The sequence below is a fragment of the Flavobacterium sinopsychrotolerans genome, assembly GCF_900110375.1.
Classification (GTDB): domain Bacteria; phylum Bacteroidota; class Bacteroidia; order Flavobacteriales; family Flavobacteriaceae; genus Flavobacterium; species Flavobacterium sinopsychrotolerans.
Genome location: NZ_FODN01000001.1, coordinates 1 through 115,343 on the forward strand (window position 1 = coordinate 1; position 115,343 = coordinate 115,343).

At 34.4% G+C, this 115,343-nt stretch carries 98 protein-coding genes (1 of these 98 running past the window's edge); 50 read left to right on the plus strand and 48 right to left on the minus strand.

Features of this window, described 5'->3' with window-relative positions; all coding sequences use genetic code 11:
* The coding region (locus BMX64_RS00005; RefSeq protein WP_244273182.1) for a reverse transcriptase domain-containing protein at nt 1-540 on the minus strand (540 nt) is incomplete at its 3' end.
* Nucleotides 541-1,243: 703 nt separating this feature from the next.
* Here BMX64_RS00005 and BMX64_RS00010 point away from each other — a divergent pair.
* From BMX64_RS00010 to BMX64_RS00040, 6 genes are all read left to right on the plus strand, one after another.
* A complete protein-coding gene (locus tag BMX64_RS00010) occupies nt 1,244-2,113 on the plus strand; it encodes an NmrA family NAD(P)-binding protein (RefSeq protein ID WP_091164324.1) in 870 nt (289 codons plus the stop codon).
* Between the two features lie 195 nt (nt 2,114-2,308).
* On the plus strand, nt 2,309-2,737 hold the full coding sequence (locus BMX64_RS00015; RefSeq protein WP_091164329.1) for a hypothetical protein: 429 nt from the start codon (nt 2,309-2,311) through the stop codon (nt 2,735-2,737).
* A 68-nt stretch (nt 2,738-2,805) separates the two neighbouring features.
* A complete protein-coding gene (locus tag BMX64_RS00020; protein ID WP_091164331.1) occupies nt 2,806-3,357 on the plus strand; it encodes a GNAT family N-acetyltransferase in 552 nt (183 codons plus the stop codon).
* Between the two features lie 508 nt (nt 3,358-3,865).
* The gene (locus BMX64_RS00030) at nt 3,866-4,405 is read left to right on the plus strand and encodes a hypothetical protein (RefSeq protein ID WP_091164336.1); all 540 of its coding nucleotides are present in this window, start codon (nt 3,866-3,868) and stop codon (nt 4,403-4,405) included.
* A 280-nt stretch (nt 4,406-4,685) separates the two neighbouring features.
* Entirely contained in the window at nt 4,686-5,570 is an 885-nt protein-coding gene (locus BMX64_RS00035; protein ID WP_091164339.1) for an XAC2610-related protein, read from the plus strand.
* Nucleotides 5,571-5,879: 309 nt separating this feature from the next.
* A complete protein-coding gene (locus BMX64_RS00040; protein WP_091164340.1) occupies nt 5,880-6,437 on the plus strand; it encodes a hypothetical protein in 558 nt (185 codons plus the stop codon).
* 290 nt (nt 6,438-6,727) lie between these two features.
* Here BMX64_RS00040 and BMX64_RS00045 read toward each other — a convergent pair whose 3' ends face one another.
* The 3 genes from BMX64_RS00045 to BMX64_RS00055 are packed head-to-tail and all read right to left on the minus strand — an operon-like array spanning nt 6,728 to nt 8,132.
* Nucleotides 6,728-7,183, minus strand: coding sequence for a hypothetical protein (locus tag BMX64_RS00045; RefSeq protein ID WP_091164341.1), 456 nt, complete (start codon nt 7,181-7,183; stop codon nt 6,728-6,730).
* Complete coding sequence (locus tag BMX64_RS00050) at nt 7,173-7,580, minus strand: helix-turn-helix domain-containing protein (RefSeq protein WP_091164342.1); 408 nt, start codon at nt 7,578-7,580, stop codon at nt 7,173-7,175. The genes BMX64_RS00045 and BMX64_RS00050 overlap by 11 nt, the downstream gene beginning before the upstream one ends.
* 12 nt (nt 7,581-7,592) lie before the next feature.
* Nucleotides 7,593-8,132 carry a hypothetical protein gene (locus tag BMX64_RS00055; RefSeq protein WP_167543003.1) on the minus strand — a complete coding sequence of 180 codons (540 nt, stop codon included), beginning with the start codon at nt 8,130-8,132 and terminating at the stop codon, nt 7,593-7,595.
* Between the two features lie 685 nt (nt 8,133-8,817).
* On the opposite strand from BMX64_RS00055, the gene BMX64_RS00060 reads away from it, so the two are divergent.
* Nucleotides 8,818-10,176: an ATP-binding protein gene (locus BMX64_RS00060; protein WP_091164348.1), complete on the plus strand. Its 1,359-nt coding sequence runs from the start codon at nt 8,818-8,820 to the stop codon at nt 10,174-10,176.
* A 334-nt stretch (nt 10,177-10,510) separates the two neighbouring features.
* Here the strand turns inward: BMX64_RS00060 and BMX64_RS00065 are convergent, their stop codons facing one another.
* Nucleotides 10,511-10,900 (minus strand): helix-turn-helix domain-containing protein, encoded by a 390-nt coding sequence (locus BMX64_RS00065; RefSeq protein WP_091164353.1) that lies wholly within the window; start codon nt 10,898-10,900, stop codon nt 10,511-10,513.
* Nucleotides 10,901-11,070: 170 nt separating this feature from the next.
* On the opposite strand from BMX64_RS00065, the gene BMX64_RS00070 reads away from it, so the two are divergent.
* From BMX64_RS00070 to BMX64_RS00125, 12 genes are all read left to right on the plus strand, one after another.
* The gene (locus tag BMX64_RS00070; RefSeq protein WP_091164357.1) at nt 11,071-11,922 is read left to right on the plus strand and encodes a hypothetical protein; all 852 of its coding nucleotides are present in this window, start codon (nt 11,071-11,073) and stop codon (nt 11,920-11,922) included.
* Between the two features lie 11 nt (nt 11,923-11,933).
* Nucleotides 11,934-12,773 (plus strand): hypothetical protein, encoded by an 840-nt coding sequence (locus BMX64_RS00075; protein ID WP_091164361.1) that lies wholly within the window; start codon nt 11,934-11,936, stop codon nt 12,771-12,773.
* On the plus strand, nt 12,760-13,119 hold the full coding sequence (locus BMX64_RS00080; protein ID WP_091166497.1) for a hypothetical protein: 360 nt from the start codon (nt 12,760-12,762) through the stop codon (nt 13,117-13,119). The genes BMX64_RS00075 and BMX64_RS00080 overlap by 14 nt, the downstream gene beginning before the upstream one ends.
* Nucleotides 13,120-13,630: 511 nt before the next feature.
* Nucleotides 13,631-15,922, plus strand: a complete 2,292-nt coding sequence (locus tag BMX64_RS00085; protein ID WP_091164365.1) for a DNA topoisomerase 3 — start codon at nt 13,631-13,633, stop codon at nt 15,920-15,922.
* 323 nt (nt 15,923-16,245) lie between these two features.
* Nucleotides 16,246-16,725, plus strand: coding sequence for a DUF6265 family protein (locus BMX64_RS00090; RefSeq protein WP_091164369.1), 480 nt, complete (start codon nt 16,246-16,248; stop codon nt 16,723-16,725).
* A gap of 198 nt (nt 16,726-16,923) precedes the next feature.
* A complete protein-coding gene (locus BMX64_RS00095; protein ID WP_091164372.1) occupies nt 16,924-19,296 on the plus strand; it encodes a TonB-dependent receptor in 2,373 nt (790 codons plus the stop codon).
* Between the two features lie 59 nt (nt 19,297-19,355).
* Nucleotides 19,356-20,504, plus strand: a complete 1,149-nt coding sequence (locus BMX64_RS00100) for a PepSY-associated TM helix domain-containing protein (RefSeq protein WP_091164375.1) — start codon at nt 19,356-19,358, stop codon at nt 20,502-20,504.
* Between the two features lie 265 nt (nt 20,505-20,769).
* Complete coding sequence (locus BMX64_RS00105; RefSeq protein ID WP_091164377.1) at nt 20,770-22,266, plus strand: ankyrin repeat domain-containing protein; 1,497 nt, start codon at nt 20,770-20,772, stop codon at nt 22,264-22,266.
* 86 nt (nt 22,267-22,352) lie between these two features.
* A complete protein-coding gene (locus tag BMX64_RS00110; protein ID WP_091164380.1) occupies nt 22,353-22,835 on the plus strand; it encodes a DUF2271 domain-containing protein in 483 nt (160 codons plus the stop codon).
* Nucleotides 22,836-22,925: 90 nt separating this feature from the next.
* Entirely contained in the window at nt 22,926-25,124 is a 2,199-nt protein-coding gene (locus tag BMX64_RS00115; protein ID WP_091164384.1) for a PepSY domain-containing protein, read from the plus strand.
* A gap of 177 nt (nt 25,125-25,301) precedes the next feature.
* Nucleotides 25,302-26,303 carry an FAD:protein FMN transferase gene (locus BMX64_RS00120; protein WP_091164388.1) on the plus strand — a complete coding sequence of 334 codons (1,002 nt, stop codon included), beginning with the start codon at nt 25,302-25,304 and terminating at the stop codon, nt 26,301-26,303.
* Between the two features lie 449 nt (nt 26,304-26,752).
* The gene (locus BMX64_RS00125) at nt 26,753-29,071 is read left to right on the plus strand and encodes a TonB-dependent siderophore receptor (protein WP_091164392.1); all 2,319 of its coding nucleotides are present in this window, start codon (nt 26,753-26,755) and stop codon (nt 29,069-29,071) included.
* A gap of 150 nt (nt 29,072-29,221) precedes the next feature.
* Here the strand turns inward: BMX64_RS00125 and BMX64_RS00130 are convergent, their stop codons facing one another.
* Entirely contained in the window at nt 29,222-31,855 is a 2,634-nt protein-coding gene (locus BMX64_RS00130; protein ID WP_091164396.1) for a valine--tRNA ligase, read from the minus strand.
* Nucleotides 31,856-32,072: 217 nt separating this feature from the next.
* Between BMX64_RS00130 and BMX64_RS00135 the strand changes: the two genes are divergently transcribed.
* The gene (locus tag BMX64_RS00135) at nt 32,073-32,459 is read left to right on the plus strand and encodes a DUF1573 domain-containing protein (RefSeq protein ID WP_091164400.1); all 387 of its coding nucleotides are present in this window, start codon (nt 32,073-32,075) and stop codon (nt 32,457-32,459) included.
* A gap of 55 nt (nt 32,460-32,514) precedes the next feature.
* On the opposite strand, the gene BMX64_RS00140 is transcribed toward BMX64_RS00135, so the two are convergent.
* Nucleotides 32,515-33,729 carry a retropepsin-like aspartic protease gene (locus tag BMX64_RS00140; RefSeq protein ID WP_317614705.1) on the minus strand — a complete coding sequence of 405 codons (1,215 nt, stop codon included), beginning with the start codon at nt 33,727-33,729 and terminating at the stop codon, nt 32,515-32,517.
* Between the two features lie 237 nt (nt 33,730-33,966).
* On the opposite strand from BMX64_RS00140, the gene BMX64_RS00145 reads away from it, so the two are divergent.
* From BMX64_RS00145 to lgt, 5 genes are all read left to right on the plus strand, one after another.
* Nucleotides 33,967-35,172 (plus strand): pyridoxal phosphate-dependent aminotransferase, encoded by a 1,206-nt coding sequence (locus BMX64_RS00145; protein WP_091164407.1) that lies wholly within the window; start codon nt 33,967-33,969, stop codon nt 35,170-35,172.
* 223 nt (nt 35,173-35,395) lie between these two features.
* Nucleotides 35,396-36,067, plus strand: coding sequence for a GTP cyclohydrolase I FolE (gene folE / locus BMX64_RS00150; RefSeq protein WP_091164410.1), 672 nt, complete (start codon nt 35,396-35,398; stop codon nt 36,065-36,067).
* A 124-nt stretch (nt 36,068-36,191) separates the two neighbouring features.
* On the plus strand, nt 36,192-37,670 hold the full coding sequence (cysS, locus tag BMX64_RS00155) for a cysteine--tRNA ligase (RefSeq protein ID WP_091164415.1): 1,479 nt from the start codon (nt 36,192-36,194) through the stop codon (nt 37,668-37,670).
* 58 nt (nt 37,671-37,728) lie between these two features.
* Nucleotides 37,729-37,977, plus strand: a complete 249-nt coding sequence (gene yidD / locus BMX64_RS00160) for a membrane protein insertion efficiency factor YidD (protein ID WP_091164419.1) — start codon at nt 37,729-37,731, stop codon at nt 37,975-37,977.
* A gap of 66 nt (nt 37,978-38,043) precedes the next feature.
* Entirely contained in the window at nt 38,044-38,970 is a 927-nt protein-coding gene (lgt, locus tag BMX64_RS00165) for a prolipoprotein diacylglyceryl transferase (protein ID WP_091164425.1), read from the plus strand.
* Nucleotides 38,971-39,026: 56 nt separating this feature from the next.
* Here lgt and BMX64_RS00170 read toward each other — a convergent pair whose 3' ends face one another.
* The 12 genes from BMX64_RS00170 to BMX64_RS00225 form a co-directional block, all read right to left on the minus strand.
* On the minus strand, nt 39,027-39,641 hold the full coding sequence (locus BMX64_RS00170; protein ID WP_091164429.1) for an acyloxyacyl hydrolase: 615 nt from the start codon (nt 39,639-39,641) through the stop codon (nt 39,027-39,029).
* A gap of 141 nt (nt 39,642-39,782) precedes the next feature.
* On the minus strand, nt 39,783-42,755 hold the full coding sequence (gene secDF, locus BMX64_RS00175) for a protein translocase subunit SecDF (RefSeq protein WP_091164433.1): 2,973 nt from the start codon (nt 42,753-42,755) through the stop codon (nt 39,783-39,785).
* Nucleotides 42,756-42,981: 226 nt separating this feature from the next.
* Entirely contained in the window at nt 42,982-43,917 is a 936-nt protein-coding gene (gene mdh, locus BMX64_RS00180) for a malate dehydrogenase (RefSeq protein ID WP_091164436.1), read from the minus strand.
* Between the two features lie 86 nt (nt 43,918-44,003).
* On the minus strand, nt 44,004-45,947 hold the full coding sequence (gene gyrB / locus BMX64_RS00185; protein WP_091164439.1) for a DNA topoisomerase (ATP-hydrolyzing) subunit B: 1,944 nt from the start codon (nt 45,945-45,947) through the stop codon (nt 44,004-44,006).
* A 182-nt stretch (nt 45,948-46,129) separates the two neighbouring features.
* Nucleotides 46,130-47,746, minus strand: a complete 1,617-nt coding sequence (asnB, locus tag BMX64_RS00190) for an asparagine synthase B (RefSeq protein WP_091164442.1) — start codon at nt 47,744-47,746, stop codon at nt 46,130-46,132.
* A 443-nt stretch (nt 47,747-48,189) separates the two neighbouring features.
* Nucleotides 48,190-49,815, minus strand: coding sequence for an amidohydrolase (locus BMX64_RS00195; RefSeq protein ID WP_091164446.1), 1,626 nt, complete (start codon nt 49,813-49,815; stop codon nt 48,190-48,192).
* A gap of 171 nt (nt 49,816-49,986) precedes the next feature.
* Nucleotides 49,987-51,663 carry an asparagine synthase B gene (gene asnB, locus BMX64_RS00200; protein WP_091164450.1) on the minus strand — a complete coding sequence of 559 codons (1,677 nt, stop codon included), beginning with the start codon at nt 51,661-51,663 and terminating at the stop codon, nt 49,987-49,989.
* Nucleotides 51,664-51,845: 182 nt separating this feature from the next.
* On the minus strand, nt 51,846-52,274 hold the full coding sequence (locus tag BMX64_RS00205; RefSeq protein ID WP_091164453.1) for a hypothetical protein: 429 nt from the start codon (nt 52,272-52,274) through the stop codon (nt 51,846-51,848).
* A 134-nt stretch (nt 52,275-52,408) separates the two neighbouring features.
* Entirely contained in the window at nt 52,409-52,858 is a 450-nt protein-coding gene (locus BMX64_RS00210) for a hypothetical protein (RefSeq protein WP_091164456.1), read from the minus strand.
* 125 nt (nt 52,859-52,983) lie between these two features.
* Nucleotides 52,984-54,792, minus strand: coding sequence for a porin family protein (locus BMX64_RS00215; protein WP_167543004.1), 1,809 nt, complete (start codon nt 54,790-54,792; stop codon nt 52,984-52,986).
* 45 nt (nt 54,793-54,837) lie between these two features.
* Nucleotides 54,838-55,701 (minus strand): PhzF family phenazine biosynthesis protein, encoded by an 864-nt coding sequence (locus BMX64_RS00220; RefSeq protein ID WP_091164460.1) that lies wholly within the window; start codon nt 55,699-55,701, stop codon nt 54,838-54,840.
* A gap of 78 nt (nt 55,702-55,779) precedes the next feature.
* Nucleotides 55,780-58,794 (minus strand): tetratricopeptide repeat protein, encoded by a 3,015-nt coding sequence (locus BMX64_RS00225; protein ID WP_091164464.1) that lies wholly within the window; start codon nt 58,792-58,794, stop codon nt 55,780-55,782.
* A 248-nt stretch (nt 58,795-59,042) separates the two neighbouring features.
* Here BMX64_RS00225 and BMX64_RS00230 point away from each other — a divergent pair, with 248 nt between their 5' ends.
* Genes BMX64_RS00230 through BMX64_RS00240 form a run of 3 tightly spaced genes read left to right on the plus strand, consistent with a single transcriptional unit; the run spans nt 59,043 to nt 61,553 of the window.
* Nucleotides 59,043-59,729, plus strand: a complete 687-nt coding sequence (locus BMX64_RS00230; protein WP_091166499.1) for a cell division ATP-binding protein FtsE — start codon at nt 59,043-59,045, stop codon at nt 59,727-59,729.
* Nucleotides 59,729-60,604, plus strand: coding sequence for a glycosyltransferase family 2 protein (locus BMX64_RS00235; protein WP_091164467.1), 876 nt, complete (start codon nt 59,729-59,731; stop codon nt 60,602-60,604). The genes BMX64_RS00230 and BMX64_RS00235 overlap by 1 nt, the downstream gene beginning before the upstream one ends.
* Before the next feature lie 13 nt (nt 60,605-60,617).
* Nucleotides 60,618-61,553, plus strand: a complete 936-nt coding sequence (locus tag BMX64_RS00240) for a glycosyltransferase family 2 protein (protein ID WP_091164471.1) — start codon at nt 60,618-60,620, stop codon at nt 61,551-61,553.
* Here the strand turns inward: BMX64_RS00240 and BMX64_RS00245 are convergent.
* Both BMX64_RS00245 and BMX64_RS00250 read right to left on the minus strand, forming a co-directional pair.
* Nucleotides 61,550-61,945, minus strand: coding sequence for a sugar 3,4-ketoisomerase (locus BMX64_RS00245; protein WP_091164476.1), 396 nt, complete (start codon nt 61,943-61,945; stop codon nt 61,550-61,552). The two genes, BMX64_RS00240 and BMX64_RS00245, sit on opposite strands and share 4 nt — an antisense overlap.
* A 1-nt stretch (nt 61,946) precedes the next feature.
* Nucleotides 61,947-62,990 carry a glycosyltransferase gene (locus BMX64_RS00250; protein WP_143056039.1) on the minus strand — a complete coding sequence of 348 codons (1,044 nt, stop codon included), beginning with the start codon at nt 62,988-62,990 and terminating at the stop codon, nt 61,947-61,949.
* 85 nt (nt 62,991-63,075) lie between these two features.
* Between BMX64_RS00250 and BMX64_RS00255 the strand changes: the two genes are divergently transcribed.
* The gene (locus tag BMX64_RS00255) at nt 63,076-63,972 is read left to right on the plus strand and encodes a glycosyltransferase (RefSeq protein WP_091164485.1); all 897 of its coding nucleotides are present in this window, start codon (nt 63,076-63,078) and stop codon (nt 63,970-63,972) included.
* Between the two features lie 58 nt (nt 63,973-64,030).
* Here the strand turns inward: BMX64_RS00255 and BMX64_RS00260 are convergent, their stop codons facing one another.
* The 6 genes from BMX64_RS00260 to BMX64_RS00285 are packed head-to-tail and all read right to left on the minus strand — an operon-like array spanning nt 64,031 to nt 70,281.
* Nucleotides 64,031-65,083: an acyltransferase family protein gene (locus BMX64_RS00260; RefSeq protein WP_091164489.1), complete on the minus strand. Its 1,053-nt coding sequence runs from the start codon at nt 65,081-65,083 to the stop codon at nt 64,031-64,033.
* Nucleotides 65,080-66,573, minus strand: a complete 1,494-nt coding sequence (locus BMX64_RS00265) for an oligosaccharide flippase family protein (RefSeq protein WP_091164492.1) — start codon at nt 66,571-66,573, stop codon at nt 65,080-65,082. The genes BMX64_RS00260 and BMX64_RS00265 overlap by 4 nt, the downstream gene beginning before the upstream one ends.
* A gap of 6 nt (nt 66,574-66,579) precedes the next feature.
* Nucleotides 66,580-67,584, minus strand: coding sequence for a glycosyltransferase family 2 protein (locus BMX64_RS00270; protein WP_091164496.1), 1,005 nt, complete (start codon nt 67,582-67,584; stop codon nt 66,580-66,582).
* Nucleotides 67,572-68,696, minus strand: a complete 1,125-nt coding sequence (locus BMX64_RS00275; RefSeq protein WP_091164499.1) for a DegT/DnrJ/EryC1/StrS family aminotransferase — start codon at nt 68,694-68,696, stop codon at nt 67,572-67,574. The genes BMX64_RS00270 and BMX64_RS00275 overlap by 13 nt, the downstream gene beginning before the upstream one ends.
* Nucleotides 68,693-69,643 (minus strand): FemAB family protein, encoded by a 951-nt coding sequence (locus BMX64_RS00280; RefSeq protein WP_091164502.1) that lies wholly within the window; start codon nt 69,641-69,643, stop codon nt 68,693-68,695. Before BMX64_RS00280 ends, BMX64_RS00275 begins: the two co-directional genes overlap by 4 nt.
* A gap of 35 nt (nt 69,644-69,678) precedes the next feature.
* Nucleotides 69,679-70,281, minus strand: coding sequence for a trimeric intracellular cation channel family protein (locus tag BMX64_RS00285; RefSeq protein WP_091164506.1), 603 nt, complete (start codon nt 70,279-70,281; stop codon nt 69,679-69,681).
* 162 nt (nt 70,282-70,443) lie between these two features.
* On the opposite strand from BMX64_RS00285, the gene BMX64_RS00290 reads away from it, so the two are divergent.
* From BMX64_RS00290 to BMX64_RS00320, 7 genes are all read left to right on the plus strand, one after another.
* Nucleotides 70,444-71,229, plus strand: coding sequence for a TrmH family RNA methyltransferase (locus BMX64_RS00290; RefSeq protein ID WP_091166500.1), 786 nt, complete (start codon nt 70,444-70,446; stop codon nt 71,227-71,229).
* Between the two features lie 54 nt (nt 71,230-71,283).
* Nucleotides 71,284-72,831, plus strand: coding sequence for a serine hydrolase (locus tag BMX64_RS00295; RefSeq protein WP_091164509.1), 1,548 nt, complete (start codon nt 71,284-71,286; stop codon nt 72,829-72,831).
* A gap of 99 nt (nt 72,832-72,930) precedes the next feature.
* Nucleotides 72,931-75,153, plus strand: coding sequence for a RelA/SpoT family protein (locus BMX64_RS00300; protein ID WP_091166501.1), 2,223 nt, complete (start codon nt 72,931-72,933; stop codon nt 75,151-75,153).
* Nucleotides 75,154-75,269: 116 nt separating this feature from the next.
* A complete protein-coding gene (locus BMX64_RS00305; RefSeq protein ID WP_091166502.1) occupies nt 75,270-75,752 on the plus strand; it encodes a Fur family transcriptional regulator in 483 nt (160 codons plus the stop codon).
* Nucleotides 75,753-75,783: 31 nt separating this feature from the next.
* A complete protein-coding gene (locus BMX64_RS00310; protein ID WP_091164512.1) occupies nt 75,784-77,055 on the plus strand; it encodes an adenylosuccinate synthase in 1,272 nt (423 codons plus the stop codon).
* Nucleotides 77,056-77,194: 139 nt separating this feature from the next.
* Nucleotides 77,195-77,776, plus strand: coding sequence for a GDP-mannose pyrophosphatase NudK (gene nudK / locus BMX64_RS00315; protein ID WP_091164515.1), 582 nt, complete (start codon nt 77,195-77,197; stop codon nt 77,774-77,776).
* Nucleotides 77,776-78,657 (plus strand): DMT family transporter, encoded by an 882-nt coding sequence (locus tag BMX64_RS00320; RefSeq protein ID WP_091164518.1) that lies wholly within the window; start codon nt 77,776-77,778, stop codon nt 78,655-78,657. The genes nudK and BMX64_RS00320 overlap by 1 nt, the downstream gene beginning before the upstream one ends.
* Nucleotides 78,658-78,741: 84 nt before the next feature.
* On the opposite strand, the gene BMX64_RS00325 is transcribed toward BMX64_RS00320, so the two are convergent.
* From BMX64_RS00325 to BMX64_RS00335, 3 genes are all read right to left on the minus strand, one after another.
* Entirely contained in the window at nt 78,742-79,380 is a 639-nt protein-coding gene (locus BMX64_RS00325; RefSeq protein WP_091164521.1) for a peroxiredoxin, read from the minus strand.
* A gap of 257 nt (nt 79,381-79,637) precedes the next feature.
* The gene (locus BMX64_RS00330; RefSeq protein ID WP_091164525.1) at nt 79,638-80,849 is read right to left on the minus strand and encodes an MFS transporter; all 1,212 of its coding nucleotides are present in this window, start codon (nt 80,847-80,849) and stop codon (nt 79,638-79,640) included.
* A 51-nt stretch (nt 80,850-80,900) separates the two neighbouring features.
* Complete coding sequence (locus BMX64_RS00335) at nt 80,901-81,812, minus strand: AEC family transporter (protein ID WP_091164528.1); 912 nt, start codon at nt 81,810-81,812, stop codon at nt 80,901-80,903.
* Nucleotides 81,813-81,978: 166 nt separating this feature from the next.
* Here BMX64_RS00335 and meaB point away from each other — a divergent pair, with 166 nt between their 5' ends.
* Complete coding sequence (gene meaB, locus BMX64_RS00340) at nt 81,979-83,067, plus strand: methylmalonyl Co-A mutase-associated GTPase MeaB (protein WP_091164531.1); 1,089 nt, start codon at nt 81,979-81,981, stop codon at nt 83,065-83,067.
* Between the two features lie 3 nt (nt 83,068-83,070).
* Here meaB and BMX64_RS00345 read toward each other — a convergent pair whose 3' ends face one another.
* Together BMX64_RS00345 and BMX64_RS00350 are read right to left on the minus strand one after the other, a co-directional pair.
* A complete protein-coding gene (locus tag BMX64_RS00345) occupies nt 83,071-83,301 on the minus strand; it encodes a hypothetical protein (RefSeq protein WP_091164535.1) in 231 nt (76 codons plus the stop codon).
* A 28-nt stretch (nt 83,302-83,329) separates the two neighbouring features.
* Nucleotides 83,330-84,712 (minus strand): MATE family efflux transporter, encoded by a 1,383-nt coding sequence (locus BMX64_RS00350; RefSeq protein WP_091164538.1) that lies wholly within the window; start codon nt 84,710-84,712, stop codon nt 83,330-83,332.
* 228 nt (nt 84,713-84,940) lie between these two features.
* On the opposite strand from BMX64_RS00350, the gene BMX64_RS00355 reads away from it, so the two are divergent.
* A complete protein-coding gene (locus BMX64_RS00355; protein WP_091166503.1) occupies nt 84,941-85,504 on the plus strand; it encodes a hypothetical protein in 564 nt (187 codons plus the stop codon).
* A 58-nt stretch (nt 85,505-85,562) separates the two neighbouring features.
* Here BMX64_RS00355 and BMX64_RS00360 read toward each other — a convergent pair whose 3' ends face one another.
* From BMX64_RS00360 to BMX64_RS00370, 3 genes are all read right to left on the minus strand, one after another.
* Nucleotides 85,563-87,335 carry a cytochrome-c peroxidase gene (locus BMX64_RS00360; RefSeq protein WP_091164542.1) on the minus strand — a complete coding sequence of 591 codons (1,773 nt, stop codon included), beginning with the start codon at nt 87,333-87,335 and terminating at the stop codon, nt 85,563-85,565.
* Between the two features lie 93 nt (nt 87,336-87,428).
* Nucleotides 87,429-88,877 (minus strand): PhoX family protein, encoded by a 1,449-nt coding sequence (locus BMX64_RS00365; protein ID WP_091164546.1) that lies wholly within the window; start codon nt 88,875-88,877, stop codon nt 87,429-87,431.
* Between the two features lie 186 nt (nt 88,878-89,063).
* Nucleotides 89,064-89,945, minus strand: a complete 882-nt coding sequence (locus tag BMX64_RS00370; RefSeq protein ID WP_091164551.1) for a PPK2 family polyphosphate kinase — start codon at nt 89,943-89,945, stop codon at nt 89,064-89,066.
* Between the two features lie 196 nt (nt 89,946-90,141).
* Here BMX64_RS00370 and BMX64_RS00375 point away from each other — a divergent pair, with 196 nt between their 5' ends.
* Nucleotides 90,142-90,978 (plus strand): DUF6929 family protein, encoded by an 837-nt coding sequence (locus BMX64_RS00375; RefSeq protein WP_091164556.1) that lies wholly within the window; start codon nt 90,142-90,144, stop codon nt 90,976-90,978.
* 128 nt (nt 90,979-91,106) lie between these two features.
* Nucleotides 91,107-91,823, plus strand: coding sequence for a 3-ketoacyl-ACP reductase (locus tag BMX64_RS00380; protein WP_091164559.1), 717 nt, complete (start codon nt 91,107-91,109; stop codon nt 91,821-91,823).
* A 233-nt stretch (nt 91,824-92,056) separates the two neighbouring features.
* On the opposite strand, the gene mtaB is transcribed toward BMX64_RS00380, so the two are convergent.
* The gene (gene mtaB / locus BMX64_RS00385) at nt 92,057-93,385 is read right to left on the minus strand and encodes a tRNA (N(6)-L-threonylcarbamoyladenosine(37)-C(2))-methylthiotransferase MtaB (RefSeq protein WP_091164562.1); all 1,329 of its coding nucleotides are present in this window, start codon (nt 93,383-93,385) and stop codon (nt 92,057-92,059) included.
* A 290-nt stretch (nt 93,386-93,675) separates the two neighbouring features.
* Here mtaB and BMX64_RS00390 point away from each other — a divergent pair, with 290 nt between their 5' ends.
* The gene (locus tag BMX64_RS00390; protein ID WP_091164566.1) at nt 93,676-95,709 is read left to right on the plus strand and encodes a S9 family peptidase; all 2,034 of its coding nucleotides are present in this window, start codon (nt 93,676-93,678) and stop codon (nt 95,707-95,709) included.
* 116 nt (nt 95,710-95,825) lie between these two features.
* Here BMX64_RS00390 and BMX64_RS00395 read toward each other — a convergent pair whose 3' ends face one another.
* The 9 genes from BMX64_RS00395 to hisS form a co-directional block, all read right to left on the minus strand.
* Nucleotides 95,826-96,629, minus strand: coding sequence for a Cof-type HAD-IIB family hydrolase (locus BMX64_RS00395; protein ID WP_091164570.1), 804 nt, complete (start codon nt 96,627-96,629; stop codon nt 95,826-95,828).
* Nucleotides 96,630-96,650: 21 nt separating this feature from the next.
* Nucleotides 96,651-96,869: a putative signal transducing protein gene (locus tag BMX64_RS00400; protein WP_091164573.1), complete on the minus strand. Its 219-nt coding sequence runs from the start codon at nt 96,867-96,869 to the stop codon at nt 96,651-96,653.
* A 20-nt stretch (nt 96,870-96,889) separates the two neighbouring features.
* Complete coding sequence (locus tag BMX64_RS00405) at nt 96,890-97,606, minus strand: DEAD/DEAH box helicase (RefSeq protein ID WP_091164577.1); 717 nt, start codon at nt 97,604-97,606, stop codon at nt 96,890-96,892.
* 86 nt (nt 97,607-97,692) lie between these two features.
* The gene (locus tag BMX64_RS00410; protein ID WP_091164581.1) at nt 97,693-98,856 is read right to left on the minus strand and encodes a sigma-54-dependent transcriptional regulator; all 1,164 of its coding nucleotides are present in this window, start codon (nt 98,854-98,856) and stop codon (nt 97,693-97,695) included.
* 73 nt (nt 98,857-98,929) lie between these two features.
* Entirely contained in the window at nt 98,930-100,246 is a 1,317-nt protein-coding gene (locus BMX64_RS00415; protein ID WP_091164584.1) for an ABC transporter permease, read from the minus strand.
* Nucleotides 100,247-100,332: 86 nt separating this feature from the next.
* Nucleotides 100,333-101,253, minus strand: coding sequence for an ABC transporter ATP-binding protein (locus BMX64_RS00420; RefSeq protein ID WP_091164588.1), 921 nt, complete (start codon nt 101,251-101,253; stop codon nt 100,333-100,335).
* A gap of 142 nt (nt 101,254-101,395) precedes the next feature.
* Nucleotides 101,396-102,511, minus strand: a complete 1,116-nt coding sequence (gene dnaJ, locus BMX64_RS00425) for a molecular chaperone DnaJ (RefSeq protein WP_091164593.1) — start codon at nt 102,509-102,511, stop codon at nt 101,396-101,398.
* A 78-nt stretch (nt 102,512-102,589) separates the two neighbouring features.
* Nucleotides 102,590-103,171, minus strand: coding sequence for a nucleotide exchange factor GrpE (locus BMX64_RS00430; protein WP_091164596.1), 582 nt, complete (start codon nt 103,169-103,171; stop codon nt 102,590-102,592).
* Nucleotides 103,172-103,446: 275 nt separating this feature from the next.
* Nucleotides 103,447-104,823 (minus strand): histidine--tRNA ligase, encoded by a 1,377-nt coding sequence (gene hisS / locus BMX64_RS00435; protein ID WP_091166504.1) that lies wholly within the window; start codon nt 104,821-104,823, stop codon nt 103,447-103,449.
* Nucleotides 104,824-105,176: 353 nt separating this feature from the next.
* On the opposite strand from hisS, the gene BMX64_RS00440 reads away from it, so the two are divergent.
* Nucleotides 105,177-106,421, plus strand: coding sequence for an ABC transporter permease (locus BMX64_RS00440; protein WP_167543005.1), 1,245 nt, complete (start codon nt 105,177-105,179; stop codon nt 106,419-106,421).
* 37 nt (nt 106,422-106,458) lie between these two features.
* Here BMX64_RS00440 and prmC read toward each other — a convergent pair whose 3' ends face one another.
* Together prmC and BMX64_RS00450 are read right to left on the minus strand one after the other, a co-directional pair.
* Nucleotides 106,459-107,328, minus strand: a complete 870-nt coding sequence (gene prmC, locus BMX64_RS00445; protein WP_091164605.1) for a peptide chain release factor N(5)-glutamine methyltransferase — start codon at nt 107,326-107,328, stop codon at nt 106,459-106,461.
* A gap of 104 nt (nt 107,329-107,432) precedes the next feature.
* Entirely contained in the window at nt 107,433-107,918 is a 486-nt protein-coding gene (locus BMX64_RS00450) for a GNAT family N-acetyltransferase (protein WP_091164608.1), read from the minus strand.
* 116 nt (nt 107,919-108,034) lie between these two features.
* Between BMX64_RS00450 and ribD the strand changes: the two genes are divergently transcribed.
* From ribD to BMX64_RS00465, 3 genes are read left to right on the plus strand one after another with little or no spacing between them, the layout of a single operon-like run.
* Nucleotides 108,035-109,078, plus strand: coding sequence for a bifunctional diaminohydroxyphosphoribosylaminopyrimidine deaminase/5-amino-6-(5-phosphoribosylamino)uracil reductase RibD (gene ribD, locus BMX64_RS00455; protein WP_091164611.1), 1,044 nt, complete (start codon nt 108,035-108,037; stop codon nt 109,076-109,078).
* Nucleotides 109,071-109,673 (plus strand): HAD family hydrolase, encoded by a 603-nt coding sequence (locus BMX64_RS00460; protein WP_091164613.1) that lies wholly within the window; start codon nt 109,071-109,073, stop codon nt 109,671-109,673. The genes ribD and BMX64_RS00460 overlap by 8 nt, the downstream gene beginning before the upstream one ends.
* Nucleotides 109,674-109,684: 11 nt before the next feature.
* Nucleotides 109,685-110,314: an IMPACT family protein gene (locus tag BMX64_RS00465; protein WP_091164616.1), complete on the plus strand. Its 630-nt coding sequence runs from the start codon at nt 109,685-109,687 to the stop codon at nt 110,312-110,314.
* A 29-nt stretch (nt 110,315-110,343) separates the two neighbouring features.
* Here BMX64_RS00465 and BMX64_RS00470 read toward each other — a convergent pair whose 3' ends face one another.
* On the minus strand, nt 110,344-110,748 hold the full coding sequence (locus BMX64_RS00470; RefSeq protein ID WP_091164619.1) for an acyl-CoA thioesterase: 405 nt from the start codon (nt 110,746-110,748) through the stop codon (nt 110,344-110,346).
* Nucleotides 110,749-110,932: 184 nt separating this feature from the next.
* Here BMX64_RS00470 and dnaA point away from each other — a divergent pair, with 184 nt between their 5' ends.
* The 5 genes from dnaA to BMX64_RS00495 all read left to right on the plus strand — a co-directional run.
* The gene (dnaA, locus tag BMX64_RS00475; RefSeq protein WP_091164622.1) at nt 110,933-112,360 is read left to right on the plus strand and encodes a chromosomal replication initiator protein DnaA; all 1,428 of its coding nucleotides are present in this window, start codon (nt 110,933-110,935) and stop codon (nt 112,358-112,360) included.
* Nucleotides 112,361-112,367: 7 nt separating this feature from the next.
* A complete protein-coding gene (locus BMX64_RS00480; protein WP_091164624.1) occupies nt 112,368-112,835 on the plus strand; it encodes a low molecular weight protein-tyrosine-phosphatase in 468 nt (155 codons plus the stop codon).
* 91 nt (nt 112,836-112,926) lie between these two features.
* Nucleotides 112,927-113,649: an SAM-dependent methyltransferase gene (locus BMX64_RS00485; protein ID WP_091164627.1), complete on the plus strand. Its 723-nt coding sequence runs from the start codon at nt 112,927-112,929 to the stop codon at nt 113,647-113,649.
* 189 nt (nt 113,650-113,838) lie between these two features.
* On the plus strand, nt 113,839-114,966 hold the full coding sequence (locus tag BMX64_RS00490; protein WP_091164629.1) for a methionine aminotransferase: 1,128 nt from the start codon (nt 113,839-113,841) through the stop codon (nt 114,964-114,966).
* A 79-nt stretch (nt 114,967-115,045) separates the two neighbouring features.
* Nucleotides 115,046-115,343: the beginning of an SDR family oxidoreductase gene (locus BMX64_RS00495; protein ID WP_167543006.1), read on the plus strand. It continues 584 nt past the right edge of the window; 298 of the gene's 882 nt are visible here — the first part of the coding sequence; it begins with the start codon at nt 115,046-115,048; its stop codon lies off the right edge, out of view.

Sequence of the window (115,343 nt, forward strand, 5' to 3'; positions counted from 1 at the left end):
CAGTTTTCCTTTGATGAGTATCGGCACTCGCAACCATTTGCGGATTAATCGCAAAGTCGTTGGGCATTTTACCTTTTGGTAAATTAGGTTCATCAACAAGCAATGATCGACTTCGTCAAAGAAGGTCTTTAGGTCAATATCTACAATATAATTGTAGCCCTCGTGAATGTTTCCCAAGGCTTTACCTACCGCTTGGCGGGCATTTTTGTTGGGTCGAAATCCGAAGCTGTTCACACTAAAATCCTTTTCAAATCTCGGCATCATCGCTTGCGATACGGCTTGTTGAAGCAGTCTGTCAACTACTGTTGGAATTCCCAAGAGTCGGAACTTTCCGCCTCCTTTTGGAATCTCTACGCCAAGAATGGGTTGCGGTAAGTAACGGTCATTTTTAATGCCTTCCAGTAATGCAGACTTGTGTTCACGGAAATAATCCGCCAGTTGAGTGGTTTTTAAGCCATCAACGCCCGCACTGCCTTTGTTGACTTCTACTTGACGTAGCGCCTTTTGGAGATTGTAAGGATGTGTTACTTGTGCAATCATACTTGGTGTTTTAATCTGTCCCGAAACTTCGGGATTATTTCAGATTCTTGTTTAACCTGTTCCGCTTTTCTAAGGCTATAACTTGCGTCATTCCGTTAGAAATTAAGAACCACTTGCGTTCAGTCCTTCCTTGTTTGTGAGTCCTATACCTTTCTGTTGGTAACTCGTTACCCCAAGTACTATGACTTCTGCTGACTTCTTCACTTAACCACCCGTGGTTGTGAAGACCTCCCTCGGCAAGCACTTCCTCTTTCTGTCTATCCCCGAAGCATCTACTAACTAAACCTGTTGTCTCAAGGCTTCGCATTGCTGTGCATGCTTACCCATTTTTGTTAGCCTCGTATGCGCTTTGTGTTCCTCAGTACAGACTTTTGCCGTTTGGCTTCCTTCACTGCATGGGTCGCCCCAAACCAGCTTGCCACGTGCTAATCGGCTCAATATAAATCAACAACTTGCCGATAAGGGACTTGCACCCTCTAGATAAAATTCCTACTTTTGAGGAATTGGAAGTGCATGCAAGGCACACACAGCAATTTGTCAATATAGCGGGGTTTGGGTTTAATTTAAAGTTGGTTTTATACTTGCAAAGTCAGTGTTAAACCGAAAGTTTCGGCTCCCTCAATCCGCCACATCGCCAAGCTGAGAAACGCTATAGCCAATATTAAGTATGACACAACAATGATAAACATTTCACATCAATCGTATGACAAAAGTTTTAATTACAGGGGCGACAGGAAATGTTGGGACAGAGGTGATAAAGTCATTGCAAAACATTGACCATCAACTTGACATTTATGCTGGCGTTAGAAACTCAAATGAAGACAGACGTAAATTATCCAATTACAAAGTAAATTTTTCACGATTTGACTTTACCGATGTTGAGACATACAAAACCGCTTTGGACGGCTGTGAAATCCTTTTTTTATTACGACCGCCACAAATTTCAGAAGTAGAAAAATATTTCAAACCTATCATTGACACTTGTAAAAAAAACGGAGTTAAACATATTGTATTCTTATCAGTTCAGGGCGTTGAGAAAAGTAAAATAATACCGCACCACAAAATTGAGAAACTAATTGTTGACAGCAAAATACCTTATACGTTCCTACGACCTGCTTATTTTATGCAAAATTTTACTACTACTTTGCATAACGACTTAGTGAATAAAAAAAGAATTTATCTACCTGCTGGTAACGCAAAATTTACACTGGTTGACGTTCGTGACATTGGTGCAGTTTCTGCAACTATCTTGACAAACATATCAAAGCATATCAATAAATCGTATGAATTAACTTGTATAGTAAAGTTGACGTTTTTGGAAATGGCAAGAATATTAAGTGACATTTTAAGAATTGAAATTCAATATATATCGCCAAACCTTATAAGTTTCTTCCTGACAAAAAGAAAAGAAAAAATACCAACGATGTTTATTCTTGTGATGATTATGCTTCACTATTTCCCCCGATTTCAAAAAGAACCTGAGACTACTAACTGGGTGGAGAAAATCACCAATAGAAAACCAACAACATTTGAACAATTTATAAATGACAATAAAAATGCCCTTACCGAATGACAATAAGGTCCCAATAGCCCAGATATTTACAATCGTTAGCGCAGTTTTGCAAACTGTGCCTTCAACGAGAAGCAAATAGAATAATAGTCTAACTTTATGGCATTGCTTCATTCCTCGCATTGACTTAATCCCGATCGCTCACAAATAATTACAAAACAGCAAAAAAAGTACTAACCCATTAAACAAACCAAACCGATGAAATTATTACTTACCACCTTACTTGTAATATTCAACCTTACGGTATTCGCGCAATCGAATGCATTTGCCGGTGATTACAATCGCAACTTTAGCAAAGAAGGAGATCATTTAATCGAATATAAATTAAACTTACGTCAAGATGGAACATTCGTGTTTCATTCGTATTCTAAAATTAAAAACGGGTTTCCACCTGAAGTAAATAAATACGGAAAAGGAAAATGGACTGCGAAAGACAACGTCATTACTTTCTCTTCCAACAAACAAGAAGATTTTGATGAAAAATACACGTTGGATTTCAACAATTCTAGGGCGAGATTTGTAACTAAAAATCCCAGAGATAAAAGTGACCGAATCATCAAGACAAAACTTACGTTTATTAGATCAGAAATTCCCTGGATGCAAAGATTGGATGTTTTTAAAACATAACCCCGCTATAGTACAAGAACGTCAGGCTGTAACGACGAAAACTGACAATCCGAAATGAACAAAAAATTATGAAGAAAGAATTTCCAACAATAAAAACCGAAAGACTTTTACTGCGACAATTTGCAGATAGTGATCTTGAAAATGTTTTCAAAGGACTTTCACATCCAGAAATTATTAAATATTACGGAGTGAGTTTTCAAACATTGGAAGCAACTAAAGAACAAATGGTTTTTTTCGCTGACCTTGAAAAAAACGATACAGGAATTTGGTTTGCCGTTTGCTCGGCTGATAACAGTACATTTTATGGAGCGGGGGGATTAAATAATATGAGTAAAGAACATAAAAAAGCAGAAATCGGTTTTTGGTTAATTTCAAATTTTTGGGGACAGGGAATTATGAAAGAAGCACTGCCGCTAATTTGTAATTATGGATTTGACAATTTAGAACTTAACAGAATTGAAGGATTTGTTGAGTCGGAAAATAAGAATTGTAAAAACGCAATGGCTAAACTTGACTTTCAATACGAAGGAACAATGAAAGACTGTGAAATTAAAAATGGCAAGTTTATAAGTCTTGACATTTATGCTAAATTAAAAGATAATTTAATAAAACCTGAGTAAGAAATCAAGTAAAAAAAGTCCCGATCGCTTAGATATACACAATCGTTAGCGTAGTTTTGAAACCAGCTCCCCCTGGCGCTCGTTTGCAACGAGTGCTAGTTTTAATTTAGAGCACAATCTTAGCGTTTGCAACGCGGGTATTTCCCCCGCTGGCGCGAGCGTCCCGCTCGTGAACACAAACAAAAGCAAATACATTATAAATTGCAATTGGCACGAGCGGAGCGCTTGTACTTGAAAAATTAGTGAATACCCGAAAAATAAGGCTTCTTTAGTCCCCACCATCGGAAGAACGCGGAAACTTTAGTGGTCCGCTTAAAAAAAGTATTAAAATATAAATTATTAAAATGAATAAAAAAACAGTACGGATTATTGGGATTATTGTAACAATAATTGTGATAGTTATATTTCTTGATTTTGCTTTAGGAGAATTTTTAACTGGCTGGAATAATGCAAAATAATTAATTCGCCCAGCCAGCGTGAGCAACAAGTTAAAAGAAAAAGACGAAGAATGAAATTCGACAGAAAAGATAAAATAGAGATTTTTGAAAATGCAATTAGTTGGATTGTAGTATTTGCACTCTTTGTTTATGGTGGAGGTAAAATATTCCAATTTGATGGAGCTTCTGAAATCAACAAAACTGTTTCAGACTTGACTGGAATGGAATTGATGTGGGCTTTTTATGGGTACTCAAAATCATATGCAATAACTTTAGGACTTTTTGAAATAATTGGAGGAACATTAATTTTGATAAAAAGAACTAGAATTATTGGTTGTTTGTTCACATCTACTATACTTGTAAATGTGATTTTACAAGACATCTATTTCGAAGTGCATCTTGGAGCTTTGAAAGCTGCTATTCTGTACCAAGTATTAATTCTAATGATTTTATGGTTAAATAAAGATAAAGTTATTCAAAGCATAAAGGCTTTAATCAATTTCAATACATCTCAACAACCAAAATATAAATTTATAATCAAATTAGGTATTGCTTTTATTTGTTTTGTACTATTAAGAATAACAGAATACTATCTAACAATTAAATTGTAAAGCCAATCGCCAAAAGCTACTACAACGGATTTAGACAAATTGACTTAATGGAAAGTTGGTTTTGAATTTGTGATGATTTCGAAAATCCAAAAATAAGGCTTAATTTAGTCCCAAACCCGCTGTAGTGCCGAGACGCGAGGCTGTGAAAAAACTACTTCTAATTTAGAAAGTATTCGGAGGGCTGGCAAAGAAAAATCTCGAATATGACAAGAATCTCAAGAGGTGGATTTTAGTTTTTTCACAGACTGACGTTAGGTGCTATTATAGAAGAACCTGCAAAATGAAACAGACATTAACAATATTGACTATTTTAATTTTTAACATTAGCCTATCTGGACAAACAACTTATGCCGGTTTTATTGACAAATATCCTATTGAATTTGTAACAGACATTTATTCAGATGGAGATGCAAGAGCATTTTATGTTTACACAAAATTTGACGACCCAATTAGAATAAACGGAACTCTCAAAAATGGATTATTAAAGCTAACAGAAAAGAATGGCTCAAATAAAGATAGTGCGACTTTAATTTTTAAGGACTTTAATCCTAAAAGCAATAATATTGAAGGTGTTTGGAAAGATATAAGTTCAAACAAAGAACTTAAAATAACTTTAACCAAATCTTTTGATATAGATTATGGAGATAGTCTTGAATGGAAAAATAGGGAATTATTACAACCGACTTCATTAAAGAACAAATACTTTAAATTAATTATTAGTAAAGAAAAAAATATATTTTATGCAAGTGTAACAGGATTAAAAATATTTGAAAAAAAAACAGACAAACTCATTCAGCAAATAAATTTAGAATGCCAACTTTGGGGGTTAGACAACATAACTATTGACGATTATAACTTTGACGGCATTGCAGATTTTTCCGTCTTTGAGCAAAGTTATGCAGGACCAAATACTTCTAGTCTATATTTCCTATGCGACAGACAAACAAACAATTTCTTTGAAAGCGGGTTTAGTGGAACTTCATTAGAGTTTGATAGCAAAAACAAAAAAATTTATGAGCGCAATCAATGTTGTGCAGGAACTAGTGTAACAACAGCTGAATACAATGTCGTAAAGAACAAAATGGTGCTAATAAAAGAGCATTGTTTTAAATGGGATGAAAAAAAGCAACAATTAGTTGAACGAAAAATGAAGGACTGCCAATAAAAACAGCAGGTAACAGCAAGAGTTTCGTTGCGTGCGCAGCACGAGCAAGGAAACTCGTGTTGAACAAATCTAAAGGCTGGCGCAAGCGTCCCGCTCGTGAACACAAACAAAAGCAAATATATTATTATTGTAATTGGCACGAGCAGGCTAAAGAAACATCAAAATGATTTTAAGCTGAACCTTAACACCCCAGCTCTGCAAAGTATGGATAAGCCGTAATAACAAAATATAATCATGATTGCTCTGGGAAGTCTCTGACTTTGTAGTAAGAATTAAGTAAGTAAAACAATAATTCACCTTAAATAAATTATGGTCAAACCAAAAACGTTATGCGCAATAGGACTCGTTTTTTTCGTTACGAGTTATGTATTCTTTTCTCTTATTTCATTGAACACTCAAAAATATATTGATCTGGCGCATTGGTTTAATTTAATTGGAGCTGTGTTACTATTTTCTTTTAATAATGTATTTCCCAAGAACAAGATTAACACCGTAGCTTCTGTAATTACAACTCTAGGAATTATTGCTCATATCGGACTTTGCACAATTGATTTTATTATGTGGAGTTTTGGTAATGATGCTATTGGCAGCGAAAAATTAAAAGAACAAATAAGTAATACACCATTAATCTTATACCCATTTATTATTGTTGGTCCGTCTTTACTTTTTATAGGTTTGGCTGCTCATGCGCTAAACTTCATCAAAACAAATCCTATAAGCGCTCTTATGGTAGTAATAGGCGGTCCTTTTGTTGGACTTTCCTACTTCATTTGGAATAATGGTTTTCTAATGTTAATCAGCTGTATGGTATTTGCTTCCGGATTAGCTTTACTTCTATTTCGAGAAGAGGTAAAAACATGGCAATAATAAAAAGGGAAAAACACCGCTCTACGAAGTCTCCTGACACCGCTCTGCGAAGTCTCCTGACTTCGTACCCGATCGCTCGGAAATACACTAAATTTTATCGGTAACGCATTACCGTCACTTCGAGTGATTTTAAACAGTAATGCGATAGCTTTACTATTTAAAATTGTATCGAGAAGCCTTAATGCAATCACATTATGATCGCTCTGTCATAATTCATGAAGATTTATTTTAAAAAAAATGTCCCAAATATTTACAATAAATGGGACATTTTATACTTTCTACTTTGAATTTTATTTACTTCCTTTTTCTAATAAATCATTAGGATTAATAACGGGCAGAATAAAATCGCTTAATACTGTTCCTTGGAAACGAGTCATTAAAATCCCTCTTGAAGTTGAATACGTTATAGAAGCCAATGCGTTTCCTAAAGCGGGATGAATAGTAATAGTTTCATCTTTTTCCAGAGTGGTAAGTTCCTCAATATTATCTACATAAAAAACATAGACAAAACTGAAATTCCCAACCGCTTCTTCAATGCTATCTTCATTACTTTTAGTCTCGACATGTACCGAAAAATCAGCTTTGACCAATTTGTCTTCAAGATTAAATCCCAACTCAAAATCAACATTGAAAGTATGACCGGCTACTTTTTCCTTTTCAAAATCAAATGGGCTGTTGATTTGTCCTTTAATGATTTTGAAATCTACAATTTCTATTTTTTCGGGTTGCAAAATATTAGCTGACATTGGCTAATGGTGTTTTTGATTTAGTTTTAGATTTTTTCCACACATTAGTATACGCTACATCCGTGGTAGTTACATGTGCATTCTTATACACAGTTATATATCTTTTACCACCTATAGAAGTAGACACAGGCTTTCTATGGGGCACATGGATAATGGTATCACCCAATTCCGCTTCTAACTTTGCAAGCGAACGCAAAGTAAAATTATGTTCTCCCACCAACCATTTATTCACTTCCGAAGGCCTTTTTGCTAATTTATCAGCTAAATCCTTTTGGCTAAATCCTTTTTCCTTTAATAGCTGATGTACGCGTACCACAATATCAGCGTATAACCTGGCAAAGATTTTTGTTTCTTCGGGTGTTTCTGCTAAAATTCTTTGGGCTACTTTGCTTCTCATATTTTGGGATTTTTAGAGGATGATTTCATCTGAACCATCATAATTAGTAAGTTTTCTATTTTCTTCATCTACAATAATCGAACCATCACGAATAGCTTCATTAATCCGTTTTGCAAATTCACATGCTTCTCTCCAGATTAAGTGTAGTGAACTTTTTTGATTTGTTTCATCATCTTTGACACCTCCATTAAAAAGGATGGCAATACTGTTTGTAATTTTTAAGGCGTATAACCGTGAGGGAAAATTTGGATAATGATAGGTAATTTCATCGAGCACTACTTTACGTTGAACCGGTAATCCTTTTACTTCGTTTTCATCTCTGTTAAATAATTCATCAACTGCGCCGTGATCCTCACCAATAGCATATATTATAAATGAAAGTAATTCCTGATTGGCTTGCTTGTATGCTGCGATAGCATCATACTTATCAAAAAACAAATCGGTTTCATTTGCATCGACACCATCATATTTAACGGTATAAAAAGTGCACTTTGCACCTTCATCATCCCATATTTCTAGAGCAAATATATTCACTTTATTATTTGTTTGCAAACAAAAATACACTTTTAAGTGTATTTTATGAGTATTTAGTATACTTTTCTGTTAGTTTTATCAAATGTAAGAAAATAATTTGATTACTATACATTCATTTTTCTAGATGGAACAGGAGCTTCCAGGAGTCAATCTGAATTTCATAAAGTTAAGCTGTTTCAATCCGCCATTTCGAGTAATTTTCAACAGTAATGCGATAGCTTTAAATTAAGTTGTTTCAATCTGCCATTTCGAGTAATTTCATACAGTAATGCGATAGCTTTAAATTAAGTTGTTTCAACCGTCACTTCGAGTGATTTTAAACAGTAATGCGATAGCTTTACTATTTAAAATTGTATCGAGAAGGCCTCAGCTAGTACGAGCGCCTTTCTAACACCCACAAACAAAATAAAACACAAGAAACTACAACCCTAAAAGTTGTAGTTTTTTGCTAAAAAAAAGCGTTTACGGTTTCCCGTAAAATTCCTGAATTAAAAGAAGTTACTTTTGAAAATAATATAATCCTAAATATTAATTTATCAGTATTTTCGGTATTAAGTTATATATTTGAAGAAACAGCAACTGCTACAAAATAGCGCCAATCCACCCAAATTAGGGTGTATAGGCGAAAGTTTGTTTCGCATATATACAAGTTATATGCTAGCTTGCCAAACCAGAAAACTAATCAAACACCAAAATAATATTTATGTTACAACCAAACAATGTATGGAAAAACCTTGGATTTAAAGAAAGTCCTTATGATACAAAGCCATTAAAAGTTCTAAAATCTGATGTTGAACTTTTAATGGGTCGAGACGAAGAACAGGTAGATTTTTTAACTGCAATTGAATCTTCTGAACAGGGAGTTTTTGTTATTTCAGGTGTTCCAGGTGTTGGTAAAACTAGTTTTTTAAATGTTCAACAATATTTATTAGAAAGTGGTGAGGCTCAATTTGGTCCAAAAATTTTAGCAGCAAGAACACTTTGTGCTATTCAGCCAGCTGACGAACCAAAAATAATAGCAAGAAGATGTATTCAATCTTTTTGTGCATCTATTGAAGAATATTGTGTAACGAAAAAAATTGAAGTTCCTGAATACACAGCCAAAATAATTTCTTGGATTCATCAAAATAAACCAGCTACAATTAATTTTGGGTTTTCTATTTTAGGAAATGGTGTAAATGTAGGCAGAGAAGTGTATTTACCATCAATAAATGAAACAACCTTTGAAACATTTGTAGAAATAATTAAATGTCTAGCTATCGAGGTTAATGAAGAACTTAAGTTTGTTAGTAGTTTTATAGTACTCGATAATTTTGAAAATCTTTATGAAGAGGATTTACGTGATTGTATGACGACATTTAGAGATACTTTATTTACAATTCCGAATGTATGGTGGATAATAATCGGTCAAAGTGGTCTTTCAAGCTTTATACAGTCTACTAATCCTAAAGTTTTTCAAAGACTTTCATCAAGTTTAGAATTGAAACCGATCAGTATCGAAAATCTAATTAAGGCAGTTGAAATAAGAGTAAAGAAATTTCACGTATCAAAAGGGAAAGCATCTTCACCAATTTCAGAGGACATCTATTTAAAATTATTCGAATCCTCAAATGGAGAAATTCGTTTTGTTTTTAAGTATTGCCACGAAATATGCATCACTCTAGTTCAGTCTGTAAGGAAAATTCTAATTCAGAGAAAACTCAAGGTCGATGATGGTAACTTCGAGAGAATTATGGGAGAGCATCTTGTTGATAAACAGATTGGAAATGGCTTTTCTAATGGATGTCTAAAAAGTATTATCACAAAAGAATTCGAGGGTCATTATTTAACTCAAAAAGAAAAACAAGTTTTGAAAAAAATTGGTGAAATGAAAAAAGTAAAGCCAAAGGATTTTGAAAACTTCAAACATATAGGAATTTCTACAATGGGAATTTTAACTAAAAATTACCTTACGAAACTAAGTGATTTAAATTTATTGCTTCGAAGACAGGAAGCCAAAGTAATAACCTATGAATTAAGAGGAATTTCAGTATTTGCAGAAGAATATGAACTTCTAGATTAATCCAGCTCTGCGAAGTATGAATAAGTCGTAACAACAAAATATAATCGTGAAGGCTCTGTGAAGTATCACGACTTCGCACAGCAAGATGAAGTCGAGAGACTTTGTAAACACCTGCTCACCGCAGAGCAACCAACCCTCTATCGCTCTGATATGCACAATCGATGTTTTGCAAACTTTGCCCATAACAATTAGCAAATAAAACAATTGACAAATGGGATGAGATTGCTCCCCAGCCACCCCAAGCACTGAGACAGTGCTCCAAACTATCACTCATAAAACAAAAAAAGAGACTTGTTACAGTCTCTTTTTCCGCATTTATAAAAATTTAGTTATTCTATTTTTTCAATAACTTCTCTAAATATTCAACTTTTTCTTTCTCAGCTTGAACTAAACGTTCGTAAAGCTCTACAACTTTGTCAAGAGGATTGAAAGTACAGTTGCTTGCATGGATAGCACCATTATTCGAACTGTTATCATAAAAGTTAGCAAAATAATTGATAACAGCTTCCTCCGAAAAGTTCTTTACAGCTTCTGATGTAACTCCTAGTGCTTTTGCTACTTCAAGTAATTTTTCATCTTCAATAGTTTCACTTTTTTCCATATTAGAAACCGTTTGTTGACTTACCCCCATAGCAATCGCCAATGCTTCTTGTTTCATCCCTCTAAGCTCTCTGATGCGGCTGATATTTCTGCCTATATGTTTCGGTTTTGTTGCTGTGTCCATTCTTCAAAGGTATTAAATCGTTGCGAAATTTTTTATTGGTAAAATACCAATGAAGCATTGTGTAATACAATGGCAATTGGTTGGGTACGGCTGGAACTGTTCGGAACTTGCCATGACCTAAACAAAAATACAATTTTTCAGACATTATATCAACTTAAAAAAGTAAAATTATGAAAGCAATTGACAACGCAGGATTACAGACAGTTAAGAACATTATTATTGAAAGTATCAGTACCAGTGGTATGTACTGTTTTGGAGAGAGAAAGAAAAACCAATCGGTTTTAAATCCTTTTTCGGAAAACAATTCTAAAAAGGAAAGAAATACCCATTTCTATTTATTGGTTTTAACAGATGAACATATAAGTAAAACCGTATCTGATGTTAGTGATGTTATAAAAACCAAAACAAAAGGTCGCTATACAGTAACGATGTTACTTCATAAAGGAAAATCAGGCAATTATCTCACGCCACATCAATTGTACTTTTACCATGCCGTTTTAACCAAAGGGCATAAAGTGTATGAGCGTGAAAATAAGCCCCCGAATATTGCTTTTGAAGAAGTTCCAAAACGTAATATTGATTACATCCGCTCCTATTGGAAAAATAGAAATATAGTTGCTAATAATTTTATAAGTAGCGAGAATCAAATCGACTATATGGAAACCGGAGAGGTTCAGGAATCTATGATGCATATTGCTGTAGAACAAATCTGCCTAGGACTCATCAATGTGTTTTTAGGATATCATCCCAATCATTTTTCATTGGCTTATTTATTTGAAATCTGTGAAATATTCACTCCCCTTACCTCTGAGATATTTCCGCGAACGACCTCTGAAGATAAAAAACTGTTTGAGTTATTAAAAACACATCAAGGTTCACTTCGCTGGCTTAACCTGAAAAAATCATGCAGAGTAGATACTGAACTTCTAGCGAAAAAATGCAAGCTATTCCATGAACAAGCTTGTGAACTTGTAGAAGCCGAATTGGAGCGCATTGAGAATCTGTATAATAAAGAATCCTAAAAACTTAAATTATGTATCATAATATTTTAACCCAGAAAGAGTATCCAAATTATAGTCAAATAAAGAAAATAATCAAACTTTTATTAAAGCTTATTGAGACAGACACCATCTATTTCTCACACCATCTTGAAGAGAAAATCAACCTAGGTATTATCACGGTTCTTGTCAGTGAAAACAATCCGCATAGTTGGGAAGATATTTACGAGTACTCATCGAATCTCTTTAAAGCCTATCCTGAGTTTTCATTTCGAGTGTTTAATGCCGAATGGGTAAAGGAATCGCTCAGTGATGGCAATATTTTTTTCATCATGCATTGTAGCGAACAAGAATTGGTTTACAGTACCGATGATAACAATAGCGTTCTTGTCCTCAAAAAAATCAATGCCAAACGGCTTATAAAGAAGACTAAAAAAACGTTTTTCCTTGATTTTAAAGAGAGCGGAATTATTGGGCGGGATCGAAACTTTCATTTAAGATGTGAAAACTATTTAATGGTAGCTTATACTATGCATCAAGAACTGCGCTCACTTTTTCTAGGTGCCACATGGTTTCTGACAGGAGAATGGCTAGGCGAGCACAGTCTAGAAAAACTACAAAAAGACTTGAGTAAGTTTTCCAGCACTTTAGGTAAGACATTTGACCCCGCCAAGGAAGAAGAGTGGTTTGTCTTAGAACAATTGGAAAATGCTAGTGCTGCAATCCAATTCAATGAAGAAATTGAACCAATCAGTAAGAAAACCGTGGAAGAAGCATCTGAAAAAGTGGATTGGGTTGAGAAAGAAGTTCAACGATTATTTGAGCAATGTATTAAAAAAACAAAACAAAAAATTAAAGATCATGGAAAGAAATGAAATTAAAAGCTTGGAGAATAGTAGAAAATTAAGCGTTCGGTATTTCAACACACTAAAGCCTGTTACAGATAAAACGGATATGTACACTGCTGAAATCAGAGTGCTAAATTATTGCGAACTTGCGTATGTTATTTCTAACATGCTGAAATTATGTATTCTGGCATTAGACCAAGAAGCGCCTGAAATTTCAGAGACGATCAAAAATCCAGCTATTAATGCTGCGAGCGTATTGGAAATCGTGGCTCAGTTACTTCCTCTGGATGAAATTGAGTTATTGGATGAAATGCATCAAATATTTAGTACAGATTCACAGGATCTAAATAAATTAACTACTGAAAAAGTATAGGCTTCTATTAGAGCACCATATCCTACTAGCACCCCCCTTCTGGTGCACTGCGACCGTGAAAAATGATTATTCAAATTTAAATTAAAAATCCTTAGTATGGGTGAAAAACACTTAAAACAAGTGAGAAACACTTATTTTTAATACACTTAGGTGAAAAACACTTATGTAATTTATGTTCGTTTATTTTTAAGGCTTCCGCAATCTTGCATTGATACAACTTTTTTTATTGCCACTATTTTGTTTTACGAAAGTTATTTAATATTTGATAAAGCATAGATAGTGTATAGATAGTGTATAGATAGTGTATGGATAGTGTATAGATAGTGTATAGATAGTGTATAGATAGTGTATAGATAGTGTATGGATAGTGTATGAACAAAGCATCGATAAACAGTGCTTCATTCCTCCTAATGCTTCCTCCACTATTTATACCCGTTCATAACTCCTGCAGATTTCTTTATAATAGCAACATCTAAATTCCTAATTTGCGCCCTCAAAATAAGTAGTAAAAATGAAGGTCTGTATTGCCGAGAAACCAAGTGTAGCCCGTGAAATCGCATCCGTTTTGGGAGCCAATACCAAGCACGATGGCTATTTTGAAGGCAATGGGTATCAGGTAACATACACTTTTGGGCATTTATGTACCTTAAAAGAACCGAGCGATTACAAACCACACTGGAAAAGTTGGGACCTCAACAACCTGCCCATGCTTCCCGACAAATTCGAAACCAAAGTGGTGGAAAATTCCGGTATTCAAAAGCAGTTCCGAATCATAAAAAGCTTGTTCGACAAAGCCGATTTGGTCATCAACTGCGGGGATGCCGGGCAAGAGGGGGAACTCATTCAGCGCTGGGTGATGAACGAAGCCAAATACAAAGGCGAGGTACAACGCTTGTGGATTTCGTCCCTAACCACCGAAGCTATCAAAGAAGGTTTTGAGAACTTGAAACCATCTGCCAACTACGATAATTTATATTACGCCGGATTTTCCAGAGCCATTGGCGACTGGTTACTGGGTATGAATGCCACCCGTTTGTACACCGTAAAGCACGGCGGTTACAAACAAGTATTGTCTATTGGACGGGTGCAAACCCCAACATTGGCTATGGTCGTAGACCGATTCAAAGAAATTGAAAATTTCAAGCCGCAACCGTATTGGGAATTGCAAACTTTATATCGAGAAACGCTTTTCAGCTATGAAGAAGGACGCTTTTTGAAAAAAGAAGACGGAGAACTTTTGGCCAATAAAGTCAAAGAAAGTGAGTTTGAAATTGTTTCTGTAGAAAAAAAGAATGGCAATGAGTTTGCGCCTAAACTCTTTGATTTAACTGGCCTACAAGTATATTGCAATACCAAATTTGGTTTTACGGCAGACGAAACGCTTAAAATTGTGCAGACTTTATATGAACAAAAAGTAGTCACGTATCCCAGAGTAGACACCACGTTTTTGCCCAATGATATTTACCCGAAAGTACCGGGAATCCTGAAAAACCTAACCAATTATGCTGCGTTAACACAACCACTTTTGGAAAAAAAGATAAAAAAATCACCTAAAGTATTCAACGATAAAAAAGTAACGGATCACCACGCGATAATTCCAACGGGGATTCAAAGCAATTTGCAATACAATCAGCAGCAAGTATATGACATAATTACCAAGCGATTTATTGCCGTGTTTTATGACGATTGTTTGGTTGCCAATACTACCGTAGTCGGGAAAGCTGCCGATGTTTTATTTAAAACCACCGGAAAAGAAATCTTGAAAAAAGGATTTCGTGTAGTGTTTGAAGACCCAAACGCCAAAGAAAAAGAAGCCGATATCTTGCCGAGTTTTGTTGTAGGTGAAAAAGGGCCACACCAACCTTCGTTTTTAGAAAAGGAAACCAAACCACCCAATCAGTTTACCGAAGCGACTTTATTGCGCGCCATGGAAACCGCTGGCAAACAAGTGGATGATGAAGATTTACGCGAATTGATGAAAGAAAACGGTATTGGTCGTCCATCCACGCGAGCCAATATTATAGAAACGCTTTTCAGACGGCAATATATCGTAAGAAACAAAAAACAGGTTTTGCCAACACCAACGGGGATTCAACTGATTGATACGATTCAAAATGATTTGGTGAAGTCGGCTGAACTGACCGGTTCTTGGGAAAAGCAATTGAAAGATATAGAAAAAGGGACTTTTACCGCCGGTTCGTTTATTAAGAATATGAAACACATGGTTGAAACTTTGGTGTATGAAGTCCGAAGTGAAACCAGACGCGCCAATATTTCGCATGCTGGAACTGTTCAAAAAGAAGTGGCAAAAGTCGAGAAAAAGAAAGCAGCCGGAATTTTGGCGGAAGTATGTCCGAAATGTAAAAAAGGAACACTTATCAAAGGGAAATCTTCGTTTGGCTGTTCCGATTATAAAGCGGGTTGTGCATTTTTATTGCCCTACACTTTTGCAGAGAAAAAAATATCCGAAAATCAATACTTGCGGTTGCTTCAAAAAGGATCTACCGTAAACTTGAAAGACTTTAAAACGGATGCCGGCACTGTGGAAGGTTTGCTTCGCTTTGACGAAAACTTCCAACTCAAATTAGAACCTAAGAAAACTTTGGCGAAAGCCATTCCGGATGAATTAGCCTGTCCGAAATGCCAGAAAGGAACCGTGATAAAAGGAAAAACGGCTTATGGTTGCAGTCAGTATAAATCAGGCTGTGATTTTAAAGTGACTTTTGATACGGTCAGATTGAAACTAAAAGACCAAAAACCTACGAAGGAATTGGTTTATACTATTTTGAAAGCGAGTGTTTAATTTTTTACCATATAAGTCATTTAAGATCATTGAAGTTAGCTAAAAAAAGGATTAATACCCCTTTCTTGTATGATTCACATGGTAATTTTTTGGATTTGAACCATATAAGTCACATAAGATCATTGAAATTAGCTGCAAAACAATTGCTTATATGCCCAACTTACTTATATGGTAAATTTTTGAGAACATTGTAATTGTTAGTATAAGTTGGTGTTTAAGCATATTTATTATGATTTTAGAATTACAAAACTAAAAATAAAATACACCTATTCTATTTTTTCATAATTTAGCTCAATATAAATAACCACATAAAATCTAAGCTCATGTTTCAAAAAATAACTCTTATATTCCTTTTGTTAACCATTTTTTCTTGTAAAAAATCGGATGCAAATGAAAAAGAAAAAATCAAAGCTGCCAATTGGCTTTTGGGAAATTGGGAAAACAAAGCCATTGATGGTACTCTAACCGAAACTTGGAGAAAAGTAAACGACAGTACGTTTCAAGCGGAGTCGTACTTCATCAAAGAAAAAGACACGTTGCATTTTGAATCCATCGTCTTACAACAAAAAGGAGAAAACCTTACTTATTCTGCAACTGTAAAAGGGCAAAATAATGACAAACCAGTGGCTTTCAAATTGACAACTGCAACAGAGAAGCAAATGGTTTTTGAAAATCCAAAACACGATTACCCTCAAAAAATAAGTTATACCCAAATTACTACAGATAGTTTAGTCGCTAAAATTTCAGGAATCCAACAAGGAAAACCTAGCTCCGAACAGTTTTCTATGAAAAAAATCAAATAAAACTTTAATATTTTATACTCAAATCAAAACCTTGCCCTTGAAAAGCAAGGTTTTTTTATGTACAAAATATTGTAAATCATCGAATTAAAAAATTATTCTTAATTAGTCTAAATAATACTTGTTAAATAAAAATTAAAATTTACTTTTGCTTTATTCTTATTCATTCTAAATAAATTTAAAATAATTTAATTTTTAATCATGAAATATTTGAAACAACGAATACCTCAATTTATTCTTCTTACATGTTTATTGCTCGTTTCTATAACCACTGCTTTTGCCCAAAACTCCGGTAGCATAAAAGGTTCCATTTTGACAAGCGATAACCAACCTGCCGAAGGCGTTTCGGTTTCTATAAAAGGAGCGAACAAAAACACTATTGCGGATAACAATGGAAATTTTACACTAAAAAACATGCCCGAAGGGGTTAATATCCTAAAAGTTACTTTAGTTGGGTATAATGACCTCGTGCAAGAAGTGAAAGTTACCACTGGAGAAGTTACTGTTGTAGCATTACAACTTACTTTATCGAATAATGAACTCAACCAAGTGGTGGTTTTAAGTAACAAAAGTGCTTTCAAAACGAATCGTGTTTCATCTACTTTACGATTACAATCACCAATTATTGAAATTCCTCAAAATATTCAGGTCATAACGGGAAAACTTATCCAAGACCAACAAATTTTTAACATGCTAGAAGGAGTAACTCGTAATGTGAGCGGCGCGACAAGAGTGGAACATTGGGATAATTATGCCAATATTACTATGAGAGGCAGTCAAGTGGCCGCTTTTAGAAACGGAATGAATGTAAGTTCAACTTGGGGACCACTTACGGAGGATATGAGTATGGTAGAACGTATCGAATTTGTAAAAGGTCCGGCAGGATTCATGCTCGCAAATGGTAACCCAAGCGGTTTTTATAATGTAGTTACCAAAAAACCAAGCGGACGTACTAAAGGAGAAGCGAGCCTAACGCTGGGCAGTTTTGATATGTATAGAGGAACATTAGATTTTGACGGAAAGTTGAGCAAAAACGGAAAATTATTGTATCGTATTAATGTAATGGGCGAAAAGAAACAAAGTTACCGTGATTTTGACTTCAATGACCGCTATACTTTTGCACCTGTTTTAAAGTATTTAGTAACTGATAAAACCGCTATCACATTGGAATACACGCAACAATTTTCTAAAGTAAATGCTATTGGGAGTAACTATGCCTATTCTAAAAGAGGATACGCTGATTTGCCTAGAAACTTTACTACTTCAGAATCAAATTTAGATCCTACAAAAATGACAGAAAGAAATATTCTTGCCATTTTAGATCATAAAATAAGTGATAATTGGAAATTAACAGCTCAAACATCTTATCTTAATTACCAACAAGAAGGAATGTCTTTATGGCCAAGTGGCTTTGACCCTACTAATGATGCGATTCTGAAACGTGCTGGTGGCAATTGGGACATTTTAGGAAAAATATATGTTGGACAAGCTTTTGTAAATGGTGAAGCTAAAACAGGATCCGTAACTCACAAAATATTATCCGGATTGGATTTAAGTGATAAAACATTTTTTCATGACTGGTCACAATCCTTTACAATGCCCGATTTAGACATATACAATCCGGTACACGGAACGCTAGCTGCTTCTCCTACTTTTGACAGAAGCAAAAGTCTGGAAGATAGAGGAGTTAAATACCAAAACAGTTACAAAGCACTATATATTCAGGACGAAATGGGCTTCTTTGATAACAAACTGAGAGTAACATTAGCAGGAAGATATACCCAGCTTAAAACCTATGACTATTACTCGGGAGGTACAAAAAACAACAAATTTACACCAAGAGTAGGATTGAGTTATTCTATTGATAAAAACACGGCTGCTTATTTTGTAAATGACCAATCTTTCAATGAGAACTACGGTACGGACTGGCAAGGCAAATCTTTTAATCCCCAAACTGGCGGAAACATAGAATTAGGTTTGAAAAGAGACTGGTTGAACGGAAAATGGAATTCAGTTGTTTCTGTTTATCAAATCACCAAAAACAATGTACTAACATTAGATCCCGAACATTCTAATTCTACATATCAATTCAGTAGAGAAAGCGGGCAACAAAAAACAAAAGGATTTGAGGTTGACCTTAGAGGAGAAATTTTCAAAAACCTTGATCTTATTGTAAACTATGCATTTACAGAAGGAAAAACAACCAAAGATACAGATGAATCTCTTGTGGGAACTCAAGTTGCAGGTACAACCAAACACATTCAAAATGCTTGGTTGAATTATAAAGTAGACAGAGGAACGCTAAACGGAGTTGGGTTTTCATTAGGATACCAATATCAAGTAAAGAGAGCACCTTGGTTTATTTCACCTGATAATATAGGAATGTTACCCGATTATTTCCGATTGGATGGAGGTGTTTCTTACCAAAAAAACAAAGTATCAGTTAATCTTGTTGTCAATAATATCTTGAATAAATACTTGTATTCTGGAGGATATTATAGCTATAGCGATATGTATTACTGGCAAACAGAAGCCGGAACCAACATGCGCTTATCTGTTGGATATAAATTTTAGAGTTAGTTAGTTTTGTTTCACTAAACTCCTCATTTCGTTGGGGAGTTTAATCCTTTTTTATGAAAAATAATAATTTCAAAAAACTGATAGGAAAAATACACCTATGGTTGGGTTTATCATCGGGCATTATAGTTTTTATAATCGCCATTACGGGTTGTCTGTATGCTTTTCAAGAAGAAATACAAAACATCACTGAAGAATATCGTTTTGTAAAAGAACAGAATATGAACTTTTTGCCTCCATCAAAATTAGTTGGAATTGCTAAAAAAGAACTTCCAAATAAACTGCTTCACGCGATAAAATACAACGAAAAAAATAATGCTGTAGAAGCTGAATTTTATCAATATGAACCCTCCTATTATTATACCGTTTTTATAAATCCATATACAGGAAAAGTTTTAAAAACAGTAAACCACGAGGAAGGATTCTTTGCTTTTATACTCGACGGACATTTCAACTTATGGCTGTCTCATGAAATTGGTCAAGTCGTAGTTTCCGTGGCTACTTTAATTTTTCTGGTATTGTTAGTGTCCGGATTAATTCTTTGGTATCCAAAAAATAAAAATGCAGCAAAACAACGCTTTTCGTTCAAATGGAAAAAAGGCACAAAATGGAAAAGAAAAAATTACGATTTACATAACATTACTGGTTTTTATATGCTTATAATCGGAATCATTTTCGCCATTACTGGATTAGTATGGGGATTTGAATGGTTTGCGTATTCGTATTATAAAGTTTCCGGTGGCGAAAAATCGCTAATCTATGAAGAGCCTCTTTCGAAAAAAAACCAAAAAACTGCAACTACAATCGTAAAACCATTAGATGCTATTTGGTTTCAAATGCAAAAAGAATATCCATTGGCAGAATCCATTGAAATTCACCCGCCAGAAACAAATCTATCACCGATAGCCGCCAATGCTAATATGGATGAAGGAACGTATTGGAAAATTGATTATCGCTATTTTGATCAATACAGTTTAAAAGAAATAACTGTTTCCCATCTTTGGGGCAGAAAAACAGCGGATAAAGTTGCCGATAACCTCATGAAAATGAATTATGACATTCACACTGGAGCCATATTAGGTTTGCCTGGAAAAATATTCGCCTTTCTGTGCAGTTTACTCATTGCAAGTCTGCCAATATCCGGATGCTACATTTGGTGGGGACGAAACAGAAAAAAGAAAAATACAGCAGCTGTTTTGAATTAAATCCAATTAAATAATTTCAAGTTTCTGCTTTAAACCTTTCCATCAATTTGGCATCTAAAATAGTGGGAACTAAAAGATACCTTTTCAAATCATCGAAAGAAAGGCAGACAAACATTATAATACATTAAATATTTCCATATAATTGAGTCTATTATAATTGGAATTATACTATTTATTTTTACATTTGCGTTATTTTTATTTATTCTAAATAACCAGATTAAACAAACACACATCTTCTATTAATAAGAACCTTGATAAAAAATTTATGAAAAAGAATCTTTTTATTTCTTTTGCCTTAGTCGCTACTTTATTTGTTAGTGCGCAGCAAAAAAACACACTTTTGGAGCAATCTTTTTGGAAAACAACACCAGATGTAAATGCAGTTAAAGCAGAAATAGCAAAAGGTAACAGCCCATCAGCATCAACTCCAAATGCTTTTGATGTAACCGTTATGGCAATTAATAATGATACGCCTGCAGCAACCATACAATTCTTACTGGAACAACCCGGGAATGAAGTCAGCAAATTGACACACGACAATCGTATTTATTTGCACTGGGCCGCCAATAAAGGAAATGTAGCAATTGTAGAATACCTTATTAGCAAAGGGGCTGATCTTAATCTAGAAGACAGCAAAGGAGAAACTCCACTAACCTTTGCAGCTGTTGGAGGTCAAAGCAATACCGCATTGTATGATGCCTTTTTTAAAGCTGGAACTGATCCTAAGAAAAAATACAAAGACGGTGTCAACCTGTTATTAATGGCGATCGCATCCGACAAAAACCTCGCACTTACTACCTATTTTACCACCAAAGGAATGTCAATTAAGGATACTGATAGTGACGGCAACACAGCTTTTAATTATGCTGCAAAATCAGGCAACCTACCATTATTAAAATCCCTTTTAGAAAAAGGAGTAAAAGCTACTGACAATGCATTGCTGTTTGCAGCACAAGGTTCCCGTAGAGATGTGACTCCTCTTGAAACCTACAAATACTTAGTTGAAGATTTAAAAATCAAACCAACTGCTACAAGCAAATCAGGTGAAACGGTGCTTCATTTATTGGCAAGCAAAGCCAACCAATCCGAAATCATTACTTACTTTTTGTCCAAAGGTGTAGATGCTAACAAAGCCAATAACGAGGGAAATACGGCATTAATGGCAGCAGCTTCGGCTAGAGATATTGCCGCATTAGAACTGTTATTGCCAATAGTAAAAAACAATAATGTTCAAAATTTAAAAGGAGAATCGGCATTGACAATGGCTGTAAAAGCAGGAACTCCTGAGGCTATAACAGTACTTTTAAACAAAGGAGCTGATGTAAAAGTATTGGACAAAGACGGAAACAATTTAGGATATTACCTGATTCAATCCTACAGACCATCAGGTCGCGGACCAGAGGCAACAAGCCAAGATCCTTTTGAAACCAAAATAAAATTACTTCAGGATAAAGGTTTAAACTTGGCCATTCCTCAAAAAGACGGGAATACATTGTATCATTTTGCTATAATTAAAAATGATTTGGCTTTATTGAAAAAAATCGCCGCTTTAAACATCGATATCAATGCCAAAAACAAAGATGGCTTAACCGCTTTGCACAAAGCAGCTATGATTTCTAAAGACGATGCTATCTTGAAATACCTTATTTCTATGGGCGCTAAAAAAGAAATTACCACTGATTTTGACGAAAGTGCGTATGCTTTGGCCAAAGAAAACGAATCGTTAACAACTAACAAAATAGTGCTAGAATTTTTAAAATAATAGTATGAAATCACCGTAATACTAAATCACAAACAATAATAAACAATGGCGCTACCATATTCCTTAAAAAACAAATATTATCTCATATGAAATCAATTCTAAAAATTAGTTTATCTATAGCGTTTCTATTCCTTTTGTCCTTTCAAGCAACAGCACAAACCAGTAAATACAAATGCATGCTCCAAATGTCAAACTACATGGGAGAAGGCGCTTATATTGTAGTTTCACTTGTAAATGCTAAAGGCGAATATGTGAAAACACTATATGTAATGGGTGACGACAAAAAATGGTACAAAACCCTCAAAGAATGGCATAAATTCTATTCTAAAAAACCAGAAAATATCAGTGCCAAAACGGGAGCTTCCGTAACCGGTGGAGACCGAAGCATTACCACAATAGAAATTGAAGATGCTAAAATCAACAAAGGATTTAAATTGCGTTTTGAAACATCAGTAGAAGATCATAAATATTACACCAGTGATTTAGAAATTCCACTGACAACCGAAGGAATTGCTGCAAAAACTGAAGGTAAAAACTATATTCGCTACGTAAGATTGAACAAAATCTAAAAAAACAGCTTTTACATTAAACCATATAAGTCATATAAGCTTTTACAAAACGTAAAACTTATATGACTTATATGTTAAAATTTATTATCAATGACTCTTTCTTTTTGGCGTTACTCACACTTGGCTTTGGCTGTATTTTCTGCTGCATTTTTAGTATTGGCATCCGTAACTGGTGTCATCCTCGCAGTCGATGCCATACAAGAGAAAGCACCGCCCTACAAAGTAGAAAATTTTGATAAAATAACACTTGGAGAAACCTTACCGGTACTAAAAAAAGCATATCCTGAAATAACGGAATTAAGTGTAAACCACAATCAATTTGTAACCCTGCAAGGTATCGACCAGGAAGACAATGATGTCAATGCCTATATTGACGCAAGAACTGGAAAAATACTAGGAACACCAATCAAAAAAAGTGAGTTTATCCAATGGACTACTGCACTCCATCGTTCCTTATTCCTTAAAGAAACCGGACGTTTTATTGTGGGCTTTATTTCCTTTTTGTTGGTATTGATTTCCATTTCGGGTTTTGCTTTGATACTCAACCGCCAAAGAAGTCTTCGCAGTTTATTTTCTAAAATTGTAAAAGAAAATTTCGCTCAATATTACCATATTTTTCTAGGACGATTATCGCTGATTCCGATTCTGATTATTGCACTTTCGGGAACGTATTTGACCCTGGAAAAGTTTAATTTTTTCCTTGAAAAAACAGATTCAGAAGAAAAAACCGAAATGGTTACAACTTCTCCTATTTCAAAAAAAGAGACTAGTACTTCTGTTTTTAAAAATACGCTTCTGGCTGATGTTCAAAAAATTGAATTCCCATTTTCGGATGACCCAGAAGAATATTATATAATTACATTAAAAGACCGAGAAATCGAAGTCAACCAAATTACCGGAGCAATTGTAAGTGAAACTCCTTTTCCACTGCAAACTTTAGCATCTAATTTGAGTCTTGATTTACATACCGGGAGAGCAAGTATTTTATGGGCGATAATTTTAGGAATCGCGAGTTTGAATATTCTGTTTTTTATCTACTCGGGTTTTGCCATGACATTAAAACGAAGAGCGAGTCGCATTAAAAACAAATACAAAACTCAAGAAAGCACCTTCATTTTACTAGTAGGTTCCGAAAATGGAAGCACGCTATTATTTGCTAATGCGATTCAGAAGCAATTGCTTGCGCACGGAGAAAAAGTCTTCCTTACTGAACTGAATAATTATTCAGTTTATCCAAAAGCAAAACATCTTATCGTATTTACTTCAACCCACGGATTAGGCGATGCGCCATCTAATGCGAGCAAATTTATTTCGCTCATCAACAAAACGGAACAACAACAAAAAATAAATATTTCGGTGGTAGGATTTGGTTCTGAAGCGTATCCTGATTTTTGTGGTTATGCACAGGAAATTGATGTGTTGTTAGCAAAACAAAATTGGACGGAACGTTTTTTAGAATTACATACGGTAAACGAAAAATCAGCGGAAGAATTTGTAGGTTGGGTACAATTATGGAGTGCCAAAACAGGAATTCCACTTTCGACCACTCCATCACTTTATAATGAGGTTCCAAAAGGTTTACAAAAAATAACAGTACTTAATAAAACTTCCATTTCTGATACGGAGCATACTTTTTTACTGACGCTGCGTGCTAGTAGGAACGCTAAATTCACTTCGGGTGACCTCTTGGCTATTTATCCTGCAAACGACAACCAAGAACGCCTCTACTCTATCGGGAATCATAATGGAAATATACAATTAGTGGTGAAATTACATCCTTCAGGATTAGGTTCCGGCTATTTATATAATGTAGAACCAGGTTCTATTTTCAAAGCGCGAATCATTAAGAACCAGACTTTTCATTTCCCGAAAAAAGCATCCAAAGTAGCGCTAATTTCAAATGGAACGGGTATTGCTCCTTTTCTGGGAATGTTGGAACAAAATAAGAAAAAAATCGAAATTCATTTATATTGTGGCTTTCGAAAAGCAACTGAAACTGTTTTAGGATACGAAAAATTTTCTACTGAAATAATTCAAAAACAGCAACTTAAAAGTTTTCATGTGGCTTTATCCCGTGAAGAAAACCATAATTATGTGATGGATTTGATTAAACGTGACGCTGATTTTTTCGTGGATTTGCTAACACAAGGAGGCGTTGTAATGATTTGCGGTTCACTTGCCATGCAAAAAGACGTGGAAGCTGTTCTTGATACACTTTGTCTTGACAAAACTGGGAAAGGAATTGCAGACTATAAAGCTAATGGACAAGTGCTGACGGATTGTTACTAAGTCCTCTCCCCTCCCAAATTTTCGGGACTCTCCAAAGGAGAGGGAGCCGAAACTGGATTGAAAAATTTATGATTAATCGATTTTCCTGCAAGGTCTTTTTTTGACCATGTAGCTATTTAGATAAAAAACGACACCTACAAGGCTTTGGAAACCTTGCAGGATTTAAAAACAAACGCTATGTCAACCAAATACCAATTCATCTTCCTTTTTTTTATTGTCTGCAACTTCACAAGTAGTGCACAAACACTACGAAAAAGAGCCACCTTACTTATGGGCGGTCGGTTTGACATTACCATTGTTGCAAACAATTCGGTATCTGCAGAAAAAAACATAGATGCTGTTATTGCAGAAATTACACGAATAGAAAATTTAATTTCCGAATGGAAATCGGACTCGCAAGTTTCTGAAGTGAACCAAAATGCGGGCATTCGTCCTGTGAAAGTGGATAAAGAAGTTTTTGAATTGACGCAAAGAGCGATTCGGTTTTCTGAAGTGACAAATGGCGGTTTTGACATCAGCTTTGCGGCAATGGATAAAATCTGGAAATTTGATGGTTCCATGACGGCAATGCCTTCGGCGGAAGCCATTCAGAAATCGGTTGAAAAAGTGAGCTACAAAAATATAATCTTGGATAGCGTTCAATCCACCATTTTTCTGAAACTAAAAGGGATGAAAATTGGTTTTGGCGCCTTAGGCGAAGGTTATGCCACCGATAAATGTCGCGATATGATGCTTGCAAAAGGCATCAAAGCCGGAATTATAAACGGCTCAGGCGATATGAGTACGTGGGGGAAACAGCCCAATGGAAAAGCTTGGAATATCGGTATTACGAATCCCTTTCATCCAGAAAAACTTCTGGTTGTTGTTCCATTAAAACAAGATGCGGTAACCACTTCAGGGAGCTATGAGAAATTTGTTGTTTTTAATGGCAAACGCTATTCGCATATCATCAATCCGGCAACTGGTTACCCCGCTACAGGATTATGCAGCGTGACGGTTTTTGGACCAAATGCAGAAACGGCAAACGGCTTGAGTACTTCGTTAATGGTTTTAGGAAAAACAGCAGGACTACTTTTGCTAAAAAAATACCCTAATTATAGTTGCGTCATGATTACAGATGACGGAAAAGTAGTGAAATCAAAAAACTTCCGAATCAAGAAATTCAAGACCAAGTTTTAATATTTAAAAATTAAAAACGATTACCACAAAGACAAACTTCATTTTTGTGGTACTTAATGGTTAATTGCATTACTTTATTTTGATACGAATTTTGCAAATCAAGTACTCCACTTGAAAATCTATGGAATTTTTTAAATCTAGACGCTCAAAAAATTATCTCACAGCACTGGTATTCGCATTACTTCTTTAACAAAATTTAACATAAAAGACCTTCTAACTACTTTTGGAAACAAAATCGGATAATTAACTAGCTCAAAAAACCATTTTTAACCAGACAAAAGTCAAAAAAAGGTAATCTTCTACAAAAAAACCGTTTTTTAAAAAACTAAAAAACAACTAGTTAAATATATTTTTAATTTTTATTAATATTTAATCTAAATAAGTTTTGCAAATCCATACTTCAGTTTTATATTTGCATCGTTATTTTTAATTATTCCAAATAAACAATCATGAAATATATTTTCCTTCCAACTTTAACACTTTTATTTAGTCTATCGTGTTTAGCACAAGAGTCATTAAATGCTTCTGATGATAAAAATTTTGAGGACCCTTTCGGATCAATAACGGATACTATAAAAAACAAAAAAGGAGGAGTACTTAAAGAAGTTGTGATCACAGCCAACAAAGAGAAAAAGGCAGTTTCAGCATTAAGATCAGGATTAAAACCAATGGATACTCCGCAAAGTGTTCAGGTTATTGGAGCTGAAATAATCGAGCAACAACAAGCCATTCGCTTAAGTGAAGTTATCAAAAATGCCAATGGTATTTATGTAGGTTCTGCACGTGGTGGCGCTCAGGAATCATTTTTCTCAAGAGGATATGATATGTCAGCCAACAATATGTTTAAAAATGGTTTCCGTTATAATGCTGGTTCTATCCCGGAAGTTTCAGGTTTAGAAAAAGTGGAATTTCTTAAAGGTGGTTCTGCCTTATTGTATGGAAACGTTGCTCCGGGTGGAATTTTAAATTTGGTTACTAAAACCCCTTCTTTCAAAAGTGGTGGAGAAATTACAATGCAAGCAGGGAGCTATTCCTACTACAAACCATCGATTGATTTTTACGGCCCTTTGAATAAACATATCGCTTATCGATTTAATGCTTCTTACGAAAACTCCGAAAGCTTTAGAGATTATGTCAAAAATGAGCGTATTTATGTAAATCCTTCATTCCTTTTTAATGTAAGCGATAAAACTCAAATTACGGTACAAGGTGACTATTTAAGTGCCGATTGGACTCCTGATTTTGGGACTGGAATCATTGGTAAAACAATTTTAGATTTACCCCGAAACACGTATTATGGAGCGCTTTGGTCAACTGGTAAAACAAAATCATCCAGTGCTTCAGTATTGGTCAATCATGATTTCAACAACAACTGGAAATTAAGTTTTAATTCTTCCTTTCAGTCTTACAACAGAACTCAAAAATCGACTGCACAGTTAAGCTCGATTGATGTCAACGGGAATTGGAAACGTGGCTTGACACAAGCTGATGCTTCTGAAAAAATATTTGGAGATCAATTGAGTTTACAAGGAACCTTCAACACAGGAAGCATCAAACACCAAATATTTACTGGAGTTGACTATGAAAATTCTATGGCACCGAGTTATACTTTTGGCTTTTATGCAACTCCGAATGGTACAACTGCTTTAACTACTGAAGCAACTGCCATAAATCTATTCAATTATGATTACAGCACACAAAGCCTTACCGCGCCCTATTCAACTAGAAGAACCCAACTTGCTACTACAGATACACAACGTTTTGGAGTATATGCACAAGATTTAATTTCGATTACTGATTATGTAAAGGTTTTGGCGGGACTCCGTTGGTCATGGCAAGAAAGTGAGGTCACAACCTCCAAAGAAGTAATAGGGAAAGTGAATGGAGTTGACACCATTATAACAACTCTTGAAAATGCAACTGCTACAACTGGAACTAAAACTTTGAACAGAGCTTATTCTCCAAAAGCAGGACTGGTAATTCAACCAAACAAAGATTTGTCTTTGTTCGCCAGTTACTCCAACTCATTTACTCCTAATAGCGGAACAACGGTAGATTTGCAACCTTTAGATCCTTCTATAATAGATCAATTCGAGGTGGGTATCAAAAAAGATTTTTGGAAAGGTATTTTGAGTACCAATGTAACAGCATATCAAATCTCAAACAATAATTTAGCTCAAACTGTTTTGTTTGCGGCTGATGGTGTAACACCTAATGTAAATACTAACTTAAAAGAACTGGTAGGGGGAACAAAAGGAAAAGGAATTGAAATAGATGTTACTGCAAAACCAACACTAGGTTTGAACATCATTGCAGGATATAGCTTTAACGAAACCAAAATTTCTAAATCATCAGGGACAAGCGGAAGTCTTGTAGTAGGAGACATTTTAGCAAGAACGCCAAAGCATACAGCCAATTTGAGTTTTTTCTACAAATTGCCTAGCGGGACATTAAAAGGGCTTACTTTTGGAGCCATCGGGAACTATATTGGTGACCGCACAGGAGGTTGGAATGACCGTTATGTATGGACAGAAAACAAACCTGTAACTGCTCCAAAAACATATACTGTGACTATTGAAGACCGTGACATTCCATTAGAAGGATATACAACAATTGATGTTTCAGCAGGTTATGAATGGAAAAAATTCTCCATATTGTGCAAATTATCTAATGTGACAAATGAGTTAAATTACACGGTACATGAAAATTACAGTGTAAATCCAATCGCTCCACGTCAAGTATTGACAAGCTTGAAATACAAATTCTAAAACCTAAGTTTGGTTTTATTCAATCCAAAACTTTTTCTGCTAATTTCATTTTTTTGAAAAGCAGAAAAAGTTTTTGCTATTTAAATAAAAAAAATCCCATCTCCTTTTTTACAGTAGATGGGATTTTATATTTTTAAAAGAATTTAACGGCTATTTCAAACCCGCCAAACTGTGTTCGATAGTTTCAATTTTTGCCAAAGCATCCGCTTCTTTTTGTCTTTCGTTTGCCAAAACTTTCTCTGGTGCACCAGCCACAAATTTTTCATTTGCTAATTTATTTTGAACAGATTTCAAGAAACCTTGCGTGTAAACCAACTCGGTCGTAAGTTTAGCAATCTCCGCTTCTACGTCAATGTTTCCGGTGATTGGAATAAAATATTCGTTCGACTTTACACGGAAAGACAATGCGCCGTCTACTTTGTCCGAAACATATTCTAATGAAGTGATGTTGCCTAATTTGGTCACAACCGAATCAAAATAAGTGGAAGCTCTATCATTATTCACGATTTTCAGTTCGATAGTGTCTTTGAAAGGAATATTTTTGTCTTTACGAATCGTTCTTATCCCAGAGATTACTTCAATTGTATTGTCAAAATCAGCAATTAAAGCTGCGTTAAACGGTTTCATTTCCGGCCAAGTCGAAACGATTAAGGCTTCCTCAGGAGTTCTTTCGGCAAGAATTTGCCAAATCTCCTCTGTCAAAAACGGCATAAACGGATGCAATAATTTCAAGTTATTTTCGAGCATTTCTATGGCTTTCGCCAAAGTTACGCTATCAATTGGCTGTTGGTATGCCGGCTTTATCATTTCCAAAAACCAAGAACAGAAATCATCCCAAACCAATTTATAAATTCCCATCAACGCATCGGAAATTCTATATTTTTCAAAATTATCTTCGATTTCCAAAAGTGTTTGTTGCAATTTGGCTTCGTACCATTCAATCGCTACTTTCGATGATTCCGGTTGCGGAATAGCATCCGAAACTTCCCAACCTTTTATCAGTTTGAAAGCATTCCATATTTTATTAGTAAACGCTTTTCCTTGGTTGCACAACTCTTCATCAAACATAATGTCATTCCCTGCAGAAGCACTCAAAAGCAATCCTACTCGAACTCCATCAGCACCAAATTTTTCAATTAAATCTAAAGGATCCGGAGAATTTCCTAATGATTTAGACATTTTACGACGCTGTTTGTCACGTACTAAACCAGTTAAATACACATTTGTAAATGGTTTTTTACCAGTGTATTCATATCCTGCAATAATCATTCTCGCCACCCAGAAAAATAAAATATCTGGACCGGTAACTAAATCATTTGTTGGATAATAGTATTTAAAATCTTCACTGTCGGGGTCCATTATTCCACCAAAAACAGACATTGGCCACAGCCAAGAAGAGAACCAAGTATCAAGCGCATCAACATCTTGCTTTAAATCTTTTGCTTCAAGTTTAAGGTTTAAAGTTTTCTCTCTCGCTAACGTTAAAGCGTCTTCAATGTTTTCAGCGACCACGAAATCTTCTTTTCCATCGCCATAGAAATATGCAGGAATTTGCTGTCCCCACCACAATTGACGCGAAATATTCCAATCGCGGATATTATTTAACCAATGTGCGTACGTATTATTAAAACGTGCAGGATGCAATTTGATTTCACCATCTTCCAATACAGATTTGATTGCCGGTTTTACCAAATCTTCCATTTTTAAGAACCACTGATCAGATAAACGAGGCTCGATTACCGCTTTGGTTCTTTCAGAAGTTCCTACTTTATTTAAGTGTGTTTCTGTTTTTGCTAAAGCGCCAATAGTTTCTAATTCTTTGGCAACAGCCTCACGAACTACAAAACGATCTTGTCCTTGATAGTGTAATCCAAAACTATTTAAAGTCGCATCTTCGTTAAAAATATCAATAATTTCCAGATTATGCTTCTCTCCTAGCGCTTTGTCATTCATATCGTGAGCAGGCGTCACTTTTAAACATCCTGTTCCAAATTCGATATCAACATACTCATCTTCGATAATTGGAATAACCCTTCCGCAGATAGGTACAATCGCTTTTTTGCCTTTCAAATGATTAAAACGTTCGTCATTTGGATTAATACAAATTGCGGTATCTCCAAAAATAGTTTCCGGACGCGTCGTAGCAATCGTCAGAAAGTCTTCGCTTCCTTCGATTTTATATTTTAGGAAATACAATTTTCCTTGTTGTTCTTCATAAATTACTTCTTCATCAGACAAAGTCGTTTTAGCTTCCGGATCCCAGTTTACCATTCGGTATCCGCGATAAATCAGCCCTTTGTTGTATAAATCTACAAAAGAACGAATTACTGATGCTGACATATCAGGATCCATCGTAAACTTAGTTCGCTCCCAATCACAGGAAGCTCCCAGTTTTTTTAATTGGTCTAAAATTACACCACCATATTTATCTGTCCATTCCCAGGCATGCGCCAGAAACTCTTCGCGAGTCAAATCATTTTTATTGATTCCTTCAGCTTTTAATTTGGCTACAACCTTGGCTTCTGTTGCAATTGAGGCGTGATCCGTTCCCGGAACCCAGCATGCGTTGAATCCTTTAAGACGCGCTCTTCGAATCAATACATCTTGAATCGTATTGTTCAACATGTGTCCCATGTGTAAAACCCCAGTCACATTAGGCGGAGGAATCACAATGGTATATGGCGTTCTGTGATCTGGTTCTGAGTGAAAATAATTATTTTTCATCCAGTAGTCATACCACTTATTCTCAATAGTTTTAGCGTCAAATTGTGCAGGAATTGTCATTTTATTGTGGATCATTTAATCGTTAAATTCAATTATTTGTCAGTTCAGTTTATTGGTTAACCATATCAACAAATAACCTTTTAGACTTTGGTCTGATATTTGTAATTGTAATCTGGAACAAAAGTAAATAATTATGTAGACTATAAAAAGAGAAATAAAAATTTGTACGTTAATTAAAACAAAGTATATTTACTTTAATGAATCTAAAAATTTCAAAATGAAAAAAACAATAGCTTTATTCGCATTCGCTTTAATCAGCAGTATCGGTTTTGCTCAAAATGGTCCTAAAATTGAGTTTGCCGCCAAAGACAACACGATTGATTATGGAAAAGTTACCAAGAATGAAAATGGTTCTCGTGATTTTATCTTTACAAATACAGGTAATGCTCCATTAATTATTACTAATGTACTGTCTACTTGCGGTTGCACGGTTCCTACAAAACCAGATGAACCAATTATGCCTGGAAAAACAGGAAAAATAACTGTAAAATACAACATGGCTCCCGGACCAATCAGAAAAACAATAACAGTTGAGTCAAATGCAGTGAATTATGAAGCTGGAAGAGTGGCTCTGAAAATAAAAGGAGAAGTAATTTCCAACTAATACATCATCCAATTAAACTAAAAGCTTCTGAAAAATCATTCAGAAGCTTTTTTTATTACAAAACATCAAACAATTGAAAGCTGAATTTTAAAATTATACTTTCACGTTCGACTTCTAAAGTAATCCATTTCTCCTCCTCTGATTTAAAAAGAGTATTAATTTCTTGCAAAGAGTGTTTATAAGCAGGGCTCTTATTTATCAAAATGATTATATCTCCTTTTTGCAATCCTGCCTTGGCTGCCGGTGAATTTTTCCGAACATTGGATATTTCATAAATTGGTTTTAATAGGAATTTATATTTAAAATCTTTTTTCTTATCATCTTCGGAATCAAATATGTTTTTGGACAATGGCACTGTTTCAAGACGTACTGTTTCTTGAACCCATTGCAATCCTTTATGCTGTATTTCGACACCGCTTTTATTATAGCCAAAAGGAGAATTGTATTCATTATTTTTTTTTAAATACATTTTTCGATTTTGATAATCAAAAATAACATCAAATCTTCTCATAATCTCACCTCCAACTGATCCCATACGATCCGCAACCATCGTGACATTTTTAATGGAACTTGAGTCTGGAAAGGCCACTACAGGATTATTAAATTCAAATTCCGACATCTCAAACTTTTGAATTCGAGCCCTTTTACCTTCTACATCACCGCTAAAACCTCTGCCTAAAAAATCATTGAAATTTTTCGATGGAACTTTAATCCGTTCTGAGCGATTTTGAAAAAGCCATACCGCATCACTATTTCCTATATCAATCAACAACTTTGCAGGAATTTCGTTGTTATCCATAACTACCTTACTTTTTAAATAAGGCTTGGATTTTTCTATAGTAATTGGAATAGCACTATATTTTTTTTCTGTTTTTTTTCTGTTCTTATCATTGTCTTTATAAACGACAATTCTTTTTTTCTTGTAATTAATTTCTACTAAATTATTTCTAAAAAACTGAAAACCAATAATTCCGTTCACTGGGATACCTATATGAGAAGATAAATTAAAATCTGGGTCTAGAACAATATAAAACATATGATTCCTATATTTCATGCTACCAAACTCCAAGACATTGTTAGTAGATTTTAATCCTTCTACAGCAACCTGACTCCCCAAACCTCTTAAGAATATCTTTTCAGTATTAAAATAATGAACTTCTTTTTTCTCCTCTAAACTAAATAATATGGTTTCTTCTACACCGGTATCTAATAAAAAATTCAACTCTACCCCATTCACTTTAATGGGAACAAATACCAAATTATTTATCAATTTAAAAGGTACGCTGATTTTATTAATATCTTTTTCAAACCGAAATCCTTCTTGTGCCGAAATGGAAACCATTGAGAAGACCATGAAAAACAAAATTGTTATTCTTTTCATTTATATTAGTTTTTATAAAAATACTAAAATTAACAAATAAAACCATCATTTAGATAATATATGCAGGTATTGATTATGATATATTCGAAAAAAAATTCGCAAATTTGCAATTCAATAATAAAGACTATGCCAAAAATATCTAACAAAGGCAAACAAATGCCCGAATCACCAATACGAAAATTGGTTCCCTACTCAGAAATTGCTAAGAAAAAAGGGAATAAAGTATACCATTTAAACATTGGTCAACCGGATATAAAAACGCCCGAAGTTGCCATGAATGCTGTTAAAAATATTGATTTAACTATATTAGAATACAGTCATTCCGCAGGAAACGAAAGCTACAGAAAAAAATTATCGGCGTATTATATCAATCAAGATATTTCAGTAAATATCGAGGACATTATTATTACTACTGGCGGTTCAGAAGCGCTTATGTTTGCCATGGGAAGCACTATGGATCAAGGCGATGAAATTATTATTCCGGAACCATTTTATGCGAATTACAATGGATTTTCTACCGCTTCAGGTGTTACCGTAGTTCCTGTAATTTCAACCATTGAAACTGGTTTTGCTCTTCCTGCAGTAGAAGATTTTGAAAAACTGATAACTCCAAAAACAAAAGCCATACTTATTTGCAATCCAGGAAATCCAACGGGTTATTTATATTCGAAAGAAGAAATCATGAAACTGGCAGCATTGGTCAAAAAACATGATTTGTTCTTAATTTCTGATGAAGTATATCGTGAATTCACTTATGATGGAGATGTACATTACTCTGTGATGAATGTTCCTGGACTTGAAGAACACGCCATTATGATTGATTCTGTTTCAAAAAGATACAGCATGTGTGGCGCAAGAATAGGATGTATTGTTTCTAAAAATAAGGAAGTGATGGCGACTGCGATGAAATTTGCGCAAGCAAGATTAAGCCCGCCAACCATTGAACAAATAGCAAGTGAAGCCGCTCTGGACACTCCACAAAGTTATTTTGACGAAGTAATTTCAGAATACAGAGAACGCAGAGATACTTTGATTGAAGAGTTAAATAAAATAGATGGCGTTATTGTAAGCAAACCAAAAGGTGCTTTTTATTGTATCGCACAACTTCCGGTGGAAAATGCTGATGCATTTGCACAATGGCTTTTAGAAAGTTATGACTTGAATGGTGAAACTGTAATGGTAGCACCAGCAGCCGGTTTTTACTCTACACCTGGGATGGGATTAAATCAGGTTCGGATCGCTTATGTATTAAAGAAACAGGACTTAATTAGCGCGGTACGCATACTAAAAGCAGCAATTCCTGTTTATAATGCAGCCCAAACAAAGGCGTAATTAAAGTATACTTTAGATTTACTCATTGAGCAATACGGAAGGATTTTATAAAAGGCAATAACGAACTCGTTATTGCCTTTATTTTTTAGGTCAAAAAAGAAATATAAATAGCCCGTAGAACCAATAAAGTAGTCTTAAATAGTAGGAGCGATAGAAATTCTTTAATTTTTATTATTTATCTTTACCGCTTAAATGTTTATACCAACAATAATAGTTGCTTTTAATGATAAAAAACGAAGAATTTCAAGACGAAATAGGAGACAATCATATTAGTTTATCCGCAAAAAACCCAGTAAGAGATGATGCTTTTGACATTTCTGAGGATGAGAAAATTGAAAAAATAAAAAAAGATGTTGAGAGCATTCTAATCACACTTGGAATGGACTTGACCGATGATAGTTTAAAAGGCACACCCAATCGTGTTGCTAAAATGTTTGTGAAGGAAATTTTTGGAGGTTTGAATCCTGCAAAAAAACCAAAAGCTTCCACATTTGACAACAATTACAAATACGGTGAAATGTTAGTTGAAAAAAACATCATCGTGTATTCTACCTGCGAACATCATTTATTGCCAATTATAGGAAGAGCACATGTTGCTTATATTTCTAGCGGAACAGTTATTGGCTTATCTAAAATGAACCGTATCGTGGAATATTATGCCAAAAGACCTCAGGTTCAGGAGCGTTTAACGATGCAAATTGTTCAGGAATTACAAATAGCATTAGGTACAGAAGATGTAGCTTGCGTGATTGATGCCAAACACCTTTGCGTGAATTCAAGAGGAATCAGTGATATTGAAAGTAGCACTGTGACATCAGAATTTGGTGGAAAATTTAAAGATAGTGTAACTCGCAGAGAGTTTTTGGATTATATTAAATTAGAAACAAAGTTCTAAATCACCCGATTCGTTTAGTACCCATAAATTCCTAGCCCTGATGGAAGCGGCATCCTTTTTATGGCTTCTTTAGCCATGAAAAGATACAGCGAACAGCAGGAAATGGCTCAAAAAAAATAAAAAAATGCCTTTATACAATACCCAAGCGCTAAAAATATACAATTCTCTTTCGGGAGAAAAAGAAACATTTACACCCATTCACGAAGGAAATGTTGGGATGTATGTTTGTGGACCAACGGTTTACAGTAATGTGCATCTTGGAAACGTGCGTACTTTTATGTCTTTTGACGTGATTTTTAGGTATTTTTTACATTTGGATTATAAAGTACGCTATGTTAGGAACATTACGGATGTGGGTCATATTGTGGATGATGTGGATGAAGGCGAAGATAAAATTGCAAAAAAAGCACGTCTGGAGCAACTCGAACCGATGGAAGTTGTACAGCGTTATACCGTAGATTTTCATGATATTTTGAATGAATTTAACTTTTTGCCACCAAGTATTGAACCAACCGCAACGGGTCATATTATTGAGCAAATTGAAATTATAAAAACAATCATCGAAAAAGGAATTGGTTATGAAGCCAATGGATCTGTTTATTTTGATGTGGTGAAATTTAATGAAACCAATCATTACGGACGATTAAGCGGCCGTAATATTGAGGATATGCTTACCAATACCCGTGATCTTGACGGACAAAGTGACAAGAGAAATCCACAAGATTTTGCACTTTGGAAAAAAGCGGAAGCACAACATATCATGCGTTGGCCCTCGCCTTGGAGCGATGGATTTCCGGGATGGCACTTAGAATGTACAGCAATGAGTACTAAATATTTAGGTAATCATTTTGATATTCACGGTGGTGGAATGGATTTGAAATTCCCGCATCATGAGTGCGAAATTGCACAAAACGAAGCTTGTACCGGTCAAACCCCAGTTAATTATTGGTTACATGCCAATATGCTGACTTTGAACGGTAAAAAAATGGCGAAATCTACCGGAAATAATATTTTGCCAAGAGAAATATTGACTGGAGAAAACACCATTTTGAGTAAAGCTTTCTCAGCATCGGTAGCCCGATTTTTTATGCTGCAGGCGCATTACAGAAGTATTCTAGATTTTTCTGACGATGCCATTGTTGCTGCCGAAAAAGGATACAAACGATTAATGGAAGCGATGAACTCCTTAAAAGAAATCACTGCTGACACAAAAAGCACTATTGATATTTCTGGATGGAAACAATCCTGCTATGATGCGATGAATGACGATTTTAACACGCCAATTTTAATTGCGCAGTTGTTTGAAGGTGTACGTTTTGTTAATTTATTAAAGGATGGTAAAGAGACTTTGAATACCGAAGACTTAAACAATTTTGCAAAAGCGATGCATGCATTTGTTTTTGACGTTTTAGGATTGGAAGATGAAAAAGTGTCAGACAACAATAATGATAAATTAGAAGGAACGGTGAATATGCTTATCGAAATGAGAAAACAGTCCAGAGACAACAAGAATTTTGCCTTGTCTGATCAAATTAGAGATCAATTGATTGCTTTAGGAATTCAGTTGAAAGATGGCAAAGAAGGAACAACATTTAGCATTTAGTGTTCAGTAATCCGTTTTTAATGATTCGCGCAAAATTTCAAATTGAAACTAATAAAATATGATTTCAAAAATCCTCATATTTCCTTTTGTACTATTAGTTCGATTTTATCAAGTTGCTATATCACCATTTACACCTTCCGCTTGCCGATTTGAACCGACTTGCTCTTCCTATATGATTGAAGCCTTACGTATTCACGGTTTGTTTTATGGAGGATTTTTGGGAGTAAAACGTATTTTGAGTTGTCATCCTTGGGGAAAAACGGGCTATGATCCTGTTCCAGAAAAAACATGCAATCATAAACATTAACCTTTTATGAGTATAAATGTACTTTAAAACTCTATTTTTACGACTAATAAACAAATTTAACACTAAATGACACACGCTTTAAACATCGTTTGGAATCCATCAGAAGGAATCGATTTAGGCTTTTTTATCATTAGATATTACAGCTTAATGTTTGTAATTGCTTTTGGATTAGGCTGGTACATCATGAAAAACATCTTCGAACGAGAAGGTGAATCGATAGAAAAATTGGATTCTTTGTTTATCTGGACTGTGTTAGCCACCTTAATTGGTGCGCGTTTGGGACACGTTTTCTTTTATGATTGGGAATATTACCGCAATCATTTATTGGAAATTATTTTACCGTTTAGATTCAGCCCAAGTTTTGAATTCACCGGATATCAAGGTTTAGCGAGTCATGGCGCTGCGATTTCTATAATAATTGCCATGTATTTTTACAGTAAAAACGTGTTGAAAAGACCACAATTGTGGATATTAGACCGCGTGGTAATTCCTGTAGCAAGCGGCGCTATTTTCGTGAGATTAGGCAACTTTTTCAACTCGGAAATTATTGGTCATGAAACAACTTCTCCTTTTGGAATAAAATTCATTAAAGATCATTTTAGTCCGATGGACGCAGTAAATGCTACTCAAATTCCAAATCCTAAAGATGCGTATACAGCCATTGCAACAGATCCTAAATTTGCGACTTTGTTAGAACAAGTTCCCGTGAGACATCCTACCCAATTATACGAAGCATTTTGTTATATTTTTGTTTTTGCCATCTTATTTTTCATGTATTGGAAAACAGAAAAAAGAAAATATACCGGATTTATTTTTGGAATGTTCCTAGTTCTTTTATTTACAGTACGTTTTATTGTAGAATCCGTTAAGGAAAGTCAAGGTGGTTTCGAAAGCGCTTTAGGTTTGTTTTCAACAGGTCAATGGCTAAGTATTCCGTTCATACTTATAGGACTGTATTTCATCTTTACGGCTCAAAAAGAACTTACGAATTAAATAATTATTCGTTTCAAAAAAAAGCGTTAGCTACATCAAAGTAGCTAACGCTTTTTTTATAGGGTAAATAAAAATCCAAAGTCAATATTTTTGGTATTGTAACCGGAATTAGTATTTTGCAATCCTGCATTTGAAACATGACGAATATTTGGTCTTACATCAAAAATTACTTTATTATATTTGAAAGTAAACCCTAAAGCTAAAACATCTGCGAAGGCAAAACCTTTGGACAAGCGCTCCGTTTCCGTATCTGTAATCATTGGTCCGACACTTCCTAAAACGTAAATGGATGCCGATTTAAATATTGGTTTCCTTACCATAAAGCCAATATTAAGAACGTATTCTTTCACACTCTTCAGCTTTGTATATTGTTCTCGTTTTGCAATATAATCCAGTTCACCAGGTTTAACAAAATACAAATTTAAGAGTTGGTGTGTAGCTAAATTAAGCTCTGGCTGCAGTACAAATTCGTATTTAAAGCTCTTTGTATCTTTTATTTTGTAATATAATTGCAACTTGAAATACTGGTTTGTATATGTATAATTTCTATTTTTAAATTCATTACCTAATCCGTAAGCAAAACCAAAATCAACTCTATTGTCATCATCTTGCGCGTAAAATGGAATTGAGCTACAAATAACAATTGCAATAAGAAATGCTTTCTTATACATAAAATTTAAATTTAAAACTCATCAACTCTTTATAACAAACAGTTAAATTACGAATTAAAAATTTCACTTTGGATTGCAGACAAAAAAAAGAGATTCAACTTTCATTGAATCTCTTTTTAAAATTTATATAAAAAGCTTTTTTTAGCTTTCTTGGTGTGCTTTTTCTACCTTGTTTTTATCTTCTTTAGAGATTGTATCCACAAGTACTGGAGTTGCAATAAACAATGAAGAATAAGTACCTACGATGATACCTACCAACATAGCGAATATAAATCCTCTGATTGATTCTCCACCAAAAACAAACATGATTAATAAAACCACAATCATCGTTAATGACGTATTGATAGTTCTTGACATGGTTGTATTAATAGATTGATTTACAATCTCAGCAAAAGTTCCTTTTGTTTTACCAGCTAAATATTCACGAACTCTGTCAAATACAATAACAGTATCGTTCATAGAATACCCAATAACGGTTAGAATCGCAGCGATAAAATGCTGATCTATTTCCATTCCAAAAGGCATAAATTTATAACACAATGAGTAAATTCCTAATACAAAAATAACGTCGTGTGCAATAGCTGCAATAGCTCCTAAACTGTATTGCCATTTTCTATAACTGATCATCAAGTATAAAAATACGATAGCCATCGCTCCAAGAACAGCCCAATACGCATTAGTTTTAATATCTTCTGCTACAGTTGGACCAACTTTAGAGGCTTGTAAAACACCTAATTTTTTACCATCATAAGAATTTACAAATTTATCATACGTCATATCTGCTGAAAAATGTTGTTTTAAAGTAGCAAACAACAATTTATTCACTTCTTCATCTGCTTTAATTCCTGGCTCTTGAACTTTGAATTTTGTTGTAATTTTTAATTGGTTATCGCTACCAAAAACTTTCACTTCAGCACTACCATCAAAAACTTTAGCTAATTCTGCTTTTACAGCTTCTGTTTCAATTGGTTTTTCAAAACGTACTTGGAATGTTCTTCCTCCTACAAAATCAACTCCTTCATCAAGTCCGTTTGTTGCTAAAGAGATAACACTTATAACAACTACTATACTTGAGAATAAATATGTCCATTTTTTCATTCCTAAGAAATCAAAATGAAAGTTATTAAACATATTCTTAGAGAAATTTGTAACAAACGTCAAATTATTCTTTTTGCTTATGTTCCAATCAATGAAAATTCTTGCAATAAAGATTGAAGTAAATAATGACGTTACAATACCAATCAATAATGTAGTAGCAAAACCTTTAATTGGTCCTGAACCAAAAATAAACAATACCGCTCCAGTTAAAATATGCGTTACGTTAGCATCAGTAATTGATGACATTGCACCTCTCCAACTGTACGAAGTTTTAATAGCTTCTTCCAGTGTTTTACCAGCACGTAATTCTTCTTTTGCTCTTTCGTAAATAATGATATTTGCATCAACTGCTGTTCCCATTGTTAAAACGATACCGGCAATACCTGGCAATGTAAGAACTGCTCCGATACTTGCTAAAATTCCGAACAAGAACAGTAAATTAACCGCTAGTGCAACATTCGCATACCAACCTGCTTTACCATAATAGATCATCATCCAAAGGGAAACTAAAAGCAATCCTATTAAAGCGGAGTTAGTACCATTATCAATTGCTTCTTGACCTAAGGATGGCCCAACTACTTCTGATTGAACAATATCTGCAGCTGCAGGAAGTTTACCCGCTCTTAAAACATTCGCTAAATCTTTAGTTTCTGTAACATCAAAAGCTCCCGAAATTTCAGATCTACCACCAGAAATTGGTCCGCTAGAAACTCCTGGCGCAGAATAAACCACATCATCAAGAACTATTGCAATATTACTTTTTTGAGTATATGCTCTACCTGTTAATTCTTCCCAAGCTTTTGCACCTTGACCGTTCATTTGCATAGAAACAGCTGGTTTACCTGATTGATCAAATGTATCGCTTGCATCCGTAACCACTCCACCACTCATTGAAGGCACATTGTCTCTGTTTCCTTTTAAAGCGTATAGCTCTACAGCATCAATATCTTTTGCTTTAGCATCTTTAATTATCATTGGTTTACCCCAAACAAACTTTGCATAACGTTGGTCACCTGCTAATAAAATTCTAATATCAGCTCTTTTCAAATATCCGTTTACAACAGCAGTATCTTTTGGAGAGAAAAGTCCCAAAACTGGACCTCCGCCTTGACCAATAATTTTATCAAATAAAGGATTTTCTCCTTTTTTAGTAGCAGTTGAATCTTTAGCATCCGTAAGTAAAGCACTCAAAGAATCTTTTACAACTGGTTTTACTTCAGTAATTTTGATTTCTGTTTTTTTCAATGACTCATTAGCAGCCATTAAAAAATTACCAATTTCTTCAATTTTGTACGTTTCCCAAAACTGCAATTGAGCTGTGCTTGACAATAATTTTTTAGCACGATCCACATCTTTTGCACCAGGAAGTTCAACAAGAATCTGACCTGAATTTCCTAATTTTTGAATATTAGGTTGCGTTACACCAAATTGATCGATACGTTTTCTTAATACTCCAAAAGCACTTTCTACAGACTCATCTACTTTTCTGGAGATAACCTTTTTTACTTGCGCATCCGTCATTTGAAAATCAACCCCACCTTCACCTTGCAAACTTCTGTTAGCGAAAATATCAGGAGAAGCTAATTTTACAGTTCCTTTTGAATTTGCTTCAAAAGCATCAAAAAACTTATCTAAATACGATTTATTCCCTTGTAAATCTGCAGAAGCATCAGCCAAAGACTTATTGAAAACTGGGTTTTTAGAATTATTAGATAATCCTTTTAAAATATCTTTTACAGATATTTGAAGTATAACATTGATACCACCTTCTAAGTCAAGACCTTTGTTGATTTGCTTATCACTTACTTCATTAAAAGTAAAATTGGTAAAACCAAGATTAAATACTTTCTCTTTACCGATTGAATCTAAATATTTTACTTCTTTTTCAGGATTTCCACCAGCAAAAGATTTGGCATCGCTTTTTACTTTACTTGCGACAAAAGTGAAAGAAAGTTGGTAAATACTTACCAATGCAAATAGAATTGCGAAAAATTTAATAAGTCCTTTATTCTGCATTATTACTAAAAATTAATTATTTTTTATTTATTTATTTTTGCTTTAAACCTTATATAATAACACTTTACATTCATTTTTAACATTAAAAAAGAATATTTCGAGCTACCTCATTTTTTTTAAACCGAGCAAATATATAATTAACGTTAAGATTAACCAATTTATTTATAGATTAATCTCAAGAAAAAGACTGCAATGATGCAGTCTTCTCTTTTTTATATGTAAATTTTTATACCAAAATCGATTTTAAAGCGTCATTCATTTGTCTGACAGCATCTGCACTTTTAGCAAACAATGCTTTTTCAGCATCATTTAGTTTAATGTCAAGAATTTCTTCCACTCCATTTTTACCAATAATACATGGAACACCAATACAGATATCATTTTGACCATATTCGCCTTCAACAAAAACAGAACATGCAATCATTTTCTTTTGGTCATTCAAAATACTGTCTACTAAGAAAGCAACGGAAGCTCCAGGAGCATACCACGCTGATGTTCCAAGAAGTCCTGTAAGTGTAGCTCCTCCAACCATTGTATCAGCAGCTACTTTTTGCAATTCTTCCTCTGATAGAAATTGAGAAACTGGAATTCCGTTATAAGAAGCCAATCTTGTCAAAGGAATCATAGTAGTATCACCATGTCCGCCAATAACCATCGCTGAAATATCATTTGCTGGCTTGTCTAAAGCCAAAGACAAATACGTTCTGAAACGAGAGCTGTCTAACGCTCCACCCATACCAATAATTCTATTTTTTGGCAATCCAGTAGATTTCAATGCCAAATATGTCATCGTATCCATAGGATTAGAAACTACCACGATAATAGTATCCGGTGAATGTTTCAATACATTTTCAGCAACCGTTTTCACAATTCCTGCATTAATCCCTATTAATTCTTCACGAGTCATTCCTGGCTTTCTTGGAATTCCTGATGTAATCACCACTACATCACTTCCTGCTGTTTTAGAATAATCATTGGTAACACCTGATACTTTGGTATTAAAACCTGTATTAGTAGCGCATTGCATGATATCTAATGCTTTACCTTCAGCAAAACCTTCTCTAATATCCAATAATACTACTTCACTGGCAATTCTTCTATAAGAAATCACATCCGCACATGTCGCTCCTACATTTCCTGCTCCTACAATGGTAACTTTCATATTTTAAAGTTTATTCGGTTAATTGTTAATTTGGTTACTTGTTATTGTGTTAATCTATTCGAATAAAAACGAACGATTACATTAAGTTACGCATCAATATTTGCGTAAACTGCATTTTTCTCAATAAATTCTCTTCTTGGCGGCACCTCATCACCCATTAACATAGAGAAAACTCTATCAGCTTCCGCCAAACTGTCAATAGTTACCTGACGCAACGTTCTGAAACTTGGATCCATTGTGGTTTCCCATAATTGCTCCGCATTCATCTCTCCAAGACCTTTATAACGCTGAATTCCTGCGCTTCCGCCCATTCTTTCATTCGCTTGATCACGTTGAACGTCATTCCAAGCGTATTCTTTCTTGTTTCCTTTTTTAACTAAATATAAAGGTGGTGCTGCAATATATACGTGACCTTCTTCGATTAATTCTTTCATAAAACGGAAGAAGAATGTTAAGATTAAAGTAGAAATATGACTACCATCGACATCGGCATCACACATAATAATTACTTTATGGTAGCGTAATTTTTCAATATTTAAGGCTTTACTATCTTCTGCAGTTCCAATTGTAACGCCAAGTGCAGTAAATATGTTTCGAATCTCTTCATTCTCAAAAACTTTGTGATGCATTGCTTTTTCTACGTTCAAAATCTTACCACGTAATGGCAAAATAGCTTGAAACGCACGATCACGACCTTGTTTTGCAGTTCCACCCGCCGAATCTCCCTCGACAAGATATACTTCACATTTAGCCGGATCTTGCTCTGAACAATCCGAAAGTTTTCCTGGCAATCCACCACCACCCATTACGGTTTTGCGCTGTACCATTTCACGTGCTTTTTTGGCTGCGTGACGTGCTTGAGCTGCTAGAATTACTTTTTGAACAATGATACGGGCATCATTTGGATTTTCTTCCAAATAATTTTCAATCATTTCACTCACCGCTTGACTTACCGGAGAAACAACTTCTCTGTTACCAAGTTTCGTTTTCGTTTGTCCTTCAAATTGTGGTTCCTGAACTTTCACCGAAATAATAGCGGTCAATCCTTCACGGAAATCGTCTCCTGAAATGTCAAATTTCAGTTTATCCAACATACCAGAAGCATCTGCATATTTCTTTAACGATCTTGTAAGACCAGTTCTGAACCCTTGCAAGTGCGTTCCTCCTTCGTGTGTATTGATATTGTTTACGTAAGAAAAAATATTTTCCGTGTAACTTGTGTTATAAATTAACGCAACCTCAACCGGAATTTCTCCTTTTTCATGATCCATAGAAATTACGTGTGCAATAATTGGCTCACGGTTTCCATCTAAGTAACGGATGTATTCTTTTAAACCTTCATCAGAATGAAATACTTCCGAAACAAAATTCCCGTCTTTATCCTTTTCTCTTTTATCTGTAAAAGTGATTGTGATTCCTTTATTCAAAAAAGACAATTCACGCATACGAGCGGATAAAGTATCATAAGAATACTCTATTGTTTGTGTAAATATGCTTGGATCCGGGTAAAAAGTAACGATTGTTCCTCTTTTTGTCGTTTCACCAATTTGTTTTACTGGATATAATGCTTTTCCTTTTTCGTATTCTTGTTCGTACACTTTTCCGTCGCTACTGTGAACAGTTGCGCGCAAATGGTTTGACAATGCATTTACAACAGAAACCCCAACACCGTGAAGTCCTCCAGAAACTTTATAGGAATCTTTATCGAACTTTCCTCCGGCACCAATTTTGGTCATTACAACCTCCAATGCTGAAACACCTTCTTTTTTATGAATACCTACCGGAATACCACGCCCATTATCCTCAACCGAAACGGATCCATCTTCATTAATATCAACTATTATGGTATCGCAATGACCTCCCATTGCCTCATCGATAGAGTTATCTACAACCTCATACACTAAATGATGTAGTCCTCGAACACCCACATCTCCAATATACATCGAAGGACGCATTCTTACGTGCTCCATTCCTTCTAATGCCTGAATACTATCTGCTGAATAACTGTCCTTCTTGATTTCTTCGCTCATATATATTTTATTGTAAAAAATGTAATTTTTGTATAACACGCAAATATATAAAAACGCAAATTAGATAACCGTTAAAATCCCTTTTTAAGCCCTTAAGTTATTAACATTTGTTCATATAATTACAAAAAAAACGCTCTCAAAATTGAGAGCGTTCTTCATTTATAAAAATTCAAATTTTTGTTTCAAACCACAACTCCTGTTTTAGCAATTCCAGTATCTGCCCGAACGTGAGCTGCATTGGCTCTTCCGCTTGGATCTAGGTTTTCTTGCCATTTTGGAATCCATTTCCTAACTGTTTGCGCGGCACTTATTTGCGGATAATATTTATTAAATATCGACCTGTAAAAATAAGCTTCTTTAGTGGCTGGCGAATTATATGGAAATTCCTTTGAAGCTCCTGCTAACTGCTCATCCGTAACTTGCGTTGCACAATATTGAATCAATTGATCAATCCAATTGTATCCTACCCCATCTGAAAATTGTTCTTTTTGTCTCCACAAAACTTCTTCTGGAAGATATGGATTGTGCGGAGTATCAAATGCTTTTCTTAATATATATTTTTCTTTTCCATCGTACGTTTTCGGCATCTTTTCTTCTGCTTTGATACGAATGGCCAAATCTAAGAACGCTTTATCTAAAAAAGGAACTCTAGTCTCTAAACCATGAGCCATCGTTGATTTATCTGCTCTTAACAAATCGGCAGTGAATAATTTCTGTACTCTTTCGATGGTTTCCTTTTGGAAATCCTCTGCCGAAGGCGCATTTCTAAAATACAAATATCCACCAAAAATTTCATCAGCTCCTTCACCTGAAAGCACCACTTTTACACCCAAATCCGTGATCGCTTTCGACAAGAAATACATTGGCGTACTTGCTCGTACCGAAGTCACGTCATACGTTTCTAAATGCCAAATTAGTTTCTCTAAAATTTCAATTCCTTCTTCGACAGTAAAGTGAATTTCATGATGCTCTGTTCCTAAATACTCAGCAACTTTTCTGGCTGCCGCAGCATCTGGCGCATCAGCATTTAAACCAATTGAAAATGATTGTAATTTTTTACCGCTTTCTGCCAATAAACGACAAGCAATTGCGGAAGTCAATGAAGAGTCTAATCCTCCAGAAAGTAACACACCAATAGGTACATCGCTCATTAATCGCTTACGAGTCGCTTCGGTCAACGTTTCTCTGATTAACTCCAAATTTAATTCTTGGTCGGCTTTTAAATAATCTTCATATTCCGGTTTGTAATATTTTACAAAACCTGTTTTTGCCGTATAATAATGTCCCGGAGGAAAAGTAGAAAATGTTTTACATTGATCTGCGATAGGTTTCATTTCAGAGGAGAAATAGATTCTTCCTCTTTCATCCAAACCATAATATAGCGGTTTCACTCCCATTGGGTCTCTACCGGCAATAAAATCATCACCATCCACCGCCACAAAAGCCCAATCTCCGTCAAGCATATTGCAAAAATCATATCCAAACTCTTCATACAAATGCACAATAACTTCAGAATCTGATTTTGTTCTAAAAGTATGATTTTTTAAAACACCATCTCTTAATTCCTGATGATTGTATATTTCGCCATTATGAACCATGTAGGCCGTTTTCGTGCCTTGTATCGGTTGTTTTCCGGAATGTAAATCAATTATCGATAGCCTTTCATGACTTAAAATATGCCCTTTTTCAGTAACATGAATATCACTTTCATCCGGACCACGATGCGTCATTCTTTTTGAAAGTTCCCCAAACAACTGTTCATCTTTTCCTCTTCCGATAATGGCTAATATTCCGCACATAACTCTATATTTTTATTTTTTACCAATTCTAAGTCGACAAATATGCAATAGCAGTTACAAACACAAAACATAATTAGTGAATTTAGTTACTATTTAAAACAAAAAGATGCATTTTATCTTAAAAATGTAATTCAAATACCAATAAATTAAAATATTCTATTACAACTGTAAATTATCGCTACATTATAAAATAAACAGCATTAATTTTAAACATATAAGTCATATAAGTTTAAAAAAGTCAGTTTCTCAAATCGTGATTAAAAGGAAAAATAAGTTAAAAAAGTTCTTTGCAAGGCTATGTGACTTTACTTAAATGAACTTTTAGTTTTATTTGATTTTATTCAAATTAAAAACTTATATGACTCATATGTTTTAACAATGTATTATACAAAATGCTGTTATTTGAAGAATTAATCGTAAATTATAAAAGGCTGACAATTCAATTATTTTACTTTTTGACCCTTTAAATAGGTGTTGGTAGGTTTCATTTTCACTATTTTATTTTCTTCCACTTTCATCAAATCCTGGTCGTACATTACAAAATCAGCCCATTTCCCCACTTCCAAACTTCCTTTTTCTTTTTCTTCGAAATTAGAATAAGCAGCCCAAATGGTCATTCCTCTTAAAGTTTCGGCTCTGGTCAAAGCATTTTCCATTTGGAAACCACCTTTTGGATATTCCTTACTGTCTTTTCTCGCAACGGCAGCATGAAAAGTCAGCATGGGATTCACTTCCTCTACAGGAAAATCAGTTCCAAGAGCTACCATTCCTGCTTTTTGAAGCAATTTTTTATAAGCATAGGCATTTTTAAGCCTTTCTTTTCCTAATCTGTCTTCTGCCCAATACATATCAGACGTAGCGTGCGTAGGTTGAACCGAAGGAATAATTCCAAATTTAAAATAATCAAAATCTTGTTCACGCAAAACTTGTGCGTGCTCAATTTTCCATCTTCTATCTTTGGTTCCAGCCAAAACATCTCCGTAAATTTTCAAAATCACTGTATTTGCCGAATCACCAATAGCATGCGTATTCAACTGAAACTTTGAAGCCGCAATTTGTTTGGCTACATCTTTTAATCCAGAAATTGATGCCAACAAAGCGCCATATTGGCCTGGCTTGTCGGAATACGGTTTGTGCATGCAAGCACCGCGAGAACCCAAAGCGCCATCACCGTACATTTTAAAGGATCGAACATTTAGATTATCCGTTTTATAAATTCCTTTTTTTAGATATAAATCAATATTTTTCTGATTTGCCGTTATCATTGCATACACATTAAGCTTCATCACTTTTGCTTTTTGCAAACTATCCATCAAATGAATAATGTCCGGATCTAACCCTGCATCATTTACGGTTGTCAATCCATAATCAAACATTACTTTTTCAGCATCCAGCAAAGCAGCTATTTGTATTTTACGGGTTGGTTTTGGAATTATCTTAAACACTAATTCCATCGGATTATCCACTAAAATCCCAGTTGGTTCTCCGTTTGCAATTTCAATTTGACCACCAACAGCTTTTGTATCTTTTGTGATTCCTGCTAATTTCAATGCTTTACTATTCACGATTATTGCATGTCCGTCAACTCTATTCAATACAACAGGAATATCAGGAAATGCAGCGTCTAAATCAGCTTTTGTAGGATACTTTTTTACTTTCCAATCGTTTTGATCCCAACCATTACCCACAATAAACGTTGGATTTTTATCTTTTTGAAAAGCCTTTAAACGAGTAATTATTTCGTCCATACTTTTGGTGCCACGTAAATCCGCTTCCTGCAAGCTTAAACCATAGCTGTAAAAATGGCAATGCGCGTCAATTAAACCCGGGTATATAAATTTCCCTTCCCCGTCTATTGTATTCTTGGATTCATATTGTTTGGAAATTTCACTATTTGTGCCAATGGCGATAATTTTCCCCTTATCAATTGCCATAGCCGAAGCCTCCGCAAAAGAGTTATTGACCGAGTAAATAGTTGCATCTGTAATAATAGTATCAACGGAAATCTTATTTTTTTGATCACAGGAAATCAATAAAAATAAAGCAAGTAATGATGTAATAAATCTCATAGTAAACAATTTAGTTATGCTAATATAAAAAAACTCCGTCAAATTATTTTAGACAATGCGTAATAATAACGTTTTTTCAAATTGTATCCTTCTCTACAAATATATTTCTCATAAAAAAGCGCTCTCGAAAAGGAGAGCGTTTGTCTATTTATAAAATCCTAATAAAATTGTTTATGCTTTTACATAAGCATCATCATGTACACTTGCCACCGCTCTTCCGGACGGATCATTCATGTTTTTGAATGCTTCATCCCATTCTAATGCAATTTTTGTACTACACGCAACGCTTGCTTCTTGCGGAACACACAAAGCAGCTGCATCACTTGGAAAATGCTCATGAAAAATAGAACGATAGTAATATTCCTCTTTTGAAGTTGGAGTTTGTAAAGGGAACTTGTATTTAGCATTTGCTAATTGTTCATCCGAAATTTCAACCGCTACCACTTCTTTCAAAGTATCAATCCAACCGTATCCTACACCATCACTAAACTGTTCTTTTTGTCTCCAAGCAACACTTGGCGGTAGCATTTCTTCAAAAGCTTTACGAACTACCCATTTTTCCATAGGATGTTCCTTGTTGATCATTTTATCTTGTGGATTAACTCTCATTGCCACATCCATAAATTCTTTATCTAAAAATGGCACACGTCCTTCAATTCCCCATGCTGCTAAACTTTTGTTAGCACGCAAACAATCATACATGTGCAATTTACCTAATTTACGTACGTTTTCCTCGTGGAATTCTCTTGCGTTTGGCGCTTTATGGAAATACAAATATCCTCCAAAAAGTTCATCTGCTCCTTCACCTGACAATACCATTTTGATCCCCATTGATTTAATAACTCTCGCCATCAACCACATTGGTGTTGATGCTCTAATCGTAGTCACATCGTACGTTTCTAAGTTGTAAATTACATCTTTAACTGCATCCAAACCTTCTTGAATGGTGAATTTTATTTCGTGGTGAATCGTTCCAATATGATCCGCCACTACTTGTGCAGCCGCTAAATCAGGAGAACCTTCTAATCCTACCGAGAAAGAGTGCAATTGTGGGTACCAAGCATCAGCAACATCACCAGATTCAATACGTTTTTGCGCATATTTTTTGGCTACAGCCGAAGTAATAGAAGAATCTAAACCTCCGGAAAGCAAAACACCATAAGGCACATCACTCATCAATTGTCTGTGAACCGCTGCTTCTAGAGCGACTTTAATTTCGTCAATGCTGGTTACGTTGTCTTTTACGGCATCGTAATCAACCCATTCTCTTTTATACCATTGTACAAATTCGCCATCTTTGCTGGTCATATAATGTCCCGGAGGAAACAATTGGATTTTTGTACAATAGCCTTCTAATGCTTTCAATTCCGAAGCCACATAAAAAGTTCCGTGTTCATCCCAACCAATGTATAATGGAATAATCCCCATGTGATCTCGAGCAATAAAATACTCGTCTTTTTCTACATCATAAATGGCAAATCCAAAAATTCCGTTCATTTCATCTATAAAATGAGGTCCTTTTTCCTTGTACAGTGCCAAAATAACTTCACAGTCACTTTCGGTTTGAAAGTTATATTTACCTTTAAATTGTTTGCGCAATTCTCTGTGGTTATAAATTTCACCATTTGCTGCTAAAATAAGTTGTTTGTCTTCACTGAACAACGGTTGTTTCCCTGAAGCCGGGTCAACAATTGCCAAACGTTCATGAGACATTATCGCTTTTTCATTGCTAAATATTCCACTCCAGTCCGGTCCACGGTGACGGATAATTTTAGACATTTCTAATACTTGTGGTCTTAAAACTTCCGCTTTTTGTTTTAGGTCAAAGGCACATACTATTCCACACATAACTATATATTTTTAATGTTTTGTTTATTTTGATAAGGCAAAGATGGAGTTATAGTTCTAATTGAAAAACACAAACACTATTTTTGGTTATAAATTACAACCAAAAAATAGTATTTGTGTTTAAAATGTAATTAAAAAAGAATAAAAAAGCAATCGAAGTTGAGAATTGTAAAAACTAAAATTTATGAGAACCCATATGCATTGCGTTTTTCTATGGATGTTAGACCTTTTAGATATTCTAAACTTTCACTTTTTATATCCATTTTTAGAAATTTAGAACAACTAATTTCGTAATAATCTTTGAACGTTACATCTTTTGGCGATAAAGCAATACTGAGACTATCAATTAATTGGTAGTCAATGTCAAAATGATTATGGTAAAATTCAATATTCCGATCGATGTTGAATTTCATAATTTGAATTATTTCGGGTTCAAATTTTTTAAAAAGATTACTTAATTCTTCAACCCCTAAATTAAAATTCGAAAAAAATTCTACGTATAAAATATTATGATTATCAGCATAAGGGTCAAATTTCTCAATTCTAAAATCTTTCCCGTAACGTTCAATAATAGTAAAAAAACCTTTTTTTGTATTAATTGTATTTTTCATGATGCGCTTTTTTTACAAAATTAATCATAAAAATACACCACTATCCGTTTGCGATTTTTTAAAGTTACCAACAATAAAAAACACAATCTATCAACATTTTACAGAAAAAAAAATAGAAATTATTAAACCTTAAATTATTCAATGTTCTCTACCAAATACTTCGTACTATTTATCTCAAAAGTAAAACCTTCTTGATTTCCCATCAATTTATTTCCCAAAGGCGATTGTGGTGATAATGCGATAATATTGATTCCTTCGACATTGATTTTTGGAAGCGCCACACTCAGATACAAATAAATTCCGTTCGCTTTTACCAAGCTCCCAACAATAATAGTCTCAGCAATTGTAGTAGCGTCAATTTTATCCAAAACTGTTTTTTGATCCAATACTTCTCTCAATTTACGATTGAGTTTTTCCTGTTCAATGTGCATCATGGATAAAGCGGTTTCATGTTTGTCTCCGGCAGAACCTTTGGCATCGTTCTTAGAATCTTCGGTAAGCGCCACAATCATGTCTTTGAAAACATCGATTCGATCCTGAACTAATTGTAAATAATGGGTATGTATTTTTTGTTTGAAAGTCATAATTAGAATTACAAGCCTGACAGGGTTTTAAATCCTCTCAGGCTTTCAAATTTTTTTAATAAAAAAAAGCGAAGATTGTTTTCCGTTTCGGCTCCCTCTCCTTTGGGGAGGGCTGGGGTGGGGATTTAAAAACCAAATTTATAGTTTGCTCCTAAAATCACTTGAAAACCCTGAACTGGATAATTCAACCATTTTTGGTACGCATTATTAGTAATATTATTAGCTCTGACAAAAGCGGTCAATCGGTCGCTGTATTTGTAGCCTAAATTTGCATTAACATCAAAATAGGATTTCAAAGTGACAGGAGCAGCATTAGCCGAAAAATCCGTATTCATCTGAAAATCTTTTCGCTCACCTACGTAAAACACATTTGTACCAGCGAACCATTTTTCTGTAATATTAAAATCAAGATTTGAATTCAATTTAATTGTTGGTAAATTCCAAGCTTCTTGTTGAAAATCATTAGTAAAACTGCTGAAAGTTCCGTTGATTCCAAAAGTTACATCCTCAGAAAAATCAGCTTTAAGTTCTCCATAAAAACTCAATGTTTTCATATCGTCATAGACCACTTGTAAGGAATTTCCAAAAGCGTAATCATCATTAGTTGCATTTTCATTGTAATCATTGCTTCTAAACAAGGCTTTATTTCTTTCGTTTGCATACGAAGCTTTAACATTATAACTCACATTATTAGTCAATTTCCCTTTTAATCCGGCAAAAACATCATATTGCTTGTCTGTTGGTGCAATATTCAATGTTGGTGATAAAAACGGATTTTCATTCACAAAATCCATATAGGAGTTTTGTTCCAAATTCCCTTCGGCGCCAGCATAGAAAATCATCAAATCGCCAACCACTTTATACGAAGCATTGAATTGCGGATACACTAAAAATTTATTATTGCTGTTTACATTATCCAAGCTATAAAACAATCCAGCTCCGATATTTAACGTCCAATCATCTTCCTGCATTACAAAACTAGGAGCAATTCCAAAATTTGTAAAACCATATTTCACACGCTCAGTATTCGTATTTGAATAATTTTTCTTAAAACTACCACCCACATAATCGACAATTATATTTGTTTTTACAGCACTTTCCATTACATCAAATTCTACTGTTGGCTTTGCATAAAATCGATTTTCAGAAGATCCGGAAGCATCCGAAAAATGATTGTATTTAAGACTTGCTTTGTTTAAAATACTTTCGTTAAATGCTACATTTCCGCCTAATGATATCGTACCGTAAGTTTGCTGTGGATTAATTCCGTTAATTAAAGTCACTCTGTCTTGAGGCGTCAAAGTACTTCCAAAATTTTCTGGTAATCCGTACCAATTATAAATTTGGTTTTGATACCCTAAATCAAGATTCCAAGACACGTCTTTTTGATTGGAACCATACATCAAGTCCAGCGATGTATCGTAAAAACCATCTTCTAATGCTACATTTTGAATTCCGCCTTCAGACGAATGATGACGAAACATTCCACCAACATAATCTGTGTTATTAATATCATGATTTACAAATAACTCTCCAATAAAGGTTCCGTAATTACCAACACCAAAAGTGGCGTAATTTTTAAATAAATGTGCTTGTTTTTCTTTTTCTACACCTTCAGCTTTTCCTTTTGACGGTGTAAAAGTAGATGCTACAGGAAAAGAGAAAATCGTGTATTTTATGGTTTCTTTTTTAGCGTTTCCTTCTTCATCCAGTTCTGGAATTTCTTTTACTTTAAAAGCATCGGAAATTTTTGGCGTATAAGGTTTTACAACATTTACCGTTTCGGTTCCTATTTGCTCTTTCTTTTGTGCAAACGAAAATTGGAATACAAAGAAGAATAAAACCCCCAACCCAACTCTCCCCGAAAGGAAAGGAGCCGAAAACGTTGTTGCCCTATTTGTAAATGATTTTATGTTTAATTGTTTAAATGTCATGTTTTATTTTTTTACTTCTTATTTCTAATGCGCCTAATCTTATTTTTAAACTTCCCATTCGCCTTTTGCAATGAATTGCGTTTCTCCTCCAATTTTTATATCAAAATGATTTTCAGTTAATTTTCCATCAAAGTAAATCTGGGACGGTCTGTTTATAAAATCTCCTTGATGATTGACAATTTTAATTTCTGGTGAATAATATTTTAAAAGAAAAGCCTGTAAACAAGTGCTGGCACTTCCCGTAGCGGCATCTTCAATAAGTTGATTGTTTTCAACACATAGCATTCTGCTAATGAGTTTTGCATCTTCTAAACAATAAAAATATAATGCTCTATGATTGGTTTTACAGTTTACCTGCAACCATTCGTTCATTTTATCCTTGTCAAGAATTAAATTCTCCAATGCTTTTTTGTTTTTGAGGGGAACAATTACAAATGCGCTTCCTGTGGTCACTTCCTGAATGGAAAATTCATCATAAAAATCAGCACTGCTTAGATTACTGAACGATAAAAAACCCTCTGCTGAAAAAGTATCCAAAAACTGTGGTTGAGCCGCCTGTAACCATACTAAATCACCTGATTGATTAACGGGAATTTCACCTATTGGGACGTTTAAAGTTATATTTCGCGGTTGATTTACAAATATTTTATTCATCAAAACCCAAGAAGTTCCAATAATGGGATGACCAGCAAACTTCATTTCGTGCTCAGGTGTAAAAATTCTGATTGTTGCCGAGTTATTTTCAACATCAAGCTTGGTAATAAAAGTACTTTCCGCAAAGTTAATTTCACGGGCAATTTTTTGCATCTGTTCGTCACTTAAGGCTTCAGCCTCTAAAAAAATAGCCAATTGATTGCCTGCATATTTTTTCTTAGTAAAAACATCAACTATATAAAAAGGTAGATTCATTCTCTTTGTATTTGGCTTTCGATTATTTAAAAATTTACGCTTGATTTAAGTTGTTTTCCAACTTTAAAACCTTGATTTTTATTTTGTTATCGATGAGTTAGTTTTGGATTCTTCGGCTTTAATAGCATTCAATTCTGTTTGTGCATCTGCGACCACATCTGGAAAATCAGTGAAATTTTGAATTACATTTTCTAAAATATACGTTGCCTGATAACTGTCTTTTAGTCCGTAAAAGTTTTTGGCCATTACCACTAATCCTTTGGCTCCAAAATATTTATAGCTAGAATAATTCTTCGCTAATTTTTGAACCGCAACATTTGAAGCTTCAAACTTTTCATCTTTGTTTTTGAAATAAGCATCATAATACAAGGCTTCGGCTGCTAATTCTCCTTTGGCAATCGTCATTAATTTTGCGTAGGCCACTTTCGCTTTCGCTTCGTCACCGGTTTCAATTGCTGCACGTGCAATGATGATTTGCGCATCATTTTTTACATTATCGTCCGTTTTTGGATTCATCAAAACCTTCTCGGCATAAATACCGGAATTTGGATAATCTTTCTTATCGTAATACAATTTCATCAAATTAGATTGTGCAAATGTTTTATTTTGAGAAATATCTGCTTCGTTTTCTAAACGGGTCAAAATTAGAATTGCTTTTTGTTCTTCTTTGTTTTTAAGGAAAATTTGAGCCAATCTTGACAAAGATTGTTCTGTAAATTCACTTCTCGATTGTGCAACTACGTATTCATAATTAGGAATAGATTTGCTCTCTGACCCTTCAGAAAAATACAATTGAGCTAGGTAATAATTAGCCTGCAAAGCATGAATCCCACGAGGAAACTGGCCTACATAGCCACTAAATCCTGCAATAGCCTGCTTGGTGTTATTTTGTTGAAATTGTTTTTCAGCAGCTTCATACGTGTCATTATCCAATTCAGCATCAGTAACAGCTACAAAATCCAATGTACGAACCCAAGTTGCATATTCATCTACTCTGCCATTGTCTACATAAATCAATCTAGCAGTTGCTACCGCTTCTAAGGCCTCCGGAGTTCTAGGAAAATCAGCGGCTACTTTTTTAAATTTCAACAATGCCTGATCGTCTTTATCGGTGTTATAATACACTAATCCCTGACGCAAAATAGATCTCGAAGTGAAAGAACCTTTTTTGAATTCCGTATTTAATCTTTCGTATGTTTTTACGGCTAGGTCATTTTTATTCTCAGCAACGTATGTATTTGCCAGTTCAAAAAGTGCATCGTCTCTGTATTCTGATTTTGGATACAATTGTAAAAAATCGTTTAGATCGTCAATTTTCTTATCGTTTTTAGCTAAAAATCCATAGGAAATAGCTTTTTGGAAATAGGCATAATCTGCATCTACACTTTTAGACTCAATCACTTTAGTGTACGCATCCATTGCAGGACCGTATTTTGAAGTCACAAAACGACAATCTGCTAAACGCAAATACGAATCATTCAAACGTACTTTATCACTAGGTGCTTTTTCAATTTGTTTTTGGAAATAATCTCCTGCTTGATCGTATTCTTTCAATTTGAAATAAGTGTATGCAATATTATAATTACTGTTTTTAAATTCCGGTGTTGCCGCTGCTTGGTTTGCACCAATGAACTGCTTGAAACTTAATAAAGCGTCTTTGAAATCATTCAAAACATATTCTGTTTCGCCTTTCCAGAAAGTAGCACGAGCAGTAAAAACAGGGTCTTTTTGTTCGCTTATGGATTTCGTAAACATTTTTAATGCTTCAGGATAATTTCCATCCGTGTATAGTTCCAAACCTCTATAAAAAAGCACTTTTTGGTACGCTAATTTATTTTCTGGTGATTTGTTTTTTTCCAATAAAACTAAGGCTTCTTTATAATTTTTAGAAGAAATATAAGAATCTATAAGTAATTTTTCTACCTCAGAACGACTTGCATTTTCTGGATATTTTTTCAAAAAAGCTTGTAAAACTGCTGGTACACTTTGGTACGAATTCCCTAATTCATAACTTAACTTCGCATAATTCAAACTGGCATCTTCTTGAATGGCTGCATCAAAATCCATTTCCGAAGCATTTTTGAATGCATTCAAAGCTTGTTGCTTTTTATCCGTATTCAAGTAACTTTCACCTAAATGATAATAGGCATTTTGCGCTACGAAATCTTTTCCACCAATTATTTTATTGAACTGAGAAATCGCGTTTTCGTAATCTTTTTGTTTGTAATACGCATATCCTAATTGATAGAAATCAGTATTATTCCATTTTCCTTTTTTCCCTTTATAATCAACTAAAAATGGAATTGCAGTGTCGTATTTTTTTAAATTAAAATAGCTTTCGCCAATGATTTTATTCAGTTCTGATTTTTCCAAAGGAGTTGATTTAGCCATAGCTTTCTGTCCTAAATCAATTGCTTTTTGGAAATTCCCAAGTTTAAAATTCATATCAGCCTGATAATACGAAAGCTTTTCTTTGTACTTTTCTTCTCCTGAAACTTCATCAAAATACTTTGTTGCCTGCTTGTAATCATCGCCTTCGTACGCCATAAAACCTAAATAATATTTGGCTTGGGAACCATATTCGGCAGAGTTCACTACTTTATTCAAATACACTGTAGCTTCCTTTTTATTTTTGGCATTAAAAAAACTATAGCCTTTCTGGAAATTGAATTTATCTTGATCGTTTCTGCTCAAACTGCTTTCGTCCACTTTATCAAACCATTGTAACGCTTGCGGATAATTCCCTTGGTTAAAATGATAATGTGCCACTTCAATGTACGCTTGGTTTTGTTTTACGCTCGTTGGATAATCTGAAACAAACTGCTCCATCAACTCATCCGCATTCGATTGATTGGTTCGAATAGCGCAATTAGCGGCATAATATGCACAATCTGATTTTAGTTCTTCAGTAGTCGCTGTTTCCTTTACTTTATTAAAAATAAGTTGTGCCGATGCATATTGCGCGTCTTTAAATAAAGAAACCGCTTTATTGAAATCTTTCGAATCGTGCGTGTAAATGGTTGATTTTTGTGCCGAAATACTGGCCGTTATAATAAAAATGGATAAGAAGTAGCTCCAGGAAAGTTTACGCATTGTAATTTTATTTTAATAATTCAAATGTATTATATTCTGAACTCTATAACGAATCGTTATTGGCTTTTATTATGAATATTTTTTTTTACAGTTTAGATTTCAACCTTCTTTATTGCAATATCAATCAAATCAAACATCCTAACTTTTCAATATTATTTGTAATTTTTGTAATTCTGTCTAATACAACAGAATTTATTTTGAATAGAACCGTTATCTTATTACTTTTACCCAATAAACAAATGCAAATTATGTCACAATCCGTACTGTCTTTAAAAAATGTAACTATTTATCAAGAAGGAAAATCTATTTTAACAGAGGTAAACTTAGAGGTAAAACATGGTGAATTCCTTTACATCATTGGAAAAACAGGCTCTGGAAAAAGCAGTTTAATGAAAACTTTATATGCTGATTTGCCTTTAACGGAAGGAGAAGGTCATATAGTAGATTTTGATTTAGCCACATTAAAAGAAGATGACATTCCGTTTTTGAGAAGAAAGATTGGAATCGTTTTTCAGGATTTCAAATTGCTTCCGGACCGTACTGTAAATGACAATATGTTGTTTGTACTCAAAGCAACTGGCTGGACAGACAACGTAGAAATGCAAAACAAGATTGACGAAGTTTTGAATAAAGTGGGAATGAGAGATTTTGGCAAAAAAATGCCTCATCAACTTTCTGGAGGAGAACAACAACGTGTGGCCATCGCTCGCGCTTTGCTGAACGATCCGGAATTAATCCTTGCGGATGAACCTACAGGAAACTTAGATCCACAAACGAGCGCCGAAGTGTTGGAAGTCTTAAAGAAAATCAATGCCAACGGAAAAACCATCATTATGGCGACACACGATTATGCGTTGCTAATGAAATTCCCTTCGAAAACATTGAAATGTGAAGATGCAAAAATCTTTGAAGTGATTCAGCAGCGAAACGCGTAATGCTTTCGATACTAATTCCGGTTTATAATTACAATGTTTATCCGCTAGTTTTGGAGCTGCAAAAGCAATGTATAGATTGCGGAATAGCGTTTGAAATTTTGTGCCAAGACGATGCTTCACAATCAAGTTTGAATGCATTTAATGAGAATATAAATGCATTATCAAATTGTAGTTTTCTCTCGTTAAAAAAAAATCTAGCGCATCGTGAAAACAGAAATTCCCTAGCTGAGCAAGCAAAATTTGATCATTTGCTTTTTATCGACGGGGACTCCATTGTTATTCATGACAATTTTATAAAAACACACATTGACAATCTTCATGATTTTGATGTTGTTTATGGCGGTAGGTTGCATCCTGAAAAATGCCCTTCCGACAATCAAAAACTACGTTGGAAATACGGAAGATTTATTGAAGACAAATCTGCCGAAAACCGAAAGAAAAAACCGTATCAATCGTTACTTTTTAATAATACCCTAATTAAAAAAGACTGTTTCAACAAAGTAAAATTTGATAAAGACAGAAAGAAATACGGTCATGATGATACCCAACTTTCGTATCAATTAAGTCTTTTAAAATCTAAAATAAATCATATTGAAAACCCTGTTGAACACGGTGACATTGATACTAATTTGATTTATTTAAAAAAAACAAAAGAGGCTTTAGAAAATTTGATTTCATTATACGAAGAAGCAAAAATTGACATTGAATTTGTAAGACTGATTCAATTATATCATTTTTTAAAAAGAACAAAATTAAGTTTACCAATTTCAAAACTATTTCCACTTTTTGAAAACTTATTATTAAAAAATCTTAAAGGAAAAAATCCTAGTCTATTTATCTTTAATGTTTTTAGAGTAGGCTTCATTTGCAAATAAAAACCATACTGACATGATTTACTTTTCAGTAATAATTCCATTATTCAACAAGGAAAAATTCATAGAAGCCACTCTACGTAGCGTCCTTGAGCAATCCTTCACAAACTTTGAAATTATTATAGTAAATGATGGTTCTACAGATAAAAGTGAAGAAATTGTTTTGAAATTTAATGATGCCAGAATTAAATATTTCTCAAAAAAAAACGAAGGAGTTTCTGTTGCCCGAAATTATGGAATACAACAATCAAAGGGAGTTTATATTGCTTTATTAGATGCTGATGATTTGTGGTTTCCCAATCATCTTGAAGTTTTAAATGAATTAATTTATACATTTCCCGAAGCCGGACTCTATGCCTCAAGATACATTTCGAAAGTGTCCGAGGATAAACATATTACAAACAATTTTTTAAAAATAGCTGAAAATTTTTCAGGTATTATTCCTGATTTCTTTTATTCCAGCTTAATAAGCAGGATTGCATTAACCTCTGCAGTAGCAATTCCAAAGTCCGTTTTAAACAAAACAGGACTTTTTAACCCGAATATTTCAAGCGGACAGGACTTAGATTTATGGATAAAGATTGTGCTCTTTTTTCCTGTTGCCATTACAAATTTGGTTACTGTGGAATATAATACAATAGACAGCAACAGCCTTTCAAAAACAAACATTAGAGATAAAAATTTGATTGATTTTTCCCAATTTCAAGAAAACGAAAAAAACAATCCTAGCCTTAAAGCATTTATTGATGTCAATCGTATGGATTATGCGTTAAAATTTAAAATCAGCGGTGACTTAAAGAAAGCAAATGAATATTACAAAAGCATCGCCAAAGAAAACATAACAGTAAAAAATTGGCTTGTATTCCATTTGCCGCGATGGATTCAAATTCCATTATTAAGATTTAAGAAAAAATTATACAAGAATGGAATCTACTTTTCCGTGTATCGCTAATTATTTTTAAAAGCTAGAAAATCTTCAAATTTACGGATATAATCGCCTTCATCAAAAACGGCAGAAGCAATGACTAAACAAACACTTCCCGAAGAAAAATTATTAAGTTCACGCCAAATTCCTTGGTTAATTAATAACCCTTCAAAAGGTTTGTTAAGGGTTATTATTTTCTGTTCTTGGCCATCATTCAAAACCACATCAAAGCTTCCGCTTAAAGCTATGAGAAACTCTTTTTGTTCTATATGAGAATGCCCGCCACGCTCCGCACCAGCTGGAACATCATATAAATAGTATACTCTTTTAAATTCAAAAGGCAGAACATCATTTTCAATCACCGATAAATTTCCTCGATTGTCTTCAATTTTTGGAATTAAAATTCGCGCTATATCCATTTTAAATTATATTATGATTCAATAAACTTAACCATTTTTCAACACTGTTTTCATTAGAAAAGGAAATCACGGATGCTTTTGCATTTTCTTTGCATGAATAATAAAGTTGGCTGTCATCTACCATTCTTTCAAATGCTTCTTGAAGTGCTTCAAAATTTTGGTTCTCAATTAACAAACCGTTGTATTCATTTTCTACTAATTCACTTGGTCCTGTTTCACAATCAAAAGAAATAACAGGAATTCCAGAGGATAACGCTTCTAAAATTACCATCGAAAAACCTTCGTATTTACTGGATAGCACTAAAAATTGGGCTTCCCTAATATAACAAAGTGCAGTATCTTTAAAACCTAATAAGTGAATGAACTCGGTCATCTGCAAATATTCAATTTGTTTTTCCAAATGCTCTTTCTCTTCCCCTTCACCCAAAATCACTAAATGAATTTCTCTGTTGGGCAAATTTGATTTACTATAGGTCTCAATTAGTTTGTCAAATTGTTTCAGCTTCACTAATCGTCCAACAGTAATACAATATTTAAAGGAAAGTTTAGAATCGACACACTCCATTTCAATCGCTTTTACAGAAATTGAATTAGGAATTACAACAGCTTTTTCATAATGATAATTCGCCTTTATTTTTTCGTTTAATGCATTTGATACAGCGATAATCTTATAGGCTTTATTCAACATTTGTTGGCCAATCCAATTTACAGGAGTCAGATAAGCGTCTAATTTACTGCTGTGAATCGTATAAATAAATTTGAAACCTACATACATATAATGGATAAATAGCAGCTCCATCCAAGGATTAATTCGATAGCGAAAATCAATTATATAATCGAATTGATTTATTTTTAAATGCTGTTTTAGTTTGAAATATTTTTTGAATTTAGAATAATGGCCTAAATTAATTAAAGTCCCGTGATACGGGTATTCAATTTTATCTTCTAAAACAATCAGGTGAACGTCACAATTCGAGTGATGAAGCAACTCTGAAACATTGCTAAATATACGCTCTAATCCGCCATTGGCCAATTTATATCCCACGAGAGCTATTTTAGTCCTTTTGCCTTGCTTTGCCACTACTGAAGTATTATTTTCGTAACAAATATAAAACTCTTATCTCAAATTCATGCGCAACAGTCCGTTAGTTACCGTTATTTGTTTGTGTTATAATCATACTAATTTTGTGATAGAGGCATTGGAATCGGTATTAAATCAAACCTATTCCAATGTAGAGCTCCTTATTGCAGACGATTTCAGTACGGATAATTCGGTAAAAGTGATTGAAAAATGGCTAAAACAACATCCTGAAATTCCGTTTTTAGTGAATAAAAAAAATCAGGGCAATACCAAAACCTTTAATAAATGTTTAAAATTAGCTAAGGGTGAGTATATTATTGATTTAGCTGCCGATGATGTTTTAAAATTAGATTGTATTGCGAAACAACTAAAAGGTTTTAAAGAAACTTCTCATAAAAATGTAGGTTTTATTTATGGAAATGCCGAGTTAATAAGTGAAGACGGCAGTTTCATCAACGATTATTTTAAAACCGATACCAATCGAAAAAGAATACAATCACAGCCCACAGGCGACATTTATATCGGCTTACTAAATGGCAACAATAATCTTTGCTCTATCAGTTCTTTAGTCAAAAGAGAAGTTTTTGAAACGCTAAACGGTTACGACGAAAACCTGGCTTACGAAGATTATGATTTCTGGATTCGAGCAGCACGAATTTATAATTTTGATTACATTGATGAAATATTGATTCAAAAAAGAGTGCTACCTAATTCAATGTACACTTTGCTAACCAAGAAAAACAACAAAAGAACCCGTCGATTTAATTTTTCTACTTACTTAATTTTGAACAAAGCTTTTATTCTAAATCGCACAAAAGAAGAATTTACAGCGATGTTGAAAAGAATTCATTATGAAATGACAATTGCTTATAAAACAAGGGATTTTCGTTTGTTAATGAAATATATTTTTTTAGAGTTAAAAGTTAGATCGAAAACAAAAAAGTAAACGTTTCTTATTCGCTTATCTTGATTCTGTAGTTAGTTTAATCACTTTCGATAAAAATTTAAATTCTTCTAAAATAACTATTCAACGGCTTTTCTACATAAAAATAAAGTGCGATCGCAATTATATTTAAAGATAGAAAAATGAAAAAATAATTCGTAGAAATTGTATTTAAAAAAGTTCTAAAAAACCCAATGTGAATCAGATAAAAAACATAAGAACTTTTGCCCAACAAGATAAAAAAATCACTGCCTAATACTTTCGAAAATGCCGTCTTTTCCTTAATCAGTCCGTAAAAAAGAGGCATTATTCCAAAAACAGGAAGTAGTACACTATTAATTATACTTTTTTGAATAAAAAGCAGCTCGGAATCAGGATGATTCTCCAAAATCGACAAAAAATAAATGGAAAATAGAATTCCCAAAACACCTACAACCGTAAAAAAATTAAAGTTATAATTTGAATTCTTTTTTAAAAGTAGTCCTAATGCTACACCTACAAAAAATTCAAATATCCGACCAAAGAAAGTATATCCTAACATAAAATTTATGTTATTCATAAAACCATAAAAGGCAAAATTTTCAAAGATTTCAACTAATAAAGTACCCAATAAAATAAAGCAGAATGGAATCACAACTACCATCCATTTGCATTTTTTTATACCTATAAAAAACAAGGGCGCTAGAAAATAAAAGGATTCTTCTACTGTTAATGTCCATCCTTGAGCAATTCCGCTAAATTTTAAATCATCAAAAAAACCTCTTAAGAACGTAATGTTCAAAAAATAATTTCCTAAACCGCCATAACTTTTAAAAAAATAATACCCTAAAATAAATGTCAATGAAGTCAAAATAAAATACATAGGGTATATTCGAGCCAACCGCTTTTGTAAATACGATTTGAAATCAAAATCAACACTGTCATAATACCGATGTGTAATTAAAAATCCGCTCAACACAAAAAACAAAGTCACTCCAACGTGAAAACCATCAAAGAAATAATGCACACTAGCACCAAATACCTCTGCTTTAAAAGGATTAAAATGATGTAGGTAAACCATATAAGCTGCAAGAACCCGGATTCCTGTCAATGCCGGAAAATTGACTTGTCTCATTTCTTCAATTTATTTCTAAACTTTAGTACATATTCTTTGATATTAATTCTTTTATTAAATTCTATATAAGAGAAACAAATAGACATCAAACACAAAATTAACAGAATCCAATACGCATTTGGGTAATCAATAAAAAGAACGGTTATTGCTGCCAAGCTTCCTAAAACTGTCGATTTCACTATAATTCCTAACGTATTTTTCCGAAAATTAAATTGGAATTTATTTTTGACCACATTATAGACGTAGACGCCGTAAACCGCGTAATTAAATAACATTGCTAAACCAATTCCGACTAAACCTAGATATTCATACAACAGAATAGTAAAAATGATATTCATCGCATCCCCTAAAAGTTCTTGTTTAAAATAAAGTTTTTTTTCTCCCTTAGCTAAAATTATGAAAGCGAGCGGCCAAATAATTGCTTTAACAATTATTGCTAATAAGGCGAATTTTAGAATTAAAACCACATCAAGAAAATCCTTTGAATAGAGCAGTCTGATAACAATTGGTGCTAAAAAATAGAATCCTAAAATTAATGGTGTAATTAATAATAATGCAACTTCAATTTGATCATTTACCATTTCTTTTACTTGCGAATTCTCTTTTTGTACGATTGTCAGCCTCGGATAAAAATCAGTGGACATGGCGCTAAAAATCATTCCAACATAAGTAATTAACAACGTAGAAGCTACTACATACAACCCTAAAATTGACACTGAAGTATTCTGAAAATTAAAATACAACTTCAGCAAATATGACATGATTTGCCCAAAAATTACATTAATAGAAAGTAAAAAACCCAATTGAATCATTTCTATTCCACACGAAATAGTTTCTTTTACACTGACTTGAACAGGAATTATTTCAATCTTTCTTGAAAAGAACCAATTGACTAAATAATTCAAAACAGCTATCAAAACCAAGACGGGAACAATTCCATCCATTCTAAAAAAGTAATAAATAGGAATGGTAATGCACGTTGCTAAAACAGCATAAATAACCGTTGAAACAGCAATTGCCTTCATCGAACGAGTACCTTGTAAAACCGCCATTTTACTGACTGCTAAACTTGAAAAAATAAAATTGATGGATAAGATGAAAAACCAATTTATATAATTGACGGAGCCAAAAGTCCAAATACTTAATGGTTTTGCAAGTAAAAAAGTTAGTAAAACACCTAAAATTCCAGTCACAATAGACCATCTTTGGAGGACTACAATTGATTTTGAAAATTGTTCTTGATCTTTTTCAGAATGTGCTAAAGCTACCATTCGCACACCACTAATGTTAATCCCAAATCCCGTTACAGAGGTAATAATAGAAAGCGTGCTTTGCAAAAGCCCTACAATTCCGACTCCTGTTGTACCTAAAAATAAAGCGACAAATTTAGAACTAAGCAATCCCACAAGAATTCTCAATACTTGCGAAAAGCCAAAAACTCCCGTTGCTTTTAAAATTGTTTTATGTGATTGATTTGCCTCTATTCCTATTGTATTTTAAATATTACAACCAATGTTCTGGAATTGGTTCTTGAAAAGAAAAACCCATTTTTCCCAATCTTCTGTTGTGGCTTTTGGATTGTTTTCGTCGAATAAAATCGCATTGATTTTTGATACATTAATATCGTTTGGAAAATTATCCATAACATCGAATTTATTAGAAAACCATGCCTCATTTAAAATTTTATTGAAAGTAAAAATATCAAATTCACCTGCATCAAAATTTTTATTTGTTGCCGAAGATAAAAACCCTGTTGCAACAAATTCTTCATTCGTTCGCGCAAATTGAATCTTAGGATTTCTATACCAAAATTTAACAGCATTTTTCAATTGCAAATTTTCATCCACTTGATTGTTGTGAGTACCCCACAAACTCAAAAAATAATTTTTATTAAAAATAGCGCCCGCTACACCATAAATTGAATAGTAATGTAATGCTTTCTCTTTCGAATATAATTTTAAAAACCCCATTGTTTTTCTAATATTAAATCGGGTCATACCAAAAATAAGCCTATGCAAAAATGGATTTTTGGTAAAAACATTCGGATTAAAAATTGTTACACTACCCTTATTTTTTATTGTGGTTCCATGAATCAATTTTGGATTATTGAGCCAAAATAATTTTAGGGAAAACACATTCTCCTCAATTAAAAATTTTTGTGTTTCTTCAAAATTAATTTTTCTGGTAAACCAAATATCGTCTTCTAATAACAAAAAATAATCGGTTGCTTGTTTTGCTGTATTTAGCCATAAAGCAATTGGAATTTTCGTGTTTTCTAAATCTTGATTATTTTCAATGCTATTGGATTTTTCATCATAAGATTCTGATTTAAATATTTCAATTTTCGGAAATTTCAATTTAATTTTTTCTAAATAGCGAGAAGGTGTACCGTCGTCTAAAACTTTAATAGAAATAGTTGTATCCAGCACATTTGCATAAATGCTTTGAAGGCATCGATCTAAATAATACGGCCGATTAAATGATTTTATTAAAACATCCATTGGTTAACTATTTTAACTACAAATCCCACTTCATCATCTGTCAAAACTGGACTTATGGGCAAACTCAATACTTCATCATGAATTTTTTCAGTAATTGGAAACGACAAATGATTCCATCCCGAAGTTTCGGGAGATAATGCTTTTTGATTATGCGGCGGAACCGGATAATGTATGACCGTTTGAATCCCATTTTGCTGTAAATATTCTTGAAACTGCGTTCTATTCTGCGTTCGAATGACAAACAAATGAAAAACATGATTATTTGACAAATCCCAAAATGGGAGCGTTATTTTCTCGTTTTTAATTTCGGACAAATACCGTTTGGCAATTGTTCTTCGCTTTTCATTTTCAGCATCTAAAAACGGTAATTTCACGTTCAGAAAAGCTGCTTGCAGTTCGTCTAATCTTGAATTTACACCAATATAATCATTGTAATATTTGGTTTCCGAACCATAATTCCGAAGCGATTGAATCACTTTGGCTAATTCCAAATCATTTGTGGTAACCGCACCGGCATCACCTAATGTTCCTAAATTTTTTCCCGGATAAAAACTATAGGCTTGGGTTTTTGGTTCTAGGTTCCGGGTGTTAGAACTTTCTTCTTCAAAGGAAGCGCCGTGAGCCTGAGCCGCATCTTCAACAACCAGTAAATCATTTGCAACAGCAATTTTATGTATTGCATCCATTTCTGCCAGTTGTCCATAAAGATGAACTACCAGAATCGCTTTGGTTTTTGAAGTAATTTTTTCTACAATTAAATCGGGGTTAATGTTGTAGGTTTCCAACTTTGGCTCGACCAAAACAGGAATTAAATCTGCTTGTAAAATAGCCAGAATACTTGCAATATAAGTATTAGCAGGAACAATAACTTCATCGCCTTTTTGCAATTTCCCTAACTGAATATAACCTTTGAAAATCAAAACTAAAGCGTCAAAACCATTTCCAACACCTACACAATATTCAGTGCCGCAATAGTTTGCAAAACTGGTTTCGAATTCCTTGACTTCATTTCCTAAAACATACCAACCATTATCTAAAACCAATTTCAATTTTTCTTGAAAAGCAGTTTCATACGGTTCGTTTATCTTTTTTAAATCAAGAAATGATATCATATAAAATTCATTTTATAAAAATCCTGACTGTAAACAGAACATCCTAATTCTTCTTTTTGTTTCAAAAGTCCGGCATGATATCCTTTTTCATTGTCTTCATTAACAATTCCCATATCAAAAAAAAGTTTGCCTTCGCTCTTGTATTTTTCTATTAAATTGATAAATAAAAAATCCAATGCGCGTAATTCTTCCCCTTTTTTAGTGGTAGCTCCATATTGCGATTTCACAACAGTTTCCGTTTCGAAAAGTGTAATACCTGCAATAATAACGTCCTCAAAATACACTGAAAACTGTTTGATATTATTCGGAAATTTTTCCTTTAGTTTAGTAATTTCTTGTAAAGTATGTACGGGCGTAGCATTGTATTTCTCCAATAATCTTGGCTCTAAAACCAATCCCCAAAACGATTCCAATTGCTGTTCTTGCACCAGTTCTAAATCGAGCTCTTGAATTTTCCTGAAATGCTTTAGCTTACTTTTTGAAATTGTCAAAGGCATGGATAAATTGATACCGAGATTCATTTCTTTTTTATCCAAAAATGCTCCTTTTTTCAACATGAAAAAATCCATTTCAGCATTACCTTTTGAAGTGTAAAACATCGGAATAGATTTATAAAAGAACGATTGCAGCTCATTTTCTTTAAAAAAGGACAAAATAGAATCCAGAATCTCTTCTACTTTTTCTCCATTTAATTTAGGAGAATAAACCAATCCGCCATACGTTAAACCTTGATGGGAATAAACGATGTCTCCAACTCTATTTGCCGGCAAAACAGCAATTAGTTTTTCGTCTTCAAAAACCATCAACGAAAAATCCTCGAATCGATCTCTGTGGTATTCCATAAAATCTCGGTGAAATAAAAAAGTAGCATTTTTGGCCTGACCAATAAAGGCATTCCAATTTGCATAATCACTTTCCCGATATGGTTTGACAGAATAATTTTTCACTGTTAAATTTTAGACTCCGTGAAAGTAATCAATTTTTATTTATGTTCTAAAGTGGGCAAATACCATTTGAATTTTACGGCCATTAAACGAACCGATATGATAACAATTGAAGTAGTTAAATATAAAATATCATTATCTAAATTCAGTCTTCGAAGCAGGAAAAAGACAATTCCACCCAGAATACAAATCGTGGCATAAATTTCTCTTCTGAAAATAACGGGGATTTCGGTACATAAAATATCTCGGATAACACCTCCAAAACAAGCGGTCATGGTTCCTAAAGCAATACAAATTACAGGATGAAGTCCAATATTGATTCCTTTTTCAAGGCCAATCAATGTAAAAACGCCCAAGCCAATCGTGTCAAATAAAAACAAGGAAGTTCGTAATCTGTCGAATTTTTTTCGAAAAAGGATTGCCAAAACAAACCCAATACTGATAACATAAACATATTTCAAGTCCAGCATCCATCCTACAGGAGTTCGTCCAATCATAATGTCCCGCAGGGTTCCGCCGCCAACCGCAGTTACAAATGCAATGATAAAAACCCCAAAAGGATCGAGTTTTTTACTCATGGCCGTCAATGCGCCTGACATGGCAAAAGCCATTGTACCGATGATGTCTAATAAATGAAACATTTTGATTGGGATTTTGACAAAAATAGAGAAAATACACGTAAAAACAGCTAGAAATACCTACAATTAATGAATCAATAACTTCCAAATAAATATTCTAATCGGATTAGAAAACTGGATTTTCTCTATGTATCTTTGTTGCTACTAATTAAATAGTTGAAAGTCTTGAAACAAATCACTTCGATACAAAACCCATATATCAAATCTTTAGTGCAATTGCAGGAAAAAGCGAAAGCACGCAAACAGTCCGGTACTTTTTTAATGGAGGGAAAACGCGAAATTTCGATTGCCATCAAAGGCGGTTACGAAATGGAAACGCTATTATTTTTACCAGAGATTTGTTCAGAAACGGATGCCAGAGCATTATCCAAAAATGCGGAACTGATTGAAATCAACAAAGAAGTCTATCAAAAACTGGCGTATCGTGATACCACCGAAGGAATTTTGGCTGTAGCCAAAACCAAATCGATGCAATTATCCGATTTGAAATTATCTGAAAATCCTTTGATTCTGGTTGCCGAAGCTCCCGAAAAACCAGGAAACATTGGTGCTTTATTACGTACCGCCGATGCTGCAAATCTGGATGCGGTGATTATTGCCAATCCAAAAAGCGATTTATACAATCCAAATATTGTGCGTTCCAGCGTGGGTTGTTTGTTTACCAAGCAAATTGCAACTGGAACCACATCAGAAATTATTGCTTTTTTGAAAGAAAGAAAAATCAATTTTTATTGTGCAACTTTACAAAATTCGACATCGTATCACACGCAGGACTACACGACTCCAACGGCATTAGTCGTAGGAACTGAAGCCACCGGATTGACGGAAGAATGGAGAAAAGAAGCGACCCAAAATATTATTATTCCGATGCAAGGCGAAATAGATTCTATGAATGTCTCGGTTGCCGCAGCCATCTTGATTTTTGAAGCCAAAAGACAAAGAGGGTTTTAGATTTAAAAACAAAAAACAGTAAAGATTTACCATTTTATTAAATACATAGATACTATGAAAAATAAATTATTCATTGCAATAGCATTAATTTCAACCACTCTTTCTTTCGCACAAATTAGTTCGATTCAAGTGGATGAATTAGTTGATCGCACTTTAAAAACTTTCAATGTTCCTGGAATTGCAGTGGCAATAGTCAAAGACGGAAAGATTATTCATGCGAAAGGATATGGTGTAAAATCCATTTTGACTAATGAAAAAGTGGATGCGAACACGCTTTTTGGAATTGCATCCAACAGCAAAGCGTTTACAAGCGCCGCTTTGGCAATGTTAGTGGATGAAGGAAAAGTAAAATGGGACGACAAAGTCATCAAATACCTTCCTAATTTCAAGATGTATAATGACTATGTGACGAATGAATTTACGATCCGGGACTTATTGACGCATAGAAGTGGATTGGGTCTTGGCGCTGGAGATTTGATGATTTGGCCTGACGGAAGTAATTTTACAGCACAAGATATCATTCAGAATTTACAATATTTAAAACCGGTTTCGGCATTTAGAACGCAATACGATTATGACAATTTACTGTACATTGTTGCCGGAGAAGTTATTCGTGTAGCAAGCGGTTTGAGTTGGTGTGATTTTGTAGAAGAACGCATGATGAAACCTTTAGAAATGAATCATAGCGCCGCTTCTTTTTTACGTTTAAAAGACACTACAAACATTATTGCACCTCACGTTCCTATTGGCGGTAAATTAAAAGTAATCAAACGCTACCAAAACCAACTTTTTGATGCGGCAGCTGGTATTTACTCCAGTGTAAATGATTTGAGTAAATGGACCATTATGCAAATGAACAACGGACAATATGGCGCGGATAACAAGCAATTATTTTCTAAAAAAGAACACGCCGAAATGTGGCAATTACAAACCATAATTCCTGCGACCACGAGACCGCCTTACAACACGCATTTCAGTGGTTATGGATTGGGCTGGTTCCTGAGTGATGTAAAAGGATACAAACAAGTAACGCACACCGGCGGATTAGAAGGGATTGTTACGCAAGTGACCCTTATACCGGAACTGAATCTAGGAATTATTGTATTGACCAATCAGCAATCAGGTGCCGCTTTCAGAGCAATTACCAATACTATAAAAGACAGTTATTTAGGCATCCTATCCGAGGATTATGTTACTAATTATAGTGCGAGTTTAAAGGATAACGAAGCCTCTGCTGACAAAGTAACCGATGAAGTTTGGGCAACCGTAGCCAAGAACAAAAAGGACAAAATCAAAATTGATTTCAAAAGCTTTACGGGAACATACAAAGATAATTGGTTTGGAGAAGTCGTACTTTCAGAAAAGAAAGGACGATTGTATTTTGCTTCAAAACGTTCTCCACAACTTACCGGTGAAGTTTTTTTCTACAAAGACACTAATTATGTGGTGAAATGGGACAATGCCTATTTTCATGCTGATGCCCATTTATTTTTTGAATGCGATGCCACTGGAAAAGCAGTAAGATTAACCATGAAACCCATTTCTGAGCTAACTGATTTTAGTTATGATTTTCAGGACTTGGATTTTAGTAAAGTGCAATAATAATGTTGAATGTCACATTTGTTATTTACACCCATAAACCCTTTTTTACTTGCATATCTCCTAACTAATTTCTATTTTTAGAAAATGAACCATGCCGTTATGACAGAAATAGATATAGAAAAAGAAAATAAAGCAATTGCTCAAGAATACAAAGAGTTACTTCGTATAAGCTACCAAACGTTAAGCGATGAGGACAAAAAACTGATTCGAAAAGCATTTGACGTATCAGTAGAGGCTCACAAAGAGCAACGAAGAAAATCCGGTGAAGCCTATATTTTCCACCCTATTGCTGTAGCAAAAATTGTTGCGTCAGAAATAGGTTTGGGAGCAACATCTATTGCAGCTGCATTATTGCATGATGTTGTTGAGGATACTCCAACTACAGTTCAGGACATCGAACGTTTGTTTAATCCTAAAGTCGCTCAAATCGTTGAAGGATTGACAAAAATATCAATGGTGCAAAGAGATTTGAATGTTTCCATGCAAGCCGAAAATTTTCGCAAAATGATATTGACGCTGAACGATGATGTGCGTGTAATTCTCATTAAACTAGCCGATCGATTGCATAATATGCAAACAATGGATTCGATGCAAGAGGACAAACAAACTAAAATTGCATCTGAAACTTTGTACATATATGCTCCATTAGCGCATCGACTGGGGTTATACAACATCAAAACCAAGTTGGAAGATTTAGGGTTAAAATATACGGAACCGGCTGTTTATAATGATATTGTAAGTAAAATAAAAGAAACCAAAGAAGAGCAAGATGCTTACATTGAAGATATTTCTAATGTTTTAAAAGCATCATTAGACCTCGAAGGAATTGATTATATTATAAAAGGCCGACCAAAATCTATTTATTCGATTCGCAGAAAAATGAAAGCGCAAAACGTAAGCTTTGATGAAGTGTATGATAAATTTGCGTTGCGCATTGTGTATAAATCAAATCCTCATGACGAGAAGTTTATCGCCTGGAAAATTTATTCAATTGTAACCGATCATTACAGACCGAGTCCAAGCCGTTTGCGTGACTGGATTTCATCTCCGAAATCTACCGGTTACGAAGCCCTGCACATTACTGTTATGGGGCCAAAAGGGCGATGGGTTGAAGTACAAGTTCGAAGCGAACGCATGGATGAAATTGCGGAAAAAGGATATGCCGCACATTACAAATATAAAAACGGAGCTACCGAAGAAAGTGGCCTGGATGTTTGGTTAAATTTATTAAAAGAAGCACTCGAAAATTCCGAAACAAATGCAGTAGATTTTGTGGAAGATTTCAAAATGAATTTATATTCCAAAGAAATCTTTGTGTTTACTCCAAAAGGAGAGATAAAATCGCTACCAAAAGGAGCTACTTCACTGGATTTTGCGTTTAGCATTCACTCTGAAATAGGAATTCGCACCAGAGGAACGCGCGTCAATGGGAAATTAGTCCCTTTGAATTTCGAATTAAAAAGCGGCGATCAAATAGAAGTTATTACTTCTCAACATCAAAAACCAACCGTCAACTGGCTGGATTATGTAACGACTTCGAGAGCCAAAACAAAGATAAAAAACGTTCTAAACGAAAATACCAAGAAAATTGGCGAAGAAGGAAAAGAACTGCTGACCCGAAAATTAAAACATTTAAAAATAACATTGAGCGAACAAGTGATTAACGAATTAGTCAACTTTTTCAAATTAAAAACAAGCTTAGATTTATTTTACAGAGTGGGAATTGGCGCCATTGAGAACCAGCAACTCAAAGATTACGCAGCACAAAAGAGCAACACTTTTATTAATTTCTTCAAAAATAAAATAAAACGTTCCGCGAGTGCAACCGCAGACGAAGATATTCACAAACCAATAATAAGCAGCAATTATGACATGCTTGTTTTTGGGAAAGAACATGACAAACTGGATTATAAATTATCCCCTTGTTGCAATCCAATCCCTGGCGATGACGTATTTGGATTTGTCACTATAAACGAAGGGATAAAAGTCCATAAAAAAGATTGTCCAAACGCAATAGGAATGCAATCCAACTATGCCTATAGAATAATGACGGCCAAATGGATTGATTCTTCGCAAGAAGAATTCAAAGCCATCATAAATATAACAGGAATGGACGTTTTAGGACTTACAAACCAATTAACTAAAGTGATTTCAAATAATATGCATGTTAATATTCAGAGCATTTCTTTAAGCACAGATGCAGGTATATTTCATGGGCAAGTTGCCGTAATTGTTCAAAACAATACGATATTAAAGAAATTAATCAATAACATCAAAAAAATTGACGGAATTGATAAGGTTACCAGAGTTTATAAAACTTAGAAAAGTTTCAAGTTTTTCTGTCAGAAATATGTTTTCCAACTTGTATCCGAACAAACTTGAAACTAAACAAACCGGAAACTTTAAACTTTAAACTAAAAAATTTATCTTTGCCAGATATGACACTCATTTCCACCGATAACACCAAAAACCAAGAAATTGTAAAAAATGTTTTTACAATGTATCTTGAAAAAAAAGGACATAGAAAGACTCCTGAACGCTATGCTATCCTTCAGGAAATTTACGATAGCGAAGAACATTTTGATGTAGAGAATCTTTATATCAAAATGAAAAATAAAAACTATCGTGTGAGTAGAGCAACTCTTTACAACACTATCGAATTATTATTGGACTGCGCTTTAGTGCGCAAACACCAATTTGGACAAAATCAGGCACATTACGAAAAATCATATTTTGACAAGCAGCACGATCATATTATAATGACTGATACGGGTGAAGTAATCGAGTTTTGTGATCCAAGAATTCAAAGTATCAAGAAAACAATTGAAGAAATATTCGATATAGAAATTACCAACCACTCGTTGTATCTCTATGGAACAAAGAAACAAAAGAACAACTTGGACGAAGAAAATCGTTCATAAACATAAAAACTAACTACAAATAACATTCAGAATGACGGTAGATTTATTACTAGGATTACAATGGGGAGATGAAGGAAAAGGAAAAATTGTTGATGTTCTAACTTCAAATTATGATATTATTGCTCGTTTTCAAGGAGGTCCAAATGCAGGACATACTTTGGAATTTGACGGAATAAAACATGTTCTTAGAACAATTCCTTCCGGTATTTTTCATAAAACTGCAATAAATATCATTGGAAACGGAGTTGTGATTGATCCTGTAGTTTTTCAAAAAGAAATCGAAGGTCTTGAAAAATTTAATTTAGACATCAAAAGCAAATTAATCATTTCAAGAAAAGCGCATTTAATTTTACCAACGCACCGTTTATTAGACGCCGCTTCTGAAGCTTCTAAAGGGAAAGCAAAAATTGGTTCTACATTAAAAGGAATTGGTCCAACGTATATGGACAAAACAGGAAGAAATGGTCTTCGTGTAGGTGATATTGAATTAGAAGATTTTGCAGATCGTTACAGAGCTTTGGCTGACAAGCATGAAGCAATGATAAAATTTTATGATGTTGCTATCCAATACAATTTAGAGGAATTAGAAAAAGAATTTTTTGAAGCCATCGAAGAATTAAAAAAATTAGATTTTATCGATAGCGAAGAATATTTACACCAAGCTCAAAAAGCAGGTAAATCAATATTATGTGAAGGTGCTCAAGGTTCATTATTAGATGTTGATTTTGGAACGTATCCATTTGTAACTTCATCTAACACTACCGCTGCTGGCGCTTGTACCGGCTTAGGGATTGCTCCAAATAAAATCAAGGAAGTATACGGGATTTTCAAAGCTTACGTAACACGCGTAGGAAGTGGTCCGTTCCCTACTGAACTTTTTGACGAAGATGGTGCTACTATGGCACGTGTAGGAAATGAATTTGGATCTGTAACCGGAAGACAAAGACGTTGTGGCTGGTTAGACTTAGTAGCACTTAAATACGCTGTTCAGGTTAATGGTGTAACGCAACTGATGATGATGAAAGGTGATGTACTTTCAGGATTTGAAACATTGAAAGTATGTACGGAATACAATTATAAAGGAGAGAAAATTTCTCATTTCCCTTATAACATCGAACCAGAAAATGTAACTCCGGTATATCAGGATTTCAAAGGATGGAAACAAGACTTAACGGGTATGACAACTTACGATGAATTACCGACAGAGTTGAAAGAATACATTGCATTCATTGAAAAAGAAGTTGAAGTTCCTATCAAAATAGTTTCTGTAGGTCCAGACAGAAAGCAAACTATTCTGAAATAAGATTACCAAACGTCCCGATAAATCGGGACGTTTTTTTTTCCTCTCCCCAACCCTCTCCAAAGGAAAGGGAGTCGAGACTGGATTATTTTTTACTAATAATTTTCTACTTAAACAGAAAAAAAATACTTTCAATACATCCATGAAAAACCCAACTATCAAAATACAAAAAACCGAATTGCTATCTGACAATTGGTATATCTTAAACAAAGTAACTTTTGACTATCAAAAAAAAGACGACTCGTGGATTACCCAAAAAAGAGAAGTCTATGATAGAGGAAACGGCGCTGCCATTTTATTATACAACACACAACAAAAAACAGTTATTTTAACGCGACAGTTTCGCTTGCCAACCTACCTTAACGGAAATGAAACCGGAATGATGATTGAGGTTTGTGCCGGGCTTTTGGACGCAGACAATCCGGAGCAATGCATTATTCGAGAAACCGAAGAAGAAACAGGATACCGTATTACTAAAGTCAAAAAGGTGATGGAAACCTATATGTCTCCAGGTGCTGTAACTGAAATTTTATATTTATTTGTTGGTGAATACGATGAATCTATGAAAGTAAGCGACGGTGGCGGAGTAGCACATGAAGAAGAAAATATTGATGTAATGGAAATGTCTTTTGACGAAGCATATTCTATGATTGAATCTGGTAAAATGCAAGACGCAAAGACGATTATGTTGTTACAGTATGCCAAAATTCATAATTTGGTTTAATGAGCAATACGACTAAAGGGGTTTTGTTTGCCTTATTTGCTACCTTAATGTGGTCCGTAAATATGGTAATTGCCAGTGGCATAAAAGGACACATTCCTCCTGTTGGATTGGCTTTTTGGCGCTGGACTGTTGCTTGCATCGTTTTGGCTCCATTTGCCATAAAAAGCACTTATGAAAATTTCAAAATTGTAAAGAAACACATTCGGTATCTTACGCTTACAGCAGTATTGGGCATCACTATTTTTAATACGCTGATTTACTTTGCAGGAAAAACAACGAGTGCCGTCAACTTATCGTTAATCGCAATTTCAATTCCGTTATTTATTGTTGTACTCTCCAGAATTATTTTTAAAGAGAAAGTGTCCAATATAAAAATAGTGGGAATTGTAACCATAATCACTGGAGTCCTTGTGCTAATTTCCAAAGGTTCCATACAAGCATTACTGCATATCAACTTTACTATTGGGGATTTATTAATGCTTGTGGCTTGCTTCTTTTTTGCTTGTTATACAATATTAGTTCGCAAAAAACCAGATGAATTAAGTCCAAAAGTATTTTTGTTCAGTGTTTTTGTAATTGGTACAATTTTACTGTTCCCGTTTTATATGTATGAACATGTCTATTACAAAAAAGTAATTTTTGACACCAAAACAGTCTTGATAACCACGTACGTTGGCGTTTGCGCTTCCTTAATTTCTTTTTATTTATGGAACGAAGCCATTCGATTAATTGGTACTTCAAAAACAGCATTGATTTATTATTTGATTCCTGTATTCAGTGGGATTCTGGCGTATTTTTTTCTTAATCAGGCCATTTTGCTCACCCAAATCATAAGCATGGGAATCATTATTTCCGGGTTATTAATTACGAATAAGAAGTAAAAAATATACTTTTTACAAAATAAAAAAGCAGAATGAAAAATAAATTCATTCTGCTTTTCTATTTAAAAAATATACTAAAAATTACTATTTATTAGGCTGTGGTGTCATTCTTAAATAAGGTTTTACTCTTTCGTATCCTTTGGGAAATTTAGCAGCAATATCTTCGTCCTTAACCGAGGTCGAGATTACCACCTTATCCCCATCTTTCCAGTTTGCCGGTGTTGCTACGCTATATTTTGCTGTTAATTGCAAACTATCAATTACACGCAATAATTCATCAAAATTTCTACCGGTTGATGCAGGATAGGTTAACGTTAATTTTATTTTTTTGTCTGGTCCAATTATAAAAACCGAACGAACGGTGAAACTCTCACTCGCATTGGGATGAATCATATCATATAATTCAGCAATATGCTTGTCTTCATCGGCAATTATAGGGAAATTTACAGTTGTATTTTGAGTTTCATTGATGTCTTTAATCCACTCCATATGCGAATCTACACCATCAACACTCAATGCGATTACTTTTACATTTCGTTTTTCAAATTCAGGATAATAATTCGCAACTGTTCCTAACTCGGTGGTACAAACAGGTGTAAAATCAGCAGGATGGGAGAATAGAACTCCCCAAGAATCTCCTAACCATTCATGAAACTTTATTTTTCCTTGTGACGTTTCTGCTTCAAAATCAGGAGCAATATCGCCTAATCGTAATGTTGCCATAGTAATTTAATTTATTGATTAGTAACACTGTAAGGTATTGAAATAAAAGCAATAAAGCAGAAAACTAATCTTAAAATTGTACTAATGTTTATGAAAAACAGAAAGCAATACTTCCAAAAAATACAATGAGAAAACGAAATGCCCTAGCCCTGATCGCAACGGCATCTCCCGATTTAGAAAAACAAGGCTTTTTCAGCCGTAGTTTTTATTAATCGGGAATACAGTGCAGAGCAGGAGAAAGCTCCTGAAAAGAAGTGTTATTTTTTCTTTAAATTAGGTAAAAAGAACGCTATAATCCCTATTAAAGGCAAATAGGCGCAAAGATAATACACATACGTTATGCTGGTGTGATCTGCAAGATTTCCCAATAAAGCGGAACCCAAACCACCCATTCCAAAGGCAAAACCATAGAAAAGACCAGAAACCATTCCGAGTTTTTTAGGCAATAATTCTTGCGCATAAACCAAGATAGCTGGAAATGCAGAGGAAATTATGATTCCAATTACAACTGACAAAACGCCTGTCCAAAACAAATCGACATACGGCAACAATAAAGTGAAAGGTGCTGCTCCCAAGACCGAAAACCAAATCACATATTTTCTTCCGAATTTATCACCTAACGGTCCGCCAATTAAGGTTCCTATGGCGCAAGAAGCCAAAAATAAAACCAAATGAAATTGCGCTTCCTGAACCGATAATCCAAATTTTTCGATTAAATAAAACGTAAAATAACTGGACATACTGGCCATGTAAAAGAATTTTGAAAATATCAAAACCAGCAAAATTCCCACCGAAATTACAATCTTCTTTTGGGATAAATTAGGCAAATCGATTACGGCTTTTTTTGCACTTCTTAAACTCAAATGGTTTTGGTACCAAAGTGCAATTCTACTCAAGACAATTAATCCGATGATGGCAACAACTACAAACCAAATGATGTAATATTGTGAATTAGGAACTACAATTAAGGCGACTAACAAAGGCCCGATGGCCGTTCCGGCATTCCCTCCCAACTGAAAAATGGATTGTGCCAAACCTCGCTTTCCACCTGATGCCAAAAAGGAGATTCGGGAAGCTTCCGGATGAAAAATAGAAGAACCAATTCCGACTAAAACCACCGAAATTATAATCATTTCAAAACTGGAAGCATACGATAAACATACAATTCCGGATAAAGTAAACAACATTCCGAAAATTTGAGAAAAAGGTTTTGGTTTTTTATCGGTATACAAACCAACCAAAGGCTGCAATATAGAGGCCGCCAATTGATACGCCAAGGTGATTAATCCGATTTGTGTGAAGCTTAAATTGAAATTTTCCTTCAAAATAGGATACGCTGCCGGAATTACGGACTGCAACAAATCGTTCAATAAATGGGCAAATGCGATTGAAAATAGAATGGAATAAACTGTTTGCTGCGCAATAGGAGTTGTCTCTGTTTTAGAAACAGTATCAAGAGATGCATTCATATTTTATAAAACTTTATTACTAATTATCGGTTCAGATTCAGCATTTAAAAATCAAACATACTGAACCACAAAATACCAAAACAACAAGGTGATAAACGATAATGGAATTCCAAAACCAATCATCATACTACTTAAACGGGGTTTTAAACCATGTGTGGACGCTAAAATACAAGCCGTTATCATAGGCGCCATTGCTGACTCCATTATAGCAACTTGAATAACTTTAGAATGCTGTTGCAAAATTAAGACATACAACACGTAAATGAGAGCCGGAGTTAATATTAATTTATACAAAAGTCCGAGTCCTAAAAATTTCCAATGCTGGCTTTTACGTTCAAAACGTAGTTGCAAACCAACAGAAAGTAAAGCCAAAGGTGTTACTCCACTTCCCATTTTTTGAAAGAAAAGCTGAGCATATTCATGGAAATCCACATTCATTACATTCATCAAACAGGCAATTAAAAAAGTTATAAATGGCGGAAAGAGAAGAATTTTTTTAGCGATTTGAAAACCATTTGGATTGCCACTGGAATATAAAGTTGCCACTAAAATCCCTAAGGTAGAAAGCACTACAAAAGAACCGGGTTGATCGACCAGAATAGCCGTTTTCAAACCTTCTTCCCCATATAATGCTTCAATTATTGGGAAACCTAAAAAGGAAGTATTTCCTAAACCTGCCGTTAAAATTAAACAACCTATAAGTTTTTTAGACCACCCGAATTTGCTACCTAAAAAACTAAAAAATAAATAGGAAACAACGAATCCAATCCAAGCAACACCAATTGGAAATAGCAATTCATTACTCCATTTTATTTTTGGAATATAATACAAGGCCAAAGCTGGAAGACAGATGTAAATAACAATCTTGTTTAACAGCTTGTAAATAGTTACGGGAAACCCTTTTATATTTTGGAATACAATGCCTAGGAATAAAAAAACAAAGATTAGGATAAAGTTGGTCATAATACAGCAAAGATATTGACTAATGAGAAATAAAATGAATTCAAAAAAATAAAATTTGTGATATATCGTCAACAAAAGAGGAACCATCAAAATGAAATGACATTTTAAGAGAATGACCGTCTATTCAAGATAGTTTTTATTATTTTTACTATTCTAAAAAATAGTTTTGCCAAATAAAAAATACCATCCAAGCGCCTTAAACGAAAAACCCGGAATTTCTGCTCCAGAAATTATCAGCGCAGTTGCTGTTGGGCATATTCAGCAATTTAGAAAAATACAACCTTCGGCAAAAGAACTCGTTGAAGGAATTTTAGACGAAAATATTACTGCACTGAGTCGTGCGATTACTTTGGTCGAAAGTACGAATGTCAATCATTTGGCTAAAGCCAATGAAGTGATAAATGCCTGTTTGCCTTATGCCAATAAATCCGTGAGAATAGGAATCACCGGTGTTCCAGGCGTTGGAAAAAGCACCTTCATTGAAGCTTTTGGAAAATACTTGACCGGTTTAGGAAAAAAAGTAGCCGTACTTGCCGTTGATCCCAGCAGCACGATTTCGCATGGAAGTATTTTGGGTGATAAAACCCGAATGGAAGAATTAGTGAAAGATAAAAATGCTTTTATACGACCATCCGCTTCAGGAGAAACATTAGGTGGTGTAGCGAGAAAAACCCGTGAAACTATTACGCTTTGTGAGGCTGCCGGTTTTGATACCATCATCATAGAAACCGTTGGCGTAGGTCAAAGTGAAACTGCCGTTCACAGCATGGTTGATTTTTTTCTTTTATTAAAAATTTCTGGTGCTGGCGATGAATTGCAAGGTATCAAACGCGGAATCATGGAAATGGCGGATGCTATTGTCATCAACAAAGCCGATGGTGATAATATCAAAAGAGCCAATCTTGCCAAACTGGAATTCAATAGAGCGTTGCATCTTTTTCCTGCCAAAAAATCAGGTTGGATACCAACAACCGCAGCCTGCAGCGCCATAACCCATGAAGGAATATCCGATGTTTGGGAAACCATTCAAAAATTCCTGGAGCTGACAAAAGGTAATAATTACTTTTTTGAAAAACGAAAAGAACAAAACCAATATTGGATGTTGGAGACTATCAACGAGCAATTGAAAACCAATTTTTACAGCAATCCGGAAATTCAAAAATCATTGGATTCAATCAAAAAAGCAGTGCAAAATGATGAAATTTCACCCTTTGCAGCCGCTCAAAAATTATTGGAAAAGTATTTTAAAAAATAAAAATTACTCTTTCTCGTAGCGTTCCATTTCACGATCGTAAAACTCATTGGCAAGAACAATTAATCCTTCCATTTCAGCATTTAATTCTGCCTCGTCAAGGTCTTCAGCTTCTTCGATAAACTCTACTTCATCATCTTTAAGATTGATGATAAATCTTGGGTAATCAAGGTGTATGATGAAAATATCTTCGGGAAAATCAGTATTATCGCCTAGTAAAAATTTTGGTAATTCCATGAATTTAATATTTAAGTAATTTATTATTTTATTTATTCTCGTTTTGCACCACCAACTTTCTTGTCAATCTCGCAAAGCGAATATACAAAAATAAAGCGGCAGCCGTTAATCCTGCCAGAAGTCCGATCCAGATTCCCACAGCTTTCAGTTCCGTATATTTTCCTAAATAATAGGAAATAGGAAAACCAATAACCCAATAGGCCACAAAGGTAATGTACATAGGGATTTTCACATCTTGCAAACCACGTAAAGCTCCCAAAACCACAACTTGAATTCCATCCGATATTTGAAAAATAGCCGCAATCAATAGCAATTTTGAAGTGATTAGGATGATTTCTTCGTTATCCAACATTTGAGTCGAATCGCTCATATTCAAGAATAGATGCGGTAAAAAATTATGGAATACCACAAAGATTATCGCAAAGAAAGTTTCTAGAATAATCGCCAATAGAAAAATAGATCTTGCCACAACAATCAAATTTTTATAATCGTTCATTCCTTTGGTATGACTCACTCGGATCATTGCAGTAACACTTAAACCCATTGCAACCATAAAAGTAGAGGATGCCAGAATAAGTGCAATCTGATTGGCAGCCTGACTATTTTTTCCCAAAGAACCGGAAAGCCAAATGGCAGCCGTAAATAACGTTACCTCAAACAACATTTGCATTGCTGAAGGCAAACCAAGATTGATAATTTTTTTCAAAATTGATTTTCGGATTTCTTTGAAACTGAAATTCTTAAAATATTTTTTCAATGCCGAATTTCGTTTCATCAGATAATGCATAAAAACCACCATCATTATTCTAGACAATACCGTTCCCAATGCAGCACCCAGAATCCCTAATTTTGGAAAAATCCAAATTCCGTAAATCAGTACATAATTAAAGAAGATATGCACCACATTTGCCATAAAAATAGCATACATCGAATATTTTGTTTTGGCTAAACCATCTGCAAATTGTTTGTAACCCTGATACATAATCACTGGAATCAATGAAAACGCCACCCAGTCAATATATGGAGCGGCCATATCAGCAACTTCTTTGGGTTGGTGCATCAAATACATAATTTGTTTAGAGAGCACTGTCAGAATAAATAATGCAACTCCTAAAACCGTACATAAAAGCAATCCGTGGTGAAAAGTAGTGCGGATTTTTTGATCGTCTTTTTCAGCATCAGCCTCAGCAACTAATGGCGTAATTGCCGTAGAAAACCCTATCCCTAATGATAAAGCTATGAATATAAAACTGTTGCCCAACGAAACCGCTGCCAACTCAGTAGAACCTAATTTGCCTACCATGAAATTATCAACGATTCCTATTAATGTATGTCCCAACATTCCCAAAATTACGGGATATGCTAATTTAATATTATAAGAAAACTCTTTGAAGTACTGAGATAAATTCACTTTATGTCTTTTTTTGAGCAAATATAATTAGAAGCTTTGAATTGTATCGATACAATTGAATATATAACATCCTTTTTTTATAATATTCCATATAAAAAGAAGTAATTCTATAACAAAACCAAGTAATTCTATAACATTCCAAGCGATTTCGAGCTATACATTTGTACCGTTGTTTTGTACCAATTACAATTCAAAATGACAAAAAAATTAATAATAAATATTACAATTATGAAAATCGCAGGAAAAATTAAAACAGGATTTGTATTAGCAATAGCAATGATGTTTGCTAACAATGTAGAAGCGCAAGAAACAACAAATGAAGCAACAAATTACGACCAAGGATTCCGTTTAGGTGTTGGTGCAAATGCAGGATATTCAGTTAATGATCCTTACAAATTATCACTTGGTGCAGATGTAAGAGGACAATATGATTTATCAAAAAGATACTCTTTGACGTTGACTACAGGTTACACTAATTTATTTGTAAGCAAAGCAGACGGTAAAGATTTAGGTATCATCCCAGCTAAAGCAGGTTTTAAAGCTTTCGTATGGAATGACCAATTTTACGTAATGGGAGAAGCTGGTGCAGCATTTGCAACAAGTAATGTAGAAAATACCAGAGATAAAACTTCTTTATTGTTATCTCCAAGTATAGGTTATGCTACTAAATACATAGATATTTCTTTGAACTATACACACTACAATCATTTTGATCGTTTGAACAACAACGGTTCTCTTGGTAGAGGAGTTGGGCAAGTAGGTGTTCGTTTAGCTTATGGTTTTGAACTATAAAACTGTTTTGAATTAGTTAAAAAAATGCGCTGAAATTCAGCGCATTTTTTGTTTACTATCAATAGTACTTTTTATCCGTCAATGTTTTCATAAAGGCGACAAGCTGTTTTTTTTCCAATTCTGTAAGGTTTAATTTGTCCTCAGGTAAAGTTTGATTCTGTAAATTAAACCCCAATCCATTTCCGCCGCCGTCATTGTAAAAATCAATTACTTCTTCCAGTGTTTTAAAAACACCATTGTGCATGTATGGAGCTGTCAATTCTACATTTCTTATGGTTGGTGTTTTGAAAGAATTTCGATGAATTTCAGCTTTCGTTAATTCAAATTTACCCAAATCAGCATCTAATTTTTTATGCTTATCAGGAACGCCCAGCACTTCACTTTCCGATTTCATAAAACTTGGTGGTACCGTTCCGTTTGTTAATGGAATAAAATGACAGGTAGCACATTTTGCCTTTCCGGTGAATAAATTAAAACCTGCAATTTCATCCAAATCAAACTTTTTCTCTCCGCGCATAAATCCATCAAACTTTGAATCATAATCACTCAATGACCTTATGTAGGATGCTAATGCATTCTTTATCCCAAATTCATCTATTTCTTTTTTAGGAAATGCCTTTTCGAACTTGGCAACATAACTTGCATCTTTTTTCAAAGCTACCACTGATTTTGCCAAAGAACCATGCATTTCATTTTCATTTGTAATTACCGCTACAGCTTGGTCCTCCAGATAATTGACTCTGGAGTCATAAAAGAAAACACGCTGAAATGCAATATGAGTAAGCGTAGGCGTATTTCTTTTTACCAAAGATTTACCGTCTAGTGAAATTGATTTCTCCAAACCATCCGTGAATGCTTTATCTGAATGATGACAGGAAGCACACGAACGAGAATTATCTCCTGATAAAACAGGATCATTGAACAGTAATTTACCTAATTCTATTTTTTCAGGCGTTGTTTCATAATCTGGAAATGCAGAGAAAGCTTCGGCATCAAAAGCGTTTTTATCAAAAAGTGTCTGCGAAGTTGTTTTTAATCCTCTTGTTTCTTTTATAAAAGGAATTTTCAAGCTGACTTGCGTTTTATACAGACCGATACTTAACGGATTGGCTATTTCTCGAATAAAAAAAGCGCGGTCAAATGCGTTAAAGTTGGTATTCTTTTTTAAATATTCCTTTCCTTTTTTTATCGTTTTTAAAACCTTCTGAAATGATTCATCGGTTGAATTATCCGCATAGATTTTATAATATTTCTCGATGCTTTCTAATGCTGATGCTGCTTCCGGAATAGATTTTTGAGCAATTGGGGAATCAAATCCGGTTATTCCCAAGGTTATGATTCTAAAAACTTCCAAACGCATGGCATCAAAAACGTGGGAATCTGTGAATTCATTTGTCTGTGACACTTTGTCCAATCGCTTTAAATTAGCAGATAGAATACCCATTTCTTTCAACAACTCCGCTTTTGACTTTGGATTATAAGTTGGAAAAATAAATTCTTCAATCACTTGAAATCCTTCGGGAGGCAAAGTCTTTCCATCATTTTCTTCAAATTCTGCCAAGGCTGGACCATTTATAGCTTTAGAGACAGCAGGAAAATAATATTCACTGATCGTTTCCAATTGTTTATAACTGCTGTGTGCCTTTAGAAATTGTTTCTGGAGCTGCACTGTTGAAGTATTCAGTTTTATTAAATTTTCCAGTTTAGAAACTTCATCTATTACTTTTAGAATATCTGATTTGAACATATTATTTACCTTTTCATGCCTAGGAATAGCATTTTGGCAAGAGACCAATACAATTAGAACCAATAAAATGAAACTGTTTTTCATGATAAATGCGAGTAACTTTAAAAAATTGTAAAAACAAAAACCACGATTCCTAATAAGAAACCGTGGATAATTGTATCTATATGATTGGGTTAATTATCGTGCTAATCCTTTGATTAAAACGATTTGACTTGCCTGGTCTTCATTTGGACGATTTGTTCCTCCATCGACACCTTTATATTTTGTCCCTCTCCAAGTATGAGGCTGAACACTCAATAAAAAGGCATCTTCGATTCCTAATTGTTCTGAAACATCAATCATTGCACCATATTCCCAGTCTCCTAATCCTGAAGTTCCGCCTACATTATACTTAGCCGCATCTGTAGCAGTACGACGGTGGTCTAACTCTACAACCACTTTCAATTGTTTTGTCGCCATGTTGTATTGATAGATGTAAGCATCATGCGTTTCATCACCATATCCATTTGCATCTTCCTGAACATAAACGTAGTTTTTTGTCACACAGATGTTATCCGGATTTTGAAATTTCCCTGCAATTCCGGTACGATCATCGCCATCAAGAATTACTTCAAGAGTACCAACCAAAGGATTACTTGCATCCAAATTCAATTTGTAAACTCTACCATATTTCGTTCTTGAAGCATCCGCATTGGATCCGGTTGTATTTTGTCCTGTAACATTAAAATAGATTTCTCTTGCTCCGGCATCCGTACCTTTTTTATAATCCAAATCCTCTACTCTTCCAAATTTGATTCCTTTCAATGTATTCACAGAGGCATTTATAGCCGCTCCTGTCATTGTAGTATGGTTCTCAATTTTTACAAAAGAAACACCGTACGTTTGATTGACAACCATATCTTTCTCTCTCTGATTGTTATCCGTTCTTTTCATCATGTACAAAGAGCCGTTAGTTAAATCCCCAACAGTGTTTGAAACATACATAAATACTTGACCACCATACGTTCCTGAATCATCATCTCCAATGACAACCACTGTTTTCCCTGCAAATGCAGACGCTTTTAATGGTAAAGCATTTTCAGCACTTATTCTTCCTAAAGCAGGTAATTCTTTAGAAACCGAAGCAGAAGCAACATCTCCAAAAGGATTTATGGCATGAGTACGCGATTCTTCACCAGATTCTCCACAAGTCAAATACAATGGGCCAAAACCGTGTTCAGCAACCGTAGCCATTGTAGCGCCACATAACCTCCAAGTTCCACCATTAGAATTCAACAAATATTCTCCTTTTGTAGGTTTGAATGTTTTGTCAAAAGTTACTCTTGATACCGCAAAATTGTCTTCGTGATTCACCAAAAAAGTAAAAGTACCATCAGCATTTTTCAATAATCCTGATCCATCTGCAGAACCTCCAAAAACAAAATTCGGACTTCCTGCCAAAACATCATCAGAAGCAATCAATGAAAAAAGCTCAAGGTTTTCAAAGCCCGTTTGCTTTTTCAATAACACCGGAGTCGCAGATTGATTCGCTAAAACAACACTCGTTGTTTCATTCGAAGATTTAGAATCATTCTCACATGAGATTAATGATGCTAAAAATAACATTGGTAAAATAATTCTTTTCATTTTGGTTGATTGTTTAAATTTTCAGCAAAGTAATACCGTGAATTTTAACCCTGAATGAATAGAATATTAAGAAAAAACCAACAATTTAGTTGGTTTTCAATTCAAAAAAACAATTAATTAACGTACCAACTTTTTAGTAATTACATAATGAATATAGCTTAACACAGAATGTAATAGCATTTTAATCTAATCCTCTTTCTTCAGCATCTGTTTATACATTTCGATATTCTCCCTGATTTTTCCATCCATTTCAGGCTCTTTAATATCAGTGTGTTTTTGCATTTCTTCCCAAATAATTTTGGCTACAATATAACGCGCCATTTCCTTATCATCAGCAGGAATGACATACCAAGGTGCATATTCTGAACTTGTATTGTTAATTGCTTCCTCGTAATAATGCATGTAATCATCCCAACGATCCCTTTCTTTCAAATCGCCTGTCGAGAATTTCCAATTGTGTTTTTGCTCTTCCAGTCGGCGTAACAAACGTTGCCTTTGCTCTTCCTTACTCATGTGCAAATAGAATTTCAACATAATCGTTCCGTTTTGGGTAATGTGCTTCTCAAAATTATTGATTTGCTGCATTCTATTTTCCCAAAACTGCGGCGTAATATCAGTTACAGTTTCAATACCAGGCAAATTTTCATTCATAATATATTCAAGATGCACTCTCGTAACCAAAACATTTTCATAATGCGATCTGTTAAAAACCGTAAATTTTCCTTTTTCTGGCAAAACCAAATAATGTCTCCACAAATAATCGTGTTCTAACTCACTTGAATTTGGCGTTTTAAAACTATGTACCACCACACCACGGGAGTTGAACTCTTTGAAAACTTCCCGAATCAAACTATCCTTTCCCGAGGTATCCATACCTTGCAAACAAATCAAAACGCCATAGCGATTATGCGCATACATCACATCCTGTATTTCACTCAATTTCAACTGCACTTTATCTAATTTATCTTCCTTTTCATCATCACTATTTCCGTTAAATAGGTTTGTAGGAATACTGGACAAATCAATTTTGCCAATCACTTTAAAATCGTCGGGGTTTATAGACTTCATAAGAAATATTTTATCTTTGTAAACTCAAATATAACAAATAATGAGGATTAATCCTGATGAATTTCAGGAGCATTTTCCAGCTATTCGTTGCAATCTTTCTAGTCCTGAACTTGTTTCAGGATCCTGAAACAAGTTCAGGACTAGAAAGGATTTCCACTAGTATCTGGGCTAGGCACTCGTTTACAAAACAAAAACAATGGAAAAATTCACACTCGAATTATTATTTCAAATTATCGGCATTGGTTCTGCATCCGGACTCATTTATAAAGACAATTCCCTACTGATTATTGGTGACAACAGCGGTTTTCTTTATGAATATATAATGGATTCCAAAAATTTAAAACGCCATCCATTACTGGAAAACCCAACAGAAAACACGCTAAAAAAAGACAAAGCTGATTTTGAAGCCATAACCCATTTTGGGGATCGTTTATATGTTTTTGGTTCCGGTTCCACCGAGAAAAGGAACAAAATGATACAAGTCAATTCTACTGATAAAAAGATAATCGCCACAAATGACCTCGCCGATTTGTATGCAGTCATGCAAAATTTTGGAGAAATAAAACCAGAAGATTTCAACCTCGAAGGAGCCATCTTTAATGGTGTAAGTTGGTTTTTATTGAATCGCGGTAACGGAAGTTCCAATAAAAATGTCCTTTTCACCATCGAAGGAAAAAACCTTACCAATGATTTCACTATTCTTTCAAACGCCTACAAACTCCCTAAAATAAAAGGAGTGCGCAGTAGTTTTACGGATGCTATTTTAGTTGACAATAGCATTTATTTTTTGGCGACAGCCGAAGATACCGAATCTACATATGATGATGGCGAAGTTTTAGGAAGTCTTATTGGGCGCATCGACCTAAAAACCATGAAAATCGATTTCACCCAAAAAATTAGCAGCACCCATAAATTCGAAGGATTGACTTTGTACGCCAATTCAAAAGAAAAAATCGAGTTCCTACTTTGTGAAGACAAAGACACCGAAGTTTTAGAAACAGATATTTACAAATTAACTTTGGACAAAAAATAATGTTCATTTCAGTCAAAATAACAGAACGTTAAATTTAGATTAAATAGAAAATCAAAATAGATTTCAACTGTAAAACGTACTACTTTTACAGTAAACTAAGCCTTTATTGGCCTAAAATAATATACAAAATGACAGATTTAAAAAATAAAAATGCCCTAATCACTGGCGCAGGAAAAGGAATTGGAAAAGCAATCGCTTTGGCCTTAGCCAAAGAAGGTGTAAATGTAATTTTGGTTGCCAGAACACAGGACGAAATAGACAGTGTAGCAGCCAAAATGCGTTCATTAAGAGTAAAAGCACTGGCAATAACCGCTGATGTAGCTGATATTAATTCAGTAAACGCTGCCGTTTCTAAAGCATTAGCCGAATTTGGAACCATTGATATTTTAATCAACAATGCTGGAATAGCCGCTTTTGGAAAATTCTTAGAATTAGAACCGACCAATTGGGAGCGCATCATTCAGGTAAACTTAATGGGAACCTATTATGTGACTCGCGCCGTTTTGCCAAATATGATTGAAAGACAAACTGGTGATATCATCAACATTTCTTCAACAGCCGGATTAAGCGGAAATGCGTTAACGAGTGCTTATAGTGCGTCTAAATTTGCTGTTTTAGGATTAACGGAATCATTGATGCAGGAAGTTCGTAAACATAATATTCGCGTGACGGCTTTAACGCCAAGCACTGTTGCGACAGACATGGCCAAAGAATTAAAACTGACCGATGGCAATCCTGAAAAAGTAATGCAAGCCGAAGACATGGCTGAATTAATCATCGCTCAACTGAAACTAAACCGACGCGTTTTCATTAAGAACAGTAGTATCTGGTCTACGAATCCTTAAAAATTTTCAACCATATAAGTCATGTAAGTTTTAACCATTAAGGCATTTAAGCTTAAAATATAAAACCATTAAGAAATTAAGTTTCATTAAGTCTCACGCTTAATTTTCTTAATCTCTTAATGGTTTAAAACTTTCGAGTCACTTATTTAAATATCACTCTTAATCTTTTAATCTCTTTGTTTGTTAAATCCCTGGTTAGTTCTAAAAACTTAAATGACTTATATGTTTAAAAACTAAACCATACTCGTAACAAAATCCATTCGTACGCTTCCGTCCTCATCAATTTTAGTCAAATTAATATCATACAACGTATTTACTAATTCTGGATTCCAAGGTGTTTTTACTTTCACATAATTTTCAGTAAACCCGTGAATATAGCCTTCTTTATTTTCACTTTCAAACAAAACAGTTCTATTAGTTCCTAATTGGCTTTCGTAAAAAGCACGACGTTTTTTAACGGATAGACTGCGTAACATCTTACTTCGTTTGGCACGAACATTAGCAGGAACAACTCCTTCCATTGCAGCGGCTTCAGTATTATCTCGTTCTGAATACGTGAAAACATGCAAATAGGAAATATCCATTTCATTCAAGAAATGATACGTTTCTAGGAAATGCTCGTCGGTTTCGCCGGGAAATCCAACAATCACATCCACGCCAATACATGCGTGAGGCATTACTTCCCGAATTTTATTTACTCTTTCGGTATATACTTCACGTTGATAACGACGTTTCATCAACTTTAGAATATCGTTGCTTCCCGATTGCAACGGAATGTGAAAATGCGGTACAAACGTTCTGCTTTTCGATACAAATTCAATCGTTTCGTTTTTCAACAAATTCGGTTCAATAGACGAAATTCGCAATCTTTCAATGCCTTCTACTGTATCTAAAGCTTGGACTAATTCTAAGAAAGTATGTTCGTGTTTTTTATTTCCAAATTCGCCCTTTCCGTAATCCCCAATATTTACACCGGTAAGAACAATTTCTTTGATATTTTGTTTTGAAATTTCTGAAGCATTTTTCAATACATTTTCCAATTCATCACTTCTCGAAATCCCTCTTGCTAATGGAATAGTACAGTAGGTACATTTGTAATCACAACCATCTTGTACTTTCAAGAAAGCTCGGGTTCTGTCTCCTATCGAAAAACTCCCCACATAAAAATCAGCTTCGGCAATTTCGCAGGAATGCACTTCACCAAAATCATTTTTAGACAAATCATTGATATAATCGGCCAATTTGAATTTTTCAGTTGCACCAAGAACTAAATCCACTCCATCTACACTCGCTAATTCTTCCGGCTTCAATTGCGCATAACAACCCACCGCCGCGACAAAGGCTTTGTCATTCAATTTCATTGCTTTTCGTACAACTTGCTTGAACTGCTTATCTGCATTTTCAGTAACTGAACAGGTATTAATCACATACATATCAGCAACTTCCTCAAAATCTACCCGATCAAAACCTTCGTCCTGTAAATTACGTGCAATCGTAGAGGTTTCTGAAAAATTCAGTTTGCAACCCAGCGTATAAAAAGCAACTTTTTTTCTATTTTCCATAAATAAGCTCAATTAATGAAATCGTTGTCAAAAAATTGAGTGCACAAATTTACGAACTAAAATTAAATAATCATTGATGTCTGCAAGAAATTCCGTTTACAACCAAACACATAAAAAGCAATTTTTACGTATTTTTATATATTGAAAATCAAACACTTAAAAAAATTTGATATATATTTACAAAGACGGAAGGAAAGTTTATAAAGAAAACCCAAGAAAAAAAAGATAAAGTTTTGTAACTTTTTTCTGCAATCAATAACTAATCTTAAAACCATTTAAAACTTTATTTTATGAAAAAAACCATTCTACATCTTGCACTATTTATTTTAACGGTTAATGTTGCAGTTGCTCAGACAAAAACCAACAAAACCGAAACTCCAATTTTGGACCGAGAGTTGTTTTTTGGAAATCCAGAAATTACTGGAGGGCAATTAAGTCCCGACGGAAAATTTATTTCTTTTATGAAGGAATATGAGGGAATAATGAATATTTGGGTCAAAAAAATTGACGAACCGTTTGAAAAAGCTAGACCACTAACTAACAGTAAACGTCCGATGCAAGGCTATTTCTGGTCATACGATGGCAAATATATCTTGTATATTAAAGATGAGAATGGGGATGAAAACATAAATATCTTTGCCGTTGACCCGATAGCATCAGCAGAAGCAAATAAAGTTCCTGTTTCCAGAAATCTAACCCCTCTAAAAGGAATTGCGGCAAGAATAAATTTGGTCAGCAAGAAAAATCCTGATTTGATGATGGTATCATTAAATGAAAGAGACAAGGCTTGGCACGATTTGTACCAACTTAAAATTTCTACGGGCGAACTTACTAAAATATATGAAAACAAGGAAAGAGTTACCGGTTTTACCTTTGATTGGGATGAAAACCTGAGGGTTCTTTCTAAAACTGATGATAAAGGAACTACCACAGCATATAAAAAAGAAGGAGATAAACTAACTCCAATTTATGAAACATCAGTAACAGAGCAAGCTTATATTGCCAGCTGGACACCAGACAACAAACAAGCCTATTTTGTTAGCAATAAAGGAGATTTAAATCTATCTACTTTGCTTTTAATGGATTTAGGAACTCAAAAAATCACCAAAATAGAAAGCGACCCAAAAAACAAAGTTGATTTTGGTGGGCTTTCCACAAGCGATATAACACACAAAATTATTTTCACTTCTTATACGGATGATAAAACCACCTACTACTGGAAAGATAAAAACTGGGAATCTAGTTACAAGTTTTTACAATCGAAATTCCCGGGGAGAGAAGTAAGTTTTCAAAGTTTAACAAAAGATGAAAAGAAATTATTGGTAACAATTTCTGGAGATAAGTATGCTGCAGAAGTATATTTTTTCAATATCGACACCAAAGAATTGCTTTTGCAATATGTATCAAGACCAGCTTTAAAAAAGGTAGAGCAGTATTTAGCAGCAATGACACCTATAAAATATAAAAGTAGTGATGGTTTAGAAATTTCAGGATACTTAACGTTTCCTGTAGGTTCAAACGGCAAAAATTTACCCGTGATAATGCTAATTCACGGAGGACCAAAAGGACCAAGAGACAATTGGGGCTACAATTCAACTGCCCAATTTTTGGCAAATAGAGGTTATGCGGTTTTGCAACCTAATTTTAGGGCAAGCGGTGGTTACGGAAAAAAATTCCTGAACGCCGGTGATTTGCAATGGGGAAAATTGATGCAAGACGATATTACTTGGGGTGTAAAATATTTAATTGCTCAAGGAATTGCCAATAAAGATAAAGTTGCCATTATGGGCGGTAGTTATGGTGGTTATGCAACTTTGGCAGGACTAGCTTTTACTCCAGACTTGTATGCTTGTGGTGTTGATATTGTTGGTCCAAGTAATCTTTTTACTTTAATAGAATCCATTCCGGCTTATTGGGAAGCTGCAAGAGCTTCATTATATGGAATGGTTGGTGATCCAAAGACGGAAGAAGGTAAAAAAAGAATGCAAGAAGCAAGTCCATTGTTTAGTGCCGATAAAATTGTAAAACCTCTATTGATAATTCAAGGTGCAAACGACCCTAGAGTTAAAAAAGCCGAAGCTGATCAAATTGTTGTTGCTTTGAGAGAAAAAGGAAAACAAGTTTCATACCTGCTGGCTGATGACGAAGGTCACGGTTTTAGAAAACCTGTCAACAGCATGGCTATGTATGCTGAAACAGAAAAATTCTTGGCGGGAATTCTTGGTGGAAAATACCAACAAGATATGCCAGAAAATATAGCCAAACGTTTAAAAGAAATAACTGTTGATATCAATATGGTAACGTACGAATCTAAAAAGGAATAATTTTTTTTAAATTAATCAGCGAGAAGGAGTTGTTTTTTTTTCAACTCCTTCTTGTTTTTTTAACCTGGCAAACCTAACTGCATGCGTTTAAAATCCGCTCTTTAGAATGAGGATTTTTAGTTCAAGATAAATCGTCTCACCACCTCAGCAACTCCATGATCATTATTTGAGGCCACAACAACATCTCCTTTATCTCTCAATTCCGGATCTACATTATCAACCCAAACACCCAATCCGGCATATTCAATCATGGTTAAATCATTTCCTGCATTTCCTACAGCAATAATTTCACTTTGGTGTATATTTAGCTTTTCAGCCAAAAATTTCACACTTGCTGCCTTATCGATTCCGTTTTGAGCAACTTCAAGAAAAAAGGGCTTTGACATGCTGACACTAAGATGTGGCATTGCTGCTTTCAAGTCTTTTTCTACTTCTTTTAAATAACTTGGTTCTTCTAATAAAATACATTTCACAGCTGAAGACTGAACTTCCTCTTTAAAACTTACCACTTTATTATGTTCTAAACCCGTAATATTTTTTTCGATTTCAATATATTCAGAATCTGTTTCACTTACAATTTTCCCATTAACGTAAGTAATAATGTGTGTCTTACTTTTCAAACTGTAATCATACAATTCATGTATTTGTCCTTGGGTTAACGTTTGCTCAAAAATGACTTTATCTTCTTTTAAATCTGTAATGACAGCTCCGTTAAAAGATAACATATAGGAATTATTGAGATCCAATTCTAATTCTTTTGCAAAAGCTGTCATGGCTAATGTGGGTCTGCCAGAAGCTAAAACAACATAGACTCCCAATTCCTGAGCCTTAAACAGCATTTCTTTATTTTCTTTTGAAATTTTATGGTCATCGTTCAACAAAGTATCATCCATGTCCAAAACCAACATTTTATATTTCATTCTGTTTTTTTTACGAATCTTTTAAATACTCATTCTGAATTCTTCAATAACTGGATTCGCTTTAGAAAACTCCGTTTCCTGAATAAATAATTCCACAGCTTGTCCTAATTCTCCAAATCCTCCCAATCGAGCTGATTGTATATTATTTTTCAAAACAGTATCTACCCCAATTGCTTCAATTCTCTCTTGTAACGCCAAAGCTAAAATTTCACTTCCCGAAAACACTTTCATTAATCCCATCTTTTCTTTATTTTTTATAATTACTTATTATCGTTTTCTTCATCCCCTTCCAGCTCCTCAAAATCATCTCCGGCTTTAGGTTCAAAATTTTCTTCTTCCTCAAAATCCTCTTCATCATCTTCATCATCTTCAAAATCGAATTCAAAAGGCTCCACTAGCATTTTTTCAGCAAGGACTTCGATCCGTTCTGTGAATTGTTCCGAAAAAATAATACGTTGGGTTTTGACAATGCTATTCGAAATACGCATGATTTTTGTCTCATGACGCAATTTCAAAATTGGATCAGCATCATCCAAAATAAACATTTTCAATCGGTTTACGTTAAAACCAGCCGTAGTAAACATTTCACTTAACTTATTTGGAGTCCCAATCAAAACATCAATTCCGCTGGAAATATAATTTTTATCGTATTCCATGTCGCCTTTGTCATGGACACCATAGACTTCTAAATTAGAATTCTTTCCGTATTTTTCAAAAAGCGATTCCATTTCCAATACTTTCGCTTTGTCTTCGACAATAACCAAAGCCCTTGGCGATTCTTCGGTTGCGCCTGCCAATCTCTGAATTACATTTAGCACAATTGTCGTTGATTTCCCGCTTCCTTTTGGTGCAATAATAATACAATCCGAACCACTTTTCAGTGTCGAAAATGTTTCTTTTTGCATCGCATTGGCTTCAGTCAAACCGTTTTCAATTAAGGCTTGTTGTAACTCTTCGTTTATTTTTTTTAGTTTCATTTATTTTAGATTGAAAGATTTAATTATTTAAAAATTAAAAGATTACCTCACTAACTTTTAAATTATTCAATCTTTAAATTATTTAATTATTTCGATGCAAATAACTTCACATCATTTTCGGAAATTTCGCTTCCGCCAAGGATAATCAAGCGTTCTACTACATTTCGCAATTCACGGATATTTCCTGTCCAATCGTATTCCTTTAACAAATTAATCGCTGCTGAAGAGAATTTTTTTACTGCATTACCTTGCTCTGAAGCAATTTTATCTGCAAAATGTGAAATTAACATCGGGATGTCTTCTCGCCTATCATTCAATGATGGAACTTTAATCAAAATTACAGCCAAACGATGGTATAAATCTTCCCTGAAACGCCCTTCTGCAATTTCTTTATTCAAATCTTTATTAGTAGCCGCAACCACACGAACATCAACTTTGATGTCCTTATCCGCTCCCACTCTGGTAATCATACTTTCTTGTAAAGCACGCAATACTTTGGCTTGTGCCGAAAGACTCATATCCCCAATTTCATCCAAGAATATAGTTCCTTTATCAGCTGCTTCAAATTTTCCTGCACGGTCTTTTACAGCCGAAGTAAACGCTCCTTTTACATGACCAAATAATTCGCTTTCTATCAGCTCAGACGGAATAGCAGCACAATTCACTTCGATTAAAGGGAAATTAGCTCTTTCACTTTTTTCATGTAATTGGTGCGCAACCAATTCTTTTCCGGTTCCGTTTGGTCCGGTAATTAAAACTCTGGCTTCGGTTTGTGCTACTTTTTCAATCATTACTTTAATGTGATTGATTGCTTCGCTTTCGCCAATCATTTCGTAGTTTTTACTGACTTTTTTCTTTAGAATTTTGTTTTCAACTACAAGTTGTTTTTTGTCTAAAGCATTTCGAACCGTATTCAATAAACGGTTTAAATCCGGTGGTTTTGAGATGTAATCAAACGCTCCCAGCCGCATCGTATTGATAGCTGTTTCCATGTCGCCATGACCGGAAATCATTACCATAGGAATTTCAGGTTTGATTTTTTTGACGGCTTCCAAAACTTCGACACCATCCATTTTTGGCATTTTAATATCGCACAAAACCAAATCGTAATCGTTATTTTTTATTTTTTCAAATCCTGCAGCACCATCTTCAGCTTCTTCCACTTGATAAGTGTCGTTTTCTTCAGAGAGTATCTTTGTAAGTACTCTTCGAATTGCAGCTTCGTCTTCAATGATTAGTATTTTTGACATATTTTTTGATTCGATTATTTGTTCATTCGGTTAGTCGGTTAAACAAATAACCAAATCCACGAATTAACTTCTATTAATATTTTAACCAGCGGTACATTTCACTCCACGTTGGTTTTTTGCCGTACATGAGTATTCCTATTCGGTATATTTTTGCGGCAAACCAAACGACGCAAAAGAAGGTTCCAAATAATAACGTTACTGATATTGCAATTTGCCACAAAGGTACGCCAAACGGAATTCGCATCAGCATAACGATTGGTGAGGTGAGTGGAATCATTGAAAAAACGACTGCAATTGTCCCGTGTGGATCATTGATAACAGTAAAAAATCCGACGTAAACGCTCAACATTAATGGCATGATGATAGGCAAAAGAAACTGCTGTGAATCCGTTTGATTGTCGACTGCAGCTCCAATTGCCGCGTAAAATGAACTGTACAGAAAATAACCACCAATGAAATAAATCACAAATCCAACAAGGATACTTGCAATGGGTAAATTCCATAATTCCTTGATATACATTTGGGCAGTTCCAGTCATTTCTTGCTGTGCAGAATGCATCAATTCAGGAGAAACGCTGGCTGTTGGTTCCACATTTACGCCAAAAAATACGGAGGCTGCAAACATTAATGACATTCCGATTATTGCCCAAATAAAGAATTGCAGTAATCCTGCTAATGAAGTTCCTATGATTTTCCCCATCATTAATTGAAATGGTTTGACCGAGGAAATTATAATTTCTACTATTCGGCTAGTTTTTTCTTCGATGACGCTTCGCATCACCATGTTTCCGTAGATGATGATGAACATCATTATAAGATATCCAAATGCACCACCAATCCCAATTTTAATTTCGTTAAGTCCTTTGACGCTTTCTTCACCAGATGCTTTTGTCAAGCTGATATTCACTTTTGACTGGGCATTTTTAATAGCCAGTGTATCTAAATGTGCTTTTTCTAAATTATTCTTGGTCAGTTTACTTGCTATTACATCCTGAACATTTTCAATGAATGAAATACTGGGACTACTGTTTGAAATAAATTGGATTTTACTTTCGAAATCCTTAGAATTACTCGCTTTTGGAATGTACAACAATCCTTCGTAACTTTCATTTGTGATACTGTCTTTGAGAAATTTTAAATCTATTACAGACAAATCAAGGTATTTGTACGCTTTGTCTTTATTTTTTTGTGATGTAAATTCCTTCACAAACATACCCGATTCGTCATGAATAGCAATTCGTTTGGTATCTGCTTTCATGGAACTTAAATACGCTACAAAAACGGCTATTCCCACAAATAGTAACGGACTTAAAAAAGTCATAACAATAAAAGATTTATTGCGCACTTTGGCAATAAACTCTCTTTTTATAATTAATGATACTATAGACATTTTAGATTGTTAGATTGTTAGACATTTTAGACTGTTAGAATTATAAACTTTTAGATTTTCTAAAAATCTAAGAAGTCTAAGAAAGTCTATTGTGTTACTGTTTGTATAAAAATATCATTGACACTTGGTATTTTTTCTACAAAGTGCGTTACCTGACCGCATTGTGTGAGGATATTCAATAACTCATTTGGTGTGGCATTCCCGAGTTGAATTTCCAGTTTTAATTCGTTGTTCAGTGATTTAAAATGAGCTGGACCAACGGTAAATTTCTGCGTAATAGCATACATCAACCCTTCTACATTCTCGGATAAAATACCCACTTCAAAACTATTTGTTTTAAATTGTCTTTTTACATCATCCAGTTTTCCTTCAATAAGTTTATTGGATTTATGAATCAAAGCGATATGATCACATAATTCTTCGACGCTTTCCATGCGGTGTGTCGAAAAAATTATGGTAGCTCCCTCTTCTCGCAACGCCAGAATTTCATCTTTGATAATATTGGCATTTACGGGATCAAAACCAGAAAAAGGTTCATCAAAAATCAACAGTTTAGGCTTGTGCAAAACGCAAACTACAAACTGAATTTTTTGGGCCATTCCTTTAGAAAGCTCTTGGATTTTCTTATTCCACCAGCCTTGAATTTCTAATCTATCGAACCAATACTCCAGTTGTTTTTTGGCTTCAGCCTTAGAAAGCCCTTTCATTTGAGCCAAATACAAGCATTGTTCCCCTACTTTCATAGTATTGTACAATCCTCTTTCTTCCGGTAAATAGCCTATATATTGAACGTGTTTGGGTTGCAGTTTTTCACCATCCAAAATAATTTCACCGCTGTCAGGCAATGTAATTTGGTTTATAATTCGGATAAGTGATGTTTTTCCGGCTCCATTTGGACCTAAAAGCCCGTAAATACTTCCTTTTGGGACAGTTAATGAAACCTCGTTAAGCGCCACATAATCACCGTATTGCTTGACAACTTTATTCACTTCAAGAATGTTATTCATGCTTATTTTTTAGTTGGTGTAAAAGTAAATAATTAGTATCGAAATACTTAGAATAGTTACATAAAAAACCCATCCTTATTTTAACAAGGATGGGTAAATATTTTTTTTTAACAGCATCGATAAATCGTATCGCTACTTTTTATTATGAAAACATGTCTTTCACTTTCTCAAAAAATGATTTGTCTGATTTTTCAGGATTTGGAATAAAATTCTCATCCGTAAGATTTTTTTCAAAAAACTGTTTTTGTTCTTTGTTCAATGTTTTTGGAGTCCAAACATTTACATGCACCAATAAATCTCCGTTTCCGTAGCCATTGATACTTGGAATTCCTTTTCCTTTTAATCTTAAGATTTTACCAGATTGAATTCCTTCTTCCAATTTGATTCTCACTTTTCCGTTTATAGCTTCAATATCTTTGGAAATCCCAAGAACCGCTTCAGCGAAACTGATGTATAAATCGTAGTGTAAATTTTCTCCTTCACGTTTCAAGAACTCATGCTCCAATTCCTCAATAGCAACAATCAAATCTCCCGGAATACTGTTTCCCGGAGCATCGTTTCCTTTATTAGAAACTTTCAATTGCATTCCGTCCACAACACCCGCAGGTATTTTTATAGAAACCGTTTCATCTTCAAGAATCATTCCTTGTGAATCTGCTTCTGATGGTTTTTTATCTAAAATTTGACCCGAACCACTACAGGTTGGACATGTAGAAGCTGACTGCATTCTTCCCAAAATGGTGTTCGTAACGCGCATCACTTGTCCTTGACCGTTACATGTAGAACACGTTTTATAGGTAACTCCAGGTGCTTGAACTTTACGTTTTACTTTTACTTTTTTCTCAACGCCATTGGCAATTTCTTCTAATGTCAATTTTACTTTAATACGAAGGTTGCTTCCTTTAGCACGACGAACGCCACCGCCTCCACCGCCTCCGAAACCACCAAAACCGCCTCCGAAAATATCACCAAACTGACTGAAAATGTCATCCATATTCATTCCGCCATGACCACCTCCGCCAAAACCGCCAGAACCATCAAAAGCTTGATGACCATATTGATCATATTTTGCTTTTTTCTGAGGATCGCTTAATACTTCGTAAGCTTCAGCAGCTAATTTGAATTTATCCTCTGCCGATTTGTCTCCAGGATTTTTGTCAGGATGATATTGCAAAGCATTTTTTCTGTATGCTTTTTTAATTTCAGCAGCGTCAGCATTTTTTGAAATGCCTAATATTTCGTAAAAATCTTTTTTCATTTTTATTTTTTCTTTTACAGAGACGCACTGCGGTGTGACTCTACGCGTGATATAAATACGCGATTAATCGCGAATCTATTACTGCCCTATAACAACTTTTGGAAAACGAATAATCTTGTCTCCTAATTTGTATCCTTTTTCAAGAACATCGACAATTTTACCTTTCAACTTATCTGATGGTGCAGGAATTTGAGTTATTGCTTCAGCAAAATCAGCATCAAAAGCGTCTCCAGCCTTAACCTCAACTTGCTCTAATCCTTTAGAAACTAATGTGCTCTTTAATTTTTCATGAATAAGCTCCACTCCTTTTGTCAACAATTCGTCATCCGATTTGTTAATTTCAACCAAAGCTCTGTCGAAATCATCTAATACAGGAAGCATTGCCAATAAAACTTCTTGATTAGCCGTTTTGAACAACTCTATACGTTCTTTAGAAGTTCTTCTTTTATAATTTTCAAATTCAGCAAATAATCGTAAATACTTATCTTTTTCTTTTGCTAAGTCTTGTGTTAATTGTTCTTCAACACTTAATTCATCCTCAACAACAATTTGCTCTCCATTGGCATTATTTTCTAATGTCACTTCGTGTAATTCTTGATCGATTTCTGTATTTTCAGTAGTCATATTACTTGTATTTTTAAAAATATTCTTAAACTTCATTTTTATTCTTTTTTTTGGATTGCAAAAGTACTGCCAATTCTTTTAAAATGTCAAATTGTCATCTTTTTATTGATTTTCCTTTTCTAATGAATTTCATTTTTTTAACAATTTTCAAATCGTCAAAATTTTAATATATTTTTAAGATTATCTCAATTAAAATTCTATATTTTTGTTATTATGTTTTTTAGAGACATTTTAAATAATTATTAATTCAGCTTTACTTTATACTAAAAAAGCTTCGTTTACTAAAACGAAGCTTTTTTTATGTTTTTAAATCAAGACTCTAACAAGCTTTGCTTTAAACTTTCAAAATCTAATGAAAGCTGTTCGCCAGTAACTAGATTTTTGAGTAAAAACGTATTCGAAGCCATTTCTTGTTCTCCTACAATTACAGCAAAAGGAATTCCTCGTTTGTCTGCATGTTGAAACTGCTTGGCTACTTTAGTGTTATCCGGATACAATTCTACTTTTATTCCTGCAGCTCTTAACTTCTGAATGGCTTGCAATCCATAAAAAGCTTCGGCATCGCCATAATTAATAAACAATGCTTTTGAAGTTGCCGTTACAGTTTCCGGAAATAAATTCAATTCTTCGACCACCAGATAGATTCGGTCTAATCCAAAAGAAATCCCCACGCCACTCATATTTTTCAATCCAAAAATCCCAGTCAAATCATCGTATCTTCCACCACCACCAATGGATCCCATTGCTACCGATTTTGGCGGAGCCACTTCAAAAATGGCACCTGTATAATAATTCAATCCTCTGGCTAAGGTTACATCCAAGTCTAAAATCGAGTTACTTAAACCCAATTTCGTTACATTTTCACAAATGAAACGCAATTCTTCCACGCCTTTCATTCCTTCCTGTGATTCAGCAAGCAAAACCGAAAGCTGGTTTATTTTCTCTGCAATAGTTCCTATAAAATGGAATAACGGCTGTACTTTCAAAATTGCTTCTTCGGAGATTCCTTTCTCCATCATTTCTTTTTTGACACCGTCTTCGCCAATTTTGTCCAACTTATCCAACGCTACCGTAAAATCAATCAATTTATCCGATGCACCAATCACTTCGGCAATTCCGGATAATATTTTTCTGTTATTGATTTTGATGGTCACACCTGCCAAACCTAAAGCGGTAAAAACAGTGTCATATAATTGTACTAATTCCACTTCTTGCCACAAGGATTTAGAACCTACCACATCAGCATCACATTGAAAAAATTCTCTGAAACGACCTTTTTGCGGGCGATCCGCACGCCAAACCGGCTGAATCTGGTATCTTTTGAAGGGAAATTCAATATCATTTTGGTGTTGCACCACATAACGAGCAAACGGAACGGTTAAATCATACCGAAGGGCTTTCTCGGAAATACTCGCCGTCAGCTTTGTACTGTCTTTATTTTCCAGATGCGTTTCATTGGCTTTCGCCAAATAATCTCCTGAATTTAATATTTTAAAAATCAAACGATCGCCTTCTTCTCCGTATTTCCCCATTAGGGTTTCGGAGTTTTCAAATGAAGGTGTTTCTATGGGTTGGAATCCGAATTTCTCGAAGTTGCTTTTTATAATCTGGATAATATAGTGACGTTTTGCCACCTCAGTTGGTGAAAAATCTCTGGTTCCTTTCGGAATGCTCGGTTTTGATGCCATGGTATGAGTATTGGATTTTAAATTTTCAGATTTCGGAAGTGTTGAAAGACTCCAAATTCTAATTCTTTGCAAATATCTTATTTTTAAAATTATTCTGTTTACAAATTTCAGCATTTTATTGCCCGATGCCTAGCCCAGATTAAAGTGGAAATACGGCAGTAAAAAATACTATTGTTTTCTTGCCTGAAAGAGCGACCGCAGGAAGCTCCTTTTAGGCAATTGAAAACAAATTATTTTTGCTGCAGGATTATAACGGAAAGCTGGAAATAGCTTCAAATAAAAGAGATTATAATAAATTAATTTTTAGCTGAAGAAAATTTGTAACAAAAATTGTATTTTCGTGTCAAACTAGCATGATGTTAAAATTATTCAAAGAAAATATCCGTATCGCATTAGGTTCTATTAGAACGCAATTGTTGCGAACCGTACTTACCGTGTTGATAATTGCTATTGGAATTACTGCATTAGTAGGTATACTTACCGTTGTTTCCGCTTTGGAAAACACTATTTCATCTGATTTTGCCTCCATGGGCGCCAATACATTCAACATCAATCAATACGAAAATACCACGCGAAACCGCGGTGGAGAAGAGCGCGAAATCATAAATCCAATCATTTCTTATCCTGAAGCTGTAGCTTTTCAAAACAAATACAACTATCCTTTTACCGAAACCTCGCTTTCGTTTACGGCAACATCAACAGCCGAAGTAAAATATGAATCTACAAAAACGGATCCTGAAATTAAGGTCGTAGGTGTTGACCAACATTTCATCACTAATTCTGGTTTAGAAACTAGTTTAGGACGAAACTTTACAAGTTTTGATATCGATAACAATTCTTATGTTTGTGTTGTCGGATCTGACTTTGAAAAAGGATTATTGAAAGACGTAAACCCAATTGACAAAACAATCTCTATCCGGGGAGCCAAGTTTAAAGTTATTGGTGTACTAAAGGAAAAAGGCTCCACTTTTGGCAACAGTCAGGATTTGAGAGTATTAATCCCAATTCAAGTGGCGCGTTCCTTGTTTACAGCACCAAATATAAATTACACGATGAGCATCATGGTTTCTAAGAAAGAATTATTAGAACAAGCCATTGATAATGCTACGAGTACAATGCGTAGAGTTCGCAAGTTAAGCCCGATTAAAGACAATAATTTTGGAGTAGTCAGAAGTGATGACCTTATCAACAGAATTTTAGGAATTACACAATATCTTGGATTTGCCTCTTGGCTAATTGGTATAATTACCGTGCTTGGATCCTCCATCGCATTGATGAACATTATGATTGTTTCCGTGACGGAACGCACCAGGGAAATAGGGGTTCGAAAAGCCTTAGGAGCCAAAAAAACGACTATAGCCTTTCAATTTTTTATAGAAACTTTGCTTATTGGTCAACTAGGCGGATTAGTTGGAATCATTTTTGGAATCCTAATTGGTTTTGGTATTGCAACTGCGGTAGACTTTGTTTTTGTAATTCCTTGGGGAGCAATTATGGCTGCATTCATAACCAGTTTTATTGTTGCAATCGTTTCCGGCTTGTATCCCGCCATAAAAGCGGCTACCCTTGATCCAATCGAGGCACTACGATATGAATAGTTGAAAAGAGTGAATTGAAAATCTACTTAAAGCTAAATTATTTCATGCTCGCTCTGACCATCCTGTCATTTCCGTAAATATCCTTACGTAGCTCGATAGCCGCGAAATTCATTTTTTCGAGTAAATCAATCATTTCTTTTCCTAAATATTGATTGATTTCAAAGTACAATCGTCCGTTTTCAGACAGGTTTTTCTGGGCCAATTCGGCTATTTTTTTATAAAAAATCAACGCATCATTATCTTCTACAAAAAGTGCCAAATGCGGTTCATTGTCCAATACATTTTTCTTTATTTCTTCTTTTTCTAAATTCCGGACGTAAGGCGGATTAGAAACAATAATATCAAATTGTTGCCCTAAATCTTCTGTTTCAAGAATGTTTTGATTGATAAAAGTAACGTTGACGGAATTATTTTCTGCATTTTTTTTGGCTGTAGCCAAAGCCTTTTCAGAAACATCAATGGCAAAAACTGTGGCATTTGGAAGATTTTTTGCCAATGAAATGGCGATACAACCGCTTCCCGTTCCAATATCCAAAATACGGATATTTTGACTTTCTCCCGAAGTTTCGGGATTCAACTTTTGACGTTTTAAAATCCATTCGACTAATTCTTCGGTTTCTGGTCTTGGAATTAAAACGTTCTCATTGACTTCAAAATCCAACCCATAAAAACTCGTTTTGCCTAACAGATATTGTACTGGAATTTCCTGTTTCAATTGTTCTAAAATCGAGTTCCAAATTACAATTTCCGCTTCCGAAAAAACCAAATCAGGATGTAACGCCAAGTCTATTCTTTTCAATTGATGTTTTTCTTCTACTATTAAATAGAAAAAACTCTCTGCTTCTCCAGCATCATAAATTGGAGTCAGTTCTTGAATAAATTGGGTTCTGTATTCTTTAATTTTCATTTTTCTTATTTGAAATGCTTATTTAAAAACTACTTTTATTCTCTAAATCTACAAATCTCTTTGTTTATTAAAGTTCCAAGTGTTTTTTGTAGGTCGGTCATTTTTTACAAATCCTTCAACATCCAAATAGGACAACTGGTATGACCCGTGCTTCCCATCGGAGAACAAATGTATTCAAAACCTACTTTCTTGTACAGTTTTTGAGCATCGAGCATAAAAGGCATTGTTTCCAAATAGCATTTTTCAAATCCAAAATCTTTGGCACTTTGTAAACATTGAGCCATCATTTGGCTTCCAATTCCAAGTCCTCTGGTTTCCGGTAGAAAATACATTTTTTGAAGTTCGCAGATCGTTTCCGCTTCATTTTCAAGTGGTGCAACACCGGCAGAACCTATGATTTTTCCATCCTTTTCTACAACATAATAAACCGATTTAGGTTTGTTGTATTCCTCAAACATTAAATCCAAATATGGATCTTCATAAGCTGTTCCTACTTTTGGAATGTTTAATTCGTCAAAAACTGCTCTTATCAATGCTGCAACTGCTTGATTGTCCTCTTTTTTTATTTTTCTAATGCTGTAATTTTCCATTTTCTTCAAAAACTAATTTTATATGCAAAAGTAGAAATTGTTTAGTGTTATTTTAGAAAGTTTCAAAACTAATCCAGAAGTTTCGGGGCTAAACCCAAAATAACTACTTTTGTGTTGTGAAAATACATGAAAAATACATCCGACGGTGCATCGAATTAGCCAAAAATGGTTTGGGAACAACGTATCCAAATCCTTTGGTAGGCAGTGTTATTGTTTACGAAGACAAAATCATTGGGGAAGGCTGGCATAAAAAATCAGGAGAACCGCACGCCGAGGTAAATGCCGTGAATTCTGTAAAAGACAAATCGTTGTTGAAAAAAGCGACTATTTATGTGAGTTTAGAACCGTGTAGTCATTTTGGCAAAACGCCACCTTGTTGTGATTTGATTATAAAGAATAAAATTCCAAATGTAGTTATTGGAACTGTTGATCCCAATATAAAAGTGGCAGGAAACGGAATCAAAAAACTAATGGAAGCCGGAATACATGTCACTGTAGGAATTCTTGAAGAAGAATGCAATGAACTTAATAAAAGGTTTTTTACATTTCACGAAAAGAAAAGACCCTATATTATTTTGAAGTGGGCCGAAAGTCAAGATGGTTTTATCGCGCCAAAAGAAAAATCAGAAAAAAAACCCGTCTGGATTACCAATCCATATTCGAGACAATTAGTCCATAAATGGAGAACGGAGGAACAAGCTATTCTAGTGGGAACTCAAACTGCCATTGATGATAATCCAAAACTGAATGCACGCGATTGGTCTGGAAACAATCCGATTCGATTGGTTATCGACCAAAAAAATCGCATTCCTGAACACAACCATATATTTGATAATCAAGCTAAAACAATCCTGTTTTCAAAATCAAGAAACAGTATTAAAAAAGAAAACACTATATTTGAAATAATTGATTTTGAAAAAAACATAGTAGAACAAATTGTGCAAATACTATATCAACATCAAATTCAATCCGTAATTATTGAAGGCGGCAGGCAAACTTTACAAACTTTTATTGATGCCAATCTTTGGGACGAAGCACGAATATTTGTTGGAAGTGTCGAATTTAAGGAAGGAACTAAGGCTCCTAATCTTGCTAAAAACCAGTTCAAAAAACAATCTATTGGTAATGACGAATTAATACTATCTAAAAACTATGATTAACACTATAATTTTTGATTTTGGAGATGTTTTTATCAACTTAGATAAGGAAGCACCTGTTATTGAGTTTAAAAAGTTAGGTTTAAATGAATGGCATGACGATTTAAAAGACCTAAATGTAAAATTTGAAAAGGGACAGGTTTCCGAACTTCAATTTATAAATGGTTTTCAAAAACATTTACCAAATGCTTCGATAGAAGATATCAGAAATGCCTGGAACGCAGTTTTATTGGATTTCCCCTTATACCGATTAGAATTCCTGCAATTGCTTTCACGAAAATACCGCCTATTTTTACTAAGCAATACAGATGCAATGCACATTGATAAATTTCAACATAAAGCCGGAATGACTTTTTACAGAGATTTTTATCAATGCTTTGAAAAAGTTTATTTCTCCTTTGAGTTAGGAATGCGAAAACCTGAAGCAGGAATTTTCAATTGTCTCATAAAAAAGCATGATTTAAACCCAAAACGCACCTTATTTATTGACGACAAGAAAGAAAACACTGATGCGGCACATGCATTAGGATTTAAAGTCTGGAATTTACAAGTTGGAAAAGAAGATATCGTGCATTTATTTGACAAAAAAATAATTTAGAAAAGCAGCTTTTGGAATTTAAAGACACCTACAATACTATTGAATTTGCCTCTGAAGAATTATTATTCAAAGAAAAAAATAGCAAATTCTTTGGTTATGCTTACCCAATTAATTCGGAAGAAGAAGTAAAACCCTTAATAGAAATCTTAAGAAAACAACACCCCAATGCAGGACATTTTTGTTACGCCTATCAAATAGGTGCTGACCTCGTAACCTACAGAGCAAATGATGATGGAGAACCCAGCAACAGTGCTGGAATGCCTATTTATGGGCAAATACAGTCGTTTTCTGTTACAAACATACTCATTGTAGTGGTTCGGATTTTTGGCGGAGTAAAACTAGGCGTTGGCGGATTAATTTCTGCCTATAAAACCACTGCGCAAATGGTTCTTGAGACCTGTGAAATTGTCGAAAAAACAATAGATATTCATTTCACCATCTCATTTGATTACCAAAATATGAATAAAGTGATGCGGGTAATTAAGGAAAAAAAGTTGGAAATTGTATCCCAGGAAATGGAAATAAATGAAATCACCTCACTTCCTATGGGTAAAATCGAGATAAAAACACGAAAAAAAAATGCCGAAATGGTATTCGACATTTTCAATTCGATGTTTGAAATCGAAATAAATCGGCTTTAATTTCGTTACAAAATTGCCTCTTTTATAATTTATTCCATAGTTTTTAACAATTCTAAAATATAATCTGGAGGAACTGTCGGGCGACCCGTTTTTAGGGATATAAAAACCAAAATAAATTGGGCAGTTGTTAATAACTCATCCGATTCATTATAAATAGCGCAATCAAATTCTATCTTAACAGAACTCTGACTTTTAAAAGTGGTGTGAACCGTAAGCAACTCATCATACCGAGCTGATTTTTTATAATTTATATTCATCGAGACAATAGGAAGTGCAATACCACTTTCCTCCATGCTCTTATACGAAATCCCTTTGTCTCTAAGCCATTCCACCCTTCCTATCTCAAAATAAGGAATGTAATTTCCATGATAAACGACGCCCATTTGATCCGTTTCAGAGTAGCGCACCCTAACTTGTATTTGATGATCTTTCATTAATTATGTATTAAAAATTTAAATTCTAAAAAGCTCCTTACAACAATAATTCGTGAAATTATTACCCTATATATTTTTTTTTACAGAAATTTGTTCACATATTTGTTACCCCGATAATAAATAATAAAACATCTTTTTTTTAGTAAGATAACAATTACCAATTAAAAACAATTTAATAGAATATATGAACAAAACTGCTCAATCAGTATGGGAAAACTGTTTGTCTTTCATAAAAGACAACATCCAAGACCAAGCGTACAAAACTTGGTTCGAACCAATCAAATCAGTTGAACTTACCGATAACGCATTATATATTCAAGTTCCAAGTAAATTTTTCTACGAATGGTTGGAAGAGCACTATGTAAAATTATTAAAAGTGGCCCTTACCAAAGAACTTGGAAAAAACGCAAAGTTACTTTATAAAATAAGAATGGAAAACACTTATGGCAACAAACAACCGTTTACGGAACAATTGCCAAGTGCCAATAGAGTTCCTATGAAGCCCCAAGAAGTTGATGCTCCATTTAAAAACTTAAATCCAGAATTAAAAAATCCTTTTGTAATTCCAGGAATTCGAAATTTGAAAATTGAATCACAACTGAATGCAAATTATAGTTTTGACAATTTTCTAGAAGGAGATTCTAATAGATTAGCGCGTTCTGCAGGTATGGCCGTAGCCAATAAACCTGGCGGAACTTCATTCAACCCCTTGTTAATTTTTGGTGGAGTTGGTCTTGGAAAAACACATTTAGCACATGCAATTGGCGTGGAAATAAAAGACAAATATCCTGAAAAAACGGTATTGTATATCTCCGCCGAAATTTTCACCCAACAATATATTGATTCTGTAAAGAAGAACAACCGTAATGATTTCATTCATTTTTATCAATTAATTGATGTTTTAATTATTGATGATGTGCAGTTCCTTTCTGGGAAATCAGGGACTCAGGATGTATTTTTCCATATATTTAATTATTTACATCAAAATGGTAAACAGGTAATCTTGACATCTGATAAGGCGCCAGTTGACATGCAGGATATCGAACAACGCTTGTTATCTCGTTTCAAATGGGGATTGTCTGCAGAAATACACCAACCGGATTATGAAACCAGAATTTCTATCCTTAAAAACATATTGTATAGAGACGGTGTAGAAATTCCAGAAGAAATTATTGAATATGTTGCCCGTAATATTAAATCAAATGTACGGGAATTGGAAGGGGCAATTATTTCCTTGATTGCACAGTCCTCATTCAATAAAAAAGAAGTCACATTAGAACTTGCTAAAAGTGTTGTTGAAAAATTTGTAAAAAATGTAAAACGAGAAATTTCTATCGATTACATTCAAAAAATTGTTTCGGATTATTTCCAGTTGGATTTAGAAACGTTGCAATCTAAAACCAGAAAAAGACACGTGGTGCAAGCCAGACAATTGGCAATGTTTTTTGCAAAAAAATTCACTAAAGCTTCTTTGGCAAATATTGGTTCCCAAATTGGAGATCGCGATCACGCAACAGTGTTACACGCCTGTAAAACCGTTGACAATTTAGTCGCTACTGACAAACAGTTCAAGAAATTCGTGGAAGATATCAATAAAAAATTAACGCTATAAACGCATCATGTCCATAAAAATCTTAATGGTTTGTTTAGGTAATATTTGCCGTTCTCCATTGGCAGAAGGTATTTTGGCTGCTAAACTTCCTAAAAACAAATTCACAGTTGATTCCGCAGGAACTGGTTCTTGGCATATTGGCCATTCGCCTGATGAACGTTCTATTGCTGTTGCAAAAAAAAATAAAATCAGTATTTCAAATCAAAAAGGACGACAATTCACCACAACTGATTTTGATGCCTTTGATTACATTTATGTGATGGATAATTCTAATTATGAGGATGTAATTCAGCTTGCTAAAAACCAACAACAAAAAGAAAAAGTACAACTTATTCTGAATGAATTATTTCCAAATGAAAAAGTAGATGTTCCTGATCCTTACTTTGGTTTACCCAATGGTTTCGAAATTGTTTACAACATGCTGGATGAAGTTTGCGAGATAATTGCAAAAAAAATTATAGCGAAACACACATAATTTTTCTGCGAAAAATTACTTTGGGTTCATAACATAATCCTGACCATATCATACTACAAATACATTACTTTTAGGAACATAAATTACACCTATGAAATCAAATACTGTTTTAGGGAAACTCTATCTAATCCCCACCACAATGGGTGACTGTGACCCTATGGACGTTTTGCCGCAAACCATAAAAAGAAGTATTGATCTCATTGATTATTATATTGTTGAAAACGACAAAACAGCTCGTAAATCTATTAAAGAGGTCGATCCTGAGAAGAAACAATCCGAGTTAAAACTTTTTGTATTAAACAAACACACCGAAACCAAAGAACATTTAGAGTTCATAAAACCGCTACTTGAAGGTTACAATATGGGTTTAATGAGCGAAGCGGGATGTCCCGGAGTGGCTGATCCTGGTGCTGTAATTGTAAAATTAGCACATGAAAAAGGAATTCAGGTTATTCCTTTGGTTGGTCCTTCTTCTATTCTTTTGGCAATGATGGCATCAGGAATGAACGGTCAAAGTTTCACTTTTCATGGTTATTTACCTATTGAGAAAGATGAAAAGAAAGCCAGTTTTAAAACGTTAGAAAGAGTCTCTTTCGAAAAAAATCAATCTCAAATTTTCATCGAAACTCCGTATCGCAACAACAAATTACTGGAAGATCTAGTGCAAACTTTACATCCTGAAACGCATTTATGCATCGCCACGGACATTACCTTGCCTACAGAATACATCAAAACCAAAAAAATTGCGGCTTGGAAAAAAGAAACCATCGATTTACACAAACGCCCCACAATTTTCATCATTCACAAGATGTAAATTCAAAATGTTTTTTATTAATATTAAAGAATGATATCAGTAAAAACTTCAAAACTTACAATTTGATATAACAATAGTAAACTTTAAATTTTCCGACTCAAAAGAGTTAATAAAAGATAAAACAATACTTGTAATCATTAATTCTAATTATAAAAACCTATTTTTATAATTAGAATTAATGATTTTTTTATGAGTAAACTTCCAAATATCAGTACGAGTATTTTTACGGTTATGTCAAAAATGGCTACTGAATATAATGCCATCAATCTTTCTCAAGGTTTTCCAAACTTTCCTGTTGATGAACGATTAACAGATATTGTTGCCAAACTGGCCAAAGAAAATGTACATCAATACACGCCAATGTCTGGCTATCCAACGTTATTATCAAAAATAGCGACACTAATTAAAAACTCCTACGGAAGAACTATTCAGCCTGAAACGGAATTGCTAGTTACCGCTGGAGCGACACAAGCCATTTTTACCACCATAACAGCTTTGGTAAAAAGCAATGACGAAGTGATTATCTTGGATCCCAGTTATGATTGCTATGAAGCGCCCGTATTATTATGCAACGCAAATCCGGTTCGGGTAGCACTGAATGATGATTATACTCCAAATTGGGAAATTATCGGAAAAGCGTGTACTGCAAAAACTAAAATGATTATCATAAATAATCCCCATAATCCAACGGGAAAAATTTTAACGGAATCTGATTTTGAAGCCTTGGAAATGCTGCTCGAAAAACACTCTGATATCGTACTTCTTTCTGATGAAGTCTATGAATACATCACTTTCGAGGAGAAACATATTTCAGCTCATACACGCGAGAAACTATTGAATCGTTGTGTGATGGTTTCCTCTTTTGGAAAATCATTCCATGTTACGGGATGGAAAGTGGGCTATTTAGCAGCACCAGAATATTTGATGAAGGAAATCAAAAAAGTACATCAATTTTTAGTATTTAGTGTCAATAGCATTTGTCAGGTTGCCATTAGCGAGTATTTAGAGATTGTTTCTGTTTCTGAAATTGGGAAATTATATCAGGAAAAACGGGATTATTTTAGACAATTATTAAAAGACAGCCGTTTCAAACTCATGCCGTGCGAAGGAACTTATTTTCAGGTGGTTTCGTATGCAAACATATCAAATGAGAATGATGTTGATTTTTGCAAACGCCTCATTATAGAACATGGCGTTGCTGCAATTCCTATCTCTACTTTTTATGCCGATGGAAAAGACCTGAAATTAATTCGGTTTTGCTTCGCCAAAGATAATGCTACGCTTGAAGAAGCCGCTAAAAGATTGTGTGCCATCTAAAATCAGTATTTAAATTTATTTTATTATGCATGCATACTATTTAATTTTATTATATTTACAATAAAAAAATATCAAAAATATGAGCTATACAGATAAAATGTTACGCGACGATGCCCTAAAAGGCAAAGTGATTGTCGTAACCGGAGGCGGAAGCGGTTTAGGAAAAGCAATGACAAAATATTTCTTGGAATTGGGTGCGCAAGTGGCCATTACTTCCAGAGATTTAGAAAAACTAAAAAATACTGCTGTAGAACTGGAAACGGAAACCGGCGGAACTTGTCTTCCTATTCAATGTGATGTACGTCATTATGAAGAAGTGGAAAATATGCTCCAAGAAGTGTTGAAAGCTTTTGGTAAAGTAGATGTTTTACTGAATA

Excerpts from the sequence above, each read along its gene's own strand:
- BMX64_RS00010 (WP_091164324.1), top strand. The coding sequence starts at position 1,244 with ATGACAAAAGTTTTAATTACAGGGGCGACAGGAAATGTTGGGACAGAG.
- BMX64_RS00015 (WP_091164329.1), top strand. The coding sequence starts at position 2,309 with ATGAAATTATTACTTACCACCTTACTTGTAATATTCAACCTTACGGTA.
- BMX64_RS00020 (WP_091164331.1), top strand. The coding sequence starts at position 2,806 with ATGAAGAAAGAATTTCCAACAATAAAAACCGAAAGACTTTTACTGCGA.
- BMX64_RS00030 (WP_091164336.1), top strand. The coding sequence starts at position 3,866 with ATGAAATTCGACAGAAAAGATAAAATAGAGATTTTTGAAAATGCAATT.
- BMX64_RS00035 (WP_091164339.1), top strand. The coding sequence starts at position 4,686 with ATGAAACAGACATTAACAATATTGACTATTTTAATTTTTAACATTAGC.
- BMX64_RS00040 (WP_091164340.1), top strand. The coding sequence starts at position 5,880 with ATGGTCAAACCAAAAACGTTATGCGCAATAGGACTCGTTTTTTTCGTT.
- BMX64_RS00045 (WP_091164341.1), bottom strand. The coding sequence starts at position 7,183 with ATGTCAGCTAATATTTTGCAACCCGAAAAAATAGAAATTGTAGATTTC.
- BMX64_RS00050 (WP_091164342.1), bottom strand. The coding sequence starts at position 7,580 with ATGAGAAGCAAAGTAGCCCAAAGAATTTTAGCAGAAACACCCGAAGAA.
- BMX64_RS00060 (WP_091164348.1), top strand. The coding sequence starts at position 8,818 with ATGTTACAACCAAACAATGTATGGAAAAACCTTGGATTTAAAGAAAGT.
- BMX64_RS00065 (WP_091164353.1), bottom strand. The coding sequence starts at position 10,900 with ATGGACACAGCAACAAAACCGAAACATATAGGCAGAAATATCAGCCGC.
- BMX64_RS00070 (WP_091164357.1), top strand. The coding sequence starts at position 11,071 with ATGAAAGCAATTGACAACGCAGGATTACAGACAGTTAAGAACATTATT.
- BMX64_RS00075 (WP_091164361.1), top strand. The coding sequence starts at position 11,934 with ATGTATCATAATATTTTAACCCAGAAAGAGTATCCAAATTATAGTCAA.
- BMX64_RS00080 (WP_091166497.1), top strand. The coding sequence starts at position 12,760 with ATGGAAAGAAATGAAATTAAAAGCTTGGAGAATAGTAGAAAATTAAGC.
- BMX64_RS00085 (WP_091164365.1), top strand. The coding sequence starts at position 13,631 with ATGAAGGTCTGTATTGCCGAGAAACCAAGTGTAGCCCGTGAAATCGCA.
- BMX64_RS00090 (WP_091164369.1), top strand. The coding sequence starts at position 16,246 with ATGTTTCAAAAAATAACTCTTATATTCCTTTTGTTAACCATTTTTTCT.
- BMX64_RS00095 (WP_091164372.1), top strand. The coding sequence starts at position 16,924 with ATGAAATATTTGAAACAACGAATACCTCAATTTATTCTTCTTACATGT.
- BMX64_RS00100 (WP_091164375.1), top strand. The coding sequence starts at position 19,356 with ATGAAAAATAATAATTTCAAAAAACTGATAGGAAAAATACACCTATGG.
- BMX64_RS00105 (WP_091164377.1), top strand. The coding sequence starts at position 20,770 with ATGAAAAAGAATCTTTTTATTTCTTTTGCCTTAGTCGCTACTTTATTT.
- BMX64_RS00110 (WP_091164380.1), top strand. The coding sequence starts at position 22,353 with ATGAAATCAATTCTAAAAATTAGTTTATCTATAGCGTTTCTATTCCTT.
- BMX64_RS00115 (WP_091164384.1), top strand. The coding sequence starts at position 22,926 with ATGACTCTTTCTTTTTGGCGTTACTCACACTTGGCTTTGGCTGTATTT.
- BMX64_RS00120 (WP_091164388.1), top strand. The coding sequence starts at position 25,302 with ATGTCAACCAAATACCAATTCATCTTCCTTTTTTTTATTGTCTGCAAC.
- BMX64_RS00125 (WP_091164392.1), top strand. The coding sequence starts at position 26,753 with ATGAAATATATTTTCCTTCCAACTTTAACACTTTTATTTAGTCTATCG.
- BMX64_RS00130 (WP_091164396.1), bottom strand. The coding sequence starts at position 31,855 with ATGACAATTCCTGCACAATTTGACGCTAAAACTATTGAGAATAAGTGG.
- BMX64_RS00135 (WP_091164400.1), top strand. The coding sequence starts at position 32,073 with ATGAAAAAAACAATAGCTTTATTCGCATTCGCTTTAATCAGCAGTATC.
- BMX64_RS00145 (WP_091164407.1), top strand. The coding sequence starts at position 33,967 with ATGCCAAAAATATCTAACAAAGGCAAACAAATGCCCGAATCACCAATA.
- folE (WP_091164410.1), top strand. The coding sequence starts at position 35,396 with ATGATAAAAAACGAAGAATTTCAAGACGAAATAGGAGACAATCATATT.
- cysS (WP_091164415.1), top strand. The coding sequence starts at position 36,192 with ATGCCTTTATACAATACCCAAGCGCTAAAAATATACAATTCTCTTTCG.
- yidD (WP_091164419.1), top strand. The coding sequence starts at position 37,729 with ATGATTTCAAAAATCCTCATATTTCCTTTTGTACTATTAGTTCGATTT.
- lgt (WP_091164425.1), top strand. The coding sequence starts at position 38,044 with ATGACACACGCTTTAAACATCGTTTGGAATCCATCAGAAGGAATCGAT.
- BMX64_RS00170 (WP_091164429.1), bottom strand. The coding sequence starts at position 39,641 with ATGTATAAGAAAGCATTTCTTATTGCAATTGTTATTTGTAGCTCAATT.
- secDF (WP_091164433.1), bottom strand. The coding sequence starts at position 42,755 with ATGCAGAATAAAGGACTTATTAAATTTTTCGCAATTCTATTTGCATTG.
- mdh (WP_091164436.1), bottom strand. The coding sequence starts at position 43,917 with ATGAAAGTTACCATTGTAGGAGCAGGAAATGTAGGAGCGACATGTGCG.
- gyrB (WP_091164439.1), bottom strand. The coding sequence starts at position 45,947 with ATGAGCGAAGAAATCAAGAAGGACAGTTATTCAGCAGATAGTATTCAG.
- asnB (WP_091164442.1), bottom strand. The coding sequence starts at position 47,746 with ATGTGCGGAATATTAGCCATTATCGGAAGAGGAAAAGATGAACAGTTG.
- BMX64_RS00195 (WP_091164446.1), bottom strand. The coding sequence starts at position 49,815 with ATGAGATTTATTACATCATTACTTGCTTTATTTTTATTGATTTCCTGT.
- asnB (WP_091164450.1), bottom strand. The coding sequence starts at position 51,663 with ATGTGTGGAATAGTATGTGCCTTTGACCTAAAACAAAAAGCGGAAGTT.
- BMX64_RS00205 (WP_091164453.1), bottom strand. The coding sequence starts at position 52,274 with ATGAAAAATACAATTAATACAAAAAAAGGTTTTTTTACTATTATTGAA.
- BMX64_RS00210 (WP_091164456.1), bottom strand. The coding sequence starts at position 52,858 with ATGACTTTCAAACAAAAAATACATACCCATTATTTACAATTAGTTCAG.
- BMX64_RS00215 (WP_167543004.1), bottom strand. The coding sequence starts at position 54,792 with ATGACATTTAAACAATTAAACATAAAATCATTTACAAATAGGGCAACA.
- BMX64_RS00220 (WP_091164460.1), bottom strand. The coding sequence starts at position 55,701 with ATGAATCTACCTTTTTATATAGTTGATGTTTTTACTAAGAAAAAATAT.
- BMX64_RS00225 (WP_091164464.1), bottom strand. The coding sequence starts at position 58,794 with ATGCGTAAACTTTCCTGGAGCTACTTCTTATCCATTTTTATTATAACG.
- BMX64_RS00230 (WP_091166499.1), top strand. The coding sequence starts at position 59,043 with ATGTCACAATCCGTACTGTCTTTAAAAAATGTAACTATTTATCAAGAA.
- BMX64_RS00235 (WP_091164467.1), top strand. The coding sequence starts at position 59,729 with ATGCTTTCGATACTAATTCCGGTTTATAATTACAATGTTTATCCGCTA.
- BMX64_RS00240 (WP_091164471.1), top strand. The coding sequence starts at position 60,618 with ATGATTTACTTTTCAGTAATAATTCCATTATTCAACAAGGAAAAATTC.
- BMX64_RS00245 (WP_091164476.1), bottom strand. The coding sequence starts at position 61,945 with ATGGATATAGCGCGAATTTTAATTCCAAAAATTGAAGACAATCGAGGA.
- BMX64_RS00255 (WP_091164485.1), top strand. The coding sequence starts at position 63,076 with ATGCGCAACAGTCCGTTAGTTACCGTTATTTGTTTGTGTTATAATCAT.
- BMX64_RS00260 (WP_091164489.1), bottom strand. The coding sequence starts at position 65,083 with ATGAGACAAGTCAATTTTCCGGCATTGACAGGAATCCGGGTTCTTGCA.
- BMX64_RS00270 (WP_091164496.1), bottom strand. The coding sequence starts at position 67,584 with ATGGATGTTTTAATAAAATCATTTAATCGGCCGTATTATTTAGATCGA.
- BMX64_RS00275 (WP_091164499.1), bottom strand. The coding sequence starts at position 68,696 with ATGATATCATTTCTTGATTTAAAAAAGATAAACGAACCGTATGAAACT.
- BMX64_RS00285 (WP_091164506.1), bottom strand. The coding sequence starts at position 70,281 with ATGTTTCATTTATTAGACATCATCGGTACAATGGCTTTTGCCATGTCA.
- BMX64_RS00295 (WP_091164509.1), top strand. The coding sequence starts at position 71,284 with ATGAAAAATAAATTATTCATTGCAATAGCATTAATTTCAACCACTCTT.
- BMX64_RS00300 (WP_091166501.1), top strand. The coding sequence starts at position 72,931 with ATGACAGAAATAGATATAGAAAAAGAAAATAAAGCAATTGCTCAAGAA.
- BMX64_RS00305 (WP_091166502.1), top strand. The coding sequence starts at position 75,270 with ATGACACTCATTTCCACCGATAACACCAAAAACCAAGAAATTGTAAAA.
- BMX64_RS00310 (WP_091164512.1), top strand. The coding sequence starts at position 75,784 with ATGACGGTAGATTTATTACTAGGATTACAATGGGGAGATGAAGGAAAA.
- nudK (WP_091164515.1), top strand. The coding sequence starts at position 77,195 with ATGAAAAACCCAACTATCAAAATACAAAAAACCGAATTGCTATCTGAC.
- BMX64_RS00320 (WP_091164518.1), top strand. The coding sequence starts at position 77,776 with ATGAGCAATACGACTAAAGGGGTTTTGTTTGCCTTATTTGCTACCTTA.
- BMX64_RS00325 (WP_091164521.1), bottom strand. The coding sequence starts at position 79,380 with ATGGCAACATTACGATTAGGCGATATTGCTCCTGATTTTGAAGCAGAA.
- BMX64_RS00330 (WP_091164525.1), bottom strand. The coding sequence starts at position 80,849 with ATGAATGCATCTCTTGATACTGTTTCTAAAACAGAGACAACTCCTATT.
- BMX64_RS00335 (WP_091164528.1), bottom strand. The coding sequence starts at position 81,812 with ATGACCAACTTTATCCTAATCTTTGTTTTTTTATTCCTAGGCATTGTA.
- BMX64_RS00345 (WP_091164535.1), bottom strand. The coding sequence starts at position 83,301 with ATGGAATTACCAAAATTTTTACTAGGCGATAATACTGATTTTCCCGAA.
- BMX64_RS00355 (WP_091166503.1), top strand. The coding sequence starts at position 84,941 with ATGAAAATCGCAGGAAAAATTAAAACAGGATTTGTATTAGCAATAGCA.
- BMX64_RS00360 (WP_091164542.1), bottom strand. The coding sequence starts at position 87,335 with ATGAAAAACAGTTTCATTTTATTGGTTCTAATTGTATTGGTCTCTTGC.
- BMX64_RS00365 (WP_091164546.1), bottom strand. The coding sequence starts at position 88,877 with ATGAAAAGAATTATTTTACCAATGTTATTTTTAGCATCATTAATCTCA.
- BMX64_RS00370 (WP_091164551.1), bottom strand. The coding sequence starts at position 89,945 with ATGAAGTCTATAAACCCCGACGATTTTAAAGTGATTGGCAAAATTGAT.
- BMX64_RS00375 (WP_091164556.1), top strand. The coding sequence starts at position 90,142 with ATGGAAAAATTCACACTCGAATTATTATTTCAAATTATCGGCATTGGT.
- BMX64_RS00380 (WP_091164559.1), top strand. The coding sequence starts at position 91,107 with ATGACAGATTTAAAAAATAAAAATGCCCTAATCACTGGCGCAGGAAAA.
- mtaB (WP_091164562.1), bottom strand. The coding sequence starts at position 93,385 with ATGGAAAATAGAAAAAAAGTTGCTTTTTATACGCTGGGTTGCAAACTG.
- BMX64_RS00390 (WP_091164566.1), top strand. The coding sequence starts at position 93,676 with ATGAAAAAAACCATTCTACATCTTGCACTATTTATTTTAACGGTTAAT.
- BMX64_RS00395 (WP_091164570.1), bottom strand. The coding sequence starts at position 96,629 with ATGAAATATAAAATGTTGGTTTTGGACATGGATGATACTTTGTTGAAC.
- BMX64_RS00400 (WP_091164573.1), bottom strand. The coding sequence starts at position 96,869 with ATGGGATTAATGAAAGTGTTTTCGGGAAGTGAAATTTTAGCTTTGGCG.
- BMX64_RS00405 (WP_091164577.1), bottom strand. The coding sequence starts at position 97,606 with ATGAAACTAAAAAAAATAAACGAAGAGTTACAACAAGCCTTAATTGAA.
- BMX64_RS00410 (WP_091164581.1), bottom strand. The coding sequence starts at position 98,856 with ATGTCAAAAATACTAATCATTGAAGACGAAGCTGCAATTCGAAGAGTA.
- BMX64_RS00415 (WP_091164584.1), bottom strand. The coding sequence starts at position 100,246 with ATGTCTATAGTATCATTAATTATAAAAAGAGAGTTTATTGCCAAAGTG.
- BMX64_RS00420 (WP_091164588.1), bottom strand. The coding sequence starts at position 101,253 with ATGAATAACATTCTTGAAGTGAATAAAGTTGTCAAGCAATACGGTGAT.
- dnaJ (WP_091164593.1), bottom strand. The coding sequence starts at position 102,511 with ATGAAAAAAGATTTTTACGAAATATTAGGCATTTCAAAAAATGCTGAC.
- BMX64_RS00430 (WP_091164596.1), bottom strand. The coding sequence starts at position 103,171 with ATGAAGTTTAAGAATATTTTTAAAAATACAAGTAATATGACTACTGAA.
- hisS (WP_091166504.1), bottom strand. The coding sequence starts at position 104,823 with ATGGCATCAAAACCGAGCATTCCGAAAGGAACCAGAGATTTTTCACCA.
- BMX64_RS00440 (WP_167543005.1), top strand. The coding sequence starts at position 105,177 with ATGATGTTAAAATTATTCAAAGAAAATATCCGTATCGCATTAGGTTCT.
- prmC (WP_091164605.1), bottom strand. The coding sequence starts at position 107,328 with ATGAAAATTAAAGAATACAGAACCCAATTTATTCAAGAACTGACTCCA.
- BMX64_RS00450 (WP_091164608.1), bottom strand. The coding sequence starts at position 107,918 with ATGGAAAATTACAGCATTAGAAAAATAAAAAAAGAGGACAATCAAGCA.
- BMX64_RS00460 (WP_091164613.1), top strand. The coding sequence starts at position 109,071 with ATGATTAACACTATAATTTTTGATTTTGGAGATGTTTTTATCAACTTA.
- BMX64_RS00470 (WP_091164619.1), bottom strand. The coding sequence starts at position 110,748 with ATGAAAGATCATCAAATACAAGTTAGGGTGCGCTACTCTGAAACGGAT.
- dnaA (WP_091164622.1), top strand. The coding sequence starts at position 110,933 with ATGAACAAAACTGCTCAATCAGTATGGGAAAACTGTTTGTCTTTCATA.
- BMX64_RS00480 (WP_091164624.1), top strand. The coding sequence starts at position 112,368 with ATGTCCATAAAAATCTTAATGGTTTGTTTAGGTAATATTTGCCGTTCT.
- BMX64_RS00485 (WP_091164627.1), top strand. The coding sequence starts at position 112,927 with ATGAAATCAAATACTGTTTTAGGGAAACTCTATCTAATCCCCACCACA.
- BMX64_RS00490 (WP_091164629.1), top strand. The coding sequence starts at position 113,839 with ATGAGTAAACTTCCAAATATCAGTACGAGTATTTTTACGGTTATGTCA.